This window comes from Martinezella sp. CNPSo 3732 (assembly GCF_057784515.1).
Window position 1 is genome coordinate 1 of the sequence record NZ_JBXSOO010000020.1, and the last position, 115,343, is coordinate 115,343.

A 115,343-nucleotide genomic window follows, 5' to 3' on the forward strand; every position below is an offset into this window, starting at 1 on the left:
AGGGGCCTTTTTTGTTTTTGGTTTGGTTTGGAAAAATTCACCGGCCCGAAATTTTTGATTTACGTACATCAAAAATCGCAGTAAGGGTTTCCGCAGGAGGAGCCCATGAGACCGACTGTGCATGACATTGCCGCCGCTGCGGGCGTCAGCCTCGCCACCGTGGACCGCGTGTTGAACCAGCGGCCGGGCGTGCGGCTGGTGACGCGGGAAAAGGTGGAGGCCGCGATCCGCCAGATCGGCTATATCCGCGATGTCGCCGCCGCCAACCTAGCCAAGGGCCGTGTCTATCCTCTCGTTTTCATCGTGCCGACGGGGGACAATTCCTTCATGCACGGGCTGCGATTCGAGGTGCATCAGGCAACCTTGCGGGCCAGCATAGAGCGCACGGACATCCGAATTATCGAGGTGCCACCATTCGATGTGCCGGCGCTGGTCGCGGCGCTGGACGCCTTGCAGGGGCAGGATATCGCTGGTGTCGCTCTCGTGGCAACCGACGCGCCGGAAGTCAGGGCCGCCGTCGACCGTCTCGTGTCAGAGCGTATCCCGGTCGTCACGCTGGTCTCGGATCTCACCGATTCCCGCAGGCATCACTATGCCGGTATCGACAATATTGCCGCCGGACGGACTGCCGCGCGGCTGCTCGGGCGCTTCCTTGGTGGTCGTGAAGGCGATCTTACCGTTCTCGCCGGCTCGATGCTGGTGCGCGACCATCGCGAACGCCTGCAGGGCTTTTCCGCCGTGATGGCAGAAGAGTTTCCCAAGCTCCGGCTGCTGCCCGTGCTGGAAGGACGTGACGATCCCGAGCGGGCCAAATCGCTTGTCTCCAAGGCGCTGTCCGAAAACAAGGACATTATCGGCATCTACAGTCTCGGCGCCGGCAACCGCGGTCTGATAGCGGCGCTGAAGGCCGTACGGCCCGGGCGTGAGTTGACCGTGGTCGTGCACGAGCTGACGCGGCATACGCGGGCGGCATTGCTGGATGGCACGATCGACGCTGTCCTCAATCAGGATGCCGGTCATGAAGTGCGCAGCGCCATCCGCGTGATGAAGGCGACCGCCGACGGCCAGGCCGTCATTGCCGACCAGGAGCGCATACGTCTCGACATTTTCTTGAAGGATAATCTGCCCTGAGCATTCGAACGTGGCAGAGCATAGGGAGTAATATCTGATGTATTTGGGTCTCGATCTCGGAACCTCCGGCGTCAAAGCGATGCTGATCGACGGCAATCAGACGATCATCGGCTCCGCCAATGGCGGGCTTGACGTGTCGCGCCCGCATCCCGGCTGGTCCGAGCAGGATCCGGCGCATTGGATCCGCGCGACCGAAGAGGCCGTTGCCGGATTGAAGGCTGCGCATCCGAAGGAGCTCGCCGCCGTGCGCGGCATCGGCCTTTCCGGCCAGATGCATGGCGCGACGCTGCTCGATGCCGACGACAAGGTGCTGCGCCCCTGCATTCTCTGGAACGACACCCGCAGCTACCAAGAGGCTGCCGCGCTCGATGCTAACACGCGCTTTCGGGCATTGACCGGCAATATCGTCTTCCCCGGCTTCACGGCGCCGAAGCTCGCTTGGGTCGCCAAACATGAGCCGGAAATTTTCGTTAGAGTGCGCTGGGTGCTGCTGCCGAAGGATTATCTGCGGCTTTGGCTCACCGGTGAGCACATGTCGGAAATGTCCGACTCGGCAGGCACGTCCTGGCTCGATACTGGCAAGCGCAAATGGTCTTCCGAGCTGCTGGCGGCCACTAATCTTGACGAGAAGCAGATGCCGACGCTGGTTGAAGGCACCGAAGTTGCCGGTAAGCTGCGCGGCGAGCTCGCCTCGAAATGGGGTATCGGCGGCGATGTCGTCGTTGCCGGCGGGGCAGGGGACAATGCAGCCTCGGCTTGCGGCATGGGCACGGTCAGCCACGGGGCTGCTTTCGTTTCGCTCGGAACGTCTGGCGTGCTCTTCGCGGCCAACGGCTCCTATCTGCCGAAGCCTGAAAGCGCCGTTCACGCCTTCTGCCACGCGCTGCCCAACACCTGGCATCAAATGGGCGTCATTCTCTCGGCAACCGATGCGCTCAACTGGCATTCGCATGTGACGGGCAAGTCCGCCGCCGAACTCACCGCCGAGCTTGGCGAGACGCTGAAGGCGCCGACCAGCGTCACCTTCCTTCCCTATCTTTCCGGCGAGCGCACGCCGCACAATGACGCGACCATCCGCGGTGCCTTCATCGGCCTCGGCCATGAAAGCGGCCGCGCCGTGCTGACGCAGGCCGTGCTCGAAGGCGTGTCCTTCGCCATTCGCGACAATCTCGAAGCGCTGCGCTCCGCCGGCACGGATATTGCGCGCGTCACCGCCATCGGCGGCGGCTCGCGTTCGCGCTACTGGCTGGCTTCGATCGCGACTGCGCTCGGCGTGCCCGTCGACCTGCCGGCGGATGGTGATTTCGGCGCCGCTTTCGGTGCCGCCCGTCTCGGCCTGATCGCTGCGACCGGCGCCGATCCGGTCGCCGTCTGCACCCCACCGCAGACGGCCGGCACGATCGATCCGGTTGCGTCGCTGACGGATGCTTATGCGGATGCCTACAAGCGCTACCGGGCGGTTTATCCGGCAATCAAGCCGCTGTCGGCGCATTGAAGCTATGTGCGTGAGAGCCCCTCATCCGGCCTATCGGCCACCTTCTCCCCGTTTTGACAGGGAGAAGGGGATGGGCGCACCATCGCAGTCCCTTTCACCTCTGAAACAAGCGAGGATACAGAGGTCGTCCCCTCTCCCCGCGAGCGGGGAGAGGGCTAGGGTGAGGGGCAGAGCCGCATGAAACGAACAATAATACCGAAACACCAAACCCAAGGAGATAAGATATGAGCACCGGATTTTTTGGTGACATCAGCAAGGTAAAATACGAAGGCCCCGACAGCACCAATCCGCTGGCCTTCCGCTATTACAACAAGGACGAAGTCGTTGCCGGCAAGCGGATGGAAGACCATCTGCGTTTCGCTGTCGCCTACTGGCACACCTTCACCTGGCCGGGCGGCGATCCCTTCGGTGGGCAGACCTTCCTTCGCCCTTGGTTCAACGAGACGATGGAAGCCGCCAAGCTGAAGGCCGACGTAGCCTTCGAATTCTTCACCCTGCTCGGCGCTCCCTACTACTGCTTTCACGATGCCGACGTGCGGCCGGAAGGCAAGAATTTTGCCGAGAACACCAAGAACCTCAACGAGATCGTCGACTACTTCGCCAAGAAGCAGGCCGATACCGGCGTAAAGCTGCTCTGGGGCACGGCAAACCTCTTCTCCAACCGTCGTTTCATGTCGGGTGCCGCGACCAATCCGGACCCGGATGTCTTCGCCTTCTCGGCTGCGACCGTGAAGACCTGCCTCGATGCCACCCACAAGCTCGGCGGCGAAAACTACGTTCTCTGGGGTGGCCGCGAAGGCTATGAGACGCTGCTCAATACCGACCTGAAGCGGGAGCTGGATCAGTTGGGCCGCTTCCTCAATCTCGTCGTTGAATACAAGCACAAGATCGGCTTCAAGGGCACGATCCTCATCGAGCCGAAGCCGCAGGAGCCGACCAAGCATCAGTATGACTACGACGTCGCCACGGTTTACGGCTTCCTCAAGAAGTACGGCCTCGAAAACGAAGTGAAGGTCAATATCGAGCAGGGCCATGCGATCCTTGCCGGCCATTCCTTCGAGCATGAACTGGCGCTAGCCAATGCGCTCGGCATTTTCGGCTCGATCGACATGAACCGCAACGACTACCAGTCCGGCTGGGATACCGATCAGTTCCCGAACAACGTTCCGGAAATGACGCTGGCCTATTACCAGGTGCTGGCAGGCGGCGGCTTCAAGTCCGGCGGCACGAACTTCGACGCCAAGCTGCGTCGTCAGTCGCTCGATCCGGAAGATCTGCTCATCGGCCATATCGGTGGCATGGATTGCTGTGCCCGCGGCCTGAAGGCTGCTGCGAAGATGATCGAGGACAAGGCACTCTCCAAGCCACTCGCCGACCGTTACGCCGGCTGGGATTCGGCCGAAGGCCAGAAGCTGCTGCGCGGCGAATATTCGCTCGATCAGATCGCTCAGTGGGTCGAAACCAAGGACGTCAACCCGCAGCCGAAGTCCGGCAAGCAGGAACTGCTGGAAAATATCGTCAACCGTTACGTTTGATCGATGCGTCCGGGAGGCGATCTTCATCGCCTTCCGGATTATTGCCGGAAGGCACGGCTGGAAATGGCTATGGGATTTCCTGAGGGATCCTTGGCATTGGCAAAAACATAGCCGTCGGCCTGATGCAAGGGGCCGAACTCCAGCCCCTCTTCGGCACACTTGGCGCGGAAATCTTCGACATGCTCGACGTCGAAGACCAGCTTGACCAGCACCTGGCCCATTTTCTGCGCCTTACCCGCCGGATGGATCATCAAATTGGCGCCGCCATCCTGCGCGAGCAGCTCAACAATCCGATCGCCCTCCAGACGGAGCGGCTTGAACCCAAAATGCGTCTCGTAAAAGCTTATCGTCGCTTCGACATCGCGCACATAGAGGGTGATTCTGCCGAGCGGCATCGTTGCGTCTGCCTATCGCCGGAGGCGCGGCGGTGCGGAGACCGAATTTCGCACCACGAGATCCGGCCGCAACAGGATCTCCGTTTCGGGCGGCTCTCCATCCGAAAGCAGTTCGAGCAAAAGCGCCATCGCATGCTTGCCGATGGCGGTGCGCGGCTGCCGGATCGTCGTCAGCGACGGCGTCATGAAGACGGCTTGCGGCACGTCGTCGAAACCGGTCACCGAGAAATCTTCGGGGATGTCATAGCCGCGTGCCTTCAGGCCGATCATCACGCCGATCGCGGTCTGATCGTTGACACACATGAATGCCGTCGGCAACGTGTCGCGCATGAAGAGCTGCTCGGCGGCGAGCCGCCCGCTCTCGACGGTGCCGTCGCCGTCCAGCACCATGCGCAGGTCCTGTCCGATGCCGGCTGCATCCAGCCCTGCTTCATAACCCATGCGCCGGCGGCTATAGGCGAGGCGGGTGCGGGAATCGCCGATAAAGGCGATCTTGCGATGACCCTCGGCAATCAAGAGGTCCACGGCCTTGCGGGCGCCGGCGATATCGTCGACGCCGACATAGGGAATGCCGCCGTTGAAGACCGGCTCGAAAACGCCGACACTCGGCGGCAGCCGCGCCGTCATCGTCTGATGCCCGAAGGGCAGGATGCCGGTGAAAAGGATCAATCCGGCCGCCTGGTTGGAATTCAGAAACTTCAGATATTCCAGCCCGCGCTGCGCGTCGTTTTGCGTGTGACCGATCAGGATACCGTAGCCGTGCGAGCGTGCCTCATTCTCCAGGCCGATGAGAATATTGGAGAAATTGGGGTCGCCGATATCGGGTGCGACCACGAGAATCATGTTCGATCGGCCGAGCCGGAGGCTGCGCGCCATGGCATTGGTGGTATAGCCGGTGATGGCGATCGCCTGATTGACTTTCAGCCGCGTCGAATTGGCGACTTTCTCCGGCATATGGATGGCCCGCGAAACCGTTGCTATCGAAACATTGGCAATTCGGGCGACGTCTTCGATAGTTGCGGGCGTGGAATTCGACACTGCGCTCTGCCTTGGGTCTCGTCTCGGGCTGGAGACTACACAGACTTACGTGGAGGTCAAAGGTAACCGCGAAATTTCGTACGATATCCAATGATGTAAACCTTTACACCATGTATGTAAAGGTTTACATACCGTGGAAAGCGGGTGGGACCGCAGGGAGGATTCAATGAGTTCGGAAGCCGTCGACGGTGCGGTCGTGCTGTCTGCGAGAGGGATTTCCAAGGCCTTCAGCGGCGTGCAGGTGCTGTTCGGCGTCAACTTCGATCTGCGGGCCGGCGAGATCCATGCGCTCATGGGCGAAAACGGCGCGGGCAAGTCGACGCTCGTCAAGGTCCTGTCCGGCTTCGAGCAGCCGACATCTGGCGAAATCCTCCTCGATGGCAAGCCGGTAAAGCTGCCGCCGAACGGTGCAGCGGAAGCGCTCGGCATCGTCATCATCCATCAGGAATTCAATCTCGCTGAACATTTGACCGTCACCGAAAGCCTGTTTCTCGGTCGCGAAGTTACGCGTCTGGGTGTGCTCGATCGCAAGCATATGCGTGCCGAAACGCGGCGCGTGCTCGATCTTCTCGGCTCGCATGTCGATGAAAATGCCATGATCAGCTCGCTTTCCATCGCCGACAAGCAGATGGTGGAGATTGCCAAGGCGATCAGCCGCGATGCGCGGATCGTCTTCATGGACGAGCCGACCGCCGTTTTGTCGCGTGAAGAGACCAATTTCCTGTTCAAGCAGGTACGCAAGCTGCGCGATCAGGGAACGAGCTTCGTCTTCGTCTCCCACAAGCTCGATGAGGTCATGGAACTGACGGATCGGGTTACGGTGCTGCGCGACGGCCAATGGGTGAAGACCTCGCCAACCTCGCTGCTCGATGGCGAATCGATCGCCCAGCTGATGGTCGGGCGCGAGCTCTCGAGCCTTTATCCGGCCAAGAACGAGCCCGATGTTGACGAGAAGGTGGTGCTCAGCGTCAGCTCGGTTTCGACGGGCTACGTCCATGATGCAAGCTTCGAGCTGCGCAAGGGTGAGATATTGGGCTTCTCCGGCATGATCGGCTCGGGCCGCACCGAATTGATGGAGGCGATCGTCGGCCTACGCGCTCGTGCGTCTGGCGAGGTCGTTGCCAATGGTCAAACGGTGCCACCGCATGACGTGCATGCGGCCATTGATGCCGGGCTTGCCTATATGACGAAGGATCGGAAATCCAAGGGCCTGCTGCTGAATTCAGGCATGGTCGTCAATCTGACCCTGCAGTCGCTCGACCGGCACGGCAAGTTCGGCTATCTGAGCGCCTCCAGCGAGGCGGATGCGCTGGCGCGGGCGCGACGCCGCTTCGACATCCGCGTGAGGGACGGAAATATCGTTGCCGGCCGCATGTCCGGCGGCAACCAGCAGAAGCTGCTGCTGGCAAAGGTCATGGAGACCGAGCCGCAAATCATCATCATCGACGAGCCGACACGCGGCATCGATGTTGGCACGAAGCAGCAGATTTATCATTTCATTTCCGCGCTGGCGCGCGACGGTCATTCGATCATCGTGATCTCTTCGGAAATGCCCGAGGTTATCGGGCTTTGCACGCGGATCGCTGTCATGCGTGAGGGGCGGATCGTCGGCGTGCTCGAAGGCGAGGAAATCTCCGAGCAGGAAATCATGCGTTATGCGGCGGGCCTGAAGAAAAAGACGGCTGCCTGAAAGGGCGGCGGAGAGCAGGGCGAATTCCCAGCAATCATGGGACGGGAGGTTGGTTTTGGTTATGAGCGTGGGTGAAGACAGCAGCGGCAAGACAGGCCGGCGAGGGCGTTCCTGGCGGGATGTCGATCTTAGGGCGGTTGCGCCGTTTGCGGCGCTGGTGCTGCTTCTGATCGTGGGCGCACTGGTCAACCCGAACTTCATCGGCATCACCAATCTTACCAATGTTGCAACGAGATGCGCCTTCATCGCTATCATCGCGGTCGGTGCCACTTTCGTCATTTCGGCGGGCGATCTCGATCTGTCCGTCGGCGCGATGGTCGCCTTCGTCGCCAGCCTGATGATCCTCTTCATGAATTCGGGCGTCATTTCCGATCCCTCCATGATGTTGGCGGCTGCCGTGCTGTTTTCGATCGTTGCTGGCCTGCTATGCGGCCTTGCCAATGGTCTGATTACGACCATGGGCAAGATCGAGCCGTTCATTGCGACGCTCGGCACCATGGGCGTCTATCGCGGCTTGACGACCTGGCTGTCGCAGGGCGGTGCCATCACCTTGCGACCGGCGGATATTCAGGCGCTCTACAAGCCCGCTTATTATGGCACAGTGCTCGGTGTGCCGGTGCCGATCGTGGTCATCCTCGTCGTCACCGGCATTGCGGCCTTCATTCTCTACCGCACCCGCTATGGGCGGCATGTGATTGCGGTCGGCTCCAACCGTGACGTTGCCCGCTATTCCGGCGTGGCGGTCAATCGCGTGCGAACCATCGCCTTCATCATCCAGGGCTTTTGCGTTGCCATTGCCGTGCTTCTCTATGTGCCGCGGCTCGGTTCGACATCGGCGACGACGGGCAGCCTGTGGGAATTGCAGGCGATCACCGCCGTCGTCGTCGGCGGCACGGCGCTGAAGGGCGGCGCGGGCAGGGTGTGGGGCACGATTTGCGGCGCGTTCATCCTCGAACTCGTCGGCAATATCATGCTGCTTTCCAATTTCATCAGCGAGTATCTGCTGAGCGCCATCCAGGGTGCGATCATCATCATCGCCATGCTGGTTCAGCGGTCGCTTGCCCGCAAATAGTGAATAACCGGGTCAGGGGGCGCCCGGTCGTCGTGCTAAGGCCCTGTCTCTATCTGGGAGGAAGAAACATGCGAAAAAGACTCATAGGCTTGGCTGTCGTGATGGCGGCTTTGGCCGGCACGGTACATGCTGCCGACAAGAAGGTGACGATCGGCGTTTCCATTCCGGCCGCCGACCACGGCTGGACCTCGGGCGTGGTCTTCCATGCCGAGCGCGTCGCTAAGCTCTTGATGGCGGAGCATCCGGGGCTCAACGTCATCGTCAAGACCTCGCCTGACGCGGCGAGCCAGGCAAACGCCGTGCAGGATCTTGAGACGCAGGGCATCGACGCACTCGTGATCCTGCCGTCGGATCCGGATCCGCTCGTCAACGCCATCAAGGAAGTCAAGGACAAGGGCAAGTTCGTGGCGCTCGTCGACCGTGCGCCGAGCAACAACGACAATTCCGTCCGTGACCTCTATGTCGCCGGCAACAATCCGGCGCTTGGCCAGGTCGCGGGCGAATACATCAAGAAGAACACGCCGGATGCACAGGTCGTCGTCATCCGCGGTCTGCCGATCCCGATCGATCAGCAGCGCCAGGACGGCTTCGACAAGGGCATCGCCGGCTCTAACGTCAAGGTTCTCGACCGCCAGTACGGCAACTGGAATCGCGACGACGCCTTCAAGGTCATGCAGGATTACCTGACCAAATTCCCGAAGATCGATGTCGTCTGGTGTCAGGATGACGACATGGCCGTCGGCGTTCTGCAGGCCATCGAGCAAGCCAAGCGTACCGATATCAAGTATATCGTCGCCGGCGCCGGCTCGAAGGACATGATCAAGAAGGTCATGGATGGCGACAAGCTGATCCCGGTCGACGTGCTCTATCCGCCGGCAATGGTCGGCACCGCCATGGAGCTGACGGCTGCCAATTTCTATGATCAGGTTCCGGTTCGCGGCAACTACATCCTGGATGCGACGCTCGTCACCAAGGACAACGCCAAGGACTTCTACTTCCCCGATTCACCATTCTGATCGGTTTTTCGGTTGATCTTCCAGGGCGCCCGCCGGTTTCGGCGGGCGTTTTTTAAGCGTTCCATCAGCCCCGTTTTGCGGCGGATGGAAATTTTGCGGCACGTACCTCTTGCCGTCTGCAGCGTGCCGTGATTAGGTCGCAAGGCATTCGACTTTCAGCCCGACGACCCTATAGTTTTTGGAGGCTACGGCACCTCAGCCGCCTCGGATAAGGGTCCGAAAGGCATCGGAAACGTTTACAGAACGCGATTAGGGAGGAATTACAGATGAAGACGATCAAGGGACCAGGCCTTTTTCTTGGCCAGTTCGCTGGCGATGCGGCACCGTTCAACTCGTGGGATTCGATCACGAAATGGGCTGCCGATGCCGGCTATATCGGCGTGCAGGTTCCGACCTGGGCAAGCCAGCTCATCGACCTGAAGAAGGCAGCCTCCTCGAAGGATTATTGCGATGAATTCGCCGGTGTCGCGCGGGCCAACGGCGTTGAAGTCACCGAACTTTCCACCCACCTTCAGGGCCAGCTCGTCGCCGTGCATCCGGCCTATGACGAAGCCTTCGACGGTTTTGCGGCGCCGGAAGTGCGCGGTAATCCGAAGGCGCGCCAGGAATGGGCCGTCGAACAGGTCAAGATGGCGCTAACGGCTTCCAAGCATCTCGGCATCAAGGCGCATGCGACCTTCTCCGGCGCGCTTGCCTGGCCCTTCATCTATCCCTGGCCGCAGCGCCCGGCCGGCCTCGTCGAAACCGCCTTCGAGGAGCTTGCCCGCCGCTGGACGCCGATCCTCAACCATGCCGACGAAAACGGCGTCGACGTCTGCTACGAAATCCATCCCGGCGAAGACCTGCATGACGGCATCACCTTCGAGATGTTCCTGGAGCGCGTGAAGAACCATCCACGGGCCAACATGCTCTACGATCCCTCGCACTACGTCCTGCAGTGCCTCGATTATCTCGAGAACATCGACATCTACAAGGACCGCATCAAGATGTTCCACGTCAAGGATGCGGAGTTCAATCCGACCGGGCGCCAAGGCGTCTATGGCGGTTATCAAGGCTGGGTCGAGCGTGCCGGCCGCTTCCGTTCGCTCGGCGACGGCCAGGTCGATTTCGGTGCCGTCTTCTCGAAGATGACCGCCAACAATTTCGACGGCTGGGCCGTGGTCGAATGGGAATGCGCGCTGAAGCATCCCGAAGACGGCGCTCGCGAAGGTTCTGAATTCGTCAAGGCGCACATCATCCGCGTCACGGAAAAGGCTTTCGACGATTTTGCCGGCAGCGGCACGGACCAGGCGGCGAATAAGAGAATGTTGGGGCTATCATAATTTCCTTTTCCCAAGCGGGGAGAGAATGCTGCCCAGGCCGCCCTCGTCCTTCGAGGCTTCACTCCTTCGCAGAGCTCAGGAGGCTCCGCACCTCAGGATGAGGGCGGAGCGGACTCTCGCGAAACTCCACAAGAGCTATCTTTGGCATCGCTAGGTGGAAGGGTGTGGTGTGGCGCTGGCGTAGTGGATCAGCCTCACCCTGAGGTGGCCTGCAAGGCCCTCGAAGGGCGAGGCGGGTGGCTTGGAACGACAGGCACCCAAAATGCGAATTCCATTCATTCAGGAGGACAAAATGGCAATCGAAGGATCATCGGAACAGACGCGGGAGCCGCGCATCCGGCTCGGCATGGTGGGCGGTGGCGCCGGCGCATTCATCGGCGCTGTGCATCGCATTGCGGCACGTATTGACGACCAGTTCGATCTCGTTGCTGGCGCGCTCTCGTCTTCGCCGGACAAGGCTCAAGCTTCCGGCCGCGATCTCGGTCTCGATCCCTCGCGCACCTATTCCAGCTATCGTGACATGGCAATCCGCGAAGCCAAGCTGAAGAACGGCATCGAAGCGGTTTCGATCGTCACGCCGAACCATGTCCATTATGACGCCGCCAAGGAATTCCTGCGCCGCGGCATCCATGTCATCTGCGACAAGCCGCTGACCTCCAATCTTGCCGATGCCAAGAAGCTGAAGAAGGTGGCCGACGAGAGCGGCGCGCTCTTCATCCTAACGCATAATTACACCGGCTATCCGATGGTCCGTCAGGCGCGCGAGATGATCGAGAATGGCGAGCTCGGCGATATCCGCATCGTGCAGGTGGAATATCCGCAGGATTGGCTGACGGAGAATATTGAGCAGTCCGGGCAGAAACAGGCGGCTTGGCGCACGGATCCCTCGCAGTCCGGCGCCGGCGGCTCCACCGGCGATATCGGAACACATGCCTATAACCTCGCTTCTTTCGTCACCGGCCTCGAGCTGGACAGCCTTGCCGCCGATCTCGACAGCTTCGTTGAAGGCCGCCGTCTCGATGACAACGGCCATGTGCTGTTGCGCTTCAAGGCAAAGGGCAAGGAAAAGCCGGCCAAGGGCATGCTCTGGTGCAGCCAGGTGGCACCCGGCCATGAGAATGGGTTGAAACTCCGCGTTTATGGTACCAAGGGCGGCATCGAGTGGACGCAGGCCGATCCGAACTATCTGTGGTACACGCCGTTCGGCGATCAGAAGCGGCTGATTACCCGCAATGGTGCCGGTTCTGGTGCCGCCGCGGCGCGCGTCTCGCGCATCCCGTCGGGCCATCCGGAAGGTTATCTGGAAGCCTTTGCGACGATCTACACCGAAGCCGCGCGTGCCATCAATGCCCGCAAGAAGGGCGTGGCGATCGATCCGGCCGTGATCTATCCGACTGTCGATGATGGCGTGAAGGGCGTGGCTTTTGTCGAGGCTTGTGTCGCCTCGTCCAAGCGCAACGGCGCCTGGGTCAAGCTCTAAGCTTCACGTGAGGTCCGAGGCGGTGAGCCCGCCTCGGACCTGCTTGTTTAAGTGGCAGATTCCTGCTTGCGCTTCGTCAGCGCATCGGCGCTCAGCGGGCCACCGCCGGCGCCGGCGAGAAACAGGAAGATGAAGCAGAAGAGGATGGCGGAGACGCCGCCGTTCTGCGCGGGATAAAAGCTTTTCGGCGCATGAGCCAGGAAGTAAGCGAAGGCCATTAGGCCTGACAGGATGAACGAAGCAATACGCGTCTGAAAGCCGATCAGGACAAGGAAGCCAAGGGTCAGCTCCAGCAGACCGGCGATCCAGGACAGCGATCCAACGGCGGGCACATTTTCGGCCGCCGGGAAATGCAGGATTTTCTGCGTTCCGTAGCTGAAGAGCACGAGCGAGGCGACGATGCGCAGGAGGCTCAGCAGATGAGGATGGAGGGCGTGGATCGCAGGGAGCATTTGTGTCCTTTCGTTGTCAAGTGATGCTACCCTCAATTGATCCCCAGCCGAAAGACAAGTCACGACTGTTGACATTGCTGTTATCAAGCCGTGCGAAGAGTGTTGCTGCTGCCGGAGAAATTTTCCGGGCGCCATTAGAGGACTTGGTTTATCGGTACCTGCAACGTTGCAGTTTTCCATTGCGCCCCCCTGTACTTCGAGGGGTAGCTTGGTTAAACCGCAGCCAACGAAGCCAAAATAGACGGGATTTTCATCATGATCGATCCGAAGCTTCTTGCCGATCGCTTCCCCGGCGATTTCACATTCGGTGTTGCCACCGCCGCCTTCCAGATCGAGGGTGCCACCAAGGCCGACGGCCGCAAGCCGTCCATATGGGATGCTTTCGCCAATATGCCGGGCCGGGTCTATCAGCGCGATAATGGCGACATCGCCTGCGACCACTATAACCGGCTGGAACAGGATCTCGATCTGATCAAGGACATGGGCGTCGAGGCCTATCGCTTCTCGATCGCCTGGCCGCGCATCATACCCGAAGGCACCGGCCCGGTGAACGAAGCAGGCCTCGATTTCTACGATCGCCTGGTCGATGGCTGCAAGGCGCGGGGGATCAAGACCTTTGCGACGCTCTACCATTGGGATTTGCCGCTGGCGCTTGCCGGCGATGGCGGCTGGACTGCGCGCTCGACGGCTCATGCCTTCCAGCGCTATGCCAAGACCGTCATGGCCCGCCTCGGCGACCGCCTGGATTCTGTCGCCACCTTCAACGAGCCCTGGTGCATCGTCTGGCTGAGCCACCTCTATGGCATCCATGCGCCGGGCGAGCGCAATATGCAGGCCGCTCTTTACGCCATGCACTATATGAACCTTGCGCATGGTCTCGGCGTCGAGGCGATCCGCTCCGTGGCGCCGAAGGTGCCTGTCGGCATCGTCCTCAATGCCGCGTCTATCCTGCCGGGTTCGGACCAACCGGAAGATCTGGCCGCCGTCGAGCGCGCCCATCAATTCCACAACGGCGCCTTCTTCGATCCGATCTTCAAGGGTGAATATCCGAAGGAGTTCGTCGAGGCGCTCGGCGATCGCATGTCCGTCATCGAGGACGGCGATCTCAAGACCATCAACCAGAAACTCGATTGGTGGGGTTTGAACTATTATATGCCGATGCGCGTCTCCGATGACGCCTCCAAGAGCGGCGATTTCCCCTGGACGAAGGAAGCGCCGCCGGTCAGCGACGTAAGGACGGATATCGGTTGGGAGGTTTATTCGCCCGGCTTGAAGCATGTCGTCGAGGACCTCAACAAGCGCTACGAGCTGCCGGAGTGCTACATCACCGAGAACGGCGCCTGCTACAACATGGGCGTCGTCAATGGCGAGATCGATGACCAGCCGCGCCTCGACTACTATATCGAGCATCTGGGCGTCGTCGCGGATCTCATCAAAGACGGCTATCCGATGCGCGGCTATTTCGCTTGGAGCCTCATGGACAATTTCGAATGGGCGGAGGGCTACCGCATGCGTTTCGGCCTCGTGCATGTCGATTACGAGACCCAAGTGCGCACAATCAAGAAGAGCGGCAAGTGGTACAGGGAACTTGCCTCGCAGTTTCCGAGGGGCAATCACAAGGCTGATTGATGAGATCCCGCCTCTTCCTTGAGGGGCGGAGGTTGGGTGAAACGAGTGAATGGAGTGGTCTTCGGTGGCGTAATGGGTCACCCCACCCCGGACCTCCGGTCCGACCCTCCCCCTCAAGGGGAGGGTGTCTGTCGCCCGAATCGACAAGGCCTGATAGACATCATCTATGATCCTGCGGCCGATTTCCCTTTATGCGCTTTGTGGCAGCCAGCGGCAGGCTTCGACCAGCCGGAGGCTGCTGGAGGCTCTGCAACTCGCCTGCCCGGAAGGCATCACCATTGCGATTTGCGATCTGATCGGCGATTTGCCGATCTTCAATCCGGACAATGAGGGGGAGCGAACACCAGCCGTCGTCGAGAGATTTGCGGCCGAGATCCGCAAGGCAGACGGTTTGATCGTGTCGTGCCCGGAATATGCCCATGGCATACCCGGCGGCTTCAAGAACGCGCTGGACTGGCTGGTATCGCGCGACGAGGTGCCATTCAAGCCGCTGATGTTTGCTTACGCGTCACATCGCGGCGATCTCGTATTGGCACAGCTCACCGATGTCTTGCGGACCATGTCACTACATATCGTTGAAGACGCCTTCTTGCGTCTGCCGGTTGCCGGCAAGAGCGATGAGATGCAGGCAGCAATGCTGCTGCAGGCGGGCGAAAGCGGCCTTTTCTCCGCAAGTCTCAGCCGTTTCGCGCAGGCGATTGCCACCATGGCATGAATTCTTCCGGTTTCGGCAGATCTACAACTCTTTCCTGTAGGAATCTCCAATTCGCCTTAACCGTTTATTGAAGACCTGACGGCAGACTTCTTCGCCAAGGAGAAAAGGCGTTGGGAGCAACTTTCAGGTCATTGCGTGGAAATACACAGATCGGTCGTCATTCCATCGTGACGGCCGTTTTAATTTGCTTTGCATTGATCGTTGCCGTCGTGACCTTGATGGTTCTTACCGCGATCGGCCGGGTTGCCGATTATTCCAACAAGCTGGATGACGAGCGCTCCTGGGAAACGACTGTCGGTGCACTGAAGACTTTTCAGGGACAGCTGGAAGCGACGCTGCACGACCATTCCGCCCGCAATGATGCGGCGCGAAGCGTGTATGGAACGGACGATCAAGGCTGGATCGTCGGCAATTACGGCGACATTTCGTCCAACGGTGCGCTGTTCGATACTGCCGTCATTGTCGACGACAACAATAGGCCGATCGTTGCCTATCATGACGGTGAGCCGTTGACTGGCAATATCGAGGAGGTCCTTGGCGCCGCTGTCTGGGCGCTCGTCGATCAGGCGCGAACAACGCGTGTGACGGGGGTGCCCGAAGCCTCGGGCTACATCATGACCAGGGATGGTATCGCGGCGGCCGGTGCTGCGACGATCCGCGAAAGATCCGGCCGCATTCCGGTGCCCGAAGGTCATCGGCGTTATCTGATCCTCGTCCGCTACCTGGACGCTGGCCGGATCAAGATGCTCTCGAATACCTATGTCATCAGCGGATTGACGCTGATGCCGCCGGAAACCGTTGCCCGCTATGCCGTCTCCATCGTCGACCCGCTCGGCAAGTCGCTGGGACGGCTGGTGTGGAGCTCGCGCCAGCCCGGGGACATGAGCTATCAGCAGGTCCGCCCGTTGGTGCTTGGCGCGCTTGGTCTGGTGGGCCTGTTCTTCATAGTGCTTTTGATCCTGGGATCGATGGCGGGACGCCGGCTGCGGGCGGAAGAGGTCCAGGCGCGTCAGGTTTCTCTTCGCGATCGGCTGAGCGGGCTCCTCAACCGCGAGGGATTGCGGCTCGATGTGGATCGCCTGGTCGAGCGGGCGCGCTCCGATGGCACCAATGTCCTGCTTCTCTACCTCGATCTCGATGGCTTCAAGGAAATCAACGACGCTTACGGTCATGGCACCGGCGATCAACTGATCCGCGCGGTAGCCGCCGGGCTCAAGGTTCTCGTGCCGCCGCAGGCAGCCCTGGCGCGCCTCGGCGGGGATGAATTCGCCGTCGCCTTCCCGACGAAGGAACTCAATGACGCTCCAGCTTTGCGGTTGGCCGAGCAGATCCTGGATTTCCTTGCCGAGCCTCTGGAGATCGGCCGCCGGGTGGTCGTGGTCGGCGCGAGCATCGGCATCGCAAGCTCGCCTGAAGGCCGCATCGATCGCGAGGAACTGGTGCGCCGGGCCGATCTTGCCATGTACAAGGCCAAGGAAGCCGGCCGTGCCCGCATGACCTGCTACGAGACAGCCATGGATGCGCATCGCGAGGAACGCAATGCGCTGGAACTCGATCTGCGACGTGCCATCGAGATGGAAGAGCTGGCGCTCGCCTATCAGCCGCTGGTCGATGCATCGAGCTGCGAGATGATCGGCGTCGAGGCGCTGGTGCGGTGGAACCGTCCCGGCCACGGCCCGATTTCGCCAGAGGCCTTCATTCCGATCGCCGAAACCAGTGGCCTGATCGAGGCATTGGGCCTGCTCGTCCTGCGCAAGGCCTGCGAGGCGGCAAGACACTGGCCGGATCTGCGTGTTGCCGTCAATGTTTCACCGGGCCAGTTCCGCAATCCCGCCTTCGCTGATTATGTCCGCAGCGTGCTCAACAGTACCGAAATCGAAGCCGATCGTGTGACGCTGGAAATCACCGAAGGCTATATCATTCAAAATCCGGAGCGTACCCGTCAGTCGATCGAGCGGTTGAAGAGGCTCGGCGTCAAGGTGGCGCTTGATGACTTCGGCTCCGGTTTTTCATCCATCGGCTACCTGCGCCAGTTCGGGTTCGATCGCATCAAGATCGATCGCTCGCTGACGATGAATGTGCTGGAAGACAACCGCGCCCGCGAAATGGTCAAGGCGACCGTGGCGCTGGCGCGTTCGCTCGACATTCCCGTTACGGCCGAAGGCATCGAATCCGAGGCACAAGGAAGGGCACTGGAAGACTTCGGCTGCGACGAGCTGCAGGGCTATTTCTACGGCAAGCCGATGCCGGACGCCGAGATCAGCAAGCGGCTTGCGGTACAGATGGCAACCGCACTGGATGAAGAACACGCCGCCGCCTGATACGCGTGGAGCATTGGCGCATTCCCGAGAGAAGGCCGGAGCGCGGTTCCTCCGAAAATGCTTTAGCCGATATGCTCGTGGCCGCGCTTGCGAGCGAGCGCGATCTGGCGCTGCCTTTCGCGGTAACGCTCGCGATCCTCTTCGCTGCGTTCATGATAGCAATGGCTGCAGGAGACGCCGGCCTCGTAAAAGGGTGAGGTCACTTCCTCTGACGTAATGGGGTTGCGGCAGGCGTGGCAGAGCTTGTGATTGCCCTCCTTCAGGCCGTGTTCGACCGAGACGCGCTCGTCGAAGACGAAGCAGGCGCCTTCCCACAGGCTCTCTTCCGCCGGCACTTCCTCGAGATATTTCAGAATGCCGCCCTGGAGATGGTAGACCTCGTCGAAGCCTTGCTGCTTCATGAAGGCGGTTGCCTTCTCGCAGCGGATGCCGCCGGTGCAGTACATGGCGATCTTCGGCTTGTTGTGCAGGCCGGTATTGTCGCGCACCCAATCGGGAAATTCGCGGAAGGTCTTGGTCTTCGGGTCGACCGCGCCCTTGAAGACGCCGATCGCGGTCTCGTAGTCGTTGCGGGTGTCGATGACGATGGTGTCGGGATCGGAGATCAGCGCGTTCCAGTCCTTCGGCGCGACATAGGTGCCGACGACCTTGGTCGGGTCAATATCCTCGACGCCCATGGTGACGATCTCTTTCTTCAGCTTCACCTTCATGCGCACGAACGGCATTTTCGATGCGCGGCTTTCCTTGTGTTCGAGGCCGGCAAATTCCGGCTGGGCACGCAGGAAGGTTAGCACGGCGCCGATAGCGGCATCCGTGCCGGCGATCGTGCCGTTGATCCCTTCATGCGCGAGCAGCAGCGTGCCCTTCACGCCCTTTTCCTCGCAGAGCGCAAGCAGGGGCTCGCGCAGACTTTCGAAGCGCGGAAAGGAAACGAAATGATAGAGCGCGGCAACGAGGAATGCGCCGGTCGCGTCGCGCCGTGGATCTGAAAGCATGTCGGTCATGCCGGTGAAATACAATTTTGCGGGCTTTCAGGCAATCGGGATTTACGCCGCAGCCCGCGCCTTCGCCATTCTGCCCGATCGGTGTCACCTACGACGTCAAAGGAAGGCATTTCAAGATGAGCTTATCGTGCAGGCGGCGCATCATCCTTGATGTCGTCGGCAAATCTGCGCATGAGCCGCACAAGGTCCTCGATATCCTGGTCATCCCATTTGGCGAAAATGGACCGGGCGATCCTCTCGCGCGCCTCATCGATGCGGTCGGTCATCGCCTTGCCCTGTTCGGTGATGACGGCCTCGCGAAGCCGGCGGTCGATCGCGTTCTCCTGCCGGCTGATCAGCCCAAGCCCCTCCATCTTCGCAACCTGACGGCTGACGGTGGTGTAGTCGCGCCCGACGCGATCAGCCAATTCGACGACGCCGATGGGGCCGAGCCGTTCCACCAAAACCAACAGGGAAAACAGTGCGCGATCGAGGGAGATGCCCGCCTCCTTAATCATCGCTTCATCGCGTTGGGGCCGGTTCATGACGCCGACGATTTCGACCAGCGCGCTATGGAGTTCGCGTAGCCGACCACTGATATGTGTATTTTGCAAGCTTTTTGTTGACACCGGATCGCCCTTCTTTTAAGTATGTGCATATTACACATATGGAGATGGAAATGACAGAGCAATTTGCAGCCGATGTGCTGATTTGCGGTGCAGGCGCGGCCGGCCTGGCGCTGGCCATCGATTTGGCAAGGCGGGGGATTTCCTTCCGTCTGATCGAGAAGATGGACCAGCCTTTCCGTGGTTCGCGCGGCAAGGGTATCCAGCCGCGAACCCAGGAGATTTTCGAGGACCTCGGCATTCTCGACCGGATCGTCGCGGCCGGCGGCATGTATCCGCCCGAGCGGCGATATCGCGAGGACGGCAGATTTATCGAATCCGACATTGCCGAACGTCAGGACCCGACACCGGCAGAACCGTACCATCTGCCGCTGATGATACCGCAATTCCTGACCGAAAAGGTGATGCGTGAGAGGTTGCTCGAGCTTGGCCACAGGCCGCAATTCGGCTGCGAACTCGTTGGTTTCGAGCAGGACCCGAGCGGCGTGACCGCGCGTCTCGCGGGCGAGGCAGGAGAGGAAACTCTCCGCGTGCGCTGGCTTGTCGGCGCCGATGGCGGCCGCAGTTTCGTTCGCCATGCCCTTGGTATCGACTTTCCGGGCAAGACCCTCGGCGTTCGCGCCATCGTGGCCGATGTCATTTTGACCGGTCTCACGCGCGATGCCTGGCACCGCTTCAACGACGGCGACATGTCGCGGCAGATCATGTTTTGCCCGCTCGCCGGGACCGAGATGTTCCAGATCCAGGGGCCGATCCCTCTTAACGGCGACATCGATCTTTCGGCCGAGGGGCTTGAAGCCATGGTGGCGGAGCGCACCAGGCGCGACGATATCCATATCCAATCCGTGTCGTGGTCGTCGGCCTACACCATGAATGCGCGTCTGGCCGATCGATACCGTGTCGGCCGCGCGTTTCTCATCGGTGATGCCGCCCATATTCATCCGCCGACCGGCGGCCAAGGCCTCAATACCAGCGTGCAGGATGCCTATAATCTCGGATGGAAGCTGGCTGCGGCCGCCCATGGAGCCGACGATAAGCTGCTCGACAGCTATGAAGAGGAGCGTCAGCCCATTGCTGCAGCGGTGCTCGGTCTGTCAACAAGGCTTCTCGATGCCCAGAAACAGGGCACTATGCAGCGCGGTCGCGAGGTGCGTCAGCTCGATATAGGTTATCCTTCGTCTTCGCTCACGCTCGAAACGCTTGGGCGCAGCGGCCGCCTGTCTGCTGGCGACCGGCCCCCGGATGCGCCGATCCGCGGCGTTGCCGGTCAGCCGAAACGGCTGTTCGATCTGTTCCAAGGCGGGCATTGGACATTGCTCGGCTACGAAGTACAGCCGGGATCGGTGCCGCCGCGCGCAGGCCTGCATATTCATACTTTCGGCGCGTCAGGCGACATGGTCGACGCCGAGGGCTATCTTCGCGACATCTACGCTCTCTCCTCCGGCGAATGGGTGCTCGTGCGGCCAGACGGATATATCGGCGCGATCGCTGCGGCCGACGACATTGCGATGCTGGAAGGTTATTTCACGCAAGTGGGGCTTGGTTCGGCGGATGCGTCGGGCGTCTGAGGCAATTGCGGGTCATGCCGATTGCGCTGTCTGAGCCGGGCGCGTGGCTCCGTCAGTCCGCCGCCTCCAGCCAAAGGTGCTTGATAGTTCGCGCCTCGCTCTCCGGCTTGTCGGCGAAGACCCAGCGAGCTCGCTCAAGCGCCTCCTTGCGCGCGGTCTGCTGCCGGGCAATGATTGCTTCCAGCAGGCGGGCGTGATCATCGTTTCTTTCGAAGAGATGCGGCTCGCGGTCGGCGACATCGGCCAATATCGACATGTCGAGATAGCGGCCGAGCACGTCGACCAGGGCCTTGGCCTCCAGCTGCTTGGCATGCATGGCGGCCGGCCAGACATCGCGCAGCAGCATGTGATGCATCCAGTAGTCCTGGCTGCGCTTGCGCAGATCGTGAAAGCTCTCTACGTGGGCCGCTTCCGCATGGCATTCGGACAGTGCTCGCAGCGCCTTGCGGACGTTCTTGCGCCAGCTTTTCTGAAAGAGACGGGCCGTGTCGCGGCGGCCGCAGTCGAAGGATATTTCCTTCAATGCCTCACGCGCCTCCGCACAAGTGGCGACCGCTGCCCGTGCTTTGTCTTCGAGATCTGTTTCGGCTTCCGCCATACGGTCGCGTCTCGCGGTCAGCAGATCGCTCACGCGAGCCAGCGCATGCAGTTCCTCCGCAGATGCAGCGGTTGCCTGCAGATAATGGCTGATCTCGATCAACGCGGTTGCGTCGCGCACCCCGGAAAGCGTGAGCGCTACATTCCGAAGCCGGTCATTTTCCCGCTGCTGAAATTGGTGCGCGATGGGAGCTATCAACCGGTAGAGCGCCCGTACGCGCTTGATATTCTTGCGAGCCGCGTGAACCGCTTCGTGCAGGCCCTGCGGCCTCTCGGTCAGTACGGCCATTGCCTTGCCGAGTTGATGCGCCGCGGCCTTATGCACCTCGTCATCAAGAGCCCGATCAGGCCGTATGCGATAGCTCATCGTATTCCTGTTCGAACTGCGTCGCGAGGGCCTGGTTGGAATAGCGGTATTCGCCTGTCACCTCACGTCCGATCCAGTCCGGCAGTTCCGGATTGTCGCTTTCGTCGTCCATTTCCACTTCGGCAATGACGAGGCCGCGATGGGCGCCGCGGAAGACATCCACTTCCCAGGTAAAGCCCTTGAACTGCACCTTGTGGCGAGTCTTCTCGATGACGAGCCCGATCGCCGTTTCCAGCAATTCCTCCGCTTCGTCGACGGGGATCTCATATTCGAATTCGTCCCTCGTCATCGACTTGCCGATCTTGATCGTCAAGGTTGCCTTGGTATCGTTCGTCAGCCGTATGCGCACGGAACGGTCTGCCATGGAGGCAATATATCCCTGTCGCAGGATCAGCCGCTCCGAAACGGAATCACGCCAATGATCGCCGCGCACCAGAAACTTTCGCTCGATCTCTTTTGCCATGCGTTTGACATGCTCCACCGGCACAGATTGGAATAGCCTATAGCAAGTTGCCCCGATTTCCTACCCGTCGTATTTAAAGCGAGCTTTTGTCTCGACAAGCACCTTCGGGAAGGCTATTCGAAAGCCGGATTTCAATCGTTTTAAAGGGAGTGAACCGACCATGGGCGAGAAAACCGAGAAGCTTCTTTCCATCCTGAAACTGCAGCCCGTCGTTCCCGTGCTGATCGTCGACGATGCGAAATCGGCCGTGCCGCTTGCCCGCGCGCTCGTCGCCGGCGGCCTGAAGGCTATCGAGATCACGCTTCGCACCGCCGGCGCGCTCGACGCGATCCGGGCTGTCGCTGACGAGGTGGAAGGGGCTGAAGTCGGGGCCGGTACGATCCTCAATGTCAGCCAGTGGGACGCGGCCGTAGAAGCCGGTTCGAAGTTCATCGTCAGCCCCGGCACAACGCAGGAATTGCTCGACGCTGCGCGCGGCTCGCACGTGCCGCTGCTGCCCGGTGCCGCTACCGCAAGCGAAGTGATGGCGCTGCGCGAGGAAGGCTATACGGTGCTGAAGTTCTTCCCGGCAGAGCAGGCCGGGGGTGCCTCCTATCTCAAGGCCCTTTCGTCGCCGCTCGCCGGTACGGTCTTCTGCCCGACCGGCGGCATCTCGCTGAAGAACGCCCATGATTATCTGTCGCTGCCGAACGTCATCTGCGTCGGCGGCTCCTGGGTTGCACCGAAGGAGCTGGTGGCATCAGGCGATTGGGCTGGGATCACCAAGCTTGCCGCCGAGGCCGCCGCGCTCAAGGGCTGAGACCCAAGCCTATCGAATTCGATTTCAAAGGCGCGTGGAGCTTTCCGCGCGCCTTTTTGCATGATGTGGATTGGTATTTGCGGTTGCGCTTCCTATCTCCCCTTCACCATCAAAAGGACGGAGGACCATCCATATGATCGACGCCCGCAAGCTTCTTGACCAGTTCCTGGGATCGCAGGTTCCAGGGGTGCAGGGGACCGTGAGAGACAGGGCAACGCAGGCCATCAATCTCGCCAGGGACAATCCGATGGCGACGAGCGCGATTGCCGGCGTGCTGCTCGGCACGAAAAGTGGGCGTCAGATCGCGGGCAATGCGCTGACGCTTGGCGGTCTCGCCGCCATCGCAGGCCTCGGCTATCAGGCCTACAAGAATTATCGCGATGGCAATCAGCCGCAGCCGGCGCCGCAATCGGCCCCGCAGGCCGAGCCGCAGTTCCTGCCGCCGCCGACAGATTCCGGTTTCAGCACGTCGCCGGCGGTTGCCAGCAATGATTTTGCGCTTTCGCTGGTGCGTGCCATGATCGCCGCCGCCCGCGCCGACGGCCACATCGACGATTCCGAACGCCAGCGCATTCTTGGCAAGGTGCAGGAGGCCGGTGTCGGATCCGAGGCGGAAGCCTTCTTCCAGCGCGAACTTGCCAATCCCGTCGATCTCGATGCCATCGTCGCCTCGGCAAAGACCGAAGAACAGCGCGTGCAGGTCTATACCGCGTCGCGATTGGCGATCGAACCGGATTCGCGGGCCGAGCGCGGCTATCTCGATCTCTTGGCCGGACGGCTTGGACTCGCGGACGCCCTGGTCGATCATATCGAGGCGACCGTTGCCGGCGCCAAAGTTCAGCTCTGACTGATAGGGCCGGTTGCCTTTCCTCGGCAGCTGGCCTAAGCATGTCGCGCAAAAGTGCGCAGCGGTTTTGCGACAACGACATGCGTGAAATCAAGAGCTTAAGGCGCAAGGAGCGAATCTGAAGGATCGCGACGCGTTTTAAGCCTTCGCCGGAACTCATGTCAGGGCGTCAGGGATGGCTATATTGACGGACAAGAAAAGCGAAACCCGCTCGGCGGCAATTGCGGCTGGCGTTATTCTGTTGGTCGCGACCGCCGTGCTTTACCTGATGCCGAATGTCATCGTCTGGCTCGGCTCGATCTCGCCATGGCTCGGCACCAGTTTCGGCGTGCTCGTCATCCTGGCGTTCTTCTTCGTGTTCTGGATGCGGGCGCGCTATCAGCGTCGCAATAAGCCGTAAGCACTAACGTAAGGCTCTCCCGAACTCTTCCGGAAATCGCTCAGTTCTGCAGCGAGGCGCCGAGCAGGATGACGCCTGTGCAGATGACGAGTAGCGCGCCGAGAATTTCGATGCCGTTGCTCACCCAAACCGAAAGTCTCGAGCCCTTGCCGGTGAAGCGGACGGCGGTGCCTTTCGCGAAGACGGCGATGATGGCAAGCAGCGAGACGGTGAGCGCCGTGCCGATCGACATGGCCAGCACGGACAGCAGACCGCCGAGATAGAGCCCGTTCAGCATCGAAAAGGTCATGACCAGCAGTGCGCCCGAGCAGGGGCGCAGTCCGACGGCGGCGATGGCGGACCATGCCTCGCGGGCACTGAATTTTTCGTTCGACAACATCTTCGGATCGGGAAGATGGGCGTGGCCGCAGGTCTCGCAGTAAGCGCCGTCGCCGGTCGCATGGGCGGGATCATAGCATTGATAGCCGCCGGCAGCGGGCATAGTGGTGCTGCTGCGCGCAAAACCTCTTGCTGAATCCGTGCCTGTAGCTGCTCCCTCGAACAGCGAGAGGCTGATTGGCCCGGCCGATGTCGCAAGCTGCATTTCCTGACGCTGTGCCCGGCTCTGCATCATCGCCCGCAGCTTGCGGAACAAGAGCCAGCTGCCGAAGAGGATGACCATGACGAAGCTGGTGATCTCCATGGCGTTGGTCGCCATCGTCATGGTGATGCCGGAACCGCGCAGGACGAAGTAGGCGGCGCCGACGACAAGGACGGCGACGAGCCCCTGAATGAGCGCCGAGACGAAGGAAATCCCGATCCCGCGTTTCAGCTCGATCTCATTGGCGACCATGTAGGAGGAAATCACCGCCTTGCCGTGGCCGGGGCCGGCGGCATGGAAGATGCCATAGGCGAAGGAGAGGCCGATCAGCGTCCAGAGCTGCCATGGGTCCTGGCGCATGGCTTCGATGGACTTGGTGAGCGCACGATAGAAAGCCTGCTGCTCGTAATTCACATAGAGGAAGATCGGCGCAAGCGGCCCGCCCATCGGCTGGAAGCTCGGCTCGGCCGTACCAATGCCCAGCGGTGAGCCAGCGGCATGGGCGAGACCGGCAGCCGCCACAAGGGCGATGGCTGCGGCCGGCACAAGCGTCCTTAACCTCGAAATCAGCATTGCACATCTATCCGCGTTGCGAAGAGTTTCGACATGGTCGTTCCCGTCGGATCGTTGAAGAAAGCATCCGTCAATGTCGATCTGTTCTCGGCGATGACCTCATCCGGATTGGGCCGGACGACCTTATGCGTGCAGCTTTTGAAGGCGTCGCCCTCCGTCACCAGTTCATTGTCGCTCGGGAAATCGATCGAGGTATAGAGTGTCGGGTCGTAGATGCCGAAGCTCAGCTTGTTGCCCTTGGCGAGCGGCATCGGCTCGGCCGGCTTGACGGCGAAGAACATCAGGAGCTGACCGTCGCGGAAGTCGACATTGATGACATCGGGCTTCTCGACCTTGATCGTTTTGCCATTCAGCGTCAGGTTCGCATAATAGTCGTAATCGGCCAATGACTCGCGCACCGTCTTGCCGACTTCTTTCAGCTCGTCAGGGTCGAGCTTCAGATTGGTGTTTTTGTCGAAATCCATAAGGACTGAGGAAGAGAACACCTCGTCGAAGCGCCAGACATTGCGCAGTTCCTGCACGTTGCCATCCGCGCCGGCGAGCACTTCCAGACGGGCTTCCACGAAAATATGCGGATGCGCCGATGCTACGGCCGGCACGAGCAACAGGCCGCCGGTCAGGGCAACAGCGTAGGCGGTCGTGGATTTTCTCATGCGTCCGATAGGTTTCGCGAGCATTGATTCACTTCGTTTTCTGGTCAGGAAATGAGACGGAATTGGGACCGGCCGGCCAACCTCGGCCGTTCAGCCGTTCTTGCGGAACCAGTTGTGCAGGTAATCCACAAAGATGCGCACCTTGGCCGGGAGATAGCGGCGGTGAGGATAGACGGCATAGATGCCGCGGTCCGTAGGCAGGTAGTCGTTGAACAACGTCAGCAACTGCCCGCTTTCGATCGCCTTACGGCCGATGAAATCCGGGACGATGGCAACGCCGAGATCGGCGAGGGCCGCGCGCAGCGTCGCATGCGGGCTGTTGACCTCGAGCGTGCCGTTGATGGCGACGTTGAAGGTCGTGCTGTCGGCATCGACGAAGCGAATAGTGCCTTGCGAGCGGGTGTTGGTGTCGATGATGAAGGGAATGCGCGTAAGGTCTGTCGGATGTTCCAGCGTCGGATAGCGATCGAGGAACGCTTGCGTCGCGCAGAGATGGACGCGAAAATCGGAAATCTTGCGGGCAATCATGCCGGAGTCTTCGAGCTTAGTGATGCGCACGGCGACATCGAAGCCTTCCTCGATCAGGTCGACGAAACGGTCGTCGGCGGCGATTTCCAGCGAGAGATCGGGATTCTCCTTGGCGAAGTCGATCAGCGATTGTCCGACATCGGCGTCGACGAAGGTGCGCGGTACGGAAACACGCAGCCGACCTTTGAGCTGCTGATTGTTCTCACGCACGAGGTCGGCGAGATTGTCGATCTCCTTCAGGATATCGGAGGCGGTACGATAATAGGTATGGCCGGCCTCCGTCATGGAGAACTGGCGCGTGGTGCGGTTCAGGAGCAGCGCGCCCAGCTCGTCTTCCAGTTCGCGGACATATTTCGACAGCAGCGCCTTGGAGCGGCCGGTCTTGCGGGCAGCTGCCGAAAATCCCTCGGCTTCGACCACGTCGATAAAGGCGCGAATCCGGGTCAAAGTATCCATGGCGAAGCCTCCCGTTAACTGTTTCTGGATGTTGAACAAAACGGGCCGATTTGTTCAATTATTTTTTTCGGGCATGGCTGAAAAAATTTCTTGATTATTACGGCGAATATTCCTATTTCCCGATCAGCCCAAAGTCGCACGTGCCCGTGGGTGTCCGCCGATCCTCGATGTGGTGAGAAAATCGGTAAGGTACCTGGAACTAACCCCTCCAGTCGCTATTTCGGCCAACCGAAAAATGCGAGGACATCTGAAGCAACGACGGTGCGGGCCTTTTTGTTCTCTCCCGGCTTTCCATCAGCCGGGGATACTGAAGAGGCACACCTTCATTGCCGGAAGTGCGGTTGGGATATTCCCTCCAATCCATGGCAGACAAAGCGAATTAGCGCCGCTTGCGGCACTGGTTCATCATCCGCGCTTCGCGCATTTGCACGGTACCGGGGTCTCCACCGGCTGGTTCCTGAGCGAGTGAGCGTCGCCCTTTGTCCTCTGGGTTTTCCCCGGAGCCTTTGGAATTGAAAGGGAATTGACATGACCACGCAACGTATTCGCGATTTCCTCGCTACCCGACGTCCGGACGGTCCTTGCCTGGTGGTCGATCTCGATGTCGTCCGCGACAATTTTCACGCCTTCCGTCATGCCATGCCGGACAGCGCCATCTATTATGCCGTCAAGGCCAACCCGGCTCCGGAAGTGCTGCGTCTGCTCGCAAGCCTCGGCTCCAACTTCGATTGCGCGTCCGTGGCCGAAATCGAAATGGCGCTCGATGCCGGCGCGACCGCACAGCGCATCTCCTACGGCAACACCATCAAGAAGGAGCGCGATATCGCCCGTGCGCATGCACTCGGTATCAACCTCTTCGCCGTCGATAGCCACGAGGAAGTCGAGAAGATTTCGCGTGCAGCCCCGGGCGCCCGCGTGTTTTGCCGCGTCCTGACCGATGGCGAGGGTGCGGAATGGCCGCTGTCGCGCAAGTTCGGCTGCGTCCCGCAGATGGCCGTCGACGTTCTCGTCTACGCGCATCAGCTGGGTCTGGAATCCTACGGCGTGTCTTTCCACGTCGGCTCGCAGATGACTAAGGTCGATGCCTGGGACGATGCTCTTGCCGATGCCAAGCGTGTCTTCGTCTCGCTCGCCAAGCAGGGCATCCACCTGCAGATGGTCAACATGGGCGGCGGTTTCCCGACCAAGTATCTGCGCGACGTTCCCTCGGCCGAAGCCTATGGCAAGGCGATCTTTGCGTCTCTGCGCGCCCATTTCGGCAACCAGATCCCGCACACGATCATCGAGCCGGGCCGCGGCATGGTCGGCAATGCCGGCGTGATCAAGGCTGAAGTCGTCCTGATTTCGAAGAAGTCGGACAACGACGCCGCTCGCTGGGTCTTCCTCGACATCGGCAAGTTCGGCGGTCTGGCCGAAACCATGGACGAGGCGATCCGCTACCCGATCCGCACGACGCGCGACGGCGACGAAATGGAGCCCTGTGTCATTGCCGGCCCGACCTGCGATTCGGCCGACGTGCTCTATGAGAAGAACCTCTATCCGCTGCCGGTGTCGCTCACCATCGGCGACGAGGTCCTGATCGAAGGCACCGGCGCCTACACCACCACCTACTCGGCTGTGGCGTTCAACGGCTTCGATCCGCTGAAGGCCTATATTATCTGAGTCTGATCAAGCCGCTCCCGTAGCCAACCGGGGCGGCACCCTCACAATAGTTCGTCACCACCGCTGATAACGGTATTGGGCACGGGAGGCCAAGATGGCCGCTGTTCTTGATTCTGTCCGCGCATTCTTTGCGCCGTCCACATTCACTCTCGACCTGGAAAATGCAGGCGATGTCGTTGCGCGCGAAAACCTGCTGGATCGCGCCATGGGTCCCGATCGCCGCAAGAAATCGTCGGAAAAGCTGCGCCAGGGCCGCGTTCCGGCCGAAGGCCTGGCATTGGTCGCGCGTGATCGCGCCGGCCATGTCATCGGTACGGTTCGCCTCTGGAACGTCGAAGCCGGCGTCGATCGCGAAACGCGTCCGGTCGATGCGCTGCTGCTCGGTCCGCTGGCGATCGATCCCGCCTATGAAGGCAAGGGTATCGGCTCGGCGCTGATGCGCGCCGCCATCCTGGAAGCAAAAAAGCGCGGTCATGGCGCGATCCTGCTCGTCGGCGATGCGCCTTACTACGAGCGTTTCGGCTTCTTTGCCGCAAAGACGCGCCATCTTGTCATGCCGGGCCCATTTCAGCGCGATCGTTTCCTGGCTCTCGAGCTCAAGGAAGGCTGGCTTGACAGCGCCGCCGGCCTGATTGTCGCCAGCGGCCGCAAACTGGCCCAGCCGCCGATAGCAAAGGCTGCATAAAGCGCCCGAACATCCCAAAGTATCATAAGGCTTCCGCCCGTCCGGACGGAGGCCTTTTATTTGTCTGCCTTCACACTGTCCCTTACCGGATCGTATCCATCCGTCAGCGTTTTCAGGAAAGCGACGATATCCGCGATCTCGGCGTCATTGAGCGCGGGTGCATCGCCGGGCTTGCGGTTCATCGGCGCGTCGATGACGTCGATGTTGGCCTGATACTGCGCCGGCAGGTCATCATATTTCAGCACCTTGCCGCTTGCATCCTTCGGATAGATTTCCGCCGGATTGGTATCGCGCTTGACGTAGAAGCGGGTGACAGCCTCCAGTGTGCGGTAGACGCCATTGTGGAAGAAAACGTGACGGGTAGCGACATTGCGCAACGTCGGCGTTTTGAACAGCCCGCAATTCTGCTGCTGCGCGGAATAGGTGTCGTTGCGCAGCGGTCCGCAAATGCCGGTGTCGTAGTAATGCGCATCGGCATTGGCTGGAATGGCCGGATTGCGCGGTGCGCCGAGCGCCTCGAACTCGAAATCGGTGAAGTTCGGCATTTGCCCATCGCCGGTCATCTTGTCGAGATGGCAGGAGGCGCAATTGCCCTTGTTCGCGTCGTCGAAGAGCTTCAGACCCCGCGCTTCCGCATCCGTCAGCACTGCCTTGCCGCGCAGATAATAATCGTATTTGCTCGTATATGGGTGGAAGGAACGATCCTCGATCTGGTAGCGGGCAAGCGCGAAGCCGATCTCGGAAATCATCATGTCCTGATCGTTGGCGACGTTGTCGCCAAAAAGTGCCGAAATCTCTTTGCCATAGCCCTTCTTCAGCTTGGCATAGACTGCGGTCGCATCGGCATTCGCCATTTCGAAAGGCGAAATCATTGGCTGCAGGGCCTGTTCCTCCAGCGAATCGACCCGCCCATCCCAGAACATGCCGCCCTGTGGCACGAGGTTTACTGCGGCTGCCGCTTCGGCCTTGACGACCGCTTGGGCGGTCAGCGGGCCGGTGACGGCGGCGGGGGCATTGGCGAGAGCCACGCCCGATGCTTCGATCATCGGCGAGGCTTCCGCCGCTTCGTCGGCAGCGCTCTCTTCTCCGATCGAGAAGGAAGGCGTCGACATCTTATAGGCGAGGCTGGGCACGGCGCGGATGCCCGGCCGATCGAGATGCGGGCCACCGAGCTGGACGGCAAGACCGTTGGCCGGCGCATAGTGGTTGGCCGGATCATGGCACGTGGCGCAGGACATCTGGCCGCTGCCGGAGAGCGAGGGATCGAAGAACAGCTTCTTGCCGAGCTGGGCCACCGCGCTCAGCGGCGCCCGGTCATCATAGCCATCAGTTGCCGAAGCACTGGCCGCCGGTTCGTTCGCCATGCCGACAGCCGCACCCGCGAGCGAGAGGCCCGCGAGTGCGAGGAGTGGCAGGAGACGGCGGTAGGTCAGGGGCATTTCCGTCTCCCTTATAGTTTTACGATGCCTGGTTGCCGGTCTTCGGATCGAGGGTCAGTTTCGGCGCGTCACCCTTGGACCAGTCGAACATGGTGTTCAGCGAACCCGAGAGCACATCGAAGGAACCGCCGCCGAGACGGGCGCCGGCCATCCAGTTATCCTCGATGAAGCGCATGACGGAGGTCTGGTCGGTCAGTGTGTGGTCGACGAAGTTGACCTTGGCATAGGGTGAGATGACGAGCAGCGGCTGGCGGGTGCCGTAGCCGCAGCGTCCCTGGGCCGGCTGGCCATTGACGCCGGGCAGGGCAGTACCGGTGGAACAGCTGTCGCCGCTCAGCACGTCATAGCCCTTGACCGGGATTTTCGACGGATTGACGACAGCATGGGCATGGTCATACCAGCCGTCCGAATCGTCGTAGAGGATAATGATGGCGGTGTCCTTCCAATCCGGCGAATTCTGAACGGTGTTGACCACCTCAGTTACGAATTCCTGCTCATCGAGCGGGTCGGAATATCCGGCATGGCCGTCCTGATAGGCGGGCGCCTTCAGGAAGCTGATCGTCGGCATGTTGCCGTTCTTCAGGGCCGCATAGAAGTCGGTCATATCGTACTGGTGGTTTGCCGCATCCGTCGTGCCGATCGCAGCCACGGAAGACGGGCGCGCATGCGTCGGGTTGGCGGTCGAGGCATAATATTGGAACGGCTGGTGATGCGGAATGTAGTCGGTGTAGTTGACCTTGGTGACGGCCGACGTGGTCGCGCGCTTGCAGCCCGTCGTGCCGTCCGGGTTGGTTAGGGAGAGGTCGAAGCCGCCTTCGAAGAAGCCCCAGGTGATCTTGTGCTCGTTCAGCATGTCGCCGATGTTCTTGCCATACATCAGTGCCGTCTGCCCGACCGAGCAGACGTCGCCGGTCGGATCGAAGTCGCTGATCGCAGTCCAGCCGCCATTGCCGTCGGGCACGATGCGGCCCTTGGAATAGGTGCCGTCACTTTCCAGCGTATAGCCGGGCGGCAGGATGGCACCATTGGTCTGACCGGAAATCAGGTTCAGCGCGCCGGGGGTCGAGGGGCCGAAATTGGTGGAGAAGGAATTGTCGTTCAGCGCATAGTGCTGGGCATAATTCCAAAGGGCCGTGACGGTGTTGCCGTCATAATAGCCCATGACCTGGCCCTTGGTTCCGAATGCGCCAGCGGCACCCTTGGTGCCACGGCCGGTATTGGCCGGGAAAAGGTCCATGGCGAAGTTGTTGTAGGCGGCCTGTTCGGCGGTATAGCCATGGTTCTGCGACTGGGTTGCCGCCTGCGTGCGGTCGAGCCGGAAAGGGGCTGCGGCATCGGCACCGTTTGCCGTGTTGGTCTTGTTCGGATTGGTGTCGAGAAGGCCGGCATTGGCGAGCGTGTTGATATCTGTCGGCGTGTTGTCGGCCGCCTTGAATGCCGGCTCGCCGTCGACATTTGCAGCTTTGGGGTAGGTCGCGAAATAATGGTCGAAGGAGACGTTTTCCTGGAAGATCACGACAAGATGCTTGATGGGGGTCGCGGTATTCGGGGCCGGGTTTAGGTCAGCGGCACCGGAGGCGGAACAGAGCAAAACAAGGCCAAGCGCGCCGCCGGCGACAAGGGCGGCGCGACGTGAAAGACGGGTCATCATCATATCCTCTTCGAGTGGGGGGCATTACTCCGGCGCATTTGCGCCGCGCCGGGCTTAGAGAACCCTTTCGAGCTATCAATGGAGTATGACAGTTCCATGAAGGGTGCGGGCAGGCGATTCCACCGCTGATATGGCATCTCCGGCAAGCGCTTGATTTTGCTATGCTGGAAGCAGAACGGTACGAGGCGCCTGTCCGGAGCGTTTACGGTGCTACCTTATGTCACGGACTGCCAGCGGGGCGTTTCCTCACCCTCCTCGTGCTTCGACACGGCCCTTCCGGCCTCCTCAGCATGAGGTAGCCACAGTCCTTCAGGTGAAATCAGATATTCTGATCCATCGTCTCGGCCGGAATCTCGTCGGCGCGATGGATGCGCACAACCACAGCCGGGACGCCTGCAACGGTGCAATGCGGCGGCACGGGTTTGACCACGACGCTGCCGGCGGCAACCTTGCTGAAGGCGCCGACTTCGATATTCCCGAGGATCTTGGCGCCGGCGCCGATCATCACACCGTGGCGGATCTTCGGGTGACGGTCGCCGCTCTCCTTGCCGGTGCCGCCGAGCGTGACGTTCTGCAGGATGGAGACCTCATCCTCGATGACGGCGGTTTCGCCGATGACGATGCCGGAGCCGTGGTCAAGCATGATCGAGGTGCCGATCTTCGCAGCCGGATGGATATCCGGGCCGAAGACGAGCGAGACGAGGTTGGAGAGCCAGCTCGCAATTTCCCTGCGGCCTTCCGTCCAGAGCGCATGGGCGATGCGGTGCGTCTGCAGGGCATGGAAGCCCTTCAGATTGAGAAGGGCATGCAGGTAGGTGGTGCAGGCGGGGTCGCGAGTTCGCACGGCAATGAGATCCGCTTCGGTTGCCTGTAGGAGGGCCGGATATCGTACCAGCACGTTCGACAGCAGCGAAAGCATGTCGCTATGCTCGATCCTGACGACGCAGAGCCGTGCCGCCAGCACATTTGCGAGGCTTTCGGCATCGGAGCTGCCGGCAAGCAATTGCGCTTGCAGCAGTGGGGCGAGCGTCGGCTCGCGCGCAGCAAGCTCGGCGGCTTCGCAGCGGATCACGTCCCAGACGTTTTCGGCTAGGGCAGGAGAATTTTCGGCGATTGCCGTTCCTGACTGAGGCATGATCCTGTCTTTCTGCATCTCATTGTTTTCACGCAATTCCGGACGGAAAACCGCTGCGCACTTTTCCTGGAATTGCTTTAACCGGAGATATCCACAACACCGCAATCGCCGGCTTCGGAGGCGAAGGCGAGTAGCTTGCCGGACTTGCTCCAGCTCATCGATGTGATCGCACCCTTGCCCGGCCGGCGCAAGAGCGCTTCCTTGGCGTCACCGATGCGCACCGCCAGTATCATACCATCGATGAAACCGATGGCGAGAATATCCTCGACGGGGTGGAATTTCACTGAAGTTGCCATGATGTTGGCGCGCGTGCCGAGCTCCAGCGGCGCCTTGCCCATCGGGCCGTCCTTGCCCTGGAAGGGCCAGACGATCGCGGCCGGTGCGCCCGACGAGGCAAGCCATTTGCCCTTGTTGGACCAGGAGAGTGACTTCACCTTGGCGGGATAGCCGGTCATGCGCATATGGCGGGCCTCAGTGCCGGGCTTCGTATCCAGCTTCCAGCCATGCAGCGCATTTTCCTGCATGGTCGTGACGATGAACTGGCCATCCGGCGAGAAGGTGACGCTCGTATGGGCGCCTTTCCATTCGAGATTGATCGGCTGACCGCTCATGCCGACCCAGTGCAGGGATACGCCGTTATAGCGGGCAACCGCGATGCGCAGGCCCTTGGGCGCAAAGGCGATGCCTTCGACGGTACGTTCTTCCGGAAACTCTTTCGTCGTCCCGTCGGAGAGCCGTACGAAGGTACTCTTGCCGTAGGAATAGGCGACGGCGCCCTGCGGGCCGGCTGCAAGCTGGCCGATCCATTTGCGCGACGCTTCGGCCAGTACCATCGTGCTACCATCGGCTGCGATCCTCAGAACCTTGCCGTCCTCGCCGCCGGAAATCAGGCTCTCGCTATAGGGATCGCGGATGCAGGTCAGCATTCCATGATGAGCTTCGGTGATCTTCTCGCCGCCTTCGAGGCGATGGATCGCGCCGGCGGCGCTGGCGAAGATTGGGGTGTCACCTAAAAATTCGACGGCCAGAACGTGGCCGTCGATATCAAGCGGAGCGACAGTCGGCATCAGGCGGACGCCTCGCACGCCTTGAAGCTGGCTTCCAGCTTTTCGCGGTCGAGCTCGCGGCCGATGAAGACGAGGCGGCTTTCATGCTTCTCGCCGTCTTTCCAGGGGCGCTGATGATCGCCTTCGATGATCATGTGCACGCCCTGGACGACGTAGCGCTCCGGATCGTCCTTGAAGGCGATGATGCCCTTGAGGCGCAGGATATTCGGTCCCTGCGTCTGAGTGACCTTCTGGACCCAGGGGAAGAAGCGCTCCGGGTTCATCTCGCCGCCACGCAGCGAAACCGACTGCACGGTGACGTCGTGGATCGGCGAAGGCGCGTGGTGGTGGTGATGGTCGTGATCGTGGTCATGGTGGTGATCGTGGTCATGGTGGTGATGATCGTGGTCATGATCATGATGGTGGTGGTGATCATGATCGCAATCCGGGCCGCAGACGTGATCCTCGTGACCGTGCTCGAGGAAATGCGGATCGTTTTCCAGCGCGCGTTCCAGATTGAAGGCGCCCTGGTTCAGCACGCGCGCAAGCTCGACGCCGGAGCGGGTCGTCTTATAGACGCGGGCAGCCGGGTTGATGGCGCGCACGATATCTTCGATCTGAGCCAGCTCTTCCGGAGAGACGAGATCGGACTTGTTGATGACGACGACGTCGGCAAAGGCGATCTGGTCTTCCGCTTCGCGGCTGTCCTTGAGGCGCAGCGGCAGGTGCTTGGCGTCGACGAGTGCTACGACGGCGTCGAGTTCGGTCTTGGCGCGGACATCGTCGTCCATGAAGAAGGTCTGGGCGACAGGAACCGGATCGGCAAGGCCGGTGGTTTCGACGATGATACCGTCAAAGCGGCCAGGGCGGCGCATCAGGCCTTCGACGACGCGGATCAGGTCGCCGCGAACCGTGCAGCAGACGCAGCCATTGTTCATTTCGTAGATTTCTTCATCCGACTCGACGATCAGGTCGTTGTCGATGCCGATCTCGCCGAACTCGTTGACGATGACGGCGTATTTCTTGCCGTGATTTTCCGAAAGGATGCGGTTGAGCAGCGTCGTCTTGCCGGCGCCGAGATAGCCGGTGAGAACGGTGACGGGAACGGGCTTTTGCGTGGCTGTTTCGGTCATGGGAGCCTCGAAATATGGAAGGTTGCCCCGGGGAGCAGACATTGATCGACTTCCATATAAGGAGTTGGAGACGCCAGTTCAAAGGCTTTTGTATGTTATAAGATCACATTGGATTGCGGAGACGCGGTTTGGCCGCATAGTCACGACAGTGTCGACATATCGAAGCGGTTGACATCCTCAAGCAGTTCGACAAGACCTTTAACGGCATGGGCAATCAGCCTTTCGCCCTTTTCAGCCGTCGCCACGGCCGCGTTGCCGGCCACACCCCGGCTGCTCAGATCGGCCATTTTCCAGCCGAAGGCGTGAGGTCCATAGGCGCGCAGATGCTTGAAGCCCTTGATGAACTCCGATTGCCGTGACGGGAAGTTTGCCGCCTTCGACATGTCCACCTTCTCCGGATACAGCGCCAGCATGGCCGATGTCTCGATATCGCCGCCGTGAATGTCGATGGCTTTGTCATCCGGTGAGATCAGCCCGTCCGGCACGCCGAAGCGCGTCCAGCTGGTGGCGACCGCCAGCATGTTGAAGCGCACGCGCGCTTCCGTCGCGACGATGGTCATCAGCGGCGAGTTGCCGCCATGGGCATTCAGCATGACGAATTTGCGGATGCCGAGATTGTTCATCTGCTCGGCAATGCCGAGCCACCGCCGAACAGCTTCGTCGAAAGCCAGCGTCCGGGTACCGGCGACATCCATATGCTCGATCGAATAGCCCACCGGCTCGACGGCGAGAAACGTGACCGGGAGGTTTGCCGGCAAGGCAACCTTGAGACGCGAGACGATTCCTTCCGCGATGAGCGCGTCGGTTTCGAACGGCAAATGCGGGCCGTGTTGCTCATAGGCGCCAAGTGGCAGTACGGCGATCCATTTTCTTCGCTCTTCGAGCGTCAATGTTTCATCATTGTCATCGAAACATGGCAAAGGATGCGCCATCTGAGGATGTACCTCTTGTTTATGTCAGTAACCTGCGCAATGTCATAGCGTGATGACTTAGCGGCGAAAAGGTCAACGGAATCACGATGGGCAAAAAGAACAAGGTCGGGAAGAAAAGTAAGTCAGGTAAGAAGAAGGATCACCGGGACTACACGCTTGCCGATCTGTCGCCGGCCTTGACGCAGGCGGCGCGGTCCATGCGCACGGTGATGACGCGCAGCCTGACGGCGAGCGGCCTCTATGCTGGACAGGACGGTGTCATTCTTGCGCTCGCGGCAAGCGATGGTCTTCCGGCCGGTACGCTGGCGCAGAAGCTCGGCGTCAAGGCGCCGACGATGACTCGCACGATCGGGCGCATGGAGGCGCAAGGCTTCGTCGAACGGCGGCCGGATGCCGACGATGCCCGCCTGACCAAGGTCTATCTGACCGAAGCAGGGCGAAACAGCGTCGGCGAAATCGAAAGTTCGGCGGCAAGCTGCGATGAGCTTGCGACCCGCGGCTTCTCGGAAAAAGATATCCGCTCGCTTGTGCGTCTGCTCAAGACGATCGAGCACAATCTCCAGGCCGGAGATGACGATGAGGATGAAGACGAATTCTGAGAATCCTCAAGAATTCGTGTTGCGCAGCGGGATTAAAGCTTTTAATTAAAGATTTTAAATTCCGGAATCGTAAAACGAACGGGATATGTTACGGCTGCGTTTCACGGGGAGGGCGCGCGTGGCGCAAAAGATAAAGCTTTCTACGATTGCGGAAACGCTGGGCATTTCAACGGCAACGGTATCTCTGGCCTTACGCGACAGCCCACTGGTTGCGGTTAATACACGAGAAAAGATCAAGGACCAGGCCCGTGCGCTGGGCTATATCTACAATCGCCGCGCGGCGAGCCTGAGGACATCGCGATCGGGCATCATCGGCGTCGTCGTTCATGACATCATGAACCCCTTCTACGGAGAAATCCTGAAGGCGATCGAAAGCGAGCTCGACCGCAGCCGCCATACCTTCATCCTTTCCAATCACTATGATTCGGTCGAAAAGCAGCGAACCTTCATCGAGACGCTGCTGCAGCTCGGCGGCGACGGCGTCATCATGTCGCCGGCGATCGGCACGCCGCCGGAGGATTTCGAGCTGGCGGAAGAAAACGGCATGCCGGCCATCCTCGTCGCGCGACAGATCGAGGCGCTGGATCTGCCGACCTTTCGCGGCGACGACAGCTACGGTATCTCGCTTGCGACCAACCACCTGATCAGCCTCGGTCACCGCTCCATTGCCATGATCGGCGGCACCGATCAGACCTCGACAGGGCGCGACCGCTATCAGGGCTATGTGAACGCGCTGCGCAAGGCGGGCATAGAAGTCGATCCCAATCTGCGTATTCCCGGCGCCCGCTCCAAGCAGGGCGGCTTCGAGGCGGCAGTGCATTTCCTGTCGCTGCCGCAGAAGCCGACGGCGGCTGTCTGCTGGAACGATCTGGTCGCCATCGGTCTCATGAACGGCATTTCACGCGCCGGCCTCGTCCCCGGGGGGGACATTTCCGTCACCGGCTATGACGATCTGGAAGAGGCGGCGATCGCAACGCCGGCGCTGACCACCGTCTGGAACGGTCAAGCCGAGGTCGGAAGGCTTGCAGCGCGCGCGCTTTTGGATAGGCTGGCGGGAAGCCATGAGCCGGATGGTATCCATCTGATCAAGCCGGAAATGCGCATCCGCCAATCGACGGCGCCTTATAAAGCTCGCTAGCAGCGGTTCGGCGCCGAACCGTATCTCAAAAGGAAAGATCCATGTCCGATAGTCGCATCGCCGTCCTCGTTCCGGGGAAGATACACCCGCGCGTCCTCGAAAGGCTCGGTAAGCAGTTCGATATCGTTTCGGTCGAACGCGATGGCGGCCCGAAGGTCGATGCGGAAACCGCAGCCCGCATTCGCGGCGTTGCGGTTGCGGGTGGCTTCAATGCCGGCTGGATCGATGCCTTTCCGAATCTCGAAGTCATCGCCAATTTTGGCGTCGGCTATGACGGCATCGACGTCAAGCACGCTGCCTCCAAGGGCATCGTCGTCACCAATACGCCTGATGTCCTGAATGATGAGGTTGCTGATACCGCGATCGCCCTGCTGCTGAACACGCTGCGGCAGTTTCCCAAGGCTGAAAGCTGGCTGCGCGAGGGACGCTGGGTCAAGGAAGGGGCTTTTCCGCTCTCGCCCTTTTCGATGAAGGGACGCCGCATCGGCATCAATGGTCTCGGCCGCATCGGCCTGGAGATCGCGAGGAGGCTGGAGCCGTTCAAGGTGAAGATCGGCTATCATACCCGCTCGCCCCGCGACTCCCTGCCTTACGATTACTACCCGACGCTGAAGGAGATGGCGCAGTCGGTGGATACGCTGATTTCCATCGTGCCGAAGACGCCTGAGACGCACAAGGTCATCAATGCGGACATCCTCTCGGCGCTTGGGCCGCAAGGTGTGTTTATCAATGTCGGCCGCGGCTGGTCCGTCGATGACGACGCGCTGATAACCGCCCTCGGCAACGGCACGCTGGGCGCAGCCGGTCTCGACGTCTTCTACGACGAACCGAATGTCCCCACAGGATATCTCTCGCTGCCGAACGTTTCGCTGCTACCGCATGTGGCCTCGGCCTCGGTGCCGACGCGCGATGCCATGGCCGATCTCGTTGCCGACAACATCATCGAATGGTTCGCTAGGGGTGAGCCTGTGACGCCGGTGCCGGAAACGCCGGTCAAGCCGCGAGGCTGATTAGACGGCTTTTTGCTGATACGGAGCGACCGCAGGCCGCTCCTTGCTCGCAGCATAGTCGCGCACGGCATCGCCGAAGGCGGTGAAGAGCTTCAGCGATGGCGAATCCGTTTCTGCCCAATATTCCGGATGCCATTGTACGCCAACGGCAAAGGCCTTGGCGCCGATAACGGAGACGGCCTCGATCGTGCCGTCCTCGGCCAGTGCCTCCACCTGCAGTCTCGGCGCCGTATCGGCGATCGCCTGGCGATGCAGCGAATTCACACGCACTTCACCCGGTCCGACGGCGCGGGCGATACAGGAGCCTTCCTTGACGAAGACGCTCTGCCGGATGGAATACATCGTATCGCGATCGACATTCGGCGGCTTGCGGTGATCCCAGATGCCCGGCTGGTCCTGGATTTCGCTGGCGAGCGTGCCGCCAAGGGCAACGTTTAGCTCCTGAATGCCGCGGCAGATGGCGAGCATCGGAATGGCGCGATCGATCGCGCGGCGAATGAGCGGCAGCGATGTCGCGTCACGCGCCGGGTCGAAGGGGCCGTCGCTGTCCCTTGCCTCTTTTCCATAGAGGGATGGATGCACATTGGTCGCCGAACCGGAAACGAGCAACCCGTCCACCCGGTCGAGAATGGCGTCCGCATCGTTGCCGTCCTCCAGCGCGGGAACGATCAGCGCCATCAATCCCGAAGCCTTCACGGCAGCGCGTACATATTGCAGCTGCACCGCATGCCAGCTGGTGCCATCGAACTCGCGGATATCGGCGGGAATGGCGATGATCGGTCTGGGCATGCAAGGCTCCGAAGGCTGCAGACGTTTGTTCATTGGACCTCTGGACGATCTTGATGTCGATCCGAGGGCGACTTGCGCCTTACGAACTTACGCGAATACGGCCTGGCCGGCAACGCGCAGAGGTTTTCCCAAGGCTTTGTTTCGGCTCGTTACGCCGATGTACAGGAATCGCCATAATGCGGTGCAAGAGCAAACTTGAAAGACCGGGTGCGGCATGGTTAGTTCCATCGCTTGCGCCGTGACGGGGAACGCGCCGTTCCCCAGCAATGCCGTCCGTATGGGAGAATTCGATGGATCGCCGTTCCTTCATCAGGCGGGCAGGAGCTGTTGGCGCAGGTGCTGCCGCTTCCGCGCTTGCGAGCCCGGCCCTTGCCCAGGAATATCCGAAGATCACCTGGAAGATGACCTCTTCCTTTCCCAAGAGCCTGGATACGATCTATGGCGGCGCGGAAGATATTGCCGCGCATGTTTCCGACGCGACCAACGGCAATTTCGTCATCCAGACCTATGAGGCCGGTGAGATCGTTCCTGGTGCACAGGCAGCCGATGCGGTCAGCGCCGGCGCCGTCGATGCCGCGCACACCTGCTCCTATTATTTCTGGCAAAAGGATCCGACCTATGCCATCGGCACGGCGCTGCCCTTCGGCCTCAATGCCCGGCTGACCAATGCTTGGTTCTACCAGGGCAACGGCAACAAGTTGATGAACGAATTCTATGCCACGCAGGGCATCTTGGGGCTTCCCGCAGGCAACACCGGTGCGCAGATGGGTGGCTGGTTTCGCAAGGAAATCAATACGCTCGACGATCTCAAGGGTCTGAAAATGCGCATCGCCGGCCTGGCCGGGAAGGTGATCGAGAAGATCGGCGTCGTGCCGCAGCAGGATATTCCGGTCAACGGTGTCTATGACGCGCTGAATAAGGGTACGGTCGATGCGGCCGAATGGGTCGGGCCCTATGACGACTTGAAACTCGGCCTGCAGAAGATCGCCAAATACTATTATTATCCCGGCTGGTGGGAAGGTGGCGCCGTGGTGCATGCCTTCTTCAATCTGGAAAAATGGAACGCCTTGCCGAAGAACTATCAGGCAATTCTCGGCGACGCCTGCGCCTTCGCCAACACCAACATGCTGGCGAAATACGACGTCAAAAATCCCCAGGCACTGAAGGATATCGTGCAGCAGGGTGTGACGCTCAGACCTTTCAGCCAGGAGATCATGGAGGCCTGCTTCCAGGCAGCGAGCGCGCTTTATGCCGATCTCTCCAAGTCAAACGATTATTTCAAGCGCATTTATGAGGATCAGGTCGCCTATAAGAAGGATGCCTATCTTTGGATGCAGCTTTCCGAGTATACTTTCGATACCTTTATGATGATCCAGCAGCGGGCGGGCAAGCTGTAATCGTATTTCATAAGTCTTTGTCGATATATTGTTTTCTTTATTAGTGCTTTAAATATTATATCCACCTCAATGGGAGCCGAGAATCATTGCGCCAGTGCAGTTCTGATCATAATCCCGCTTCAACTTAAGCTGCCGCTTTGATTGGAAAATCTGTCCGAATGTGCTCTGTTCGGGCAAGTAAATTTTAAAGGGTTTCCACTAGGGTGTCCGCCGCATCAGGGGAAGTCTGAATGAAGCCTCCAAGCCCGGACACCGTGCCGACGGATATTTATCTGTCGTTCGTCAGTTCGCTTTTCGGAAATCGCAAAACGCTCATCACGGGCGTGTTCGTTCACATCCTGACATATACCCTCGTCTTCCTGAGCACGCATGCGGGCATCTATCTGGCCTTTTGCGTGGGGTTTGCGGTTGTCTTTGGCTTACGCATCCATTTGTTCCAGCTCTTCGACGCCGCGGACAAGAATGATCTTACGCGCGCCGATATTGCCGGCTGGGAAGTGCGCTATGTAATCGGCGCGGCGGCGACGGCGGCCATCCTCGGCATCGGCAGCAGCTATGCCATCCTCATTCTGCGCGATCCGCTGGCGGAATTCATCTGCGTCGCCGTCACCATGGCGTCGATGGTGTCGATCGTCGGCCGCAACTATGGTTCGCCGCGGGCGGTGGATCTTCAGATTCTCGCCTGCTGCGTGCCGATCATCATTGCCTGCCTGCTGTTGCAGCAGCCTTACAAGGCAATAGCCTCCCTCATGCTCATTCCGTTTGGACTGACGACGCGCGCAATGGCGAATGGCATGCGCGAATTTCTTTACCGGAACATCATCGCTTCGCGCGAGATATCGCTGATGGCCGACAGGTTCGACACTGCGCTGAACAGCATGACGCACGGGCTGTTCATGCTGGATGCCCAGAACCGCATTCTGGTCGTCAATCGCAAGGCATGCGAGCTCCTCAATTTTGCCGATGCGCAGCGGCTCAAGGACTGCGAATTCGATGTCGTTCTACGCTACGGCGCCCGCCACGCTTTCATCGACGGATCGCTGCCCGGGCTCATCCAGCGGCAGCTGGCACAGCTCGTCAGCGGCACGCTGTCGCGAACGCTCATCCAATTCAACGAGGATCAGTTCCTGGAATTTTCGGCCAGCCGCCGTGCGGATGGGATCGTGATTCTGATTTTCGAAGACGTGACGGTGCGTATTCGAGCGGAGCGCAAGATCCTGCATATGGTGCGCTACGATCCTTTGACGGGGCTCCCGAATCGCGAATATTTCATGGATCTGGTCAAGGAGAGGCTGGCTGGGCGCAAACGGGAAAGCCGCATCGGCATTCTGGTTCTCGATATCGATGACTTCAAACACGTCAACGATACCAAGGGACATGTTGCCGGGGACCGCCTGCTGGTCGCCATAGCCGAGCGCCTGAAGCAGCTTGCCGGTACCACAGCAATTGCCGCTCGTCTTGTCGGTGATCAATTCGTGCTGTTCTTTCCGAATGAAGACGATGCCCCGGATATCGATGCCCGTATCCACACTCTGCATGCCGCAACGGCCGGGACCTACAGCGTGGAAGACAGCAGTTTCCGGATTTCCGTCAGCGGCGGATATCTCACCATGTCCAGCCGTGAGTTTCGCCCGGAGGAGTGGCAGATCAAGGTCGATCTCGCGCTCTTCGACGCCAAATCGCGGCTGAAGGGCGGCTGCAGTGCGTTCGAGCAGGAGATGGACGCACGCTATGTCGAGCGGCAGAAGCTGAAGGATGATTTGCGCGAGGCGGTGGAAACCGGCAGGCTTCAGGCCGTCTATCAGCCGATGTTCACGCCGGATGGCTCCCGGATCGAATGCTGCGAGGCGCTTGCACGCTGGATCCATCCGGAAAAGGGCTCGATCCCGCCCGATCTTTTCGTGCAGATTGCCGAGGAGATGGGCATCGTTGCCGGCATCACTCGCTTCATGGTCGACCAGGCCTGCAAGGATTGCGCTTCATGGCCTGCGCCGCTTGCGGTTTCCGTCAATCTCTCCGCACAGGATCTGCGCAATGGCGAGATTGTCAAAATCGTCATGGCGGCGCTTGATGCGTCAGGATTGGAGCCATCCCGCCTGCATCTCGAGGTTACTGAAAGTTGCCTGATGGATGAGGTGGCGACCGTTCGCTCCATCCTCGCCGATCTGCGCGCCAAAGGCATCACCATTGCGATCGACGATTTCGGAACGGGATTTTCCAGCCTCAGCTATCTCGATACGCTGCCTGTGGATGTCGTGAAGATCGATCGGTCTTTCGTTCGTGACATTACGACGGATAGTCGCCGTTTCAAGCTGCTATGCGGTATCGTCGATCTTTCCCGCGCGCTCAGCCTTCATATCGTGATCGAAGGTGTCGAGACGCTGGAGCAGCTGGCATTGGTCGTCGAGCGGAACCTGGCTGATATCATCCAAGGTTATGTATTTTCGCCTCCGGTGCCGCCGGAGCAGGTTGTCGAGAGGGTGGCCAGTCTTAGCCGACGGCAGTTGGGCGCCGGCAGAATCCTGCCGTCTGATGTCGCGACCTAACCGGCGTCGTCGTTTCGATGCGGGCGTATTCGAAATCCATCGGCGATTCCGTCAGCCTACGCCCGCCTGCGACCTTCTCGTGCATTGCATTTTTCCTCGCTTTGTGTAACCCCTCGGTGGAGGAAATTGGTTGCGGTATCCATTGCAGGCTACCACAACTTTTGAGGACGAGCTCCAGCTGGCAATTATATTGTCTGTCGGCGGAGAGGATCGAGGGGAGAATTCTGAATGGCCGAACATCATACTGGACCCGCCGAAGTGGGTGCTCCCATGGACTACAAGGAGCATGAGAAGACCTATAATCTTTTCATCTCGGGAGCCAAGGTCGGGTCTGCGATCGTTGCCGCATTGTTGATCGCCATGGCGGCCGGTTTCTTTGGTCATGCCGGTTTCCTCGGCGGCGTCCTGATATTCATCGTTCTGACCATCGCCAGCGTCGTCCTGTTGCGCTGATATTGCAGCGCTGATCGATGCCGGGCCGATCGCCCGCGCTTTCCCATGATTCTGCAGGCTACAGCGCCGCCGCATTCAGGAGCGGCGCCGTCTGATGCGAGGTGTCGTCGTTGAGCAATCTGGTTTTCGTGGCCAAGGAAAGCGTGGCGGAGGAGACGCGTGTTGCGGCTTCCGTCGAGACGGTAAAGAAGATGAAGAACCTGGGTTTCGATGTGGTGATCGAAGCCGGTGCGGGGACTTTATCGCGCATTCCGGATACCGAATACGAAGCCGTCGGCGCCCGGATCGGTTCCATCAAGGATGCGAAGGCGGCGGATGTCATCCTCAAGGTCAGACGCCCGACGAGCAAGGAGATCTCCGGCTATAAGAGCGGCGCGATCGTCATCGCCATCATGGATCCCTATGGCAACGAGGCTGCTCTTGCCGAGATGGCGCGCGCAGGGCTGACGAGCTTCGCCATGGAACTGATGCCGCGCATCACCCGCGCGCAGTCGATGGACGTGCTGTCGTCGCAGGCCAATCTTGCAGGATATCAAGCCGTGATCGAGGCTGCTGCGGTCTATGACCGGGCACTGCCGATGATGATGACGGCGGCGGGCACGGTTCCGGCGGCAAAGGTCTTCGTCATGGGTGCTGGCGTTGCCGGGTTGCAGGCGATCGCCACCGCACGGCGTTTGGGGGCGCTCGTTTCGGCGACGGACGTGCGGCCGGCCGCAAAGGAGCAGGTCGCTTCGCTCGGCGCGAAATTCGTCGCGGTCGAGGACGAAGAGTTCAAGGCGGCGGAGACCGCCGGTGGTTATGCCAAGGAAATGTCGAAAGAGTATCAGGCAAAGCAGGCGGCACTCGTCGCCGATCACATCGCCAAGCAGGATATCGTCATCACCACGGCGCTCATTCCGGGGCGACCGGCGCCGCGCCTTGTCGGGCGCGACATGCTGAAGGCGATGCGCCCCGGCGCCGTGGCCGTCGATCTCGCGGTCGAACGCGGCGGCAATATCGAGGGGGCCGAATACGGCAAGATCGCCGATGTCGAGGGTGTCAAGGTGGTCGGATATCCCAACATGGCCGGGCGGATCGCGGCCAGCGCCTCGGCCCTCTATGCCAAGAACCTCGTTACCTTCCTGGAGACGATGGTCGACAAGGATACGAAGAGCCTTGCCCTCAACCGCACCGATGAGCTGATCAAGGCGACGATGCTGACCGACGGCGGCGAGGTCGTGAACCCGAATTTCGTCGATCCCGACCAGCCGACGATCAAGAAGGGAGATCTCTGAGATGGCCAGCCAAGCAATGGACCAGGCACTCCAGCAACTGAATGATGCCGTTGCCGCCGTTACGGCCGCTGCAGCACAGGCGCCGGAGGTTGCCAGTGCCGCAACCGGTGGAGCAATCGATCCTTTCGTCTTCCAACTGGCTATCTTCGTGCTGGCTATCTTCGTCGGCTATTATGTCGTCTGGTCGGTGACGCCGGCCCTGCATACGCCGCTGATGGCGGTGACGAACGCCATCTCCTCGGTCATCGTCGTCGGTGCGCTGCTGGCCGTGGGCATTTCGGCGAGCGGCCTTGCCACGGGCTTCGGCTTTGTGGCGCTGGTTCTCGTCTCGGTCAATATCGTCGGCGGCTTTCTTGTCACCCAGCGCATGCTGGCGATGTACAAGAAGAAGGATAAGTGAGGGCGGCATGCTGAGCAATATCGCGGCTTTCCTCTATCTCGTCTCCGGCGTTCTGTTCGTCCTGGCGCTGCGCGGCCTGTCGCATCCGGCCACCAGCCGGCGCGGCAATCTTTACGGCATGGTCGGCATGGGCATTGCCATTGCCACCACGCTGGTGCTGGCGACGCCATCCTTCGGCGGTTTCGTGCTGATCGTTCTGGGCCTTGCCATCGGCGGCGGAGCGGGTGCCTACATCGCGCGCGTCATTCCGATGACCTCGATGCCGCAGCTTGTCGCAGGCTTCCACTCGCTGGTGGGTCTGGCAGCCGTCCTCGTGGCGGCTTCGGCGCTCTATACGCCATCCTCTTTCGGCATCGGCGAAATTGACCATATCCATACGGAAGCCCGCATCGAGATGGCGATCGGTGTCGCGATCGGCGCGCTCACCTTTACCGGCTCGATCATCGCCTTCCTGAAACTCGACGGACGCATGTCCGGCAAGCCGATCCTGCTGCCGAACCGCCATGTCATCAATGCCGCTTTGCTTGTGCTGATCGTGGTCTCCATCATCAGCTTGGCGGCGAACGAGAGTCATCTCGCCTTCTGGGCGATCGTCGCGCTGTCGTTACTTCTCGGTGTGCTGCTGATCGTACCGATCGGCGGCGCCGACATGCCCGTCGTCGTGTCGATGTTGAATTCCTATTCCGGCTGGGCGGCCGCCGGCATCGGCTTCACGCTCGGCAATCTCGCGCTCATCATTACCGGCGCGCTTGTCGGGTCTTCGGGTGCGATCCTGTCCTACATCATGTGCAAGGGCATGAACCGCTCCTTCGTCTCGGTTATTCTCGGCGGTTTCGGAGGCGAGACGGCCTCGGGCGGAGCCGACAATTCCGACAAGACCGTGAAGCTCGGTTCGGCCGAGGACGCTGCCTATCTGATGGCCAATGCCTCCAAGGTCATCATCGTGCCCGGCTATGGCATGGCGGTTGCGCAGGCCCAGCATGCGCTGCGTGAAATGGCCGACAGGCTGAAGGCGCATGGCGTCGAGGTGAAATATGCCATCCACCCCGTTGCCGGCCGCATGCCCGGCCATATGAACGTGCTACTCGCCGAGGCCAATGTACCCTATGACGAGGTGTTCGAGCTCGAGGACATCAATTCGGAATTCGCCCAGGCCGATGTTGCCTATGTCATCGGCGCCAACGATGTTACCAATCCAGCGGCGCGCGACGACAAGACGTCGCCGATCTATGGCATGCCGATCCTCGACGTCGACAAGGCGAAAACCTGCCTCTTCGTCAAGCGTTCGCTCGGCTCCGGCTATGCCGGCATCGATAACACGCTTTTCTACAAGGACGGCACGATGATGCTGCTCGGCGATGCGAAGAAAGTGACCGAAGAAATCGTCAAGGCGATGAACGAGTAGGCTGCCGCTGCGCCCGCAAGAGCGGTGTTTCCGTTCTCAGAGCAATTCCGCTTTTCTTCGAATCGCGAAAACGCTCTATCTTCCTGTTTTTACGCCGTTCCGGACGCAAAACCGCTTCGCACTTTTGCTGGAACTGCTCTCAGTTCCTTTGACGTTCCATCATGCTGCGTGGTGCGGTCAGTATCCAGACGAGACCAGCCGGGCGGAAATCGACCTCGACATGGCCGCTGAAGGATGCCGCGGCATGGGTTTTCGTGACGGTGGTGCCGAAGCCGGTATCGCTCGGCGGCTTGACCGGCGGACCGCCACTTTCGGTCCAGACGAAGCGAATCTTGGTGCCGGTTTCAGCGGCTTCGTTCGTCCATTCGATGGTGATCCTGCCCTCCGGCGCGGACAGCGCGCCATATTTGACCGAATTGGTGGCAAGCTCGTGCAGGACCAGGCCGAGATTCTGCACCGCCTCTGGCTTCAGCAGGAAGTCATTGCCGAGAACGTCGAGCTGCTGAGGTGCCTGTAGGAAAGTCGCGAGATGGATGTCGATCACGCGGCGAAGCGATACGCCGGACCATTGTTCGCTGGTCAGCACCTCGATCGAACGCGCCAGGCCTTCCAGCCGGTCGGCGACCGCTCGCTGGAAGGTATCGACGCTGTCGGTCTGCCGCGCGAGCTGGCGCGTCATTGCCTGCGCGAGCGCCAACAGATTCTTGGTGCGGTGGACGAGCTCGTGCATGACGAAATGCAATCGGTCCTCGGTAACGCTGCGGTCGAAGGATGCGTTGGAAAGCGCGACAGCTACCTGATTTGCCTCGATGACGCTGGTGTCGACCGGCGCCACGATCTCGCCGCGGCCCATGCGCTCTGCCATATCGGCAATATCCTGTATGGTGGTGCGCACTTGACGGGCCAGGGCATAGACGGCAATCAGCGCAACCAACAGCAGCGTCACACCGCCATAGATCAGAAAGCGCCAGGTGCTCATCAGCGAAGCCTGCGCAGAGGCGATCGGACCCCAGACGACGGCCTTCCAGGACCAGCCTGAGATTTGCGCGTAACCGAGCACTGCGTTCGGCAGGACCTTGTCATCCTGATAGACGCCGCTGGATGCGATCAGTTTCGGCAGGATGTTCTTATTGAATGCGTCGCCCGGGGCGAGGGTCGTTGGGCCACCGGCGGCAACGACATGGCCGGATTTGTCCAGAACGGCGGCAGACCAGCCGGGTGGCAGGGCTTCCGTCGTCACGAGCTTGGCGAGCTCGTCGGCATCCTGTGTTACCGCCAAAGCGGCGCCGGCCGGCGAATGTTCGAGGGGCAGGGTGACGTTATAGACCCAGCGGCGGGCGGTCGAGCCTATGAAGACATCGGATGCCTCGATGCGGCCGGAATCCAGTGCCGATTGAAGTGCGGCGATGTTGCCGGTCTTGCCGAGTGGCTTGCCGAGCGGCCAGCGTGTATTCAGCCGGAGCTGGCCATCCTTTTCCATAAGCAGCACGAAAAGCGAATCGGTGCGCAATACCGTTTCCGTGCGGGCGAAGAAGGTGGCGATGTCATTGCGCTCAAGTTCCGGCGAGGAAGACAGGAGGCGCAACGTCGTCGCCATGTCCTGCAATTGGCGATCGATGACACGCGAAAGCGCCTGCGCATCCTGAACCGTGTCGCCCTTCAGAGCATCGCGTTCATTATTCTCGAGTTGGACCAGAAGCAGCGCGACGAAGGCGAGAATAGGCAAGGCAATCGCCAGGGCTATGGCGATCAGATAGGCACCAATCGACGCTTTCGGGAAATGCGGCTTCCTCATGGGGCGATCAACCGATCGTGCCTCCATAAGGGTCCGACGCGCTGGCAAACGCGAAGAGAATGGTATTGGTCATCATGCCAAGCGCCCCCGTGCCCAGATCATCGAGCTACATGCTCGTGAAGCGCCATGTTAGGGCTGGGTAATTTTCCTTGCAACATCTGAAAAGTCATTATTGCGAAATCGTAAGCGATCTCGGGTATTTACGACTGTGGCAATGCATCCTTGAAGTTGCGGTGACAGGCCTTGTGTCCGAGCTAGGCAAAGCGTGAGAGGCGGAAGGGTGCTAGCTCGGGAGCTTCGCCACCATCGACGATTTCCTGCGCGGCGAGCAGGCCGACGAGCGGCGCCAGCGTGACGCCGGAGTGGAGAACTGCGAGGTAGAGGCCAGGTGCCGCGCCGACACCACCCAGAATCGGAAAGCCGTCTTTCGGTGTCGGGCGATAGCCGATGGTGTAGAAGTCAAACTCCAGCGCCGCGGCGGCCTTCAATGTCTTTTTGACCCTGGCGAAAAGATCGTCGGCTGCTGCTTGCGGATTACTGCCGGGATCGGTGCCGCCGAAGTCACCGCCGGCGATGATTCGCCCCTCCGCGGTCTGGCGCAAATGCAGTTCCGGCGCCATCACCAGACCATTCAGCATTTTCTGCACGGGGCGGGAATGGACGATAAGCCCTGGAGGCCTTTCCAGCGGCACGAGAATATCCGCCGAGGCCGCAAGCGCTGGCGTGCCCGCACCGGCGGCCAGAACGACATGATCGGCGCGCATCGGCCCTTCGCTCGTTTCGATACCGATAATCCGCTCGCCTTCTCTGAGCAGGCCCCTGACCTCGACGCCAAATGATAGGCTCGCGCCCTGACGGCGGGCGTCCTCCAGAAGCAGCTTGGTGGCGACAACAGGTTCGACGGCGCCTTCCTCGGCAACATGCAGGGCATAATCCGGCGGATTGGCGAGGTTCGGTTCGATCATCGCGCTCGTCGCTTGGTTGACCGGCTGTATGCCATAGCCCCAGCCATGATGCTGAGCCGCATAGGCGTCGAGCTCTGCTTCGGGCAGATCCCAGGACAGGCCGCCGCACCAGGACAAGGGAAGATCCGGCAGGTCGTCTTGTAGCCGCGACCATTCGGCCATCGATTGGCGACGGACCTGGAAATAGAATTCCGGATTGCCCCAGCTCGCATTGATCCAGGCGAAGGAGTTCGGAGTTGCAACGCCGCCGGTCTGCTGAGCGACCACCGTCACGGATGCGCCCTTGCGACTGAGATGCCAGGCGATGGAGGCACCGATGATTCCAGCGCCGACGACGATGACTTTTTGCGGGGAGGGCATGTCTTTGTCTCGCTTGAATGGGTGAGCCGAGACTACAGCATGTCGCGCAAAAGTGCGCAGCGGTTTTGCGATAACGACATGCACAAAGTCAAAGACCTAAAGCGCCTGACGCGAATTTGAAGGATCGAGATGCGCTTTCGGCCTTTGCCGAGGCAAAGAAAAGCCGCCGGGCAGGGCTTGCCGGCGGCTGGATGTTTTTACTGCGATATGCCCCTGTATTAGGCGCCGGCGCCGACACGTGCCAGACCATCTCTGGCGGGCTGGTAGTTCGGATCGAGATTGACCGCGTGCTGATAGGAGCGACGCGCTTTCGCCTTGTCGCCCTTGCGCTCGTAGACGAAGGCCTGGTTTGCCCAGGATTCGGCGAGCTTGTTGTTCAGCTCGATCGCATGGTTGAAATCGGCAAACGCGTTGTCGTCGTCGTTCTGCGCGAGATAGGAGATGCCGCGGCTGTTGTAAGGCTCCGGCGAATTCGGCGAGAGTGAGATCGCCTTGGAGAAATCGTCGATCGCCTTATCCTGCTGATTGCGCTTCTGGTAGATCACGCCGCGGCCGTTATAGGCACGGCCGTCCGTGGTGCCGAGGCTGATAGCCTTCGAATAATCATTGAAGGCATCGTTGTCGCGACCGGCCTGGCGGTAGAGATTGCCGCGGCCGATATAGGCGACATCGTAATTGCCGTTGATCTGCAGCGCCGCGTTGTAGTCCGCGACCGCTTCCGGCAGCTTGCCCATGTTGCGGTAGATGAGCGCGCGGTTGGCATAGGCCTGATAGAACTTCGGATTGAGCTGGATCGCCTGATTGAAGTCGGCAAGGGCGCGGTTGAAATCACCGCCGCGGCCATAGGCTGTGCCGCGCACATTGTAGCCTTCCGGATCCTGCGGATTGGCATTGATGACTGACGTCAGCGAAGCGATATTTTCGGACGAGCCCTGCGCCTTGTCGATCTGGATCACATTATCGGTCGTAGCCGTCTGGCAGCCGGAAAGGCTGATTGCGGCAAGTATCGCCAAAGCAGGCAGCACCGCGGCGCGCTTCGAAACGAATAAGGAGAGGTTCGAAGTGCGGAACTTTACGGAAGTCGTCATTGCCATTATCGGGTTCGCTTTCCCCATGCGTCATATCAGGCTGTTCTGATTTAATCCGATTTGCGCAGAGAATAAATCAAAAAGGCGGCGGCGAACGACTCGCCCCCGCCACACATGCATCTGAAAACGTCGAAAAAACGGCGATTACTTGGCAACAAGGCCTTCGCGCTGAGCGCGCTTGCGAGCAAGCTTGCGAACGCGACGAACAGCTTCAGCCTTTTCGCGAGCACGCTTCTGCGACGGCTTTTCATAGTAGTCGCGCATCTTCATTTCGCGGAAAATACCTTCGCGCTGCATCTTCTTCTTGAGAGCGCGGAGAGCCTGGTCGACATTGTTATCGCGGACAAGTACCTGCACGAGAATCACGTTCCTTTGGTTTGGTTGATGCCAGCGGCGACGGCAACGCCAGGAGGCAAAAATATAACGTTCGCGCGGCCGCAGCTTTGCGATTGGTTAGGCGAGATAGCAGATCGGTTTGTCAAAGTCTAGCCAGATCGTGAGTTTGCAGAGGAAAAAGCTAGTTGTCGAGTACCGAATTCAGTCGGTGGCGCCTGAGATGCTTCGTCGAAGCTGTTGATTAAGCGATTGGCGGACGCCGATCTTTGCGACATCGACATGCTTGTGTGAGTATTTCAGATCACAATCATTCGTGCGCTGCGGCGATTGCGCCATCTCAGCAATTGTTCGCGAAAGAGGGGGAATCGTTTTATGAAATCGCTCGACCTTGCTGTCGTCGGGAGGCCGCTCGCAGCGCTTATGCTGGCCATCGTTGTTCTTGCTGGGGCGCTTGGCTCCGCCACAGCCGGTGAAGTGCGGCTTGGCAAGAATGTCCGTATCGGCGGCCACGACTTTTCCAATCAGACCTTCGACAGCAAGCATCGTGCGAGGATCTATCTTTACAATGGAAAGCCACGAAAAGAGGGATGTGTCTGGCGTAAGGATGGTCATGGCGGGCGGGTGAAGGTCTGCCATCTGCAGCGCAAATAAAATTGCTAAGAGGCCTTAAGCGCGGCAGCCGGGAACGCGGCAATTTTAACCGTGTCGAAAGACGGTCCTGAATGCGTCGCAAAAGAGCCGTTGTGTCGGTTTTCGATTTGCGATTTGTATGACCCACAAGAAGGGCGTCTTGCCTGAAGGAGTTGAGGGCGAATGCGTAAATACTCGGTTTTTGCCGTGGCACGGGAAGCGATGCGGGCTCATAAGGGCTGGGAGGCTCAATGGACCTCGCCGGAGCCGCGCAAGGAGTATGACGTCATCATCGTCGGCGCCGGCGGTCACGGCCTGGGCGCAGCCTACTATCTCGCCAAAGAGCACGGCATCACCAATGTTGCCGTCATCGAAAAGGGCTGGCTCGGCGGCGGCAATACCGGCCGCAACACGACCATCATCCGCTCGAACTATCTCTATGAAGAGAGCATGCACATCTATGAGCATTCTATGAAGCTCTGGGAGGGGCTGTCTCAGGATCTCAATTATAATGTCATGTATTCGCCGCGCGGCGTGATGATGCTGTCGCACAATGTGCATGATCAGCAGTCCTTCAAGCGCCATATCCACGCCAACCGTCTCTACGGCATCGACAATGAATGGCTGACGCCGGAGCAGGCCAAGGCTTACTGTCCGCCGCTCGATATTTCGAAGACAGCGCGCTATCCGATCAACGGCGCTGCCCTGCAGCGTCGCGGCGGCACGGCGCGTCACGATGCAGTTGCCTGGGGCTTTGCGCGCGCTGCTTCCGATCGTGGCGTGCACATCATCCAGAATTGCGAAGTGACCGGCATTCGCCGCGGGCCGGATGGCCGTGTCACCGGCGTCGACACGAGTAAAGGCTTCATTGGTGCGAAGAAAGTCGGCGTGTCCGCAGCCGGCCATACCACCGTCGTCATGCAGATGGCCGGCGTGCGCGTGCCGCTGCAGTCGAGCCCGCTGCAGGCGTTGGTCTCCGAGCCGCTGAAGCCGATCTTCCCCTGCGTCGTCATGTCGAACACGGTGCACGCCTATATCTCGCAGTCCGACAAGGGTGAGCTCGTCATCGGCGCCGGCACGGACCAGTATAATTCCTACAGCCAGACCGGCGGGTTGCAGATCATCACCCATACGCTGGATGCGATTTGCGAACTGTTCCCGATGTTTCGCCGCGTGAAGATGATGCGCTCCTGGGGCGGCATCGTCGACAATACGCCGGACCGTTCGGCAATCCAGTCGAAGACGCCGGTGCCCGGGCTCTATGTCAATTGCGGCTGGGGCACGGGTGGCTTCAAGGCGACGCCGGGTTCGGCCAATCTCTTTGCCCATCTGATTGCCCGCGACGAGCCGCATAAGTTCAATGCCGGCCTGACGCTGGATCGCTTCCGCACCGGCCGTCTGATCGATGAGGCGGCGGCAGCCGCCGTGGCACACTGATGTCGGCCGCGGTCGGGATCGTTCTTGCCGCAGGGCTTTCCCTGCCGGTCGGAGCGATCGCGACCGAAGTCAGCGATCTTATTCCAGGGGTCAAGGATTTTCGCATGCAGGTGATCCACAAGGCGAAGGATGAGACCGACTGGCCCTTCGTGGCCGAAAGCGGCGTGATTGCCTGCGCCAAGGTGCTGAACAAGCCGACGGTCTATTTCGTGCCGGACCAGACGCCCGAGGCGACCAGAGCGTTTGCGATCGACACCGACCTGTTGGGCATGAGCCTGGTCAATCTGGGGATGACCAACGTGCTGAAGCCATATGGATCGCTGGAGGCGCTGCTGAAGCGCATAACACCTTTCGTCACCATGGGACGGCAGCTTTGTGAGCAGCCTCCCGGCACAAGCCTTACAGGCTCCGAGCTTTAACACAGGTAGAAACGATGCTGCTGATTTACTGCCCCTATTGCGAGGAAGAGCGTTCGGAACTTGAATTCCGCAACGCCGGTGACGCGCATATCGCGCGGCCAGCCAATATTGCCGGGATATCGGATGAAGAATTCGAGGAATATTTCTTCCTGCGCGACAATCCGAAGGGGCTGATCTTCGAGCGCTGGCGGCACATCCACGGCTGCGGCCGCTTCTTCAATGCGGCGCGCGACACGGTAAGCGATCACTTCTACCGCACTTACAAGGCGGGCGAGCCGAAGCCGGATCCGGCGACGCTCAAGCCTGGCGCGGCCGAACCGGTGGCGCAGGAACAGAACGAACAAGAACAGACGGCACAAACACAGGGATTTGCTGAATGAGCGGCGCCAATCGTATCGCGGGCAAGGGACGTCTGACGCCGGCCAGAACCGCTCGCTTCACTTTTGACGGCAAGGCCTATACCGCGCTCGAAGGCGATACCGTCGCCTCGGCGCTGCTTGCCAATGGCGTCCATCTCGTCGGCCGGTCCTTCAAGTACCACCGTCCGCGCGGCATCTTGTCGGCCGGCGCCGAAGAGCCGAACGCGCTGCTCGATATCTCGCGCGATGCAGCGCGGCGTCAGCCGAACGTCCGTGCCAGCGTGCAGGAAGTCTTCGACGGCATGAAGGCTCAGTCGCAGAACCGCTGGCCGTCGCTTGCCTTCGATATCGGTGGCGTCAACAATCTGATGTCGCCCTTCTTTGCCGCCGGCTTCTACTACAAGACCTTCATGTGGCCGAAGTCGGCCTGGAAGCATATTTACGAGCCCTTCATCCGCCGTGCCGCCGGCCTCGGCGTCGCGCCGACGGAGGAGGATCCGGATCACTATGCCAGCCGCTATGCGCATTGCGACGTGCTCGTCGTTGGCGCGGGCGTTGCCGGTCTTTCCGCGGCGCTCGCCGCTGCCGAAACCGGCGCCAAGGTCATCCTCTGTGACGAACAGCCGGATGTCGGCGGCGCGCTGCGCTTCGATACCGGCATCAAGATCGACGGTGTCGAGGGCTATGAGTGGGCGCAGGTGACCTTCGCCAAGCTCAAGGCGATGCCGAATGTGCAGGTGCTGACCCGCACGACCGCCTTCGGCTACTACAACCATAATTTCTTCGGCCTTGCCGAACGGGTGACCGATCATCTGGCGAAACCCGGCCGCGACCTGCCGCGCGAACGCCTGTGGCAGGTCCGCGCCAAGCGCGCCATCCTGGCGACGGGCGCTATCGAGCGCCACATGGTGTTTCCGAACAACGACCGCCCGGGCATCTTGCTCGCCTCGGCCGCGCGTGCCTATCTCAACCACTATGGCGTCGCCGTCGGTGCGAAGATCGGCGTCTACACGGCGCATGATTCGGCCTATGAGGCCGCCTTCGATCTCAAGCGTGCCGGTGTCTCCATCGCTGCCATCGTTGACAGCCGCGCGCGGCCCGGCGAGGCGGTTCTCGCCGAAGCAAAGCGGCTCGGCATTGAGGTGCTGACCGACTATGCCGTCGTCGATACATCAGGCAAGCTGCGCGTCTCCTCCATGACCGTCTCGCGCAACGGCAGCTCCGCCACCCGCAAGATCCCGGTGGATGCTCTGCTGGTTTCGGCAGGCTGGACGCCCTCCGTTCATCTCTTCTCGCAATCGCGCGGCAAGCTGAAATTCGACGCCGAGAAGCAGCGTTTCCTGCCGGGTACCTATGTTCAGGATTGCCTTTCCGTCGGTGCTTGCAATGGCACGGACGGGCTGCAAGCCGTGATCGAGGAATCGCTTGCCGCCGGCGAGCTGATGGCGCGCGCGACTGGCAGCACCAATGGCGGCGAGAAGATCCAGCTCCACGCCGAGCAGGCCTTCGAATGGACCGGCGGCATGATCGGTGCTGCCGAAGGTGCGGGACCGGATACGAATGCCAAGGCTTTCGTCGATTTCCAGCACGACGTCTGCGCCAAGGATATCCGCCTTGCCGTGCGCGAGGGCATGCATTCCATCGAGCACATCAAGCGCTTCACCACCAACGGCATGGCGTCCGACCAGGGCAAGCTTTCCAACATGCATGGCCTGGCGATCGCTGCCGAAATGCTCGGCAAGGATATTCCGCAGGTCGGCCTCACCACCTTCCGTGCGCCCTATACGCCGGTGACTTACGGCACGCTGATCAGCCATTCGCGCGGGGCTCTCTTCGATCCCGCCCGCAAGACGCCGATGCATGCCTGGGAAGAGGCGCATGGTGCCATCTTCGAAGATGTCGGCAACTGGAAGCGCGCCTGGTTCTATCCGCGTGCCGGCGAGACCATGCACCAGGCCGTCAATCGCGAGTGCCGCACGGCGCGTGAAGTGGCCGGCGTGTTCGATGCCTCGACGCTCGGCAAGATCGAAGTGGTCGGGCCGGATGCGGCTGAGTTTTTGAACCTCCTCTACACCAATGCCTGGGATACGCTGAAGCCCGGCCGCTGCCGCTACGGCATCATGACCCGCGAGGATGGCTTCGTTTATGACGATGGCGTCGTCGGGCGCCTGGCCGAGGATCGCTTCCATGTGACGACCACGACCGGCGGTGCGCCGCGCGTGCTGCATCATATGGAAGACTATCTGCAGACCGAGTTCCCGCACCTGAAGGTGTGGCTGACCTCGACCACCGAGCAATGGGCTGTCATCGCCGTGCAGGGTCCGAAGGCACGCGAGATCATCGAGCCGCTCGTCGAGGGCCAGGATCTGTCCAACGAGGCCTTCCCGCATATGAGCGTGGCCGAGTGCAAGGTCTGCGGCGTGCCGGCACGGCTGTTCCGCGTCTCGTTCACCGGTGAAGTCGGCTATGAAATCAACGTGCCGGCCGATTACGGCCAGTCGGTATGGGAGGCCGTATGGGCTCGCGCCGAGCCGCTGGGCGCCTGCGCCTACGGCACCGAGACCATGCACGTCCTGCGCGCCGAGAAGGGGTACATCATCGTCGGCCAGGATACCGACGGCACGGTGACCCCTGACGATGCCGGCCTTGCCTGGGCCGTTTCCAAGAAGAAGACCGATTTCGTCGGTATTCGCGGCCTGAAACGACAGGATCTGGTCAAGGAAGGCCGCAAGCAGCTCGTCGGTCTCGTCACGCGCGATCCGAAGGTGGTGCTGGAGGAGGGCGCACAGATCGTTGCCGATCCGAATGAGCCGAAACCGATGACCATGCTCGGCCATGTCACTTCGGCCTACTGGTCCGAAAATCTCGGCCGCTCCATCGCCTTCGCGCTGGTGGCCGGCGGCCGCGAGCGCATGGGCAAGACGCTCTATGTGCCGATGCCCGACAAGACGATATCAGTCGAGGTGACGGATCTGGTGTTCTTTGACAAGGAAGGAGGCCGGATCAATGGCTGATCTCGCTACCCGCAAACTGCCGCTCGCCGGCCGCCACGGCGGTTCCTCGACCGTCCGGCTCACGCCCGCAGCGCCCGCAAGCCGCATTTCGCTGCGCGCGCCTGCCGATTCCGTCCATGGTCTTTCGCAGGCGCTCGGCCTTCAGCTGCCGACCCGCCCGAAGACCTCAGCCGGCGCCAATGGCCGTCATGCCCTGTGGCTCGGCCCAGACGAATGGCTCGTTATCGATGAAAACGGTGCCGAGCTGGTCGGCGTGGCTGCATCGTCCGGCGTGCTGCATTCGGCAACCGATGTCTCACATCGCAATACCGCTGTTATCGTCTCCGGTCCCGGCGCGGAAGCGACGCTTGCCGCCGGCTGCCCGCAGGATGTATCGCTCAGCGCATTTCCTGTCGGCGCCTGCTCCCGCACGTTGCTCGGCAAGGCGGAAGTGGTGATCCTGCGGCTCGACGAGGAGACATTCCGCGTCGAGGTTTGGCGCTCCTTTTCCGATTATGCTTTCGGCCTGTTGGCCGAGGGTGCGGAGGACGCGGGCCTTTAACCCTCTTCCGGCCGATCCTTCGGGTCGAACTGCGATATGGTCGTCCATGTCGCAGTCAATGCCGGTTTGCGCTCGTTTTCGATCTCGACCGTTACATCATAGGTCAGCATCAGCATATTGGCGCCGCGCAGCCGCGTTTCGGCGAGTGTGAAACGTCCACGGACCTGGGCGCCGCACTTGACCGGCGACATGAAGCGGATCTTCTCGAAGCCGTAGTTGATGCCCATGATCTGTTCGCGGATCTTCGGCAAGGCGCTGTAGTTCATCGCTGAAAGCAGCGAGAGCGTCAGGAAGCCGTGGGCGATGGTGCCGCCATAGGGTGTTTCCGCCTTGGCGCGTTCGGGGTCGACATGGATGAACTGATGATCGAGCGTCGCATCGGCAAAGGTGTCGATCATCGTCTGATCGACTGTGATCCAGTCGGAAACGCCGATTTCCGTTCCCGCAAGCTTCATGATCTCAACAAGCGAAATTTCGCCGGGCATTCCGTCCTCGTCAGTCTGTGTCGTCAAATCCCTTTCTGGCGAATCGGGATTGAAAGTGCAACTGCGATCAAGTTTCCAGAAAGAAGGCGACGGAGCGGGCGGGGATGGTGATTTGCCCACCGGCTGCAGTCTCGCCTGCCTTCGTCAGCAGGGACCAGCCGCCGCTCTCGGAAGCCGGCAATGTGACGGCGTGTTCCTCTGCGGCGCGATTGAAGACCATAGCGAGCCGCGTCGAGCGGTTCGTCGTCCGGTCCTCTGTTTGCAGCGCCATGCCAAGCACGGCCGCTCCGGGTGCTTCCCAATCCGGCACGGTCATCGGCGCGCCTGCGGCTGAGAACCAAAGCACGTCGCCATCGCCGCGAAAAAAGTCCATCTGGCCAAAGGCGGTGAAGCGGCGACGCAGGCCGGCGAGCCATGCGGTATGGCCGATCAGTTCCTCGTCCAGCAGTTTCCAGTCTACCCAGGTGATAGTATTGTCCTGGCAGTAGGCATTGTTGTTGCCCTGCTGGCTACGCCCGCCTTCATCGCCTGCTGTCAGCATGATCGTGCCGCGTGTGGCAAAAAGCGTCGACAGCATGGCTTCGATATCGGCGCGGCGCTTGGACTGGATCGTCTGATCGTCCGTTTTTCCCTCGATGCCGTTGTTCCAGGAGAAATTCTCGTTATGGCCATCGCGATTGTTCTCGCCATTGGCCTCATTGTGCTTGTTCTCGTAGGAAACGAGGTCCATCAGCGTGAAGCCGTCATGGGCGGCGAGGAAGTTGACGCTGCGTGTCTGCGTCCGCCCGTCATGGCCGAAGATAGAGGAGGAGCCGGCAAGGATCGTTGCCAGATCGCCAATGCCTGCATCGCCGCGCCAGAAGCGGCGCAGGTCGTCGCGGGCACGGTCGTTCCATTCGAGGAAAGGTGCCGGAAAGTTCCCGAGCTGATAGCCGCCGGGACCGATGTCCCAGGGTTCGGCGATCATGATGCGATCCTGCAACACTTCGTCCGCCAGCATGGTGCGAAGCGTCATGCTTTCCGGATCGAAGCCTTTGCCGTTGCGTCCCAGCACGGTGGCGAGATCGAAGCGGAAGCCGTCGATACCGGCATTGCGGACAAAATGGCTGAGGCTGTCGATGATGAGCTTTCGCGTTGCCGGCTGATCGCAGGCGACGGTATTTCCCGTGCCGGTATCATTGACCAGTGTGCCGGGCTGGTCCGGCAGGTGGCGGAAATAGGTGGGGTTGTCGAGGCCGCGCAGGGATAGCGTCGGGCCTTGGCGGTCGCTTTCGCCGGTATGATTGAAGACGAGATCGAGGATGACCGCGATGCCTTCGGCATGGAGGGCAGCGACCGTCTCGCGCAGCTCCTTCATGCCGCCGGGTACGAGACGCGGGTCGAGCGCCATGAAGGCGACGGGATTGTAACCCCAGCCATTGGTGAGGCCGAGCGGCGGCAGGTGCCGTTCATCGATCCATGCGGTGATCGGCATTAGTTCGACGGCGTTCACCTGCAGGTGCTTGAGATGCGCGATAATGGAGGGATGGGCGAGGGCGCCGAGCGTGCCTCGCTTCTCAGCCGGCACATCCGGATGCAGCATGGTGAAGGGTTTGACGGCGATCTCATAGACCAGGCCGCCGGGCTGAAACAGAGGCTTGGCCGGTTTGACGGCAACGTCGCGCGAGACGATCGCTTTTGGCATCAAGTCCTGCGTGTCCGCGCCGAAGATCCCCAGGCGCGGATCGTAGCGAAACGGCCGGTCTATTTCCCTTGCATAAGGATCAACCAGCAGTTTGGAAGGATCGAACCACAGGCCTTGGTCGGGATCGTATGAACCATGGGCTCGCAGGCCGTAGCGCGTGCCTTCCCCGGCATCTCTAACAAAGAGTCGATGCTCATCGCCGTCGCGGGTGAGCGGAAGCCGTGCGATTTCTTTGTGGCCCTCAGTATCGAACAGACAGAGGTCTATCTGCTCGGCATGCCTGGCATAGACGGCAAATTCAACCCCCGAGTCGGTGAGGGTCGCGCCAAGGCTGCGGGTTGTCGGTTCTGACATGTCTCGCGGGCTTTCCGGATCGCTGGAGATTGTTCCCTCTCTCCGCCTGCGGGGAGAGGGCTAGGGTGAGGGGGCAGAGCGTTCGGCATATTATGCAGTCGCGGTGAATTTCGAGAAGGCCCCTCATCCGACCAGTCGCTGCTTCACTTCGTTTAGCTGCTCCTGGCCACCTTCTCCCCGCATTGCGGGGAGAAGGAGCTTAAAACCTAAAACTCAGGTAATAACCGTCGGTGCGTCACGGCCGGTGCGGCCCTTGATGTCGGCGATATCCTGAGCGGCGGTGATGAGATCGGCCAGCGCTTCCTGGGTCTCGATATTGTGACGGGTCGAATCGGGCTCATAACGCTCGATGTAAACGCGCAGCGTCGCGCCCGTCGTGCCGGTGCCGGAGAGGCGGAAGACGACGCGCGAGCCGCCCTCGAAGAGGATGCGGATGCCCTGATGCTGGCTGACCGACTTGTCGACCGGATCGTGATAAGCGAAGTCGTCGGCGGCGGAAACGGTGAGATCGCCGATCTTCGTGCCCGGCAGCGTCGGCAGCTTTTCGCGCAGCGCCGTAATCAGACCATTGGCGGCATCGGTATCGACGCCTTCATAGTCGTGACGGGAATAGTAGTTGCGGCCATAGGCGGCCCAATGCTGCGTCACGATATCGATGACGCTCTCGCCGCGCACGGCCAGGATGTTCAGCCAGAGCAGCACGGCCCAAAGACCGTCCTTTTCGCGAACATGGTTTGAGCCCGTGCCGGAGCTTTCCTCGCCGCAGATCGTCGCCATGCCCGCGTCGAGCAGATTGCCGAAGAATTTCCAGCCGGTCGGCGTTTCGTAGATGCCGACGCCGCGCTTTTCTGCAACACGATCGGCGGCGCCGCTTGTTGGCATGGAGCGGGCAATGCCGGCGATGCCATGCGAATAGCCGGGAGCGAGGTTGGCGTTGGCCGCGAGAATCGCCAGGCTGTCGGACGGTGTGACGTAGATGCCCTTACCGATGATGAGGTTGCGGTCACCGTCGCCGTCCGATGCCGCGCCGAAATCGGGCGCATCGTCGCTCATCATGTCGTCGTAGAGCTCCTTGCAGTAAACGAGGTTCGGGTCCGGATGATGGCCGCCGAAATCCGGCAGCGGCAGGAAGTTGCGCACCGATCCATCCGGAGCGCCGAGGCGGATCTCGAAGATTTCCTTGGCATAGGGGCCGGTGACGGCACTCATCGCGTCGAAGCAGATACGGAAGCCGAGGCTGATCAGGTTGCGGATGGCACCGAAATCGAACAGCTCCTCCATGAGGGCCGCATAGTCTTCGACCGGATCGATGACCGAGACGATCATGCCGCCCACGTCCTCGCGGGCAATGCGGTCGAGGTTGATATCCGGGAAATCTGATATCTTGTAGCTGTCGATCACCTTGGAGCGCTCATAGATGGCGTCGGTGATCTTTTCGGGCGCGGGGCCGCCATTGCCAATGTTATACTTGATGCCAAAGTCTTCCGTCGGGCCGCCGGGATTATGGCTGGCCGACAGGATGATGCCGCCAAACGCCTTGTACTTGCGGATGATGTTGGAGGCTGCGGGCGTCGAGAGGATGCCGCCCTTGCCGACCATCACCTTGCCGAAGCCGTTTGCGGCGGCCATCTTGATGGCCTTCTGGATGACTTCGCGATTGTAGTAGCGGCCATCGCCACCGATGACCAGGCACTTGCCCTGATAGCCTTCCAGCGAATCAAAAATCGACTGGATGAAGTTTTCCGCGTAGTTCGGCTGCTGGAATACGGGAACCTTCTTTCGCAGGCCCGAAGTGCCGGGTTTCTGATCCGCGTAGGGGGTAGTCGGTACAGTTTTAATCATCGGGTTAAGCGCCTCTCGAGACTAGACTGGAGTAGAGAGCGGCGTAGCGTTCTGCGCTCCTGCCCCAGGATACGTCGGATTTCATGCCCTGCTTTTGCATCTGCGTCCAGACCTTTCGATCCGGGAAAAGATGCATGGCACGGCGTACGGCCTGCAAAAGCCCCTCCGCGGTGATGGGCGAAAATTGAATGCCGGTCGCGACCTTTGCCTGCAGCGCGGCATGGTTGGCGTCGATAATCGTATCGTTCAGCCCGCCCGTTCGCGCAACAATCGGCAGGCAGCCGTAGCGTAAGCCATAAAGCTGCGTGAGGCCACAGGGTTCGAAGCGCGAGGGAATGATTATCGCGTCGCAGCCGGCCTGCATCAGATGCGACATAGGCTCGTTGTAGCCGGCCGAAACGCCGACACGGCCGCGATGACGGCCGGCTGCGGCAAACAGCGCGCCTTCCAGCGCCGCATCGCCTGCGCCGAGAATGGCAAGCTTGCCGCCCATGTGGACGATCTCGCTGGCAGCTTCAGCCAGAAGGTCCATGCCTTTCTGCCAGGTGAGCCGGCTGACGACGCAGAAGATCGGACCGTCATCCTCGTCCAGGCCGAAATGCTCGACGACCCGATGGCGGTTGATGGCGCGATCCTTCAGAGTCGCCGCGCTGTAGGTCTGGGCGATCATCGGATCGGTCGCCGGATTCCAGATGTCGTCGTCGATGCCGTTGACGATGCCATAGAGATTGTAGGCCTTGCTGGCGATGACGCCTTCGAGGCCCATGCCGAATTCCGGCGTCAGGATTTCCTCGGCATAGGAAGGGCTGACGGTGGTCAGGGCATGTGCCGTCTGCAGCCCGCCTTTCAGGAAGCCGACATCGCCGTAATATTCGATGCCTTCCATGGAAAAAGCGTGGGCTGGCAGGCGCAGGCCCGGGAAAATATCGGCGCCGAACTGACCCTGGAATGCGATGTTGTGGATGGTCAGAACGCTCGGCAGCTCCGGCGTCGGATAGTAGCGCATGTAGACCGGCACCATGGCCGACTGCCAGTCGTGCGCATGCACGAGATCCGGCCGCCAGCCGGGCAGGAGGCCGGTGGCAATTTCCGCGCCGGCCAGCGAGAGCGCGGCGAAACGCCGCCAGTTGTCGGCATAGTCCTTGCCCGTCGCATCGACATAGGGGCCGCCGGTGCGGCTGTAATAGGCCGGTGCGTCGAGCACGAGGAAGGAAATGCCTGCATGCTCGACTTCGAGAATGGTGGCCGCCTCGCCAAGAAGATCCGGAAGCTCCAGACGGGCAACTGGATCGCGGATGGCTTTCATGACCGCAGGATAGCCTGGGATCAGGGTCTTGGTTTCGACGCCATAGGGCTTCAGCGCAACAGGCAGGGCGCCGACCACATCGGCCAGCCCCCCTGTCTTGATCAAGGGGAAGACTTCGGACGAAACCGAGAGAACCTTCATAGGTTACAAATCCAGCTTGTCGATCATCGATTGGGTGATCAGGCAGATACCGCTGTCCGTGCGGCGCCAGCGTTTGGCATCCAGTTCCGGATCCTCGCCAACCACCAGGCCCTCAGGAATGGTCACGCCATGGTCGATGACGACATTCTTCAGCTGTGCGCGGCGGCCGATCTTGACGCTCGGCAGCACGACAGCACCTTCCAGCTTTGAGTAGGAATTGGCGCGTACGCCGGTAAAGAGCAGGCTGTTGTAGAGGCTTGCGCCGGAGATGATGCAGTCGCCTGCCACCACCGAGGAGACGGCCGAACCGCGGCGGTCTTCATCGTCATGGACGAACTTGGCCGGCGGGCTGATTTCCGCATAGGTCCAGATCGGCCAGGACTTGTCGTAGATGTCGAGCTCCGGCACCACGGCGGTCAGGTCGATGTTGGCCTGCCAATAGGCATCGATCGTGCCGACGTCGCGCCAATAGGCCTCGCGCTCGAAATCGGAGCGGACGCAGGACTGCGCGAAACGGTGAGCGACGGCTTTGCCGTTCTTGACGATGTAGGGGATGATGTCCTTGCCGAAATCGCGGCTGGAATTCGGATCGGCCGCATCGCGCTTCAGGCATTCGATCAGGAATTTCGTATGGAAGACATAGATGCCCATCGAGGCGAGCGCGAAATCGGGATTGCCGGGGATGCCCGGCGGATCGGCCGGCTTCTCGACGAAATCTATGATCCGATCCTTGTCGTCGACATGCATGACGCCGAAGCCGACGGCTTCCATTCGCGGCACTTCCAGGCAGCCGATGGTGACGTCAGCGCCGGAATCGACGTGCTGTTGCAGCATCCATTCGTAGTCCATCTTGTAGATATGGTCGCCCGCGAGGATGACCATATATTCCGGACCATAGGGCTCGATGATGTCGATGTTCTGATAGACGGCGTCCGCCGTGCCCTCATACCACTGCGTTTCCGAAACGCGCTGCGAGGCCGGCAGGATGTCGAAGCTTTCGTTTCGCTCCGGGCGGAAGAAGTTCCAGCCACGCTGCATGTGGCGGATCAGCGAATGCGCCTTGTATTGCGTGGCGACGCCGATGCGGCGAATACCGGAATTGAGTGCGTTTGACAGCGCGAAATCGATGATCCGGGTCTTGCCGCCGAAATAGACGGCTGGCTTGGCACGGCGGTCGGTCAGTTCTTTCAGGCGGCTGCCGCGGCCCCCGGCAAGAACGTAGGCCATGGCATCGCGTGCCAGCGGCTGGAAACGTTTTTCTACCATTTTATTCCTCCCTGTCCGTAGTGATCTCAGAATTCCGGTTCGAGCATGATGGTCGCCAGTGGAGGCAGCGTTATCACCGCCTGCACGCCTCCACCTGCATTGACGGCCTGGACACGCCCGCCATTCCCCTTGCCGCTGCCGCCGTAGATGTCGGCATCGGTATTCAATATCTCGCGCCACCGCCCCTCAGCTGGCAAGCGCAAGGTGTAATTCTCGCGATAGACTGGCGTGAAATTCGTGATGACGGCAACTGGCTTTTCGCCCGGCGCCTTGCGGAGCCATGCAAAGACCGAGTTTTCGAAGTCATCGACGACAAGCCATTCGAAACCATCGCCCTCGCAGTCGCGGGCGTGGAGAGCCGGCTTGCTGCGATAGGTGAAATTGAGGTCGCGAACGAGGCGGCGCATGCCTTCGTGCATGCGGTACTGCAGCAGGTTCCAGTCCAGAGCGCGCTCCTCGCTCCATTCGCTCCACTGTGCGAATTCCTGCCCCATGAACAACAGCTTCTTGCCGGGATAGCCCCACATGAAGGCATAGTAGGCACGGAGATTGGCGAATTTCTGCCAGTCGTCGCCGGACATCTTGGCGATCAGCGATCCCTTGCCGTGGACGACCTCATCATGCGAGAGCGGCAGGACGAAGTTTTCCGAGAAGGCGTAGATCAGGCCGAAGGTCAGCTCGTTGTGGTGATATTTGCGGTGCACGGGCTCGCGGGCGAGATAGCTCAGCGTGTCGTGCATGAAGCCCATGTTCCATTTGAAGCCGAAGCCGAGGCCGCCTTCATGGACCGGCTGCGACACCTTCGGCCAGGAGGTCGATTCCTCGGCGATAGTCATGACGCCGGGATGCGCGCCGTAGATCCGCGTATTCATCGACTGCAGGAAACGGACGGCTTCGAGATTTTCGTTGCCGCCATATTCGTTCGGGATCCATTCGCCATGCTTGCGGGAATAGTCGAGGTAGAGCATGGAGGCGACGGCATCGACGCGCAAACCGTCCAGATGGTATTTTTCTGCCCAGTAAAGCGCGTTGTTCAGTAGATAGGCGAGGACTTCGGTGCGGCCGAAATTGTAGATCGCCGTATTCCAGTCGGGATGGAAACCTTTGCGCGGGTCTTCATGTTCGTAAAGGGCGGTTCCATCGAACCAACGCAGGCCATGTTCGTCCGTCGGGAAATGCGCCGGCACCCAGTCGAGAATAACGCCGATGCCGACCTTGTGGCAGCCGTTGACGAAGCGGGCAAAGCCTTCCGGTTCGCCGAAGCGGGCGGTCGGGGCGTAAAGACCCGTGGTCTGATAGCCCCAGGACGGATCGTATGGGTGTTCGGTGATCGGCAGGAATTCGATATGGGTGAAGCCCATGTCGACGCAGTAGGGAATGAGGCGCGAGGCGAGTTCGTCCCACGACAGCATCGAACCGTCGTCGCGGCGCTGCCAGGAACCGGCATGCACCTCGTAGATGGAGATCGGCTGACGGCGCTGGTCGACGCTTGCCCAATGTTCACGGTGGGCGGAATCATCCCAGACTTGAAGCAGTTCATTGGCGGTGACTGAAGCCGTCTTCGGGCGCAGCTCGCTGCGCCTTGCAAAGGGATCGGCCTTCAGCGGCAGCAGCACGCCATCCTGGCCACGGATCTCGAACTTATATGCAACTCCTGCAGGCACATCCGGGGCGAAGATCTCCCAGATGCCGCTGTCGGAGCGGAAGCGCATGACGTGCCGGCGGCCATCCCAATTGTTGAAATCGCCGACGACCGAAACGCGCTGCGCATTCGGTGCCCAGACGGCGAAATGAAAGCCCTGGACGCCCTCGTGCTTCAGCGGATGAGCGCCCATCTTGTCGAAGAGGCGCAAATGCGTGCCTTGCCGCGCAAAGTAATCGTCCATCGGTCCGAGGACGGGGCCGAAGCTGTAGGGGTCGGTCACAGCCCATTCGACATCGCCGCGCCTGGCGCGATAGCGGACCGGCTGCTGCTTGGCGAGTTTGACGTCGCCGGAAAAGAAGCCTGCCGGATCGAGGCATTCGAGCTCGCCGATAACGGAACCGTCGAGCGCCGTGGCGGTGACGGCTTCCGCGCCAAAGATGAAACAGCGGGCCACATAGCCTTCGTCTGTCTTATGAACGCCGAGAACGGCGAACGGATCGGAATGGGTGCCTGCGAGAATTGCAGCAATATCCCCTGCCGAAATATCCCTCAAGCTTGTGCCGTCAGCGGGTTTTTTCGGCTTTTTCATCCGGCCCTCCAGATTTCCTTGGCATACTGACGGATCGTCCGGTCGGAGGAGAACCAGCCCATGCGAGCGGTATTGTTGATCGTCTTCGCATACCACTCGGATGGATTGGCCCAGAGAATATCGACTTCGCGCTGTGCCGAGGCATAGGCGTCGAAATCGGCGGCGACCATGAACCAGTCGTGGCTATAGATGCCGTCGATCAGGCTGGCATAGCGGTTGCGATCGTCGGGGGAGAAGACACCGGAGGCGATGGCCGAAAGTGCTTGAGCCAATTCGCGCGAACGCTCGATAATGGCGCGCGGATTGTGACCGTCACTGCGCAGGTTGGCGACCTCATCGGCCCGCAATCCGAAGATGACGATATTGTCCTCGCCGACATTGTCGCGCATTTCGACATTGGCGCCGTCGAGCGTGCCGATGGTCAGCGCGCCATTGAGGCCGAACTTCATGTTGCCGGTACCCGAGGCTTCCATGCCGGCGGTCGAAATCTGCTCGGAAAGGTCGGCGGCCGGAACCATGACTTCCGCCAGCGAGACGTTGTAGTTCGGTACGAAGACGACCTTCAAGAGACCGCGCACCGACGGATCATTGTTGATGACACGGGCGACGTCGTTGATCAACTTGATGATGAGCTTCGCGTTGTGATAGCTCGGCGCCGCCTTGCCGGCGAAGAGCTTGACGCGCGGTTGCCAATCGAGTTCCGGATGCGAGCGGATCTGGTCGTAGAGCGCCACCGCCTCGATGACGTTCAGAAGCTGGCGTTTGTATTCGTGAATACGCTTGATCTGGATATCGAACATCGCATTCGGATCGAGCTTGATGCCCATGCGACTGGCGACAAGATTGGAGAGCTGCACCTTGTTGGCACGCTTGATGGCGGCGAATTTCTCCTGGAAGGCGCTGTCGTGGGCAAACTGATCCAGCGGCTTCAGCTGCTCAGCATCGTCCAGGAAGGCGTCGCCGATGGTTTCGCGCACGAGGTTGGTCAGGCCGGGATTGCACTGCATCAGCCAGCGGCGCGGCGTGATGCCGTTCGTCTTGTTGTTGATGCGGTCCGGATAGAGCTTGTGCAGGTCGGCGAAGACCGTGACTTTCATCAGGTCGGTATGAAGCGCGGAAACGCCGTTGATCGAATGCGAACCGACAAAGGCGAGATTGCCCATGCGTACGCGCCGATCGCCGTTTTCGTCGATCAGCGAGATCGAGCGGATTTCGGTGTCGCTGAAATTGCGCAGCTTGCGCGCTTCCACCAGAACCTTGGCGTTGATGGCATAGACGATCTGCATGTGGCGCGGCAAAAGCCGCTCGAACAACGGCACGGGCCAGCTTTCCAGTGCTTCCGGCAGCAGGGTGTGGTTGGTATAGCCGAAGGTGCCGCGGGTGATATCCCAGGCCTTGTCGAAATCGAAGCCATGAACATCGACCAGCAGGCGCATCATTTCCGTAACGGAGACGGCCGGATGCGTGTCGTTCAGCTGGATTGCGACCTTGTCGGCGAGATTGGTCAGATCGTCATATTGCTGCAGATGGCGGCGCAGAATGTCCTGCAGCGAGGCCGACGAGAAGAAGAATTCCTGGCGGAGGCGCAGCTCCTGGCCGGCGGGCGTCGCATCGGCGGGATAGAGAACACGGGTCAGGCTTTCGGCCTTGTTGCTTTCGCGCAGCGCGCCGATATGGTCGCCGGCGTTGAAGGCATCGAGCAGGATCGGGTCGATCGGCTGCGCCGACCAGAGGCGCAGCGTGTTGACGCGTGCGCCACGCCAGCCGACGACGGGTGTGTCGAATGCGGTGGCGATGACGCGCTCGGCCGGCTTCCAGACGTAACGCGGCTGATCGTCGTGGCTGCCGATGGTCTCGACGGCGCCGCCGAAGCCGATTTCATAGGAGCTCTCCTGGCGTTCGAATTCCCACGGGTTTCCGTGCGCCAGCCAGGTTTCGGGTAGCTCCACCTGCCAGCCATCGGCCATCTGCTGGCGGAAGAGCCCGTGGACGTAGCGAATGCCATAGCCATAGGCCGGCACGTCGACGGTAGCCATGGATTCCATGAAACAGGCGGCAAGACGGCCAAGACCGCCGTTGCCGAGCGCTGCATCGGGCTCGAGGCCGGCGATGACACGTATGTCGACGCCGAGTGAGGCGAGAGCGTTGGTGATCTCTTCCATCAGGCCGAGATTGGAGATGGCGTCGCGCATCAGGCGACCAATGAGGAATTCGAGCGATAGATAGTAGACGCGCTTGGCGTTCGTCTCGTAGGTCTTGCGGGTCGATTCGATCCATTTGTCGATGACGCGGTCGCGAATGACGAGGATCGTTGCCGTCAGCCAATCATGCGGCTTGGCAACCTTCGCGTCCTTGCCGATACGATATGTCAGGCGCTCAATGATTTCTTCGGCAAGGATTTCGGGGCGGGAACTGCGCGGGGCTGGAACGGGGAGATCGGCCTTCGTCAAGTTATTCATACTATCAACTCTCGCCATTTGTGATTTATATTCAGCGTGTTACGCTCAATTAAATCGATTTGCCTTTCCGTTTCACTATCAGTTTACGCACCGATGTAAAGCAGTTGCAACAAGCGAGTTGGGCGGATGCGAAAAATGCCGCCAAAGGTTTGCCGTGGGTCGGAAAAGACTTGATTCCGATGATGTTTCGAGCTTTTATTCGCGCATCGATCAAACGAAAAGCCGCGTGATACTCGCATCGCGCGGCTTTTTCTTTGTCGTCTATCTGTGGTTGCTTTGCGCTGCTGCCAGCAAGATCACTTGGTCAGCAGGGTCATCTGCTTCGATGTTTCCGTGGCGATTGTTTTGAAGGCGGCGACCAGATCCGACATCTGCTGCGCAGCAAAGTAGTTTGATGGGCTCGTTGCGCAAGCCTGGAGCAGACTTTGGCCGCGTGCCGGAGCCATGAAAGCAACAGTGTAGATTTTGATACCAGCGGCCTTTGCAGAATTGCAGGTTGCCAGCGTCTTCTGATCCGAACTGGTGTCGTTGTTTTCTCCATCTGTCATCAGCACGATGTACTTCTGGAAAGTCTTGTTATTCTTCTTTGCCTGTGCAGCTGCTTCGGAAGCCGACATAAGGTTGTTGAAAGCCATTGTCATCGGCGCACTGGACTCGGTACCGCCTTGAGCATTCAACCCGCTGACGACGTTGGTGCGAGTCGATTTTGTTCCCCAATCGAGATTGCTGTAGCTGTCGACTTCGCTGCTCCAAGCAATGGCTGCGGTGCGGACGTATTGCGACGCAGGATCGGCCGCATCCAACTGGTCCAGAAGACTGCCGACGGCTGTTTTCAGTGCTGCAATCTTTTTGATGTAGCAAGGACTCTTAGCCTTTGGATACTGATATAGATAATTCCCGTCAGTATAGTATTGGATACAACTTTTCTGACTAGTGTCGACAACTTCCGTATTCAGTAACATCGAACCGGACTTATCGAGCGCGATCTCCATCGACAGCGCATTCTTCTGGGTTTCGGTAGTCTTTCCGCTGATTGACGTGCTGGATGCAGAAATGTTCAGGGAACTTTGCCCTGTCAGGCGTGTCATGCTGTTCACGGACATCGAATAGGATGCATTTACGACGACCGTGTAACCAGAATTCCCGGAGGAATCGGTGGTTTTTGTTATCGTGGTGTCGGTGCCCGCTTTCAGTGAATTCGCAGCATCGGTATCGCCAGCGAGATAGTTCGACATTTGGCCGAGGACGAAATTGTTGCCGAGATCCTTGGCGGTCGTGGTGGTCGCACTGCCGTCCGCAAGTGCGGTTGCAGTCGCGAGCGCGGCGGCGTCCGTTGATTCCTGAAGCTGGCTGCGTGTCAGCGACATATTGGTGACATCGACCGCTACACCTCCCGCTACAGCCAGCACGGGCACGGCAATCGCCGTCAGGATGCCGAAATTTCCAGCTCTATCGCGTAAAAGTTGTTTAAATGCCCAAAGTATATCGGAGCCGGCAATCATCATGTCCGCCTGTTAGAAAGAGTTAGATTCTCAAGAACGGCGGGACTATCAATTACAAATATGAGTTGAAGGTTTAAACGATTGGTTGATTTTTAACAAACTACATAATCTGGCGCGATTCGCTTCAGATTTTTACTACTTTAAGTATATTCTATTTTAGTGGAACGACATCTACTGCCTGAACGGCTTTCTGATTGCCGTAGCCCTTCAGTACGCCGATAACGGGGGCAACGTCCGAATAATCGCGACCATAGGCTACGACGATGTGATCGGTGCCGGCAGGAATATTATTGGTCGGATCGAGCTCGATCCAGCCGGCCGTCTCGCCGCACCAGACGCGCACCCATGCATGCATGGCGTCGGCGCCTTCCAGTCTTTCCTTGCCGGGCGGTGGAATGGTGCGCAGGAAGCCGCTGACATAGCCGGCAGGAATGCCGAGGCTGCGGAGCGCGATGATCATCACATGCGAAAAATCCTGGCAGACCCCGCGTTTGAGGCGAAATGCCTCCTTGGGGGTGGTATCGACCGTCGTCGCCTTGGGATCGTAGGTGAAATCCTTGTGGATCTGCGCGCAGACCGCATGCGCAATCTGCAGGGTCGTCAGTTTGGTCGATTTCCATTGCCTGGCGTAATCGGTGATTTCGCCCGTCAACGGCAGACGCGGGCTGCTCCCGAGGAAATGGTGGGGCGAAGACGGGTCGATCGACCAGCAGTCTTCGATCTCTTCCGGCAACTTGGCGAGCATGGGGGAGAAGTCGGCCGCGACAGGCTGGCTCTCCACCTGAACACGCGCCTGCATGCGGATATCGAGCCTTTCATGCGGATCGCGCACCAGGATCGAAGTTGCCGGGTGCTGGAAGAAATCCGTGAAGTTCGATTGCTCGTCCGGCCCTGGGGTTATCTTCACCGAGCCGGCGATCAGCCTCTGCCGGTTGGGCAGGGAGAGCGGCATGACACGCAATATATGCCGCGCGCCGCTGGCCGGCACGTCGTAGATGTAGCCCATGTGAAGTGAGAGATCGTAGAGCATTCACGTCATCCGAGGTAGGTGCGTGCCAGCAGGTCGGAGAGCCGCTCCAGTTCGCGCGCCAGCTGCTGGTAGACTTCGACCGTCATCGCTTCGGGCGTCATGACAGCCAACCCGGAATGCAGGCGCATAGCTTCGCGAAAAAAGGGCGACATTTGGCCGTTGACGTAGGCATTCGGCAATTGCTCGACCTCGCGGTGGATCTCGTTCATCTGGAAGAGGATCGAGCGCGGATTAAGCGGATCGAGTGCGAGCAAATCCGTCACTGTCAGACGAGCGGTATTGACGTTGTAGCGGCGGCGATGGGTCATGACGCTGTCGCCGATCTCCAGCAACATGTCGAGCGCTCCGTCGGGCGCATCGGGGCCGGACATATGGCCGAGCAGCCGGGTCATGTGCAGGCCGCGCTCGATATAACGGCCGAGCGACAGGAAGCGCCAGCCGGTGAAGCGGTACATGTTTTCGTGCACGAGGCCGGCAAAGCCCGCGAGCTTGCGCAGCAGGATGGTCATGGCATGACTGGCATCGTCGCCAGATTTCACGCCCTCCTTGAAGCGGCGTGCCGTCTTGGCGAGATCGTTCAGCGCCAGCCAGCCATCCGGAGAGAAACGATCGCGGATGTTGCTCGCCGAATAGACGGCGCTGTCAATGTTGCGCAGCAGATTTTCCGGCACCGCCTGCTTGGTATCGATGTCGATGGCGGCAAGATAGGCGCTGACATCGGCAAGCAGCGGCTGGTTCGGATCGGCGGCTTCGGCAAAACGGCCATGCCAGGCGCGCAGGATGCGCAGCGCACCTTCGGCGCGCTCGATATAGCGGCCGAGCCAGAAAAGATTATCGGCCGCCCGGCTCGGCAGGCTACCCGGCATGTTGCGGGTGAAGGTTTCTTCGGCCGGCAGCAACGTATGCGCCTCGACGGGTTTGTCGGAGACGATCCAGACATCCGCGGCCGAACCGCCGGCCTGCATGGCAATCGCCGCGACATCGTCGCCGCTGCCGATGCGGGCAAAGCCACCCGGCATGATCTGCCAGCCGTTTTCCGTGCGGGCAGCAAAGACACGCAAGCTCATCGGCCGCGGTGTCAGCTTGCCGTTGACCCAGGCCGGCGTCGTCGACAGTGTCACGACCTCCTGGCCGACCAATTTTTGACCTTCGGTTGCCAACCAGTCCGCGATCGAATCGCGGGCGGTGCTGCGCAGCGTCGAGCCCAGCACGGATTGGCCGTTGTCATCGAAGAAGGGCATTCGGGAATAGGCCGGGCCGATGACCATCTTCTCGATGTTTTCAGCGACATGTTCGCGCTCGCTTTTCTGGCCGCACCACCAGGTCGCGATCGAGGGTAACTTCAATTCCTCGCCACGCAGATGCCGACAGATGGTCGGCATGAAGGCGAGCAGGGCGCGCGTCTCGAGAATGCCGGAGCCGAGCGCATTGACGATGGTCACCGTCTGAGCCCGCAGGGCTTCGACGAGGCCGGGCGTGCCGATATGGGAATGCTGGTTGAGCTCCAATGGATCGGCGTAGGACGCATCGAGGCGGCGCCACAGGACACTGATCGGCCGCAGCCCTGCAACGGTGCGCACCATCAGCTGATCGTTGACGACGGTGATGTCCTCGCCTTCGAGCAGCATGAAGCCGAGATAGCGGGCGATATAGGCGTGCTCGTAATAGGTTTCGTTGGCGGGCCCTGGCGTCAGTACCGCAACGCGGCCCTCACCGCTTCGCTTACCGCCGAGCAGGGCATCGCGGAAGGCACCGAAGAAGGAGGCAAGGCGATGAACCTTGGTTTCGGCGTAGATATCGGAGAAGGCGCGGGTGGTGGCAACACGGGTTTCCAGCGCGAAGCCAGCGCCGGATGGCGCCTGCGCGCGGTCGGCCAGCACCCACCAATTGCCATCAGGACCCCGGCCGACCTCGAAAGCCAGGAAATGCAGGTAATGGCCGTTTGCAGGCTTGACGCCGACGAGCGGGCGCAGGAACTCCGGATTGGCGGCAATCAAGGCCGGCGGCAACAATCCTTCGCTGACCAGCCTACTGTCGCCGTAGACATCGGCAATGACTTCTTCGAGCAGATCGGCGCGCTGCTGCAGGCCCTCGGAGAGGGCCTGCCATTCGCGCTCGTCGATGAGCACGGGGATATGGGAGATCGGCCAGTTGCGTTCGCTGACACCGGCTGTCCCGTAAGCGCGATAGAAGACGCCTGCATCGCGCAAATAGCGGTCGGCGCGGGCGAAGCGTTCGGTCAATCCCTCTTCCGTCATGCGCGTCAGCGCCGAGAGGAAGTTTTGCCAGACTGGGCGGACCGCGCCGGTATTGTCGACCATTTCGTCAGCGACACCGGGCAGGGGACGATAGGCAAAGGCCGGCGCCTTGGCGGTGCCGGTCTTCACCTCATCCCGTCGTTTCGTCGCCGGTTTTCTACCCATGCTCAGTTCCGTCTCAAATTCCCGCCGGACGCCTGAGGTCGAGCGTCAGCGGGAATTCCACCGACGCGGTCTCCGGTCTTACGGCATAGTCACCTGCTGTATGCCCCCAAGGCTCGAAACGCGCAAGGCGTCGCGCTTCGGCCTCGTTGCCATTGACGGGGAAGGTGTCGTAGTTGCGGCCGCCCGGATGGGCAACATGATAGATGCAGCCGCCGATCGAGCGCTGTGACCACGTATCGTAGATATCGAAGGTCAGCGGCGTATCGATGGGCAGAACCGGATGCAAGCCCGAGGCCGGATGCCATGCCTTGTAGCGCACGCCGGCGACCGAAACGCCCGCCATTCCCGTCGGCGTCAGCGGTAAGGGACGGCCATTGCAGGTCACCGTATAGCGGGAGGGATTAGCGGTTTCGAACCGCACTTGCAGGCGCTCGACCGACGAATCGACATAGCGCACGGTGCCGCCGATCGCGCCTTCTTCGCCCATGACGTGCCATGGCTCCAGCGCCTGGCGCAGCTCCAGCTTGCTGCCCTCATATTCGACTTCGCCGCAGAAGGGGAAACGGAATTCGAGCTGCGCCTGGAACCATTCCGGTCTGAGGTTGAAACCGTTTTCGCGGAGGTCGCTGAGAACGTCGAGGAAATCCTGCCAGATATAATACGGTAGCATGAAGCGATCATGCAGCGTCGTGCCCCAGCGCACGAACCGGCCATCGATAGGGTTGCGCCAGAAGCGGGCGATCAGTGCGCGCACCAGCAATTGTTGGGCAAGGCTCATGCGGGCATTCGGCGGCATTTCGAAACCGCGGAATTCGACGAGGCCAAGGCGTCCCGTCGGTCCATCCGGCGAAAACAGCTTGTCGATGCAGATTTCCGAGCGGTGGGTGTTGCCGGTGACATCGGTCAGAAGATTGCGGAAGAGGCGATCCACCAACCATGGAAGCGGCTGGATGCCGCGGCCGGGTGCCGGCACCTGGGCCAGCGCGATTTCCAACTCGTAGAGGCTGTCGTGACGGGCTTCATCGATGCGCGGCGCCTGGCTTGTCGGCCCGACGAACAGGCCGGAAAAGAGGTAGGAGAGCGAGGGATGGCGCTGCCAGTGCAGCACCAGGCTCTTCAACAGGTCGGGACGACGAAGAAACGGGCTGTCGTTCGGATTGGCGCCGCCAACGACGACATGGTTGCCGCCGCCGGTGCCGGCATGACGCCCGTCGATCAGGAATTTGTCCGTGCCGAGACGCGTCTGCCGCGCCTCTTCGTAAACCGCCGTCGTGATATCGACGCAGTCCTGCCAGTTCGACGCGGGATGGATATTGACCTCGATCACGCCCGGGTCAGGCGCGACGCGGATGACGTTGATACGTTCGTCCTGTGGCGGCGAATAGCCTTCGATGTGAATCGGCAGCGCAAGTTCAGCCGCGGCATTCTCGGCCGCTGCCAGCAGTTCGAGATAATGTTCGATCTTTTCAACCGGGGGCATGAAGACACACAGCCGACCGTCACGCGGTTCGACGGAGATCGCCGTGCGGACGGCGCCGCCGATTTCGCCGAGCGTCTGTTCGACCCGCGATTGCGAGCTTTCATCCACCTGGAACGAGGCTTCTGGCATGGTGCGGCCAGCTGGCACGATGACGTCAGGCAGAGGCAAGCGCGGAATGGAGGGATCGGCCGTGTGGATATAGGGATAGCGTGACGGCGGCACATAAGGGAGCGTGCCGAGCGGCAGGCGATAGCCGACCGGAGAATCGCCGGGCACAAGGAAAATCTTGCCGCGGCGTGTGCGCCATTTTTCGCTGACCCAGCGCGTACCGCCGGCGCGCGCGTTCCATGCCTGTATGGGCAATATATAGCCGGTTGGAGTCGTCAGACCACGCTCGAAAACACGAGCGATACGGCTGCGCTCCTCGGGATCCTTGAGCTTCGAATTGGAAGGATCAACGTTCTCCGGCAGGCTCCCTTCCTTGACGATCCATTCAGCTGGGTCTTCGTAGGCCGGTTGCACCATGTCAGGCTCGATTGCCAGTTCTTTGGCAATCGCATTCAGAAGCTTGCTGGCGCGCTCCGAGTCCGCACCGGTCTGTGCCGTTTCTTCGGCGATCAGAGCGGGGTTCTGCCAGATCGGCCGTCCGTCCTTGCGCCAGTAAAGCGAGAAGGTCCAGCGGGGCAGGCTTTCGCCGGGATACCATTTGCCCTGGCCATAATGCAGGAAGCCGCCGGGCGCGAAGCGCTCGCGCAGGCGCCTGATCAACTGATCGGCAAGGTCGCGTTTGGTCGGGCCGACGGCGGCGGTGTTCCATTCTTCAGACTGGAAATCGTCGATCGACACGAAAGTCGGCTCGCCGCCCATGGTCAGGCGCACGTCGTCGGCTTGCAGGACACGATCGATCTCCTCGCCGAGTGCATTCAGCGCATCCCAGCTTTCGTCGGAGAAAGGCTTGGTAATGCGCGGATGCTCGGCGACGCGGGCGACCGTCATGTCGAAATCGAATTCGGTATTGGCTTCGCCGAAATAACCGCCCGAGATCGGCGCGGCGTTGCGGTAATGCGGTGTAGCAGCAAGCGGAATATGGCTCTCACCGGTCAGAAGGCCTGAGGTCGGATCGAGACCGACCCAGCCCGCGCCGGGAAGATAGACCTCAGCCCAGGCATGAAGATCGGTGAAATCGACTTCGGTGCCGGAAGGGCCATCGAGCGCCTTGAGGTCAGGCGTGAGCTGGATGAGATAGCCGGAGACGAAACGAGCGGCGAGGCCGAGATGGCGCAGCACCTGAATGAGCAGCCAGCTCGTATCGCGGCAGGAACCTTTCGCCTTTTCCAAGGTCTCCTCAGGTGCCTGGACGCCGGCTTCCATGCGGATGACATAGCCAATCTCCTGCTGCAGCCGTGCATTGATGCCGACGATCATATCGACGGTTTTTTGTTCCGAGCGGTCGAGCGTGGCGAGGAAGGCTTTCAGTCTGGGGCCGGGTTCTTCCGGCTTCGTATAGATAGACAGATCCTCGCGGATGGTCTCTGGATAATCGAAGGGCCATTTCGTCGCTTCCTCTTCGACAAAGAAGTCGAAGGGATTGTAGACCGTCATATCGGCGATGAGATCGACCTCGATCTTCAGCTCGGTTACCGGGTCGGGAAAGACGAAGCGGGCGAGATAGTTGCCGTAGGGATCTTGCTGCAGATTGACGAAATGATTCGACGGCGTGACCTTCAGCGCGTGGCTGAGTACGCGGGTCTTGGAATGGGAGGCGGGTTTCAGGCGGATGATCTGGGGGCCAAGGCGGACCGGATTGTCGTATTTGTAATGGGTGAGATGATAGATGCTTGCCTTGATCGCCATATGTCTCTTCGCCTAGCCCGCATCGTTGTGCGGTGATTGCTGTTCCCACAGGCAGTGTGTGCAATGCAGCGAAAGAAAGCAAGATGTCTCCCGGCGCTTCGGAAAGTCCTGCCGTGTAACGCCAAAACAAAAACGGCGAGCTTTCGCCCGCCGCTTTGAAATCTTGGCCTGGTTGCTTGCGATCAGCTTCTGCCGAACTCGTCGACAAGGCGAATGATGTCGTCTTCGCCGAGATAGGATCCGGTCTGCACTTCGATGAGTTCGAGAAGGATCTTGCCCGGGTTGGACAGGCGATGCACTTCGCCAAGCGGAATATAGATCGATTCGTTTTCGCGCAGCATCTGCACGTTCTCGCCGACCGTCACTTCAGCTGTGCCCTTGACGACGATCCAGTGCTCGGAGCGGTGGTGATGCTTCTGCAGCGACAGCTTCTTGCCGGGAAGGACGAAGATGCGCTTCACCTGGAAGCGCTCGCCGTTCAGCACAGAGGTATAGCCGCCCCAGGGGCGGTAGGAGGTAGGATGCGTCTCGGTGAGCTTGGCCGTCTTCTTCTCGCTTGCGAGCAGCTTGACGAGCTTGCCGACTTCCTGGCTGTCCTTGAGATGACCGACATAGACGGCGTCTTCGCTGGCGATGACGGCGACGTCCTCAAGGCCCTGCACGGCGACGTGCAGGCTGTGCGACATGACGAGCGAATTCTTCGTGTTGACGAGCGTCGTGGCACCGGCCGACACGTTGCCGCTTTCGTCGCGGCTGCCGACTTTCCACACCGCATCCCAGCTGCCGAGATCGGACCAGGTGAAGGGCGAGGGAACGACGGCGGCATTGGCCGTTTTCTCCATCAGCGCATAGTCGATGGAAATATCCGGGCTCTTGGAGAAATTGTCAGCGTCGAGGCGGGTAAAATCGAGATCGCGCGTCGATTTGGACACGGCCTTGCTGGCAGCCTTTTCGACGTCGGGTGCAAATTCCTTCATCTCGGCGAGAAGCTGGGCGGCGGAGAACATGAACATGCCGGAGTTCCAGTAGAAATGGCCGCTGGCAACCATCTCCTGGGCCTTGTCCAAGGCGGGCTTCTCGACAAAACGCTTGACGGCGTGTGCGCCGGTCGAGAGCGCCTTGCCGCTTTCGATATAGCCATAGCCGGTCGCCGGTTCCGTCGGCTTGATGCCGAAGGTGACGAGCTTGCCCTGCAGCGCCGTGTCGCGGGCCAGGCGCACGCAATCGTAATAGGTGGTGTTGGCATCGATCTCATAATCGGAGCCGAGGACATGCATGATCGCGTCCATGCCGAAGAGCTCGGTGACGAGCGCAGCGGCGGCGGCAACGGCAGCGGCAGTATTGCGGGCGATCGGCTCCAGCAGCACGGCGGCGAGCTTCAGGTCGAGCTCGCGGGCCTGTTCTGCGACCAGGAAGCGGAATTCTTCATTGGTGAGAACGATCGGCGCTTCGTAGAGCTCGGGATCGGCCACCCGCTCCAAAGTGTTCTGGAACAGCGTCTTGTCGCCGATGAACTGGATGAATTGCTTCGGGGCGGAAGCGCGCGACAGCGGCCATAGCCGCGTACCCTTGCCCCCTGCCATGATCACCGGAACGATCTTTGCTGCCATACTCTGCCTCTCCTGGACACTTCAACCGAGAGCCGGCCGTCAAGAGCGCAACCGTTGCGCTTTCCGCCATGCTCCTTCGACAACGCTAATCGCCATTGCGATATTTTTCGGCAAAACGCTAGCGCTAATATGCCAGCAGCGTAAACATTCGGCGATCTTAGCGTGGAAATCCCGATGAAAGTCCGCTGCATGCGCCTTTCCAAAGGCGAGGGGAGAGAGGCAGAATCGATAGGTCCGACTCCGCCCCCTCAAGATCCACCATAGGCCAGCGAGGCCATGGGGTGATCATCACACGTCGGAGATCAAGCTTCCGCCCTGTCGTGCTCTTCATCATGCACCGGCGCATGGTTGAGACCATTGCGCCTGTTGTACCGGATCGAGGACCAGAGCGAGATGCCGATCAGGGCCGCGCCGCCGAGGCCGGTTATGACCTCCGGGATATGCGTCAGCGTCTGCACGTACATGATCACCGAAAGGATCAGGATGGCGTAGAAGGCGCCATGTTCGAGGTAGCGATAGTGGGCGAGCGTGCCCTTTTCCACCAGCATGATCGTCATGGAGCGGACGTACATGGCGCCGATGCCGAGGCCGATCGCGATGATGAAGAGGTTCTGGGTAAGAGCGAAGGCGCCGATGACGCCGTCGAAGGAGAAGCTGGCATCGAGGATTTCGAGATAGAGAAAAGCGCCGAAGCCACCCTTTGCCGCCGCGCTCATCGTTCTTTGCGAGGCGTCGAGGAAGCCGGCCAGAACCTCCACGAGCAGGAAGGTCAGGAGGCCGTAGATCGAGGCATGCAGGAAGGTCGTGGCGTCGTCACCGTCGAGCACGGAAGTGAAGATGAGAACCATGATCAGCACGAAGGCGATCTCAACGCCCTTGACGGTGGCGAAATGCGCCATCCTTTTTTCAATGAAGCTGATCCAGTGCACGTCCTTTTCGTGATTGAAGAAATAGGTCAGGCCCACCATCATCAGGAAGGTGCCGCCGAAGGCAGCGATCGGCAGATGCGCCGCTTGCATGATCTCTGCATATTGCTCGGGCCTGGTCGCGGCGAGTTTCAACGCTTCCCACGGATCGATCCAGGCGGCGATGGCGACGATCGCCAGCGGAAAGACGATCCGCATGCCGAAGACGGCGATGATGATGCCCCAGGTCAGGAAGCGATGCTGCCAGACCGGCGTCATCTCCTTCAGCTTGTTGGCATTGACGATGGCATTGTCGAAGGAGAGCGAGATTTCGAGCACGGCCAGGACGGCACAGATGAAGAAGGCTGTTGCAAGACCGCTAAAGGTGCCGGTGGTGTTCCAGCCCAACAGCGCACCAAGCGCCAGGCCGCCGACGGTTACGGCGAAGGCCCAACCGAAATAGCCGAGCACGGATTTTGAAGCGGTGGGCGAGCTCATGGGCGCGCCTCGTCGCAAAGGGAGTGAATCCATCCGGATTGCGCGCATAGCCGCATACCGAAGACGGCATGCGGGTCAGGCATGGTCAAGCTGATCATGAAAACGAAGTCCGCCGGCTCATCTGCAGGCGGTACCGACATCGCGAGAGCGCCGTGAAAACTCTCGCCAGAGGGGCCCGGCACCAAAGTTCAATCCGTCGCCGATGTCAGGGAGGCGCGGAGATGTTTCATAGTTAGTGAAGTTGCGATGCAGGTCAAGAGTTGAAATCGTGGCGACAGCAACTGCCCTTGATAATTGCGAATTTGAGGAACCAAACAGAGAGGGCCTGCGTTTGCCCATCAAGCGGCCTTGTGCCGCCCGCCGCTTCAAAATCCCAGGCGGATCATCATCCCGACAACAGCGACAGACAGGAGAAGCTCCGATGAGCCCGACACCCATTCACCACAAGTCGCAAACGAAAAAACCGGAACTGACGGAACGGCAGAAAAAGGCACGGCCGAATACGCTACGCCAAGCTCAGGTCCTGCCGCCGCATCAGGTAGATCTTACTCTGCATCCCGTGACCCACGAGGATGTGCACGTTCCCGCACACGTCAACGGCGCAGATCTGTCGCGCGAGGCACCGGGCGATGCCAATCATGGCCGGAAGCAAAAGACTACGCCGCGGCATTAATTCGGGTGCTGGAACTCGGGTGCTGGCCGTGCGGCGAATGACCGCTACTTGTGCCGAGGTGCCTTGCCGTCGGATGTGAAGCTGCCGTTGAAGCTCATTTCGGTCGATTTCGCCGAGCATTCGATGGCGACCGGCTTGCCGGCATAGGGGTTGGCGAAGGTGCAGGCGCCCTTCGCTTCGACCTGGCCCGATATCTTGCCGCCGGCACCGGTCGAGATGACGTCGATCGGTAACTGCGCCGTCCCCTTCTGGCCGCCTGCCTTGATGCCCTTCCCGTTGCCTTGGAAGCCGAGCATCTTGCCGCCGGACGTGAAGATGAAGGTCACGGATCCATCGGGGCCGGTAACGCTGGCGATTTCGGCCTTGCATCCCTTGGAGGCATCGAGCTTGCCGACCACGAGCTTGGAGCATTTTCCGCTAACGACGGTGACGCCTTTCGATGGGAAATCATCCACTGCGCCGGCCGAGGTTGCGGCCAAGACGGTCAATCCAAAAGCAATGCCTGCGAATCGCATAAGAGGGGCTCCTTTCAAGCCCTGGCAGATTCGCCGATCCAAATGTGGCAGTCAACCCGAAGCGGACGCAAACCCGAAGCCCGCTGAAATCGCTCGGATTCACGCTGGGCGTTTCAGCGTCTGACGTCACACATCTCGCTATCGCAAGGCTAGCTGCGATCCCTGCGCGAAGTGCGCTAATGTTGCTGCGCCGATTCCGGCACGAGCGAGCCGATCAACTGCAGCAGGGCATTCTGGCGATTGCCGCCCCCTGCCAGGAATTCATAAAGGGTCATGCTCGTCTCGCTGCCGCCGTCGACGACATAATCCGCCTGGCGAATGACATAGACCTCCCCGCTTTCGGTGTCGCGGGCGAGGTGAAACATATATTCATCGCCGTTGGGCTTGTGGTTCTTGTAGAACTGCCGCTTCACCACCGTCATCTCGTCCTCCCGTATGATCGATGCGCCGATATGACAGTAGGATGACGGCGCGGCCGGAAGTCAAGCGGCTTGTGGCGGGAACTTGTGTCGCAGGCTCCGTTCAACTCGCAATCGCAACGAACAGCAGCATGTGATTGGCTATCTTTCAAAAGACTACTATTCTCGACCTGCGCTCGAATTTTTCGAGACGCGGCTAGTTGGAGATCGAAACACATGAGAATGATGTTAGCGCTGGGAGCGATTTTGAGCCTGGCATGCGTCTCTGCCGGTGAGGCGCATTCGAATTACCAGACCTATCATGGCGGCATTCGCGCCGACAGCGATCCGGTGGTGCTGGCAAGATACGACAGGGCTCTCAATCATTGCGAGCCCGAAGCCTATTCCTGGCGGCGTGGATCGCCGGATGCGAACAGCACGCTATATTGGCTGGCTCTCAGGAATTGCCTGTATCGCCAAGGCTTCGTTGATCGTGGCGTCTATGCCTATCCGACGACGGCGGTGCTGCGGCATATTCTGGATCGCTGACCGTCGACAAACGGTCGCGGCCTGGCGAACATTTTGCCAATGTAAAAACTCCCGTGACATGCGCAGGCATAGCCAAACGACAGGAAATGAAAAAGGCCTTTCGATTTCTCGAAAGGCCTTGCTTTTCAGCGAATTAGGATGGTGGGCGTGACAGGGATTGAACCTGTGACCCCTACGATGTCAACGTAGTGCTCTCCCGCTGAGCTACACGCCCATCCGATGGCGGCGCATAGATCACAAAACCTCGGTGGCCGTCAATAGGCTTTTTTCGGTTTTGTGACGTGGCCGCCGAAAGCCTTACGCGGCAAGGAGTTTGTTCACTTCGTCGACGAGCTCGCGAAGGTGGAAAGGCTTGGAAAGGACCTTTGCATCCTTCGGCGCCTTCGAATCGGGGTTCAAGGCGACGGCGGCAAAACCGGTGATGAACATGACTTTCAGATCGGGGTCGAGCTCGGTGGCGCGCCGCGCCAGCTCGATGCCGTCCATCTCGGGCATAACGATGTCGGTCAAAAGCAGCGAGAACGGCTCTTCGCGCAGCCGGTCGTAAGCGCTGGCTCCATTGTCAAAGGACAAGACCTTGTAGCCGGCTTTTTCGAGTGCCTTCACGAGAAAGCGACGCATGTCGTTGTCGTCTTCGGCAAGAAGTATCTTCTGGGTCATCATCTCTATCGCTAATCAACTTTGTCTTTTTGGACTCGTCCAGCGTTTAGGGTACCGCGGCGCCGTAAACAAGCCGTGAATGGTCAGCCAAAACGCGCCATTCCAGCATTTGTTCGAAGCACGAGTGCATTCCACGAAAACGTCCTGCGTTTTCGCTGACCGGGCATCCGAGATTCCGAATACGGTGTTTTGGATTAAGGCCATTTCGCTCAAGTTACTATGGACTTGCGGTCATGCAACTGGCAACATGATTACTGCGACAAGTTGTTGACATGGTAAAGACGTTGATGTCCGCGGAAATGCGCAGTTTCGAGATTTTCGAGGTATTGGAGCCAGCCTCCCAGACGATACCGTTTGTCTACAGCTCGCCTCATAGTGGTCGCGTCTATCCCCCCGATTTCGTCGCCCAATCCCGTCTGCAGGGCATCGCTATCCGCCGCTCCGAGGATCATTATGTCGACGAGCTTTTTTCGGCGGCAAGCTCTCTCGGTGCGCCGCTGCTGTTTGCCAATTTTCCGCGCGCCTATATTGACGTCAATCGCGAGCCCTATGAGCTCGATCCGCGCATGTTCGATGGTGCCTTGCCGTCCTATGCGAACATCAACTCGCTGCGGGTCGCCGGTGGTCTCGGCACGATCCCGCGAATCGTTGCCGAGAATATGGAGATCTATGCGCGTCGCGTTCCGGTCGAGGATGCGCTGAAGCGAATCGATACCATCTACAAGCCTTACCACGCCACGCTGCGGCGGCTGATCGCGCGCACCCATGTGAAATTCGGCTTCGGCGTGCTGGTCGATTGTCATTCCATGCCGGGCAATATCCGTATCGCCGGTAGCAACATGCGGCCGGATTTCATTCTCGGCGATCGCTACGGCACCAGCGCCTCGGCGGAGCTTTCGCGCGCGGCCATGCAGATCCTAGAGGAGCTTGGCTTCAACGCTGTACGTAACAAGCCCTATGCAGGCGGTTTCATCACCGAGCACTACGGCCGCCCCTCCCGCGGGCTGCATGCCCTGCAGATCGAGGTCAACCGGTCGCTTTACGTCGACGAAACGACACTCGAGAAGCGCCCGGATTTCAACAAGGTGGCCGCCGCCATCACGCTGTTCATGAAGCGCATGGCCGAGCATGTGGAGTCCTATACGGGCGATCCGGCGCTGGCGGCGGAGTAGCGATATCTCGCCCCCTGGCGGGCGAGAAAGCAAAATCAGCATTTAGCTTTAGCTAAGTGCTAGATTTTGCAAGAGAGGGGATAGGTAGGGACGTGCCGAATCTCACAATGAGAAAAGCAAGAAACTTGCCCCCGCTCTTGCAATTCCTAAACCGGTGAAATTGCTTTCTTGCCCGCCAGGGGCGAGATATTGCCCCGAGTTCGTCGCGCCTTTCGAATGAGGCTTGCTCCCAAAAAAGAACCGCGCTCGTGGCGCGGCTAAGTCTAGGGAGGAAACACCCAAGGAGGGTATTTACAGTCGAAAGACTGCATGAGGATATTGCTGCTGCATTGCACAAATGTCAAGCACTTTATTGCAGTGCAAAATATTTAGGCAAATTCAAAAATGCTGCCTGATCCGCAGGCATTGCGCCCAGCGCGTCATCATCCGGTTTGCTTCACGGCCTACATGCGGTATGACATCGCCATCCTGCCACCTATCCGGATTCACCATGCTTCCCGATCGCTCGTTCTTCTATCGTCTGGCCGAAGCGGCCAAGGCCGAAACCCTGCCGCGCTTTCGTGCCGGCATCGATGTGGTCAATAAGGAAGCCCAGGGCTTTGACCCCGTGACGGAAGGGGACCGTGCGGCCGAACAGGCGATTCGCGCGTTGATCGAGGCCGAATTCCCCGAACATGGCATTCTGGGAGAGGAGCATGGCAATGTGGGGCTCGACCGCGAGCATGTCTGGGTCATCGATCCGATCGACGGCACGCGCGCCTTCATCTCGGGCGTCCCGGTCTGGGGAACGCTGATCGGCCTGCAGAAGAACGGCCGCGCCGTCATGGGCCTGATCGACCAGCCCTTCACCGGCGAGCGCTATTTTGCCGATGGCAACGGCGCTACCTATTCCGGCCCGGACGGCGAAAGGCGGCTGCAGGTCCGCGATTGCGGCAGCCTTTCGAATGCCATCCTCTTTACCACCTCGCCGCATCTCTTCGTCGATGATGAGCTTGCCAAATATCGCGAGATCGAAAGTCAGGTGCGCCTCTTTCGCTACGGCTGCGATTGTTATGCCTATGCGCTGCTTGCCGCGGGCCATATCGATCTCGTCATCGAGAATTCGCTGAAGCCCTATGATGTAGGCGGCATCATTCCGGTCATCGAGCAGGCCGGCGGCATCATGACCACCTGGGATGGCGGCCGGCCGGAGATGGGCGGAACGATCATCGCCGCAGGCAGCCGCGCCGTTTATGAGCAGGCTTTGGCTGTCCTGTCTCGCTAAGCCGCCTAGGCTTCCGCTTCTGTTTCGTAGGCATTGGTTTCGGTGTCGCTGCCGGGGATGAAGGCGTGGATCGCGGCAAGTGCCTGGTTGCGATAGACATCCCGTTCCTGCAGGATTTCATGCTTGGCACCGTGAACCGGCACCAGCTGTGCGGCGCGGAAATAGCGCGACAGCCGCTCCTGATCGGCATAAGGCACCACGCCGTCGCGCGTCGGCGCAATCAAGACGGTGGGGACTTGAATTGAAAACAGGTGTTCGGGCCTGTTGACCCGTTCGATCGCCCGCAGGGCCTGCGATAGCCAGCGTGCTGTCGGCGGTCCCAGGCAAAGCTGCGGATAGGTGGTGCCGATGCCGATGTTGCGGCGGTAGCGCTGCTCGTCCGTCGTCAGCGGGTTTTCAGCAAATGGCCTTTCCTTGAACTTCTTGCTGAACTGGATGCGGCCAAGGCCGATACCGCAGACCGCGCCGGACAGAAAGCGGATAAAGCCGGGGGAGGCGCCGTGGCCGGTCAAGCCGATGAACGGAGCAGACAGCACCATGCGCTCAATTCGTGTCGCAAGCCTCGGCGCCGCGGACAGGGCAATCAGACCGCCCGTCGAATGGGCGAGGAGAAAGAAGGGCAGACGCGTATCCGGCAGGACGATCTTGTCGAGGAAGGCGGTCAGATCGCGCTCATAATCGGAAAAGTGCCGGATATGGCCGCGCAAGGGGTCCTTCAGCAGTCTCTCCGATCCACCCTGGCCGCGCAGATCGAAGGTCGCGACCCAAAGGCCCTTGGCTGTGAGGTCGCGGATCGTCTCGAAATATTTCTCGATGAATTCATTACGGCCCTGCAGCAGAACAACGGTTCCCTTGGCGACCGGCTGCTCGCAGCGGAAGACGGCATAACGCAGCTTGCGGCCGTCGAAACTTTCGAAGAACCCTTCGGTGCGGTTTTCCGGCACCGGATTGTCTGCGGTGGAATAGAGGATCGAATCCATGACGGTGTCGCGCCTCGCTGACCAATGTCCCGTCTCAAGGGGATAGCGCAGGCTGGGGGAATTGCAACAGGTTTATGGCTTTCTCCGAACGATGCGCTCAAAGACCGACACCATGAAGATCGTCCGTATCAGCTCTTCGATACCGCGCCGCGCCGTTCCAGCGCCGTCTGACGAATGATCTCGGCGATCTCCGGGCTGCTACTCGACAGCATCTGGAAATCTGACGCATAGAGCGACAGCAGCGAGACTTCGGTCGCGGCGCTGACGGTTGCCGAGCGGGGCTCGCCGGTGATCAGCGCCATTTCCCCGAAGAAGCTGCCGGAGCCGAGTTCCACCGGGTTCGGCGTGGCGACGCTGACGCGGCCCTCGACGATGAAGTACATCTGATCGCCGGCCTCGCCCTTGCGGCAGATGATGCCGCCGGCCGGCACGACGCGAGGTCGCAGCGCCCGTACAATTTCGATGAGGGCGCCTGAGCCGAGCTTCTGAAACAATGGCACTCCCGCCACCAGCTGCCAGTTGCGCACGAAGTCCTGGCGGCGAACCTCTTCGTAGAAACCGGTGGCGAGAATGCCGGCCCATAAGGCGAAGATGCCGATGCCGCACATCATGACCAGCCCGGCAAGGGTGCGGCCGGCGAGACTTTGCGGGATCTCGTCGCCATAGCCTGTGGTCGACAGCGTCGTCACGGCCCACCACATTGCCAGGGGAATGCTGCCGAACTTGTCGGGCTGGACGTCGCGTTCGATGATGTAAGCGGCAAGCGCTGCGGCGAACAGAACGATGCCGAAAATCGAGGTGACGCCGATCAGGTTGCGCGCCTCCTTGGTCAGGACCCTGCCCAGTAACCGGAAAAAGGTTGAACCGCGCAGCGGCTTCAAAAGCCAGATGGCGCAATAGAGGCTTTGGTCGCGCCCGCGGATGAGAAGGAAGGCGGCCAGCGGGACCAGAACGGCCAGTATGTCGACCGCGATTTCCGGTATCCTGCCGCGAACGCCCCTTGCGCGGTGCATGACCAGCGTCTCGATCAATTGCAGGACATAGACAGCCCAGACGCCGGCAAGAAGGGCTTCCAGTATGAGCCTGGTCTGTCCGACGATATCAGGCGTGGTAAGCGCCGCCACCGTCAGCAGACCGATGGCAGCCAGCAGCGTATTCAGCGATGAGGAAATCTTCGAGAAAGAGAGCGCCGACATTCAATACCCCCGGGCAACACCCTAGGGCGGGCAGCCACTCGCCTGAGAATAGGATGGCTTCGATCGAAACGTAAAGAGCATAGGGACGTGCTGTCTCCCCCATGCCTCACCCGGCACTCTATGCTTTCACTGTTATCGGTGGCCGATCTCCAGCGGAAAGCCCTTGAAAGGCTTGATTTCCTTCAGCACGAAGGTCGTCTGCATCTCCTTGATGCGTGGCAGCCGGCGCACCACCGCCATGGCGAAATCGGCATAGCTGTCGAGATCGGTCGCGACCACTTGCAGCAGGAAATCCGCATCGCCGGCGATGCTGTAGCAGGCGACGACCTCGCTGAGTTTCAGGACGTCGCGGGAGAATTCCTCGGCTTCCGCCTCGCTGTGGCTGTCGATTTTCACCCTGATGAAGGCGAGAACGCCGAGGCCGATCTGGCGCCTGTCGAGCGTGGCCGTATAACCCTGGATCACGCCGGTTTCTTCCAGCTGGCGCACGCGCCGCCAGCACGGAGATGTCGAGAGCCCGACTTCGGATGAAAGCGCTTGGTTCGTCAGGCGCCCATCCTTCTGAAGCGCGCCGAGAATCTTCAGATCGATGGGCTCAAGGGTATGGGGCATATTTAACCTTGGAATTGCTGATGTGAGGTAGGTCCTACCACATTGTTCAAATACACGGCAATGAAAGGTAAGATTATCCCCAGCAAGAGAGATATCCTGCGATTCCCTATGTCAATCGCAGCAGGTCTCCATGCTTCCCAATATTCGCCTAGCAATCGTCATCAATCCGGTATTACCGCTCGGTCTGATCGCCAACACTGCCGGCGCCATCTCGATTGGGTTGGGCGCAAAGTTTCCTGCGCTCGCGGCCAGGCAGTTGACCGACAGGGAGGAGCGCACCATCGACATCAGTTCGAACATGCCCGTTCCGATACTGCAGGCGGATGCGGAAACCATACGATCTCTGTTGCTGAAGACCTTGCCGGTAGAAAACGACCGTGCGATCGTTCCGTTTCCTGCCTTTGCCCGCTCGCTGCACGATTACAGGGAATATGAGGCGACGTTTCCGGATCGCGATCTCGCCGGGGAGGCCATCGACGGCCTCGGGTTGGCGGGGCCTTCGAAATGGGTGAAATCGCTCACCGGTTCGCTGAAGCTTTTGCGGTAGTGTCCGTAAAAGAAAAAAGGCCGGCTTGCGGAGATAGAGAGATCCGCTTCGCCGGCCGAGCAAGGACTGAAGAAGAAGGGACGATACACTTCAGTCATCGGACGATGGTGTTCCGATGGTTTTGAGGATAGGCCAGCCAGCCTGAACGGGTTCCGAACCATCCGTTCATCTGCGGTTCACGCAGCGATTTTCCGCAAAATGAGGGTGGAGGCACAGGGGGCTTGAACTCGGGAAAAGCGATCCCCATCTCTTTTTCGCGGGTGCCAAACGGGCTCGCAGAACCGTCCCGAGGCCGCCCCGAGTGGGGTCATGGGACAGGAATTGAAATCGCAATTGTCGCTCACAGGAGGACTTCCATGCGTCACGTAGACTTCTCTCCCCTTTATCGTTCCACCGTCGGTTTCGACCGTCTGTTCACCATGCTCGACAGCCTTGGCCAGCCGGATCAGGCCCAGACCTATCCGCCCTACAATATCGAGCGCACGGGTGAAAACACCTATCGCATCACCATGGCCGTTGCCGGTTTCGATGAAAAGGAACTGAGCATCGAGGCCCACGCCCATGTCCTTCAGGTCAAGGGCGAAAAGAGCGAGGAGCCGGCTGAAACCAGCGAATATCTCTATCGCGGTATCGCCAAGCGCGCCTTCGAGCGTCGTTTCCAGCTTGCCGACCATGTCGAGGTTCAGGCTGCTTCACTGAAGAACGGTTTGCTGCACATCGACCTGCTGCGCAACATTCCCGAAGCCATGAAGCCCCGCCGTATCTCCATTGCGGCCGAGCCCGTGGAAACCCCGAAGGCCATCGAGGCTCACATCAACTAAGTACAGCATGACGGTCTTGGACCGTCATGCCGAGCTGACGGTTTCTCCCGTCATGCTCCTGATCCTCCCAAGATCAAAGAAGCGGCGCTCCATCGGGGCGCCGCTTTCGTTTTGTGTGTTATCGGAGGACTCAGGCTGCGTTTGTCGCTTCGCCCGTTTTCGTTCCCGCCTGAGCCTTCGCAGCCTCACGCCGCTTGGCGGCATCGGCATATTTCTGGGCGAGCACTGCGCAGGTCATCAGCTGGATCTGATGGAACAGCATGAGCGGCAGCACGATGGCGCCGATACTCTGGCCGGCGAAGATGACGTTGGCCATCGGCACACCGCTTGCCAGCGACTTCTTCGAACCGCAGAAGGTAATGGTGATTTCGTCGGCCTTTTCAAAACCGAGGGCGCGGCTGCCGAACATGGTGATGCAGATTACCATCGCCAGAAGCACCATATTCGCGATGATGACTGTGACGATGTCGAGGACGGAAAAGGTATGCCACAATCCTTCCACCACGGCCTCGCTGAAGGCTGAATAGACGACCATGAGGATCGAGCCGCGATCGACCGGCATCAGGATCTTTTTCTTCGAACGGATCCAGCTGCCGATCCATGGCTGCAGCAGCTGGCCGGCGATGAAAGGGGCGAGCAGCTGCAGCATGATCTGCCACAGAACATCCCAGGAAAAGCCACCGCCTTGGCCGCCGACCGAAAATAGGATGCCGACGAGCAGCGGCGTCAGGAACATGCCGAAAATATTGGAGGCCGACGCCGAGCAGATCGCAGCCGGCACATTGCCGCCGGCGATGGAGGTGAAGGCGATCGAGGACTGCACGGTTGACGGCAGAACGCTCAAAAACAGCATGCCGGTATAAAGCGAGACGGGCAGGATGCTGTTCGGGACGATTTGGCCCATGGCCAGCACCAGCAGCGGAAAGATGCCGAAGGTCGTCAGCAGGATGACGAGATGCAGCCGCCAGTGCAGCATGCCGGCGATGACGACATCGCGCGACAGGCGTGCACCATGCAGGAAAAACAACAGGCCGATGGCGACGTTGGTGGCAATGCTGAAATAGTGAGCGCTAGCCCCCTGCACGGGAAAGAAGGATGCCGTCAGGACGGTGAGTACCAGCAACATGGTGAAGGTGTCTGGAAGAAAGCGGCGCATCGTGCCTACTCCAATCGCATCTGCAAGTCTTGATGATACTCCTTGCAGATAGACCTATTGTGATCCACGATGCAAGGAATAACAGTTATCGCAATACAGGATAATCCATGCTTGATCTCACCCAGTTGCGGAGCTTCGTCGCCGTCGAGCAGATGGGCAGCTTCACGCTGGCCGCCGAGCGGCTCGGTCTTGGGCAATCGACCGTCAGCCAGCATATACAGCGGCTGGAAACGGAACTCGGTCGCAAGCTTTTGGCGCGCGACACGCATCGCGTCGTCCTGACTGGCGACGGCGAGGCCTTGCTCGGCCACGCACGCCAGATGCTGTCGATCGAAGGCCAGGTGCGGCAGCTTTTCGCCGGCAACAGCCTGCGCGGCAATCTGCGGCTCGGGGTTTCCGAGGATTTCGTCACCAGCCAGCTTCCGGACGTGCTTGAGGATTTCGTGCGCTCGCATCCGTCCGTCGATCTCGAGTTGACAGTTGCGCTCAGCGGTGTGCTTTATGAAATGCAGGATAATGGCGATCTCGATCTGGTGCTTGCCAAGCGCCGGCTCGGTGACAGCAGGGGCAAGCTCGTCTACCGGGAGCCGCTGGTCTGGCTGGCGCGAGACCCGGATCGCATCCGCAAACTTGCGGGACCATTGCCGTTGATCGCCTTTCCGACGCCGAGCGTTACGCGCGCGGTCGCGCTGGAGGCGTTGCGCCGGCAGCAGATGCCCTGGCGCATCGTCTGCACCTGCGGCAGCCTGAGCGGCCTGACGGCGGCGGCGCGCGCCGGCATGGGCGTCCTCGTACAGCCGAAGAGCATGGCGCCTGCCGGATTGCTGGAGACCGCGCCGGGCTGGCTGCCCGTCCTCGAAGACGTGGAATTCGTCCTGGTGCCGCGCAAAGGCGCGGACCAGCTTTTGGTCAAGGCGCTCTCGGACGATATACTCGCGAAGGTCAGGGGGCCGCGATCGAGCTGACGACAAAATCGTTTATCAGATATCGTTAAAAGTCGTTTCCCATCATGCAGATGAGATCCGGATTTATTTTGCCGGCTGATTTATTGCAGCGCCCGTTTTCAGGCGAAAGTCAGCTTCTTTTGCTATCTCAGGTGGCGATGGGAGAATTGCGGAGGAATAGTCGCCCGATGATATATGGTGCCATCTTCATTTCCGGGCTTGTCGCCTGCGTCGTGGCAATGACGATGATTATACACAACGCACCAGCATCCGATCGCGACGATCTATCGAACTTCGCAATGATCGCCCATCGAAATCAAAATTGACCTCTTGCCCCATTACGAGCGCCGTCTGGCCCTGAAGGCCAGCCCCGGCGCTCTTTTTCATGCGGATCACGCCAGGCAGGCAAGGAAATTCGCCACATCGGCCTCGGTCGTGGCGAAGCTGGTCACGAGCCGGATCAGCGTTTCATCGCTGCCGACCAGGTCCGGCTGCGACTCCGGAATCGGCCATTCGTAGAACTTCGCGCCCTTGTTTTCGGCCGCCTTGGCGGAGGATTTGGGGATGATCGCAAAAATCTCGTTCGAGGCTGTTGACCACGCCGGACGGGCGCCAGGGGTCTTTTCCAGCCCGGCGCGCAGCCGATCGGCCATGCCGTTGGAATGGCGGGCGAGATCGAGCCAGAGGCCATCCTGGAAATAACCGTCGAACTGGGCGGCGATGAAGCGCGACTTGGAGAAAAGTTGGGCGGCGCGTTTGCGGATGAAATGCATCTCCTTTGCCTTCTCTGGATCGAAGATAACGATCGCCTCGGCGCACCAGCAGCCGTTTTTGGTGCCGCCGAAGGAGAGGATATCGACGCCGCGCCTCCAAGTCATCTCGGCCGGCGTCGTGCCGAGCGCGACGAGGGCGTTGGCGAAACGCGCGCCATCCATATGCAGCGGTAGGCCGTTCGCCTTGGCGATGGACGCGATGGCATCGATCTCATCCAGCGAATAGACTGTGCCGATTTCCGTCGCCTGAGTGATCGTTACGGCGGCGGCGCGGCCGTGATGGACGGCATCCTGCGGGAAGCGGGCGATCTTGGTGGCAAGCGCCTTGGGATCGATCTTGCCGAGGGCGCCTTCGACGGTCGCAAGACGCGCACCGCTGAAGAAGTCAGGAGCGCCGCATTCGTCTTCGGCGACATGTGCCTCGGTATGGCAGAAGCTGATGCCGCCCGGTTTCTGGACGCTGGCAAGCGACAGCGAATTGGCGGCCGTGCCGGTTGCTACGAAGAAGACCGCGACCTCGCGCTCGAAGATCTCGGAGAATTTGGCTTCGACATGCTGGTCGAGCTCGCTTGTACCGTAGGCGGAGGCAAAGCCACTCGATGCGGCGAGCAGACGTTCGGCGACTTTGGAATGGGCGCCGGCCCAGTTATCGGAAGCAAAGAACATGGAAATGCACCAGATGGAGGATTGAATTGCGGCTAGATTAGATAGGATCGGGCGGACATTACGCCAATGCAAAAACCTATCAAGAGCATGAGTTTGAAGAATGCATCACAGAAATTGATTGACGCAATCAACAAATAAAATGATGCGCCGCAGCGAAACTTTATTGCTCTATTCCTGCAACAAAGGCAATCTTCCGTCTTTCGTTGACGAATTTTTGCCGTTTTGCTCTTGCGAAGGCTTAAGCTTTCTGGCATAGAGCTGATGAATTAGGACAGGGTTGCTGTCCTATTTTGGCCACCGAGGCCGAAGATGTGCCCCCAGGGTCCTGACGATGTCGGGATTTCGAGCTATAGTTACCAGGAGCATGCCCTTTCGAGCCTTTTGAGGCACGGGCAATGCGGCGGTGGAATGGCAAGGCGCGGAACGCTGACGACGGGCTCCACTTCAAGGAGCTGCGGTTCGCGGCCGATCTTCACAATGCAACAGCGCTGTCGCGCGTCGGCCCCGGAAACGGACCGCGCGGGACGAAGGAGCGCCCGCGACGCGGGCCTTACCGGAGGGAAGACCATGACGAACAGGACGACGTTGACGAGTTTTGACCAGACCGCTGCAGTGAATGCTGCCGCGACGGCCAAGACGTCGAAACGCGCTGTTGGCATCCCGCCGAAACAGGGCCTTTACGATCCTCGCAACGAGCATGACGCCTGCGGCGTCGGCTTCGTTGCGCATATGAAGGGCCAGAAGTCGCACCAGATCGTGCGCGACGGCCTGTTCATTCTCGAAAACCTGACGCATCGCGGTGCCGTCGGTGCCGATCCGCTGATGGGCGATGGCGCGGGCATTCTCGTACAGATCCCCGACCGCTTCTTCCGCGAGGAGATGGCCAAGCAGGGTGTGATCCTGCCGAAGGCCGGCGAATATGGCGTCGGCCATTTCTTCCTGCCGCGCGACGAAGCGCTGATCGAGCACTTCAAGACCGCGATCAAGCAGGTCGTGGCCGAAGAGGGGCAGGTGTTGCTCGGCTTCCGCGATGTGCCGGTCGATAATTCCTCGCTGTCTAAGGCGCCTGACATCGCTGCCACCGAGCCGCACCATGTGCAGGTCTTCATCGGCGCTGGCCGCGATGCAGGCACGAACGAGGAATTCGAGCGTCGTCTCTTTACCCTGCGCAAGGTAATCTCCAACCGCATCTATGCGGAATACGAGGGCGAGGAGAGCAGCTTCTACCCTGTCTCGCTGTCGAGCTCGACCATCGTCTACAAGGGCATGTTCCTCGCCTATCAGGTGGGCGCCTATTATAAGGACTTGTCCGACCCGCGTTTCGAGACGGCGGTTGCCCTCGTGCACCAGCGCTTCTCGACCAACACCTTCCCGTCGTGGAAGCTGGCGCATCCCTACCGCATGGTCGCGCATAACGGCGAAATCAACACGCTGCGCGGCAACGTCAACTGGATGGCCGCTCGCCAGGCTTCGGTATCCTCGCCGCTGTTCGGCGACGATATCTCCAAGCTCTGGCCGATCTCCTATGAAGGTCAGTCGGACACGGCTTGTTTTGACAACGCGCTCGAATTCCTCGTGCGTGGTGGATACTCGCTGGCGCATGCCATGATGATGCTCATCCCGGAAGCATGGGCCGGCAACCAGCTGATGGCGCCGGAACGCAAGGCATTTTACGAGTATCATGCCGCCCTGATGGAACCGTGGGATGGCCCTGCCGCCGTCGCCTTTACCGATGGCAAGCAGATCGGCGCGACGCTCGACCGTAATGGTCTGCGTCCGGCCCGCTATCTCGTCACCAGCGACGACCGCATCATCATGGCGTCAGAAGCCGGCGTTCTGCCTGTCGAGGAAGAGAAGATCATCCAGAAGTGGCGCCTGCAGCCGGGCAAGATGCTTCTCATCGATATGGAAAAGGGCCGTATCATCTCCGACGACGAGGTGAAGTCGGAACTGTCAACCAAGCATCCCTATCGCAGCTGGCTGAACCGCACGCAGCTGATCCTGGAAGACCTGAAGCCGGTGGAACCGCGGGCGCTGCGCCGCGACGTGTCGTTGCTCGATCGCCAGCAGGCCTTCGGCTATACGACCGAGGACACCAAGCTCCTGATGTCGCCGATGGCGACGACCGGTCAGGAAGCTGTCGGTTCCATGGGCACGGATACGCCGATCTCGGCCATGTCCGACAAGCCGAAGCTGCTCTACACCTACTTCAAGCAGAACTTCGCGCAGGTAACGAACCCGCCGATCGATCCGATCCGCGAAGAGCTCGTCATGAGCCTAGTCTCGTTCATCGGCCCACGCCCGAACCTGCTCGACCATACCGGCATGGCCAACGCCAAGCGCCTGGAAGTCCGCCAGCCGATCCTGACCAACGGCGATCTCGAAAAGATTCGCTCGATCGGTCACACCGAGGATCGCTTCGACACCAAGACGCTCGACTTCACCTATGATGTCGAACGTGGCGCCGAGGGCATGCCCGAGATGCTCGACCGTCTCTGCGAGCGGGCGGAAGCTGCCGTTCGCGGCGGCTACAACATCATCGTGCTTTCCGACCGCCAGATCGGACCGGACCGCATCGCGATCCCGGCGCTGCTGGCGACGGCGGCCGTGCACCATCACCTGATCCGCAAGGGCCTGCGCACCTCGGTCGGTATCGTCGTCGAAACCGGCGAGCCGCGTGAGGTGCATCACTTCTGCCTGCTGGCCGGTTACGGCGCCGAGGCGATCAACCCCTATATGGCGTTCGACACGCTGCTTGACATGCATCAGCGTGGCGAATTCCCGAAGGAAGTGGACGCGACCGAAGTCGTCTACCGCTACATCAAGGCGGTCGGTAAGGGCATCCTCAAGGTCATGTCGAAGATGGGCATCTCGACCTATCAATCCTATTGCGGCGCGCAGATCTTCGATGCTGTGGGCTTGCAGCAGGAACTGGTCGACAAGTATTTCTTCGGCACCGCAACGATGATCGAAGGCATCGGCCTCGAGACGATCGCCGAGGAAACCGTCTCGCGTCACAAGGCTGCTTTCGGCCGCGATCCGCTGCTGGCAAGCACGCTCGACATCGGTGGCGAATACGCCTACCGCATGCGCGGCGAAAGCCACGCCTGGACGCCCGATGCCGTGGCTGCCCTGCAGCATGCCGTGCGTGGGAATGCCGAGGACCGCTACCGCGAATTCTCCGAAATGGTCAACGAGTCGGCGCTCCGGATGAACACCATCCGCGGTCTCTTCAAGATCAAGGGTGCGGAAGCGCTCGGCCGCAAGCCGATCTCGATCGACGAGGTCGAGCCGGCTGCCGATATCGTCAAGCGCTTCTCGACAGGTGCCATGTCCTTCGGTTCCATCAGCCGCGAGGCGCATACGACGCTGGCCATCGCCATGAACCGTATCGGCGGCAAGTCGAACACCGGCGAAGGCGGCGAGGAAGCCGATCGCTACATGCCGCTCTTCGACGGTTCGCCGAACCCGGAACGTTCCGCCATCAAGCAGATCGCCTCCGGCCGTTTTGGCGTGACGACCGAATATCTGGTCAATGCCGACGTGCTGCAGATCAAGGTGGCGCAGGGCGCCAAGCCCGGTGAAGGCGGCCAGCTGCCCGGCCACAAGGTCGATGCTACAGTTGCCAAGACCCGGCACTCGACGCCGGGCGTCGGCCTGATCTCGCCGCCGCCGCATCATGACATCTATTCGATCGAAGATCTCGCGCAGCTGATCTACGACCTGAAGAACGTCAACCCGACCTCGGATGTGTCGGTCAAGCTCGTCTCGGAAGTCGGCGTCGGCACGGTTGCCGCCGGCGTTGCCAAGGCGCGCGCCGATCACATCACCGTCTCGGGCTATGATGGCGGCACCGGCGCTTCGCCGCTGACCTCGCTGAAGCATGCCGGCAGCCCTTGGGAAATCGGCCTTGCCGAGACCCAGCAGACGCTGGTGCTGAACGGGCTGCGCTCGCGCATTGCCCTGCAGGTCGATGGCGGTCTGAAGACCGGCCGCGACGTCATCATCGGCGCGCTGCTCGGTGCCGACGAATTCGGCTTCGCCACCGCGCCGTTGATTGCGGCCGGCTGCATCATGATGCGCAAGTGCCACCTCAACACCTGTCCGGTTGGTGTCGCCACCCAGGACCCGGTTCTGCGCAAGCGCTTCAAAGGTACGCCGGAGCATGTCATCAACTACTTCTTCTTCGTAGCCGAAGAAGTGCGCGAGATCCTCGCCTCGCTTGGCGTTGCCAAGCTGGACGAGATCATCGGCGCTTCCGAGCTTCTGGAAAAAGACGACATGCTCGCCCACTGGAAGGCGAGGGGCCTCGACTTCAGCCGCATCTTCCACAAGGTCGATGCGCCGAAGGAAGAGACCTACTGGACGACGGTGCAGAAGCACCCGATCGACGACATTCTCGATCGCAAGCTGATCGAGAAGGCGGAGCCTGCGCTTTCTTCGAAGACGCCCGTTGCCTTCGAAGTCGACATCAAGAACGTCGACCGTTCGGCCGGCGCCATGCTGTCGGGCGCAGTCGCCAAGCGCTATGGTCATCGCGGCCTGAAGGACGACACGATCAATGTCACCCTGAGGGGTACCGCCGGTCAGTCCTTCGGTGCGTTTCTTGCACGCGGCGTCACCTTTAACCTCGTCGGTGACGGCAACGACTATGTCGGCAAGGGCCTTTCGGGCGGCCGTATCATCATCCGTCCGCCGGAGAACTCGAAGATCGTCGCTGAGAACTCGATCATCGTCGGCAACACCGTGCTTTATGGTGCGACCGAGGGCGAATGCTACTTCCGCGGGGTCGCGGGCGAGCGCTTCGCGGTCAGAAACTCCGGCGCGATCGCCGTCGTCGAAGGCGTGGGCGACCATGGCTGCGAATATATGACCGGCGGCGTCGTCGTGGTGCTCGGTGAAACCGGGCGCAACTTCGCGGCCGGCATGTCGGGCGGCGTGGCCTATGTTCTCGACGAGAAAGGCGATTTCGCCCGCCGCTGCAACATGGCGATGGTCGAACTGGAGCCGGTTCCCGAGGAAGACGAACTGTTGGAGAAGCTGCATCATCATGGTGGCGACATCATGCACAAGGGACGTGTCGACGTCTCCGATGACATGACGCGCCACGACGAAGAGCGTCTCTTCCAGCTGATTTCGAACCACGTCCACTATACGGGCTCGACGCGAGCCAAGGAGATCCTCGATCACTGGGCCGATTACCGCCCGAAATTCCGCAAGGTCATGCCGGTCGAATATCGCCGCGCCCTTGAGGAAATGGAGCGCAGCCGGATGAGCGTGGCGGCGGAGTAATCTGCCCCAGTTCTGAAACCAGCCGAGGGTTTCGCCTCGCATTGCGATCGCCGTCATGGCGATCGCGACTGTCGAACAGCGGAATCAGATTTGAATTAAAGTGCCGGACAGGGAAACCGAGATGACCCTCAGGCACGGGAGCCGTGAGCTCCTCTTTTTGAGTGAGGAAACGAAAGCATGGGCAAGGTAACAGGCTTCTTGGAAATCGACCGGCAGGTGGCGAAGTATCAGCCTGCGTCGGATCGCATCCGGCATTTCCGTGAATTCACGATCCCCATGTCGGACCAGGAAGTGCAGAAACAGGCAGCCCGCTGCATGGACTGTGGCATTCCCTATTGCCACGGCCCGACCGGCTGCCCGGTGCACAACCAGATCCCCGATTGGAACGACCTCGTTTACAACAACAACTGGGAGCAGGCGATCCATAACCTGCATTCGACCAACAACTTCCCGGAATTCACCGGCCGCGTCTGCCCCGCACCCTGCGAGGAAGCCTGCACGCTGAACCTGGAAGATGCGCCGGTCGCCATCAAGACCGTCGAGCAGGCGATTGCCGACAAAGCCTATGAGCTTGGCTTCATCCGGCCGCAACCGGCAACCGTGCATACGGGCAAGAAGGTCGCGATCATCGGCTCCGGCCCTGCCGGCATGGCCGCCGCGCAGCAGCTCGGCCGCGCCGGTCACGACGTTCATCTCTATGAGCGCGAAAGCAAGCCGGGCGGCCTGCTGCGTTACGGTATCCCCGACTTCAAGATGGAGAAGAACTTCATCGACCGCCGCGTCGAGCAGATGAAGGGCGAAGGCGTCACCTTCCATTGCGGCGTCAATGTCGGCGTCGATGTCAAGGTCGAGCAGCTTCTGGCCGACCATGACGCCGTGCTCTATTGCGGCGGCTCGGAAACCCCGCGCGAAGCTGGCATTCCCGGCACGACGCTCGCAGGCGTCCATGACGCCATGCCCTATCTCGTGCAGCAGAACCGCCGCGTCGGCCGCGAAAACATCGACAGCGTCGGCTGGCCTGCCGATCCGATCCTGGCGGGCGGCAAGCACATCGTCGTCGTCGGCGGCGGCGATACGGCATCCGACTGCATCGGCACGGCATTCCGCCAGGGTGCGGTGAAGGTGACCCAGCTCGATATTCGCCCGCAGCCGCCGGAGAAGGAAGACAAGCTCGCCGTATGGCCCTTCTGGGCAACGAAGATGCGCACCTCTTCCTCGCAGGCCGAAGGTGCGGTTCGCGAATTCCAGGTGGCAACGCTCGAGTTCATCGGCGAAGACGGCGTGCTGACGGGCGTGAAGTGCTGCGAAGTCGACGATCGCCGCAAGCCGATCGCCGGCACGGAATTCGTCATCCGCGCCGACCTCGCCTTCATCGCCATCGGCTTCCGCGGCCCCTTCACCGACAGCGTGCTCAAGGAACTCGACGGCAAGCTGACCGTGAATACCGACCGCCGCGGTTCGACCAACGTCGTTGCCAACGACAAGGACTACAAGACCTCGGTCGACAAGCTCTGGACGGCCGGCGACATTCGCCGCGGCCAGTCGCTAGTCGTCTGGGCGATCCGCGAGGGCCGTCAGGCCGCCCGCGCGATCGACGAGGCTTTGATGGGTTCGACGGTTCTGCCGGCCTAAGTTTCGCTGTCCTCTCGCGCAAAGTTATTGAAGGCCGGGTTCGTTACAAACCCGGCCTTCATCGTTACCGGCTTGCGGCGATGTTCCAGTTGTAGAGGCAGCGGTCGAGGCCGATGGCAATTTCGAGTACCGCGACGTCATGGTCTATCGCCGGCCCTTTCTTCGGCTGGCTGCGGTAGCGCTGCGGAAAGTCCGTTCGCCTCGAAATCGAACAGACCTCCATCCATTTATCGCCGTTGTCGACCTCGATATCCATGGTGATCTCGGAATAGGCCGGAAGGCGATCGGACGGCACGATCCGCGTTGGCAGATGGATGACCGAGGCGATCATCCGGCGAACCGGTTCCAGCGAGGCGGTATGGTAGTCGTTACCGCTGTCGGCGGTGAAAGCGCATTGGAATTCGAGCTGCCAGAATTCCTTGAGCCTCACATGCTTGCTCGGCTGCTCCTGTTCCCGGCGATAGGATTTTCCGGCCTGCCAGACGCATAGTGGCAGCCGCGCTCTGGAATGACTTCCGAGAAGATGCTGCATATAGGCATAGGTTGAAGGTGTCGTTTCCGGCCGGAGCACAAGTTCGGTCTCGGTGTTCGACATTCGCTCCTGCACCCATATGTCCGAGTTGGAATAGGCGTCCGAAACGAGGTTTCGAGGCATCAGAGTCGGTGCTTCGATCCTTCGCATATCCCAGGCGGGGTTTGCCGATCGCAGGAAGTTCGCGACCTCATCGGAAAAGAAGCGGATGAAATCGTCGCGCAGTTTAATGTCCCGCTCTTCCCAGTGAACGAGCGAATTGACGTTATAGATATTGAGCACGTGCCATTCTCCATGGGCAACGTTGATGTCTTGAGGTTGAGGGCTTTACGTCCAGCAGCCGCCGGACGCATCAACGCCTCCGGCCGTCACGACTGGACGCGGAGACCTCGGCCGGAGAAAGCGCGCAAAACCGCAACCTGCAGGCAGGTGCGGTAACGATCGATCTGATCTGCGCTTTTGGTGCTCATGCAGTTCTTCTATTGGCCGGGTGCTGCATTGTCAAACCGCCTTCGCGCCGCCTATCGTGCAACCGATCCCGGCAATCTGTAGTCGTCCACGCGACCGACCGGCGCCGGCTCCATCAGGCCTTTCTCGACCAGAAGATCGCGGGGTGATGAAGTCGTTACGGCAGGGGCAGCGGTGCTGCCCAGGAGCTGCGAGCCGCCGTCGAGATCTGGATCGGAGAGGCTCATCGGCTGGGTGCGGGTGATCTTTTCCGGCTCCGCGCCTGGAAGATTGGCCTGTTGCGCCGGCAGCGGATTGCTGGTGTCCAGGCGCGTGATGTCGGGGCTTGCCTGATCGCCCAGGATCCGGCGGGCAGACTTCTCCAGATAAAAGGCGACCTTGCGCTTGCCGGCAGCCGTCAGATTGACGCCGTCGGCCGTTCTCAGTCGAACCTGCTGGCCGTTGATATCGGAGCCGGTGACGATGAATTCGCCGTTCTGGTCGGTAAACCCGTCCCATATGTCGATGAACTCGCCGCCAACGCTAGTGGTCTGGCTTTGGTAGATCTGGTTGAGCTTGACGGCGCTGGCGGTCAGCTGATCCGAACCGAAGGAGGGCAGCCCGACCCAGAGCAGCGGAATATGGCGGCTCGTTACCAGCTTGGCGAATTGCTGTACGCGTTCTTCATAGGCGAGGAACCATGGATCGGTGCCGTATTTCTCGTTGAGCCCATCGCCGATCATCTGCTGGCGGTCATTGGCGCCGATCATGACGACAACCATAGCCGGTTTCAGCTGGTCGATCATCTCAGGCAATTGCTGCGGCCAGTTGTAATAGTCCTGCCGCACGAGACCGGAGGCGACGTTGCCGCGGGACTGGACGACGACGCCGGGGGAGGTAGAGAAGGCATCTTCCAGCCCGGTAGCCAGGCCGCTCGCCAGAAAATCGCCGACGACGAGGATGGTTTTGGCGTCAGAAAGCTTTTCCGCGGGGGGCGGTGTTTCCGGCTGCGCGACCGGCTGGCGCGGCGGCGGGGTCGGACGCTTTTTCGGCTGCACCTTGCGACGAGGCGGCGGCTGCTCCATGGGCTGGTCCGGATAATCGGGCTCGCGGGTGCCGAACAGCATGTCGAACAGGTTTCGCCGCGGCCGCTCCTGCGCCTGCGCCATATTCGGCAGGCAGCCAAGCGCGATGACGGCGGCGAAGAATGCCGTCAGAACAATCCCCAGAGTTGTCTTGGTCGCGCGGGCAGGGTGTTTCATCATCGCTTCTTTTCCGCTGACGAGTCCGGGCCGCATAAGGACGATTTCATCGTCCGGCGGTCCCGGATTCGCTCGAGGCGGCCTACTTACGCAATGCTTTCAGCAGGTTCATTGACGGCTCGCCGTCCGCATCCATGCCCATGCGCTGCTGGACGGCTGATATCGCGGCCTTCGAGCCCGAGCCGAAGTTGCCGTCGACCACGCCGTCATAATAGCCGAGTTCTTTCAGACGCGTCTGCAGCTCGAATTTCTGCTTGACGTCGAGCGTGCCGCTCGGACGGGGCCAGGATTGCTGCATGCCGCCATAGCCGGCAATCTGGTCCGCGAGCAGGCCGACTGCCAAGGCGTAGCTGTCGGAGGCATTGTAGCGCTTGATGGTGAAGAAGTTTCCTGTCATCAGGAAGCCGGGACCGTTCGGTCCGCCGGGCATCTTCAGCTGCGCGCGGTCGGAGGTGCTGCGGAAACCCTTGCCGTTGGGACGCACGAAGCCGAGGGCGGCCCATTGCGCAATCGTATGCGTCTTGCCCGCCTGGGCGCTGCCGCCGGGCGGCACGACGACTTCATAACCCCAGGTCCGGCCGGTATCCCAGCCATTCTTGGCGAGGAGATTGGCTGTCGTCGCCAGGGCGTCCGGAACGGAATTCCAGATATCGGCATGGCCGCTGCCGTCGGCATCGACAGCATAGAGGAGATAGCTCGTCGGGATGAACTGCGTATGGCCCATGGCGCCGGCCCAGGAGCCGTTCAGGTCCTTGCGCGAGATGTCGCCCTTCTGCAGGATCTTCAGGGCGGCGATGAGCTGCTTCTTGGCATAATTCGCGCGCTTCGGATCGGCATAGGCAAGGGTCGCCAGCGCGCGGGGCACATAATGCAGCCGATCGTTCTTGGCGAGAACCTCGCCGTAATTCGACTCCATCGACCAGATGGCCAGTATGATATTGCGATCGACGCCGAAATGCTGTTCGAGCGTGCGCAGTGTGGATCCGTACTTAACCGCCATCTTGCGGCCAATATCGACCGTATAGGGATTGACACGGGAGTCGAGGTAATCCCAGATTTGGGACTTGAATTCTGGCTGGTACTGCGCCTTTTCAAGCACCATGGGGTCTGGGTCCGTCACGCCGGCAAATGCATTGCGATAGGTCGATTGCGTGATGCCGCTCTTTGCGGCGGTAGCGTAGAAGCCCGCGATCCATTTCTGGAACCCAGGGTCAGCATTGGCGTTAACGGGAAGGAATCCCGCCAGGGCGCCGAGCGCGAGCGCCAGAGCGAGACCACGAAGGGAGTGTTTGCGGTTTACGGTCATCTACAGCCTTGTCCATCAATCGTTGGATTTCGGTGCGGCGATGCACGTAGCATCGGCCCATGCGTGACGCTAAACGAACGAAGTCAACAAATTCTTTACCATGGAAGTTCGCGCCAGTCATTATTTGCAAAACAGTAGCAAATCTAATCTACTGACCTTTAGAATGGCTTTGTGCCAACTGATTTAATGCCCAGGAGGTATGCGTGGGACAGCATAAGAAGGTTCGTAAGGCAGTATTTCCGGTCGCCGGACTAGGGACGCGGTTCTTGCCGGCGACCAAGGCGGTGCCAAAGGAAATGCTGACCGTCGTGGATAAGCCGGTGATCCAGTATGTCGTCGACGAGGCGATGGAAGCGGGTATCGAGCATTTCGTGTTCGTCACGGGCCGCAGCAAGCACGTCATCGAAGATTATTTCGACATCCAGTTCGAGCTTGAGCAGACGCTGCGCCAACGCAACAAGAATGCCGAACTGTCGCTGCTGAACGGCCTGCTGCCGAAGGCCGGTACGGCCAGCTTCACGCGTCAGCAGGAGCCGCTCGGCCTCGGTCACGCCGTCTGGTGCGCCCGCGAGATCGTCGGCGACGAACCCTTTGCTCTGCTGCTGCCCGACATGGTCATGCGCGCCGAAAAAGGCTGCATGAAGGGCATGATCGAGCTTTACGAGCACAGCGGCGGCAATGTCATCGCCGTCGAGGAATGCGCCCCCGACCAGACCCATAAATACGGTATCGTCGGCGTCGGCGAGACGATCGGCAGCGGCTTCCGTATCACGGAAATGGTTGAAAAGCCGGCCAAGGGCACAGCGCCTTCCAACTTCTTCATCAACGGCCGCTACATTCTTCAGCCGGAAATCTTCCGTATCCTGGAAAGCCAGGAGCGCGGTGCCGGCAACGAGATCCAGCTGACGGACGGCATGCTGAAGCTTGCCAAGACGCAGGATTTCGCCGGCTATCACTTCCGGGGCCAGACGTTCGACTGCGGTGCCAAGGACGGTTTCATCCTCGCGAATGTCGCCTTCGCTTTGGCGCGTGACGACATCCGCCCGACCATCGAGGACGAGTTCAAGGCGCTGATCGCTGCCCTGAAATAGGGATTCGACCTTTTGGAGAAAATCTTGAGGCCTGGCATATGCTGGGCCTCAATTCATTTGAGTGGCTTGGATTTAAGCGAAGGCAGGGGCTTAGCGCTTTACCGTCAGGCCCAGACCGGCCTGGAACTGCCGGGTGCTGTCGCCCACATCCCTCGTCGTCAGCTGATAGCCGACATTGCTGGTGAGATCGAGGTAACGGTTGATCCCCCAGGTTAGCCCGAAAGCGGCGTCGTATTCGATTTCGTCGGCGGCACTGCCATTGGAGGGGTAATTGCGCCAGGTCGGGCCTCCCGTCAGCTTGGCGGTGAGGTCGTCGCGCAGCTGATGGCTTATGGTGCTCGTGAGCTGATAAGCGGTGTAGCCGCTGAGGCCGGCCGTGGTCGAAGGTTGTACGGTCGTCGAAAGGCCGACGCTGATATCGGTGCCGCGCTGCGGCGACCAGGCGAGGCTGCCATCGATCGTGGGCGAATCGACCGAGCCCAGGCGCGAATCGTCGAATTCCGTGTGCTGGTAGCCGAAGCCAAGCTCGCCCTTGAATTTTTCACCGAGATCGACTTCGACGCCGCCCTTGCCGCCATAACTCTGATTCGAGCGGGCATAGCCGTTGCTGTCGCGCGTCTCATCGTAGACGGCGCGACCGAGAGTGACTTCGACGAAGGGAATGATGGCGGGCGACAGCTCGTAGCCGATACGGCCGCGCCAGGTTCCGGCCGTCTGGTTGCGATCGCTGAGGGTGACCGTCGTCCCATCCGAAAGCACGGCGTTGGAATAGACGCTGCGTGTCAACGCTACGGCCGTGGTGCCGCGCAGCAGGCCGAAATCGCGCTCCAGCGAGAGGCCGGCCGTGTACTGGTTGACGGCGGACTGTTTCGAGGCGCCGGCGATCGCATTCGGGTCGCTTGTATCCTCGCGATAGAATTGATAGCCGGCGGTGACATGCGCCGTCGTATCGGCGGGAAGATCGAGACGCAGGTCGGCATTCAGATTGACCGTCGGCTTCTCTTCGCCCGCGCCGCTGACGTTCTTCTGCCAGACGCCTTCACCGGTGATGGTCAGTGCGTGACGATCCCAGTCAGATGTCAGGGTGCTGCGAAGATCGGTCTGCAAAAAGCCGCGGTTATCCTTGGTGTCGCCGGTGCGATCCCGCTCGATGTTGATCGACTGGTTGATCGAAGGCTTCAGGGTGAAGGTGCCGAGCGGGATGCCCTGTGCATCTGCTCGATCCGGATACCGGCGGGCTCTCAGATCATCAATGCTTGGTTCGCGCTGGTTCACACGGCGCAGGTCGTTATCCAGCATCGAGCCGGTGGTTGTGGGGTCGATACCGGTGAGGCGCAGCGGCGCGTTCAACGGCGCGTCGCTGGAGGTCGATGTCTGGTTTGCCGGCGCGGTCGCCTGGCTGTCGGTCGTGGGTGCGGCATTCGGATCGGTCGGGGATGCCGACGTCGAGGCAGGCAAGGTATCGTCGAGGTTCTGGTCTGGCGGCAAGGATTGCGCATGGGCCGACAGCGGCGCGGAGAATACGATACCCCAGCTGAGCAGGGCGGAACTTGCCCATGCCGTCAGCCGGAGGGCATCATAACCCGCCTTGTCCTTGCCGATGCCCATGTTGTTTATATCTGACCCTGCTGGAAATGACCTAAATTCTTACCCAAGTGTAAAGCCGCGTGGTTAACGCTTGGTTGCCAAGCGATGGCGACAAGAAAGGGTCCGATAATATTTGTCGGGAAGGCGCTGCAAGCTGTGTATCGCCATAAGTCGATCTTTTGTGGACAGATTTGCAGAAAAGCGTTAGGCCTCGCTCATGAATAAGAGAGCTGTAAGACTCATCGAGAACGGTGCGATCGAATCCGCGATGCGAACGATCGAGACCGAGAGACGGGGCATGGAAGCGCTCGAACGCGCACTGACCAATGGTCTGGCCGAGCCCTTCAGTCGCGCTGTCGCGCTCATCGGCGATATCAGTGGCCGTGTTGTCATCACCGGCGTCGGCAAGAGCGGCCATATCGGCAACAAGCTCGCCGCAAGCCTGGCTTCCACGGGCACGCCGGCTTTCTTCGTCCATCCGGTCGAAGCCAACCACGGCGATCTCGGCATGATAACGCAGGCTGACGTCATCATCGCCATCTCCTGGGGCGGTGAGAGCGCCGAGTTGCGCGGCATCATCAGCTATTCCCGCCGCTTCTCGATCCCGATGATCGCGATCACCGCTGGCGAGACTTCTACGCTTGCGCGTGAATCGGATGTGGTGCTGCTGCTGCCCAAGGAGCAGGAGGCCTGCCCGCATGGGCTCGCGCCGACGACATCGACGCTGCTGCAGCTTGCGATCGGCGATGCGCTGACCGTCGCCTTACTGGAGGCGCGCGGCTTCACCGCCGAGGATTTCCGCACTTTCCATCCGGGCGGCAAGCTCGGTGCCAGCCTCTCGCATGTCGCCGACATCATGCACAAGGGCGACCGCGTGCCGCTCGTCAAGCTTGGAACCGGTATGCCGGAAGCGGCGATGACGCTATCGAAGATGCGGTTCGGCTGCGTCGGCGTGATCGATGATGATGGTTGCCTCTGCGGCATCGTCACCGATGGCGACATTGCCCGCAATCTCGGCACCGGCCTCGCGGAGATGCTGGTGGATGAGGTGATGACCCCCAATCCAAAAACGGTGAAGGAAACGACGTTGGCGACGAGCGCCATGGCCGTGCTCAACCGTCACAATATCTCGGCGCTCATGGTCATCGATGAAGCGCGCCGGCCGATCGGTGTCGTACACTTCCACGATCTGCTGCGGATCGGTGTCGCCTGATCACACAGGTTCGACCGTGAGGTCGCGGCCGTTGCTGGCGACCACCTTGACGCGGGTGCCCACAGGCAAGTCCGGTCCGTTGACGGTCCAATAAGTGTCATTGAGGCGAATGCGCCCACGGCCTTCGGCGATCGGCTGGTCAAGCGTTGCCGTGCGCCCGACCAGGCTGGCGCCGCGCTGGTTCAGGAAAGGCTCGTCGGTCACCTGGTTGTTGTTGTAGAGATAGCGGCGGCCGATGAGGGTGACGATGACAGCCATGGCGGCGAAGACCAGCCCTTGAACCTGCCAGACCCAGAAGCTGCTTTCCCAAAACAGAAGCGACAAGGCGCCGACGATGATCGCGGCGAGCCCGATCCATACCAAGAAGAAGCCAGGCAGGACGAGTTCGGCGGCAAGCAGCGCCAGACCGGCGAGCCACCAGCTCCAGGGGCCGAGTTCGACGATAAGATTGTCGAACATCTCAGCTCTCCTTTGGCGGCAGCGGATTGATCGACGGCGTTGTGCGGGCGGGGCCGGAGCGCGGGCGGGCCGGCTGCGGCGTGCCGTTGCCATCGCCATTGTCGCCGAAGACTTCGCGGGCGATGGCGCCGATACCGCCGAGCGAGCCAATAATGGAGCTCGCCTCCACTGGCATCAGCACGATCTTCGAATTGCTGGCGGAGCCGATCGCGGTCAGGGCTTCGGTATATTTCTGAGCAACGAAGTAGTTGATCGCCTGCACGTTACCCTCGGCAATCGCTTCGGATACCACGCGGGTCGCCTTGGCTTCGGCCTCGGCCAGGCGCTCGCGGGCCTCGGCATTGCGAAAGGCCGCTTCGCGCTGGCCTTCGGCTTGCAAAACGGCCGCCTGCTTCGCGCCCTCGGCGCGGAGGATCTGCGCATTGCGCAGGCCTTCCGCTTCCAGCACCTGGGCGCGCTTTTCGCGTTCGGCCTTCATCTGCCGGCCCATGGCGTCAACCAGGTCTTTCGGTGGTTGGATGTCCTTGATTTCGACGCGTGTTACCTTGATGCCCCAGGGCTCTACCGCCTCATCGACCACGCGCAGCAGTCGTTCGTTGATGGCATCGCGGTTGGACAAAAGCTCGTCCAGATCCATAGAGCCCATGACGGAGCGGATATTGGTCTTCGTGAGATTGAGGATCGCGGTTTCGAGATTGGTGATCTGATAGGCGGCCTGCGCCGCATTCAGCACCTGGAAGAAAGCAACTGCATCGGCGGATACGCTCGCATTGTCCTTGGTGATGACCTCCTGCGTCGGCACGGCCAGCACCTGCTCCATCACGTTCATCCGCACCCCGATTGTTTCGATGAAAGGCACGATTAGGTTGAGCCCCGGTTCCAGCGTCCGGATATAGCGGCCGAAGCGCTGAACTGTGTACCGATAGCCCTGAGGTACGGTCTTGATGCCCGCAAACAGCACCAGAATGACGAAGACCACCAAGGCAATCACAACGATGCTGAAACCACCCACTACCATCGAACTCCTCCATGGACGCGGCTGCCTGAGCAGGCTCGCGTCGCGTAAACCGCTACCATTCGGCCTCCCTACGCTCGGTCGAGCTCACGAGGCGGTAGCTCAATCTGATGTGGTGGGTTAGCATGTTCTCAGCAAGTGAGGAATGGGGATGCGGCAGGCGTTTTGCTATGAGGCAGGTCTACCAATCGCCGTCTGGGTCTTGCGCCCGGCGATTGATATTCATACTTTATATGGATATTTCCGGCTTGGCTGCCATGCAGCTTCTCGGGCCAAGCGTTAGCGCATTATCAGGGTGAAGCTATGAACTTAGATAGGACCTTGCGGTCGGTTGTGGCCGTGCACGCCTCAATTCCGGAAGACGCTTTTACGGCGGCAACGCTCGGCACCCGCAGAGAGGGCAGTGGCGTTGTCATTCGCGGAAACGGCCTGGTATTGACGATCGGTTATCTCATCACCGAAGCCGACGAGGTCTGGCTCACGACCAATAGCGGTCGCGTCGTGCCCGGTCATGCGCTTGCCTACGATCAGGAAACGGGTTTCGGCCTCGTGCAGGCGCTCGGGCCTCTCGATGTGCCCGCCCTCGAATTCGGCGATACCGATAAGGCTGAGATCGGTGATGAAGTCGTCATCGCCGACGGGATCGGCCAGTTTGTCGAGGCGAAGATCGTCGCCAAGCAGGAATTCGCCGGCTATTGGGAATATCTGCTCGACGAGGCGATCTTCACGGCGCCAGCCCATCCCTCCTGGGGCGGGGCGGCCGTTGTCGACGAGGATGGCAAGCTTCTCGGCATCGGCTCGCTGCACTTGCAGATGGCGACGCAGAACGGCGATAGCGCCGATATCAACATGATCGTGCCGATCAATCTCCTGATGCCGATCCTGGACGATCTGATCAAGCGCGGTCGGGTCAACAAACCGCCGCGGCCCTGGCTCGGTGCCTTCTCGGCCGAAAGCAATGGCGAAGTCGTCGTCATGAGCGTCACCGAGGGTGGGCCGGCCGCCAAGGCTGGCTTGCGCCGTGGCGACGTCATTTCCGAAATCCGCGATGGTGAGGTCGATGGGCTTGCCGATTTCTATCGCAAGGTCTGGGAGAGCGGCCCGGCTGGGTCCGAGATCCCCATGCGCGTATTGCGCGACGGCCGTGAGGCCTGGTTGCGTGTCAAATCCGCCGACCGCGGCAGCTTCCTCAGAAAACCGCAGCTTCAGTAGGATCGCGTCGCCGGGATCAACCCGGCGATCCGCTCAGGCCCAGCCGAGCAGCTCCCGCCGCGCGACTTTTTCCAGCACGTTCATGCCGTCTTCGCTGTCGTTGAGACAGGGAATGTGGGTGAATTTCTCGCCGCCATTGTGGTGGAAGGATTCGGCCGCCTGCTCGGCGATCTCTTCCAGCGTCTCCAGGCAGTCGGAGACGAAACCCGGATTGAGGACGGCGATCCGCTTCGTGCCCGTCCTGGCAAGCTCTTCCACCGTTTTGTCCGTATAGGGCTGCAGCCATTCCTCCGGGCCGAAGCGGGACTGGAACGTAACCATGAACTGATCTTCGGATAGGCCGAGCTTCTCGCGCAGCAGCCTGCCAGTCTTCTGACAGAAACAGTAATAGGGATCGCCGAGCTTGAAGTAGGACATTGGTATGCCGTGGAAGGACGCGATGATCTTTTCGGGCTGCCAGTCTAGCGTCGAGAGGTGCCGGGTGACCGAATTGGCGAGCGCCTCGATATAGGTCTCGTCGTCGTGATATTGCGGCACGGTGCGGATCGCCGGCTGCCAGCGCATCTTTTGAAGCTTCTCGAAGGCCTTGTCGTTGACCGTCGCCGTCGTTGCAGCTGCATATTGCGGATAGAGCGGGAAGAGCACGATGCGCTCGCAGCCATCATCCTTCAGTGCCTGGATGCGATCGGCGATCGAAGGCTGGCCGTAGCGCATGGCCCAGTCGACCTTGATGTTGGGCAGGTCGCGCAGCCGCTCGGCCATCAGATCGGACTGGTTGCGGGTATAAGTGCGCAGATAGCTCTCGTTCTTCTCCTTGTTCCAGATTGTCTCGTAGGCCTTGCCGACCTTTTGCGGCCGGGTGTTGAGCACGATGCCGAACAGGATCGGGTACCATTTCCAGCGCGACCATTCGATGACGCGGCGGTCGGTCAGGAATTCGCGCAGGTAGCGGCGCATCGAGGAATAGTCTGTGCCGTCGGGGGTGCCAAGATTGATGAGCAGCACGCCGACCTTGCCGTATTTCACGCTGGGGTGATCGGGCGGAAGCGTGGTCAGATCAGCTGTCATCGATTGAATTCCTCTCAAGATACGAAGCACTTCACATAAGAACAAAAGCCGGTCCGGGAAAAGCCCGGACCGGCTGTGACATGCGAGACAAATCGTCTTACTTGGCTGGAATTTTCAACTTTTCACCGACCGACAGATGGTGCGGCTTGATGTTGCGGTTGGCGGCCACAAGTTTGTGCCACTGCTTTGCATTGCCATAGTAGGTCTTGGCGAGACCCCAGAGCGTGTCGCCGGCGATGACGACGTGGGTTGTCGGTGTCTTTGGCGGTTCGTTGCTCTTGGCCTCCGGGGTCGCCGTTGCCGGAACTGTGGCCGCGGGTGCGGAGGCCGCCGGGGTTTCCGCCGCTGGAGCTGCTGAGGCGGCGGGTGTCGAGGCTGCCGGATCCGATTTTGCCGGAGCGGATGGCGTTGCGGTCGGGTTTGCCGGCATCGTCGTGCTTGGTGTCGTCACGGCAGGAGGGGAGGAGGCTGGCGGTGTTGTCGTGGATGAGGCGCCGCCATCTGTAGCGGCCGCTGCCGGCTTCTGCTCCGGTGCTGTCTGCGTGGTATCGGTGGGCTTTGCGGGTTCCGGCTGCGCAGCCGGCGCTGCCGCGGCTATCTGGGTTATGCGGCCGTCCGTGTACGGCTTGTAGGGATTGTGCGCGCCAAGATAATCGGCGACCACCGATTCCAGGTTGGGGCCGAAGTCATAGGCGTTCTTGCCATTCTTGGCGAAGACCGTATAGCCGTCGCCGCCAGCGCGCATGTAGTTGTTGCTGACGACGCCATAGGTCTTTTCGGGGTCGATCGGTTTGAATTCCGTGCCTTCCTGAACGTCGACGGACACCAGGCGGCTGCCTGCCGGCTTCGATTTGTCGAAGCTGTATTTAAGGCCGGCGACCTGCGGGAAGCGACCGGCCCCGTCATCGATCTGGCTGAGGCCGTTTTCGAGTGCCGCTTTCACCTCCGCGCCGGTCAGCTGGAAGGTCGCCACGGTGTTCTGGAAGGGCAGGACGGTCAACACGTCACCCATGCTGACATCGCCGGCGCCGATGGAGGCGCGCAAGCCGCCGCCGTTCTGGATGGCAATGGAGATCTCTTGCGCCTTGGTGCGGTCGAGCATCGCGTCGGCAACGAGATTGCCCATCGAGCATTCCCGAACGCGGCAGACTTCGCGCGCGCCTTCGATCGGCCCTTGCGAATTGCCGATGACCTTCTTGCGCAGCTCCTCGATCGGCTTTGCCATCTCCTGCACGCGTGCAAGGATCGTTGGATCGGGCTTGATAGAGGAATCGAGCAGGATCGGATCGCCTTTGGCGTCCTTGACGGCGCCATTGTCGTCGAAGGTGACGACGATGTCGCCGAGATATTTGCTGTAGGATGCGGCCTGTACGACAGGCACCTTATAGCCGGCCGGATTGTCGACCATGGTCGGATAGGGGCCGGCCGCCTTCGGGTCGGTATTCGACAGGAGCGTATGCGAGTGGCCGCCGACAACGACGCTGACGCCGGCGATTTTGGCGATCTTCTCGACATCGCGCGGATAGCCGACATGGGTGAGCGCGATGATTTTGTTGATGCCCTGCGACTTCAGCGCATCGACTTCGGCGCTGATGGCGGCGGCATCGTCGGTGATCTTCACATGCGGGCCGGGAGAGGCAAGTTCCGGTGTTTCGGTCGTGACCGCACCGACAATACCGATCTTCTGGCCTCCGATATCGAGCACGATCGACTTCTTGATGCGCTCACCGAGCTTCGACTGATCGTCGACCACCAGATTGGCCGTCACAACGGGGAACTGCGCCTTGTCGAGGAAAGCGGCAAGCGGGCCTTCGCCATCGTCGAACTCATGATTGCCGACCGTCATGGCATCGATCTTCATGTCATTGAGGAATTCGACTTCGGCAGCGCCCTTGTAGGTCGTGTAGAACAGGGAGCCCTGGAAGTTGTCGCCGGCATCGAGGACGACGACGTTCTGGCCGGCAAGGGCGGCGCGGCGCTGGTCGATGATGGTCTTCAGCCGGGCAGCGCCGCCGAAGCACTCATTCTTGGCTTCTTCTTCTGCGGAGCACGTTGCGTCGAACTTGTTGATCGACTCCACGCGCGAATGGAAATCGTTGAAGTGCAGGATGTTGAGCTGATAGTCCGCGAAGGCGGCGCTGGTGCTCAGCGCCAGCAGCGTCGCGGCCAAAAGACCCACTCCGAAGGGCTGCTTCATCTGTCTCTCCTGTTGGTCATTGCAATCCGGCCCGCCAATGCCCGAGGCGGTCCCCCGCTGCCGATGTTTCCATCCCGGCGGAGCGAGCGCAAGTAAAAGCTGTTGCCTTCATTCGGATTTTACAAAGAAGCGAAATGGCCCGCCGGATCAGGCGCAGGCTTCGGCGGAGGCTGCACCATAGGAGTCGCGCAATGCCGCAGCGGCATTCCAGCCGGCAGCGCAGAAGACGAGCGCACAACAGAGCGAGGCGACAAGATGAAGGCGCCGATTCCGCCTTCGGTAGAGCAGGATAGCGCCGGCGGCGTAGACGAGCAAAGTGGGCACAGCGAAAAGGAGGACGCTCGCCGGGCCGTCACAATCAAGGGCGTCGATGCCCTGGGCCTGATAGCTGTTTACAGGGAGGACCGTCGCCATAATGGCGACGGGCAATGCTGCGATAAGGGCCAGATAGAGGATCAGCATGCCGCGCATGATGCTTTATCCGTCCATCGGGCTTCTATCAACCCTGGCGATTGAGCGAGAAGTGTCCGCCGGTTTCGGAGGTGCAATTGAGCTGGCTGGGATTGGCCAGGAAGCAATTCACCTTCGATGATGTGCGCTTGATGTTCGAATAGAGGTTGATCTGGATCACGCCGGATGGATCGGTCGTATAGGTTCCCGAG

The 115,343-nt window shown here is 60.4% G+C and carries 97 protein-coding genes and 1 tRNA gene (1 of these 98 running past the window's edge); 45 read left to right on the forward strand and 53 right to left on the reverse strand.

Annotated features, from left to right (window positions below; genetic code table 11):
* Positions 1–105: 105 nt before the first annotated feature.
* The 3 genes from AC13RM_RS25330 to xylA all read left to right on the forward strand — a co-directional run bounded on the left by AC13RM_RS25330 (position 106) and on the right by xylA (position 4,161).
* Positions 106–1,131, forward strand: a complete 1,026-nt coding sequence (locus AC13RM_RS25330) for a LacI family DNA-binding transcriptional regulator (RefSeq protein ID WP_374816488.1) — start codon at positions 106–108, stop codon at positions 1,129–1,131.
* A 37-nt stretch (positions 1,132–1,168) separates the two neighbouring features.
* Positions 1,169–2,626 (forward strand): xylulokinase, encoded by a 1,458-nt coding sequence (gene xylB, locus AC13RM_RS25335; RefSeq protein WP_374816487.1) that lies wholly within the window; start codon positions 1,169–1,171, stop codon positions 2,624–2,626.
* A gap of 224 nt (positions 2,627–2,850) precedes the next feature.
* Positions 2,851–4,161 carry a xylose isomerase gene (gene xylA, locus AC13RM_RS25340; protein ID WP_015341171.1) on the forward strand — a complete coding sequence of 437 codons (1,311 nt, stop codon included), beginning with the start codon at positions 2,851–2,853 and terminating at the stop codon, positions 4,159–4,161.
* 38 nt (positions 4,162–4,199) lie between these two features.
* On the opposite strand, the gene AC13RM_RS25345 is transcribed toward xylA, so the two are convergent.
* Positions 4,200–4,556 (reverse strand): VOC family protein, encoded by a 357-nt coding sequence (locus tag AC13RM_RS25345; protein ID WP_374816486.1) that lies wholly within the window; start codon positions 4,554–4,556, stop codon positions 4,200–4,202.
* Positions 4,557–4,568: 12 nt separating this feature from the next.
* The gene (locus tag AC13RM_RS25350) at positions 4,569–5,594 is read right to left on the reverse strand and encodes a LacI family DNA-binding transcriptional regulator (protein WP_374816484.1); all 1,026 of its coding nucleotides are present in this window, start codon (positions 5,592–5,594) and stop codon (positions 4,569–4,571) included.
* A gap of 166 nt (positions 5,595–5,760) precedes the next feature.
* Here AC13RM_RS25350 and AC13RM_RS25355 point away from each other — a divergent pair, with 166 nt between their 5' ends.
* From AC13RM_RS25355 to AC13RM_RS25375, 5 genes are all read left to right on the forward strand, one after another.
* On the forward strand, positions 5,761–7,284 hold the full coding sequence (locus tag AC13RM_RS25355; RefSeq protein ID WP_488555821.1) for a sugar ABC transporter ATP-binding protein: 1,524 nt from the start codon (positions 5,761–5,763) through the stop codon (positions 7,282–7,284).
* A gap of 61 nt (positions 7,285–7,345) precedes the next feature.
* Positions 7,346–8,356: an ABC transporter permease gene (locus AC13RM_RS25360; protein ID WP_488555822.1), complete on the forward strand. Its 1,011-nt coding sequence runs from the start codon at positions 7,346–7,348 to the stop codon at positions 8,354–8,356.
* Positions 8,357–8,424: 68 nt separating this feature from the next.
* Complete coding sequence (locus AC13RM_RS25365; protein ID WP_113230822.1) at positions 8,425–9,372, forward strand: substrate-binding domain-containing protein; 948 nt, start codon at positions 8,425–8,427, stop codon at positions 9,370–9,372.
* Between the two features lie 266 nt (positions 9,373–9,638).
* On the forward strand, positions 9,639–10,694 hold the full coding sequence (locus AC13RM_RS25370; protein WP_440478332.1) for a sugar phosphate isomerase/epimerase family protein: 1,056 nt from the start codon (positions 9,639–9,641) through the stop codon (positions 10,692–10,694).
* Positions 10,695–10,986: 292 nt separating this feature from the next.
* Positions 10,987–12,174, forward strand: coding sequence for a Gfo/Idh/MocA family protein (locus AC13RM_RS25375; protein ID WP_440478331.1), 1,188 nt, complete (start codon positions 10,987–10,989; stop codon positions 12,172–12,174).
* A gap of 47 nt (positions 12,175–12,221) precedes the next feature.
* Here the strand turns inward: AC13RM_RS25375 and AC13RM_RS25380 are convergent, their stop codons facing one another.
* A complete protein-coding gene (locus AC13RM_RS25380) occupies positions 12,222–12,626 on the reverse strand; it encodes a DoxX family protein (protein WP_440478330.1) in 405 nt (134 codons plus the stop codon).
* 255 nt (positions 12,627–12,881) lie between these two features.
* On the opposite strand from AC13RM_RS25380, the gene AC13RM_RS25385 reads away from it, so the two are divergent.
* The 3 genes from AC13RM_RS25385 to AC13RM_RS25395 all read left to right on the forward strand — a co-directional run bounded on the left by AC13RM_RS25385 (position 12,882) and on the right by AC13RM_RS25395 (position 17,291).
* Positions 12,882–14,255 carry a GH1 family beta-glucosidase gene (locus AC13RM_RS25385; protein WP_488555823.1) on the forward strand — a complete coding sequence of 458 codons (1,374 nt, stop codon included), beginning with the start codon at positions 12,882–12,884 and terminating at the stop codon, positions 14,253–14,255.
* Between the two features lie 166 nt (positions 14,256–14,421).
* Complete coding sequence (locus AC13RM_RS25390; RefSeq protein WP_488555824.1) at positions 14,422–14,970, forward strand: NADPH-dependent FMN reductase; 549 nt, start codon at positions 14,422–14,424, stop codon at positions 14,968–14,970.
* Positions 14,971–15,080: 110 nt separating this feature from the next.
* Complete coding sequence (locus tag AC13RM_RS25395) at positions 15,081–17,291, forward strand: putative bifunctional diguanylate cyclase/phosphodiesterase (RefSeq protein ID WP_285177446.1); 2,211 nt, start codon at positions 15,081–15,083, stop codon at positions 17,289–17,291.
* Positions 17,292–17,353: 62 nt separating this feature from the next.
* On the opposite strand, the gene trhO is transcribed toward AC13RM_RS25395, so the two are convergent.
* Both trhO and AC13RM_RS25405 read right to left on the reverse strand, forming a co-directional pair.
* Positions 17,354–18,295, reverse strand: a complete 942-nt coding sequence (gene trhO, locus AC13RM_RS25400; protein WP_285177448.1) for an oxygen-dependent tRNA uridine(34) hydroxylase TrhO — start codon at positions 18,293–18,295, stop codon at positions 17,354–17,356.
* Positions 18,296–18,417: 122 nt separating this feature from the next.
* Positions 18,418–18,903, reverse strand: a complete 486-nt coding sequence (locus tag AC13RM_RS25405) for a MarR family winged helix-turn-helix transcriptional regulator (protein WP_113230815.1) — start codon at positions 18,901–18,903, stop codon at positions 18,418–18,420.
* Positions 18,904–18,953: 50 nt separating this feature from the next.
* Between AC13RM_RS25405 and AC13RM_RS25410 the strand changes: the two genes are divergently transcribed.
* On the forward strand, positions 18,954–20,468 hold the full coding sequence (locus AC13RM_RS25410) for an FAD-dependent oxidoreductase (RefSeq protein ID WP_285177450.1): 1,515 nt from the start codon (positions 18,954–18,956) through the stop codon (positions 20,466–20,468).
* Positions 20,469–20,520: 52 nt separating this feature from the next.
* Here AC13RM_RS25410 and AC13RM_RS25415 read toward each other — a convergent pair whose 3' ends face one another.
* Complete coding sequence (locus tag AC13RM_RS25415; protein WP_285177452.1) at positions 20,521–21,432, reverse strand: CHAD domain-containing protein; 912 nt, start codon at positions 21,430–21,432, stop codon at positions 20,521–20,523.
* Positions 21,410–21,895, reverse strand: coding sequence for a CYTH domain-containing protein (locus AC13RM_RS25420; protein ID WP_069613322.1), 486 nt, complete (start codon positions 21,893–21,895; stop codon positions 21,410–21,412). The genes AC13RM_RS25415 and AC13RM_RS25420 overlap by 23 nt, the downstream gene beginning before the upstream one ends.
* 160 nt (positions 21,896–22,055) lie before the next feature.
* Here AC13RM_RS25420 and AC13RM_RS25425 point away from each other — a divergent pair, with 160 nt between their 5' ends.
* The 3 genes from AC13RM_RS25425 to AC13RM_RS25435 all read left to right on the forward strand — a co-directional run bounded on the left by AC13RM_RS25425 (position 22,056) and on the right by AC13RM_RS25435 (position 23,941).
* Complete coding sequence (locus tag AC13RM_RS25425) at positions 22,056–22,694, forward strand: 2-dehydro-3-deoxy-phosphogluconate aldolase (RefSeq protein ID WP_113230812.1); 639 nt, start codon at positions 22,056–22,058, stop codon at positions 22,692–22,694.
* A 133-nt stretch (positions 22,695–22,827) separates the two neighbouring features.
* Complete coding sequence (locus AC13RM_RS25430) at positions 22,828–23,541, forward strand: tellurite resistance TerB family protein (protein ID WP_374816474.1); 714 nt, start codon at positions 22,828–22,830, stop codon at positions 23,539–23,541.
* A 184-nt stretch (positions 23,542–23,725) separates the two neighbouring features.
* On the forward strand, positions 23,726–23,941 hold the full coding sequence (locus tag AC13RM_RS25435; protein ID WP_285177454.1) for a hypothetical protein: 216 nt from the start codon (positions 23,726–23,728) through the stop codon (positions 23,939–23,941).
* Between the two features lie 40 nt (positions 23,942–23,981).
* Here the strand turns inward: AC13RM_RS25435 and AC13RM_RS25440 are convergent, their stop codons facing one another.
* The 3 genes from AC13RM_RS25440 to AC13RM_RS25450 all read right to left on the reverse strand — a co-directional run bounded on the left by AC13RM_RS25440 (position 23,982) and on the right by AC13RM_RS25450 (position 26,731).
* A complete protein-coding gene (locus tag AC13RM_RS25440) occupies positions 23,982–25,094 on the reverse strand; it encodes a nickel/cobalt transporter (RefSeq protein ID WP_488555825.1) in 1,113 nt (370 codons plus the stop codon).
* Positions 25,088–25,747: a DUF1007 family protein gene (locus tag AC13RM_RS25445; protein WP_374816471.1), complete on the reverse strand. Its 660-nt coding sequence runs from the start codon at positions 25,745–25,747 to the stop codon at positions 25,088–25,090. The genes AC13RM_RS25440 and AC13RM_RS25445 overlap by 7 nt, the downstream gene beginning before the upstream one ends.
* A gap of 90 nt (positions 25,748–25,837) precedes the next feature.
* Complete coding sequence (locus AC13RM_RS25450) at positions 25,838–26,731, reverse strand: LysR family transcriptional regulator (RefSeq protein WP_374816470.1); 894 nt, start codon at positions 26,729–26,731, stop codon at positions 25,838–25,840.
* 528 nt (positions 26,732–27,259) lie between these two features.
* Here AC13RM_RS25450 and odc2 point away from each other — a divergent pair.
* Together odc2 and AC13RM_RS25460 are read left to right on the forward strand one after the other, a co-directional pair.
* Positions 27,260–28,393: an ornithine/lysine decarboxylase gene (gene odc2, locus AC13RM_RS25455; protein ID WP_015341148.1), complete on the forward strand. Its 1,134-nt coding sequence runs from the start codon at positions 27,260–27,262 to the stop codon at positions 28,391–28,393.
* Positions 28,394–28,487: 94 nt separating this feature from the next.
* Positions 28,488–29,078 carry a GNAT family N-acetyltransferase gene (locus tag AC13RM_RS25460; protein WP_440477648.1) on the forward strand — a complete coding sequence of 197 codons (591 nt, stop codon included), beginning with the start codon at positions 28,488–28,490 and terminating at the stop codon, positions 29,076–29,078.
* 56 nt (positions 29,079–29,134) lie between these two features.
* On the opposite strand, the gene AC13RM_RS25465 is transcribed toward AC13RM_RS25460, so the two are convergent.
* The 6 genes from AC13RM_RS25465 to AC13RM_RS25490 all read right to left on the reverse strand — a co-directional run bounded on the left by AC13RM_RS25465 (position 29,135) and on the right by AC13RM_RS25490 (position 36,414).
* Positions 29,135–30,517, reverse strand: coding sequence for a cytochrome-c peroxidase (locus AC13RM_RS25465; protein WP_374816468.1), 1,383 nt, complete (start codon positions 30,515–30,517; stop codon positions 29,135–29,137).
* 19 nt (positions 30,518–30,536) lie between these two features.
* Entirely contained in the window at positions 30,537–32,165 is a 1,629-nt protein-coding gene (locus AC13RM_RS25470) for a phospholipase C (protein WP_374816467.1), read from the reverse strand.
* Positions 32,166–32,487: 322 nt separating this feature from the next.
* Positions 32,488–33,303 (reverse strand): serine O-acetyltransferase, encoded by an 816-nt coding sequence (cysE, locus tag AC13RM_RS25475; protein WP_374816466.1) that lies wholly within the window; start codon positions 33,301–33,303, stop codon positions 32,488–32,490.
* A 77-nt stretch (positions 33,304–33,380) separates the two neighbouring features.
* Entirely contained in the window at positions 33,381–34,370 is a 990-nt protein-coding gene (locus AC13RM_RS25480; RefSeq protein WP_374816465.1) for a WD40 repeat domain-containing protein, read from the reverse strand.
* Entirely contained in the window at positions 34,370–35,482 is a 1,113-nt protein-coding gene (locus tag AC13RM_RS25485) for a CobW family GTP-binding protein (RefSeq protein ID WP_374816464.1), read from the reverse strand. The genes AC13RM_RS25480 and AC13RM_RS25485 overlap by 1 nt, the downstream gene beginning before the upstream one ends.
* A 140-nt stretch (positions 35,483–35,622) precedes the next feature.
* The gene (locus AC13RM_RS25490) at positions 35,623–36,414 is read right to left on the reverse strand and encodes a creatininase family protein (protein WP_374816463.1); all 792 of its coding nucleotides are present in this window, start codon (positions 36,412–36,414) and stop codon (positions 35,623–35,625) included.
* A gap of 86 nt (positions 36,415–36,500) precedes the next feature.
* On the opposite strand from AC13RM_RS25490, the gene AC13RM_RS25495 reads away from it, so the two are divergent.
* The 3 genes from AC13RM_RS25495 to AC13RM_RS25505 all read left to right on the forward strand — a co-directional run bounded on the left by AC13RM_RS25495 (position 36,501) and on the right by AC13RM_RS25505 (position 39,161).
* Complete coding sequence (locus AC13RM_RS25495) at positions 36,501–37,013, forward strand: MarR family winged helix-turn-helix transcriptional regulator (RefSeq protein WP_285173023.1); 513 nt, start codon at positions 36,501–36,503, stop codon at positions 37,011–37,013.
* Between the two features lie 118 nt (positions 37,014–37,131).
* The gene (locus AC13RM_RS25500; protein ID WP_113230801.1) at positions 37,132–38,151 is read left to right on the forward strand and encodes a LacI family DNA-binding transcriptional regulator; all 1,020 of its coding nucleotides are present in this window, start codon (positions 37,132–37,134) and stop codon (positions 38,149–38,151) included.
* 41 nt (positions 38,152–38,192) lie between these two features.
* Positions 38,193–39,161 (forward strand): 2-hydroxyacid dehydrogenase, encoded by a 969-nt coding sequence (locus AC13RM_RS25505; RefSeq protein ID WP_374816462.1) that lies wholly within the window; start codon positions 38,193–38,195, stop codon positions 39,159–39,161.
* Here AC13RM_RS25505 and AC13RM_RS25510 read toward each other — a convergent pair whose 3' ends face one another.
* Positions 39,162–39,950, reverse strand: coding sequence for a gamma-glutamyl-gamma-aminobutyrate hydrolase family protein (locus AC13RM_RS25510; RefSeq protein WP_374816461.1), 789 nt, complete (start codon positions 39,948–39,950; stop codon positions 39,162–39,164).
* Positions 39,951–40,240: 290 nt separating this feature from the next.
* On the opposite strand from AC13RM_RS25510, the gene AC13RM_RS25515 reads away from it, so the two are divergent.
* The 6 genes from AC13RM_RS25515 to AC13RM_RS25540 all read left to right on the forward strand — a co-directional run bounded on the left by AC13RM_RS25515 (position 40,241) and on the right by AC13RM_RS25540 (position 47,425).
* Complete coding sequence (locus AC13RM_RS25515; RefSeq protein WP_285173017.1) at positions 40,241–41,347, forward strand: TRAP transporter substrate-binding protein; 1,107 nt, start codon at positions 40,241–40,243, stop codon at positions 41,345–41,347.
* A 230-nt stretch (positions 41,348–41,577) separates the two neighbouring features.
* Positions 41,578–43,893, forward strand: a complete 2,316-nt coding sequence (locus tag AC13RM_RS25520; RefSeq protein WP_374816460.1) for a putative bifunctional diguanylate cyclase/phosphodiesterase — start codon at positions 41,578–41,580, stop codon at positions 43,891–43,893.
* A 228-nt stretch (positions 43,894–44,121) separates the two neighbouring features.
* Positions 44,122–44,346 carry an aa3-type cytochrome c oxidase subunit IV gene (locus AC13RM_RS25525; protein ID WP_041677669.1) on the forward strand — a complete coding sequence of 75 codons (225 nt, stop codon included), beginning with the start codon at positions 44,122–44,124 and terminating at the stop codon, positions 44,344–44,346.
* A gap of 110 nt (positions 44,347–44,456) precedes the next feature.
* Positions 44,457–45,620, forward strand: a complete 1,164-nt coding sequence (locus AC13RM_RS25530; protein WP_374816459.1) for a Re/Si-specific NAD(P)(+) transhydrogenase subunit alpha — start codon at positions 44,457–44,459, stop codon at positions 45,618–45,620.
* A 1-nt stretch (position 45,621) separates the two neighbouring features.
* Positions 45,622–46,020: an NAD(P) transhydrogenase subunit alpha part 2 gene (locus AC13RM_RS25535; RefSeq protein WP_095435830.1), complete on the forward strand. Its 399-nt coding sequence runs from the start codon at positions 45,622–45,624 to the stop codon at positions 46,018–46,020.
* Between the two features lie 10 nt (positions 46,021–46,030).
* Positions 46,031–47,425, forward strand: a complete 1,395-nt coding sequence (locus AC13RM_RS25540) for an NAD(P)(+) transhydrogenase (Re/Si-specific) subunit beta (protein ID WP_374816566.1) — start codon at positions 46,031–46,033, stop codon at positions 47,423–47,425.
* A gap of 139 nt (positions 47,426–47,564) precedes the next feature.
* On the opposite strand, the gene AC13RM_RS25545 is transcribed toward AC13RM_RS25540, so the two are convergent.
* The 4 genes from AC13RM_RS25545 to rpsU form a co-directional block, all read right to left on the reverse strand.
* Positions 47,565–49,220, reverse strand: a complete 1,656-nt coding sequence (locus tag AC13RM_RS25545; protein WP_113230794.1) for a sensor histidine kinase — start codon at positions 49,218–49,220, stop codon at positions 47,565–47,567.
* 254 nt (positions 49,221–49,474) lie between these two features.
* Complete coding sequence (locus tag AC13RM_RS25550) at positions 49,475–50,545, reverse strand: NAD(P)/FAD-dependent oxidoreductase (protein WP_440480181.1); 1,071 nt, start codon at positions 50,543–50,545, stop codon at positions 49,475–49,477.
* A gap of 218 nt (positions 50,546–50,763) precedes the next feature.
* The gene (locus tag AC13RM_RS25555; RefSeq protein ID WP_488555826.1) at positions 50,764–51,639 is read right to left on the reverse strand and encodes a tetratricopeptide repeat protein; all 876 of its coding nucleotides are present in this window, start codon (positions 51,637–51,639) and stop codon (positions 50,764–50,766) included.
* Positions 51,640–51,777: 138 nt separating this feature from the next.
* A complete protein-coding gene (gene rpsU / locus AC13RM_RS25560; protein WP_004117638.1) occupies positions 51,778–51,990 on the reverse strand; it encodes a 30S ribosomal protein S21 in 213 nt (70 codons plus the stop codon).
* 351 nt (positions 51,991–52,341) lie between these two features.
* Between rpsU and AC13RM_RS25565 the strand changes: the two genes are divergently transcribed.
* From AC13RM_RS25565 to AC13RM_RS25590, 6 genes are all read left to right on the forward strand, one after another.
* Entirely contained in the window at positions 52,342–52,620 is a 279-nt protein-coding gene (locus AC13RM_RS25565; RefSeq protein ID WP_113230791.1) for a hypothetical protein, read from the forward strand.
* Between the two features lie 162 nt (positions 52,621–52,782).
* Complete coding sequence (locus tag AC13RM_RS25570) at positions 52,783–54,036, forward strand: sarcosine oxidase subunit beta family protein (RefSeq protein ID WP_113230790.1); 1,254 nt, start codon at positions 52,783–52,785, stop codon at positions 54,034–54,036.
* Complete coding sequence (locus AC13RM_RS25575; protein WP_440480178.1) at positions 54,036–54,455, forward strand: hypothetical protein; 420 nt, start codon at positions 54,036–54,038, stop codon at positions 54,453–54,455. Before AC13RM_RS25570 ends, AC13RM_RS25575 begins: the two co-directional genes overlap by 1 nt.
* Positions 54,456–54,469: 14 nt before the next feature.
* On the forward strand, positions 54,470–54,835 hold the full coding sequence (locus AC13RM_RS25580; RefSeq protein WP_113230788.1) for a sarcosine oxidase subunit delta: 366 nt from the start codon (positions 54,470–54,472) through the stop codon (positions 54,833–54,835).
* Positions 54,832–57,828: a sarcosine oxidase subunit alpha gene (locus tag AC13RM_RS25585; protein WP_440477714.1), complete on the forward strand. Its 2,997-nt coding sequence runs from the start codon at positions 54,832–54,834 to the stop codon at positions 57,826–57,828. The genes AC13RM_RS25580 and AC13RM_RS25585 overlap by 4 nt, the downstream gene beginning before the upstream one ends.
* A complete protein-coding gene (locus AC13RM_RS25590) occupies positions 57,821–58,369 on the forward strand; it encodes a sarcosine oxidase subunit gamma (RefSeq protein ID WP_440477713.1) in 549 nt (182 codons plus the stop codon). Before AC13RM_RS25585 ends, AC13RM_RS25590 begins: the two co-directional genes overlap by 8 nt.
* Here AC13RM_RS25590 and AC13RM_RS25595 read toward each other — a convergent pair.
* The 13 genes from AC13RM_RS25595 to AC13RM_RS25655 form a co-directional block, all read right to left on the reverse strand.
* Entirely contained in the window at positions 58,366–58,854 is a 489-nt protein-coding gene (locus AC13RM_RS25595; RefSeq protein ID WP_374816450.1) for a MaoC family dehydratase, read from the reverse strand. The genes AC13RM_RS25590 and AC13RM_RS25595 overlap by 4 nt on opposite strands.
* Before the next feature lie 67 nt (positions 58,855–58,921).
* Positions 58,922–60,892, reverse strand: coding sequence for a glycogen debranching protein GlgX (gene glgX, locus AC13RM_RS25600; RefSeq protein ID WP_374816449.1), 1,971 nt, complete (start codon positions 60,890–60,892; stop codon positions 58,922–58,924).
* A gap of 213 nt (positions 60,893–61,105) precedes the next feature.
* Positions 61,106–62,734, reverse strand: coding sequence for an alpha-D-glucose phosphate-specific phosphoglucomutase (locus AC13RM_RS25605; RefSeq protein WP_374816448.1), 1,629 nt, complete (start codon positions 62,732–62,734; stop codon positions 61,106–61,108).
* 4 nt (positions 62,735–62,738) lie between these two features.
* Positions 62,739–64,181, reverse strand: a complete 1,443-nt coding sequence (gene glgA, locus AC13RM_RS25610) for a glycogen synthase GlgA (protein WP_440478121.1) — start codon at positions 64,179–64,181, stop codon at positions 62,739–62,741.
* A 3-nt stretch (positions 64,182–64,184) separates the two neighbouring features.
* On the reverse strand, positions 64,185–65,447 hold the full coding sequence (gene glgC / locus AC13RM_RS25615; protein ID WP_285172995.1) for a glucose-1-phosphate adenylyltransferase: 1,263 nt from the start codon (positions 65,445–65,447) through the stop codon (positions 64,185–64,187).
* Positions 65,448–65,473: 26 nt separating this feature from the next.
* A complete protein-coding gene (glgB, locus tag AC13RM_RS25620; protein ID WP_440479077.1) occupies positions 65,474–67,681 on the reverse strand; it encodes a 1,4-alpha-glucan branching protein GlgB in 2,208 nt (735 codons plus the stop codon).
* Positions 67,678–70,140 (reverse strand): glycogen/starch/alpha-glucan phosphorylase, encoded by a 2,463-nt coding sequence (locus AC13RM_RS25625; RefSeq protein ID WP_285172992.1) that lies wholly within the window; start codon positions 70,138–70,140, stop codon positions 67,678–67,680. Before AC13RM_RS25625 ends, glgB begins: the two co-directional genes overlap by 4 nt.
* A 296-nt stretch (positions 70,141–70,436) precedes the next feature.
* Entirely contained in the window at positions 70,437–71,645 is a 1,209-nt protein-coding gene (locus tag AC13RM_RS25630; RefSeq protein ID WP_374816445.1) for a vWA domain-containing protein, read from the reverse strand.
* Between the two features lie 148 nt (positions 71,646–71,793).
* Complete coding sequence (locus AC13RM_RS25635; protein ID WP_113230778.1) at positions 71,794–72,672, reverse strand: transglutaminase family protein; 879 nt, start codon at positions 72,670–72,672, stop codon at positions 71,794–71,796.
* A 5-nt stretch (positions 72,673–72,677) separates the two neighbouring features.
* Positions 72,678–75,095, reverse strand: a complete 2,418-nt coding sequence (locus tag AC13RM_RS25640; RefSeq protein ID WP_113230777.1) for a circularly permuted type 2 ATP-grasp protein — start codon at positions 75,093–75,095, stop codon at positions 72,678–72,680.
* A 13-nt stretch (positions 75,096–75,108) separates the two neighbouring features.
* Positions 75,109–78,429, reverse strand: coding sequence for a transglutaminase family protein (locus tag AC13RM_RS25645; RefSeq protein WP_374816444.1), 3,321 nt, complete (start codon positions 78,427–78,429; stop codon positions 75,109–75,111).
* Positions 78,430–78,611: 182 nt separating this feature from the next.
* On the reverse strand, positions 78,612–80,039 hold the full coding sequence (locus tag AC13RM_RS25650; protein WP_374816443.1) for a mannose-1-phosphate guanylyltransferase/mannose-6-phosphate isomerase: 1,428 nt from the start codon (positions 80,037–80,039) through the stop codon (positions 78,612–78,614).
* A 302-nt stretch (positions 80,040–80,341) separates the two neighbouring features.
* A complete protein-coding gene (locus AC13RM_RS25655; protein ID WP_113230774.1) occupies positions 80,342–81,442 on the reverse strand; it encodes a DUF475 domain-containing protein in 1,101 nt (366 codons plus the stop codon).
* A 421-nt stretch (positions 81,443–81,863) separates the two neighbouring features.
* Here AC13RM_RS25655 and AC13RM_RS25660 point away from each other — a divergent pair, with 421 nt between their 5' ends.
* On the forward strand, positions 81,864–82,115 hold the full coding sequence (locus AC13RM_RS25660) for a hypothetical protein (protein WP_374816442.1): 252 nt from the start codon (positions 81,864–81,866) through the stop codon (positions 82,113–82,115).
* A gap of 44 nt (positions 82,116–82,159) precedes the next feature.
* On the opposite strand, the gene AC13RM_RS25665 is transcribed toward AC13RM_RS25660, so the two are convergent.
* Together AC13RM_RS25665 and AC13RM_RS25670 are read right to left on the reverse strand one after the other, a co-directional pair.
* Entirely contained in the window at positions 82,160–82,630 is a 471-nt protein-coding gene (locus AC13RM_RS25665; protein ID WP_113230772.1) for a hypothetical protein, read from the reverse strand.
* Between the two features lie 176 nt (positions 82,631–82,806).
* Positions 82,807–83,052 carry a hypothetical protein gene (locus AC13RM_RS25670; RefSeq protein ID WP_113230771.1) on the reverse strand — a complete coding sequence of 82 codons (246 nt, stop codon included), beginning with the start codon at positions 83,050–83,052 and terminating at the stop codon, positions 82,807–82,809.
* A gap of 213 nt (positions 83,053–83,265) precedes the next feature.
* On the opposite strand from AC13RM_RS25670, the gene AC13RM_RS25675 reads away from it, so the two are divergent.
* Entirely contained in the window at positions 83,266–83,577 is a 312-nt protein-coding gene (locus tag AC13RM_RS25675) for a hypothetical protein (protein ID WP_488555827.1), read from the forward strand.
* Positions 83,578–83,716: 139 nt separating this feature from the next.
* Here the strand turns inward: AC13RM_RS25675 and AC13RM_RS25680 are convergent.
* Together AC13RM_RS25680 and cpdR1 are read right to left on the reverse strand one after the other, a co-directional pair.
* Positions 83,717–83,791 (reverse strand) — tRNA-Val (locus AC13RM_RS25680).
* Between the two features lie 83 nt (positions 83,792–83,874).
* Positions 83,875–84,237, reverse strand: coding sequence for a response regulator CpdR1 (gene cpdR1 / locus AC13RM_RS25685; protein ID WP_004117561.1), 363 nt, complete (start codon positions 84,235–84,237; stop codon positions 83,875–83,877).
* Between the two features lie 272 nt (positions 84,238–84,509).
* On the opposite strand from cpdR1, the gene AC13RM_RS25690 reads away from it, so the two are divergent.
* Both AC13RM_RS25690 and hisN read left to right on the forward strand, forming a co-directional pair.
* Positions 84,510–85,409, forward strand: coding sequence for an N-formylglutamate amidohydrolase (locus AC13RM_RS25690; RefSeq protein ID WP_374816441.1), 900 nt, complete (start codon positions 84,510–84,512; stop codon positions 85,407–85,409).
* A gap of 490 nt (positions 85,410–85,899) precedes the next feature.
* On the forward strand, positions 85,900–86,673 hold the full coding sequence (gene hisN, locus AC13RM_RS25695; protein WP_113230769.1) for a histidinol-phosphatase: 774 nt from the start codon (positions 85,900–85,902) through the stop codon (positions 86,671–86,673).
* A 5-nt stretch (positions 86,674–86,678) separates the two neighbouring features.
* Here hisN and AC13RM_RS25700 read toward each other — a convergent pair whose 3' ends face one another.
* The 3 genes from AC13RM_RS25700 to AC13RM_RS25710 all read right to left on the reverse strand — a co-directional run bounded on the left by AC13RM_RS25700 (position 86,679) and on the right by AC13RM_RS25710 (position 89,461).
* Entirely contained in the window at positions 86,679–87,653 is a 975-nt protein-coding gene (locus tag AC13RM_RS25700; protein WP_374816440.1) for an alpha/beta fold hydrolase, read from the reverse strand.
* Between the two features lie 128 nt (positions 87,654–87,781).
* Positions 87,782–88,849, reverse strand: coding sequence for a cyclic nucleotide-gated ion channel (locus AC13RM_RS25705; RefSeq protein ID WP_374816439.1), 1,068 nt, complete (start codon positions 88,847–88,849; stop codon positions 87,782–87,784).
* Positions 88,850–88,981: 132 nt separating this feature from the next.
* Positions 88,982–89,461, reverse strand: a complete 480-nt coding sequence (locus AC13RM_RS25710) for an Lrp/AsnC family transcriptional regulator (RefSeq protein ID WP_374816438.1) — start codon at positions 89,459–89,461, stop codon at positions 88,982–88,984.
* Between the two features lie 130 nt (positions 89,462–89,591).
* On the opposite strand from AC13RM_RS25710, the gene AC13RM_RS25715 reads away from it, so the two are divergent.
* Positions 89,592–90,008, forward strand: coding sequence for a DUF2000 domain-containing protein (locus AC13RM_RS25715; RefSeq protein WP_113230765.1), 417 nt, complete (start codon positions 89,592–89,594; stop codon positions 90,006–90,008).
* Between the two features lie 356 nt (positions 90,009–90,364).
* A complete protein-coding gene (locus AC13RM_RS25720; protein ID WP_015341097.1) occupies positions 90,365–90,829 on the forward strand; it encodes an Hsp20 family protein in 465 nt (154 codons plus the stop codon).
* A gap of 130 nt (positions 90,830–90,959) precedes the next feature.
* On the opposite strand, the gene AC13RM_RS25725 is transcribed toward AC13RM_RS25720, so the two are convergent.
* Positions 90,960–91,985, reverse strand: a complete 1,026-nt coding sequence (locus AC13RM_RS25725; RefSeq protein ID WP_374816437.1) for a bile acid:sodium symporter family protein — start codon at positions 91,983–91,985, stop codon at positions 90,960–90,962.
* Positions 91,986–92,092: 107 nt separating this feature from the next.
* On the opposite strand from AC13RM_RS25725, the gene AC13RM_RS25730 reads away from it, so the two are divergent.
* Together AC13RM_RS25730 and AC13RM_RS25735 are read left to right on the forward strand one after the other, a co-directional pair.
* Positions 92,093–92,950: a LysR family transcriptional regulator gene (locus AC13RM_RS25730; RefSeq protein ID WP_285172972.1), complete on the forward strand. Its 858-nt coding sequence runs from the start codon at positions 92,093–92,095 to the stop codon at positions 92,948–92,950.
* A gap of 44 nt (positions 92,951–92,994) precedes the next feature.
* Positions 92,995–93,255: a hypothetical protein gene (locus AC13RM_RS25735; protein WP_285172971.1), complete on the forward strand. Its 261-nt coding sequence runs from the start codon at positions 92,995–92,997 to the stop codon at positions 93,253–93,255.
* Between the two features lie 66 nt (positions 93,256–93,321).
* On the opposite strand, the gene AC13RM_RS25740 is transcribed toward AC13RM_RS25735, so the two are convergent.
* On the reverse strand, positions 93,322–94,368 hold the full coding sequence (locus AC13RM_RS25740) for a threonine aldolase family protein (RefSeq protein ID WP_285172970.1): 1,047 nt from the start codon (positions 94,366–94,368) through the stop codon (positions 93,322–93,324).
* 567 nt (positions 94,369–94,935) lie between these two features.
* Between AC13RM_RS25740 and gltB the strand changes: the two genes are divergently transcribed.
* Positions 94,936–99,660 carry a glutamate synthase large subunit gene (gene gltB / locus AC13RM_RS25745; protein ID WP_374816434.1) on the forward strand — a complete coding sequence of 1,575 codons (4,725 nt, stop codon included), beginning with the start codon at positions 94,936–94,938 and terminating at the stop codon, positions 99,658–99,660.
* Positions 99,661–99,837: 177 nt separating this feature from the next.
* Complete coding sequence (locus AC13RM_RS25750) at positions 99,838–101,292, forward strand: glutamate synthase subunit beta (RefSeq protein WP_488555828.1); 1,455 nt, start codon at positions 99,838–99,840, stop codon at positions 101,290–101,292.
* Positions 101,293–101,356: 64 nt separating this feature from the next.
* Here the strand turns inward: AC13RM_RS25750 and AC13RM_RS25755 are convergent, their stop codons facing one another.
* The 3 genes from AC13RM_RS25755 to AC13RM_RS25765 form a co-directional block, all read right to left on the reverse strand.
* Entirely contained in the window at positions 101,357–102,106 is a 750-nt protein-coding gene (locus AC13RM_RS25755; RefSeq protein ID WP_374816432.1) for an aminoacyl--tRNA ligase-related protein, read from the reverse strand.
* Between the two features lie 239 nt (positions 102,107–102,345).
* Positions 102,346–103,536: an SGNH/GDSL hydrolase family protein gene (locus AC13RM_RS25760; RefSeq protein ID WP_374816431.1), complete on the reverse strand. Its 1,191-nt coding sequence runs from the start codon at positions 103,534–103,536 to the stop codon at positions 102,346–102,348.
* Between the two features lie 79 nt (positions 103,537–103,615).
* Positions 103,616–104,839, reverse strand: coding sequence for a lytic murein transglycosylase (locus tag AC13RM_RS25765; protein ID WP_374816430.1), 1,224 nt, complete (start codon positions 104,837–104,839; stop codon positions 103,616–103,618).
* 203 nt (positions 104,840–105,042) lie between these two features.
* Between AC13RM_RS25765 and galU the strand changes: the two genes are divergently transcribed.
* Complete coding sequence (gene galU / locus AC13RM_RS25770) at positions 105,043–105,930, forward strand: UTP--glucose-1-phosphate uridylyltransferase GalU (protein WP_113230756.1); 888 nt, start codon at positions 105,043–105,045, stop codon at positions 105,928–105,930.
* Between the two features lie 90 nt (positions 105,931–106,020).
* Here galU and AC13RM_RS25775 read toward each other — a convergent pair whose 3' ends face one another.
* Complete coding sequence (locus AC13RM_RS25775) at positions 106,021–107,538, reverse strand: outer membrane beta-barrel protein (RefSeq protein WP_113230755.1); 1,518 nt, start codon at positions 107,536–107,538, stop codon at positions 106,021–106,023.
* Between the two features lie 196 nt (positions 107,539–107,734).
* Between AC13RM_RS25775 and AC13RM_RS25780 the strand changes: the two genes are divergently transcribed.
* Positions 107,735–108,730 (forward strand): KpsF/GutQ family sugar-phosphate isomerase, encoded by a 996-nt coding sequence (locus AC13RM_RS25780; protein WP_488555829.1) that lies wholly within the window; start codon positions 107,735–107,737, stop codon positions 108,728–108,730.
* Here AC13RM_RS25780 and AC13RM_RS25785 read toward each other — a convergent pair whose 3' ends face one another.
* Positions 108,731–109,189, reverse strand: a complete 459-nt coding sequence (locus AC13RM_RS25785) for an NfeD family protein (protein WP_374816429.1) — start codon at positions 109,187–109,189, stop codon at positions 108,731–108,733.
* A 1-nt stretch (position 109,190) separates the two neighbouring features.
* On the reverse strand, positions 109,191–110,207 hold the full coding sequence (locus AC13RM_RS25790; RefSeq protein ID WP_285172964.1) for an SPFH domain-containing protein: 1,017 nt from the start codon (positions 110,205–110,207) through the stop codon (positions 109,191–109,193).
* A gap of 300 nt (positions 110,208–110,507) precedes the next feature.
* Between AC13RM_RS25790 and AC13RM_RS25795 the strand changes: the two genes are divergently transcribed.
* Positions 110,508–111,416 (forward strand): S1C family serine protease, encoded by a 909-nt coding sequence (locus tag AC13RM_RS25795; protein ID WP_113230751.1) that lies wholly within the window; start codon positions 110,508–110,510, stop codon positions 111,414–111,416.
* Between the two features lie 33 nt (positions 111,417–111,449).
* Here AC13RM_RS25795 and hemH read toward each other — a convergent pair whose 3' ends face one another.
* The 4 genes from hemH to omp10 form a co-directional block, all read right to left on the reverse strand.
* Positions 111,450–112,484, reverse strand: a complete 1,035-nt coding sequence (gene hemH / locus AC13RM_RS25800; protein ID WP_440479683.1) for a ferrochelatase — start codon at positions 112,482–112,484, stop codon at positions 111,450–111,452.
* Between the two features lie 97 nt (positions 112,485–112,581).
* Positions 112,582–114,681, reverse strand: coding sequence for a 5'-nucleotidase C-terminal domain-containing protein (locus AC13RM_RS25805; RefSeq protein WP_488555830.1), 2,100 nt, complete (start codon positions 114,679–114,681; stop codon positions 112,582–112,584).
* Positions 114,682–114,828: 147 nt separating this feature from the next.
* The gene (locus tag AC13RM_RS25810) at positions 114,829–115,152 is read right to left on the reverse strand and encodes a hypothetical protein (protein WP_285172960.1); all 324 of its coding nucleotides are present in this window, start codon (positions 115,150–115,152) and stop codon (positions 114,829–114,831) included.
* Between the two features lie 28 nt (positions 115,153–115,180).
* Positions 115,181–115,343, reverse strand: partial view of an outer membrane lipoprotein Omp10 gene (omp10, locus tag AC13RM_RS25815; protein WP_015341076.1) — the 3' portion only. It continues 227 nt past the right edge of the window; 163 of the gene's 390 nt are visible here — the last part of the coding sequence; its start codon lies beyond the right edge, outside the window; the stop codon is at positions 115,181–115,183.

Bases quoted from the DNA above. Each gene is read 5' to 3' on its own strand.
- AC13RM_RS25330 (WP_374816488.1), top strand. From the start codon at position 106: ATGAGACCGACTGTGCATGACATTGCCGCCGCTGCGGGCGTCAGCCTC.
- xylB (WP_374816487.1), top strand. From the start codon at position 1,169: ATGTATTTGGGTCTCGATCTCGGAACCTCCGGCGTCAAAGCGATGCTG.
- xylA (WP_015341171.1), top strand. From the start codon at position 2,851: ATGAGCACCGGATTTTTTGGTGACATCAGCAAGGTAAAATACGAAGGC.
- AC13RM_RS25345 (WP_374816486.1), bottom strand. From the start codon at position 4,556: ATGCCGCTCGGCAGAATCACCCTCTATGTGCGCGATGTCGAAGCGACG.
- AC13RM_RS25355 (WP_488555821.1), top strand. From the start codon at position 5,761: ATGAGTTCGGAAGCCGTCGACGGTGCGGTCGTGCTGTCTGCGAGAGGG.
- AC13RM_RS25360 (WP_488555822.1), top strand. From the start codon at position 7,346: ATGAGCGTGGGTGAAGACAGCAGCGGCAAGACAGGCCGGCGAGGGCGT.
- AC13RM_RS25365 (WP_113230822.1), top strand. From the start codon at position 8,425: ATGCGAAAAAGACTCATAGGCTTGGCTGTCGTGATGGCGGCTTTGGCC.
- AC13RM_RS25370 (WP_440478332.1), top strand. From the start codon at position 9,639: ATGAAGACGATCAAGGGACCAGGCCTTTTTCTTGGCCAGTTCGCTGGC.
- AC13RM_RS25375 (WP_440478331.1), top strand. From the start codon at position 10,987: ATGGCAATCGAAGGATCATCGGAACAGACGCGGGAGCCGCGCATCCGG.
- AC13RM_RS25380 (WP_440478330.1), bottom strand. From the start codon at position 12,626: ATGCTCCCTGCGATCCACGCCCTCCATCCTCATCTGCTGAGCCTCCTG.
- AC13RM_RS25385 (WP_488555823.1), top strand. From the start codon at position 12,882: ATGATCGATCCGAAGCTTCTTGCCGATCGCTTCCCCGGCGATTTCACA.
- AC13RM_RS25390 (WP_488555824.1), top strand. From the start codon at position 14,422: ATGATCCTGCGGCCGATTTCCCTTTATGCGCTTTGTGGCAGCCAGCGG.
- trhO (WP_285177448.1), bottom strand. From the start codon at position 18,295: ATGACCGACATGCTTTCAGATCCACGGCGCGACGCGACCGGCGCATTC.
- AC13RM_RS25410 (WP_285177450.1), top strand. From the start codon at position 18,954: ATGACAGAGCAATTTGCAGCCGATGTGCTGATTTGCGGTGCAGGCGCG.
- AC13RM_RS25415 (WP_285177452.1), bottom strand. From the start codon at position 21,432: ATGAGCTATCGCATACGGCCTGATCGGGCTCTTGATGACGAGGTGCAT.
- AC13RM_RS25420 (WP_069613322.1), bottom strand. From the start codon at position 21,895: ATGGCAAAAGAGATCGAGCGAAAGTTTCTGGTGCGCGGCGATCATTGG.
- AC13RM_RS25425 (WP_113230812.1), top strand. From the start codon at position 22,056: ATGGGCGAGAAAACCGAGAAGCTTCTTTCCATCCTGAAACTGCAGCCC.
- AC13RM_RS25430 (WP_374816474.1), top strand. From the start codon at position 22,828: ATGATCGACGCCCGCAAGCTTCTTGACCAGTTCCTGGGATCGCAGGTT.
- AC13RM_RS25440 (WP_488555825.1), bottom strand. From the start codon at position 25,094: ATGCTGATTTCGAGGTTAAGGACGCTTGTGCCGGCCGCAGCCATCGCC.
- AC13RM_RS25445 (WP_374816471.1), bottom strand. From the start codon at position 25,747: ATGAGAAAATCCACGACCGCCTACGCTGTTGCCCTGACCGGCGGCCTG.
- AC13RM_RS25450 (WP_374816470.1), bottom strand. From the start codon at position 26,731: ATGGATACTTTGACCCGGATTCGCGCCTTTATCGACGTGGTCGAAGCC.
- odc2 (WP_015341148.1), top strand. From the start codon at position 27,260: ATGACCACGCAACGTATTCGCGATTTCCTCGCTACCCGACGTCCGGAC.
- AC13RM_RS25460 (WP_440477648.1), top strand. From the start codon at position 28,488: ATGGCCGCTGTTCTTGATTCTGTCCGCGCATTCTTTGCGCCGTCCACA.
- AC13RM_RS25465 (WP_374816468.1), bottom strand. From the start codon at position 30,517: ATGCCCCTGACCTACCGCCGTCTCCTGCCACTCCTCGCACTCGCGGGC.
- AC13RM_RS25470 (WP_374816467.1), bottom strand. From the start codon at position 32,165: ATGACCCGTCTTTCACGTCGCGCCGCCCTTGTCGCCGGCGGCGCGCTT.
- cysE (WP_374816466.1), bottom strand. From the start codon at position 33,303: ATGCCTCAGTCAGGAACGGCAATCGCCGAAAATTCTCCTGCCCTAGCC.
- AC13RM_RS25480 (WP_374816465.1), bottom strand. From the start codon at position 34,370: ATGCCGACTGTCGCTCCGCTTGATATCGACGGCCACGTTCTGGCCGTC.
- AC13RM_RS25485 (WP_374816464.1), bottom strand. From the start codon at position 35,482: ATGACCGAAACAGCCACGCAAAAGCCCGTTCCCGTCACCGTTCTCACC.
- AC13RM_RS25490 (WP_374816463.1), bottom strand. From the start codon at position 36,414: ATGGCGCATCCTTTGCCATGTTTCGATGACAATGATGAAACATTGACG.
- AC13RM_RS25495 (WP_285173023.1), top strand. From the start codon at position 36,501: ATGGGCAAAAAGAACAAGGTCGGGAAGAAAAGTAAGTCAGGTAAGAAG.
- AC13RM_RS25505 (WP_374816462.1), top strand. From the start codon at position 38,193: ATGTCCGATAGTCGCATCGCCGTCCTCGTTCCGGGGAAGATACACCCG.
- AC13RM_RS25510 (WP_374816461.1), bottom strand. From the start codon at position 39,950: ATGCCCAGACCGATCATCGCCATTCCCGCCGATATCCGCGAGTTCGAT.
- AC13RM_RS25515 (WP_285173017.1), top strand. From the start codon at position 40,241: ATGGATCGCCGTTCCTTCATCAGGCGGGCAGGAGCTGTTGGCGCAGGT.
- AC13RM_RS25520 (WP_374816460.1), top strand. From the start codon at position 41,578: ATGAAGCCTCCAAGCCCGGACACCGTGCCGACGGATATTTATCTGTCG.
- AC13RM_RS25525 (WP_041677669.1), top strand. From the start codon at position 44,122: ATGGCCGAACATCATACTGGACCCGCCGAAGTGGGTGCTCCCATGGAC.
- AC13RM_RS25535 (WP_095435830.1), top strand. From the start codon at position 45,622: ATGGCCAGCCAAGCAATGGACCAGGCACTCCAGCAACTGAATGATGCC.
- AC13RM_RS25545 (WP_113230794.1), bottom strand. From the start codon at position 49,220: ATGAGGAAGCCGCATTTCCCGAAAGCGTCGATTGGTGCCTATCTGATC.
- AC13RM_RS25550 (WP_440480181.1), bottom strand. From the start codon at position 50,545: ATGCCCTCCCCGCAAAAAGTCATCGTCGTCGGCGCTGGAATCATCGGT.
- AC13RM_RS25555 (WP_488555826.1), bottom strand. From the start codon at position 51,639: ATGGCAATGACGACTTCCGTAAAGTTCCGCACTTCGAACCTCTCCTTA.
- AC13RM_RS25565 (WP_113230791.1), top strand. From the start codon at position 52,342: ATGAAATCGCTCGACCTTGCTGTCGTCGGGAGGCCGCTCGCAGCGCTT.
- AC13RM_RS25570 (WP_113230790.1), top strand. From the start codon at position 52,783: ATGCGTAAATACTCGGTTTTTGCCGTGGCACGGGAAGCGATGCGGGCT.
- AC13RM_RS25575 (WP_440480178.1), top strand. From the start codon at position 54,036: ATGTCGGCCGCGGTCGGGATCGTTCTTGCCGCAGGGCTTTCCCTGCCG.
- AC13RM_RS25580 (WP_113230788.1), top strand. From the start codon at position 54,470: ATGCTGCTGATTTACTGCCCCTATTGCGAGGAAGAGCGTTCGGAACTT.
- AC13RM_RS25585 (WP_440477714.1), top strand. From the start codon at position 54,832: ATGAGCGGCGCCAATCGTATCGCGGGCAAGGGACGTCTGACGCCGGCC.
- AC13RM_RS25590 (WP_440477713.1), top strand. From the start codon at position 57,821: ATGGCTGATCTCGCTACCCGCAAACTGCCGCTCGCCGGCCGCCACGGC.
- AC13RM_RS25595 (WP_374816450.1), bottom strand. From the start codon at position 58,854: ATGCCCGGCGAAATTTCGCTTGTTGAGATCATGAAGCTTGCGGGAACG.
- glgX (WP_374816449.1), bottom strand. From the start codon at position 60,892: ATGTCAGAACCGACAACCCGCAGCCTTGGCGCGACCCTCACCGACTCG.
- AC13RM_RS25605 (WP_374816448.1), bottom strand. From the start codon at position 62,734: ATGATTAAAACTGTACCGACTACCCCCTACGCGGATCAGAAACCCGGC.
- glgA (WP_440478121.1), bottom strand. From the start codon at position 64,181: ATGAAGGTTCTCTCGGTTTCGTCCGAAGTCTTCCCCTTGATCAAGACA.
- glgC (WP_285172995.1), bottom strand. From the start codon at position 65,447: ATGGTAGAAAAACGTTTCCAGCCGCTGGCACGCGATGCCATGGCCTAC.
- glgB (WP_440479077.1), bottom strand. From the start codon at position 67,681: ATGAAAAAGCCGAAAAAACCCGCTGACGGCACAAGCTTGAGGGATATT.
- AC13RM_RS25625 (WP_285172992.1), bottom strand. From the start codon at position 70,140: ATGAATAACTTGACGAAGGCCGATCTCCCCGTTCCAGCCCCGCGCAGT.
- AC13RM_RS25630 (WP_374816445.1), bottom strand. From the start codon at position 71,645: ATGATGATTGCCGGCTCCGATATACTTTGGGCATTTAAACAACTTTTA.
- AC13RM_RS25635 (WP_113230778.1), bottom strand. From the start codon at position 72,672: ATGCTCTACGATCTCTCACTTCACATGGGCTACATCTACGACGTGCCG.
- AC13RM_RS25640 (WP_113230777.1), bottom strand. From the start codon at position 75,095: ATGGGTAGAAAACCGGCGACGAAACGACGGGATGAGGTGAAGACCGGC.
- AC13RM_RS25645 (WP_374816444.1), bottom strand. From the start codon at position 78,429: ATGGCGATCAAGGCAAGCATCTATCATCTCACCCATTACAAATACGAC.
- AC13RM_RS25650 (WP_374816443.1), bottom strand. From the start codon at position 80,039: ATGGCAGCAAAGATCGTTCCGGTGATCATGGCAGGGGGCAAGGGTACG.
- AC13RM_RS25655 (WP_113230774.1), bottom strand. From the start codon at position 81,442: ATGAGCTCGCCCACCGCTTCAAAATCCGTGCTCGGCTATTTCGGTTGG.
- AC13RM_RS25660 (WP_374816442.1), top strand. From the start codon at position 81,864: ATGAGCCCGACACCCATTCACCACAAGTCGCAAACGAAAAAACCGGAA.
- AC13RM_RS25665 (WP_113230772.1), bottom strand. From the start codon at position 82,630: ATGCGATTCGCAGGCATTGCTTTTGGATTGACCGTCTTGGCCGCAACC.
- AC13RM_RS25670 (WP_113230771.1), bottom strand. From the start codon at position 83,052: ATGACGGTGGTGAAGCGGCAGTTCTACAAGAACCACAAGCCCAACGGC.
- AC13RM_RS25675 (WP_488555827.1), top strand. From the start codon at position 83,266: ATGAGAATGATGTTAGCGCTGGGAGCGATTTTGAGCCTGGCATGCGTC.
- cpdR1 (WP_004117561.1), bottom strand. From the start codon at position 84,237: ATGACCCAGAAGATACTTCTTGCCGAAGACGACAACGACATGCGTCGC.
- AC13RM_RS25690 (WP_374816441.1), top strand. From the start codon at position 84,510: ATGGTAAAGACGTTGATGTCCGCGGAAATGCGCAGTTTCGAGATTTTC.
- hisN (WP_113230769.1), top strand. From the start codon at position 85,900: ATGCTTCCCGATCGCTCGTTCTTCTATCGTCTGGCCGAAGCGGCCAAG.
- AC13RM_RS25700 (WP_374816440.1), bottom strand. From the start codon at position 87,653: ATGGATTCGATCCTCTATTCCACCGCAGACAATCCGGTGCCGGAAAAC.
- AC13RM_RS25705 (WP_374816439.1), bottom strand. From the start codon at position 88,849: ATGTCGGCGCTCTCTTTCTCGAAGATTTCCTCATCGCTGAATACGCTG.
- AC13RM_RS25710 (WP_374816438.1), bottom strand. From the start codon at position 89,461: ATGCCCCATACCCTTGAGCCCATCGATCTGAAGATTCTCGGCGCGCTT.
- AC13RM_RS25715 (WP_113230765.1), top strand. From the start codon at position 89,592: ATGCTTCCCAATATTCGCCTAGCAATCGTCATCAATCCGGTATTACCG.
- AC13RM_RS25720 (WP_015341097.1), top strand. From the start codon at position 90,365: ATGCGTCACGTAGACTTCTCTCCCCTTTATCGTTCCACCGTCGGTTTC.
- AC13RM_RS25725 (WP_374816437.1), bottom strand. From the start codon at position 91,985: ATGCGCCGCTTTCTTCCAGACACCTTCACCATGTTGCTGGTACTCACC.
- AC13RM_RS25730 (WP_285172972.1), top strand. From the start codon at position 92,093: ATGCTTGATCTCACCCAGTTGCGGAGCTTCGTCGCCGTCGAGCAGATG.
- AC13RM_RS25735 (WP_285172971.1), top strand. From the start codon at position 92,995: ATGCAGATGAGATCCGGATTTATTTTGCCGGCTGATTTATTGCAGCGC.
- AC13RM_RS25740 (WP_285172970.1), bottom strand. From the start codon at position 94,368: ATGTTCTTTGCTTCCGATAACTGGGCCGGCGCCCATTCCAAAGTCGCC.
- gltB (WP_374816434.1), top strand. From the start codon at position 94,936: ATGACGAACAGGACGACGTTGACGAGTTTTGACCAGACCGCTGCAGTG.
- AC13RM_RS25750 (WP_488555828.1), top strand. From the start codon at position 99,838: ATGGGCAAGGTAACAGGCTTCTTGGAAATCGACCGGCAGGTGGCGAAG.
- AC13RM_RS25760 (WP_374816431.1), bottom strand. From the start codon at position 103,536: ATGATGAAACACCCTGCCCGCGCGACCAAGACAACTCTGGGGATTGTT.
- AC13RM_RS25765 (WP_374816430.1), bottom strand. From the start codon at position 104,839: ATGACCGTAAACCGCAAACACTCCCTTCGTGGTCTCGCTCTGGCGCTC.
- AC13RM_RS25775 (WP_113230755.1), bottom strand. From the start codon at position 107,538: ATGGGCATCGGCAAGGACAAGGCGGGTTATGATGCCCTCCGGCTGACG.
- AC13RM_RS25780 (WP_488555829.1), top strand. From the start codon at position 107,735: ATGAATAAGAGAGCTGTAAGACTCATCGAGAACGGTGCGATCGAATCC.
- AC13RM_RS25785 (WP_374816429.1), bottom strand. From the start codon at position 109,189: ATGTTCGACAATCTTATCGTCGAACTCGGCCCCTGGAGCTGGTGGCTC.
- AC13RM_RS25790 (WP_285172964.1), bottom strand. From the start codon at position 110,207: ATGGTAGTGGGTGGTTTCAGCATCGTTGTGATTGCCTTGGTGGTCTTC.
- AC13RM_RS25795 (WP_113230751.1), top strand. From the start codon at position 110,508: ATGAACTTAGATAGGACCTTGCGGTCGGTTGTGGCCGTGCACGCCTCA.
- hemH (WP_440479683.1), bottom strand. From the start codon at position 112,484: ATGACAGCTGATCTGACCACGCTTCCGCCCGATCACCCCAGCGTGAAA.
- AC13RM_RS25805 (WP_488555830.1), bottom strand. From the start codon at position 114,681: ATGAAGCAGCCCTTCGGAGTGGGTCTTTTGGCCGCGACGCTGCTGGCG.
- AC13RM_RS25810 (WP_285172960.1), bottom strand. From the start codon at position 115,152: ATGCGCGGCATGCTGATCCTCTATCTGGCCCTTATCGCAGCATTGCCC.